The organism is Ruegeria sp. BG5, assembly GCF_056538425.1.
Genome location: NZ_JBQFTC010000006.1, coordinates 1 through 106,804 on the forward strand (window position 1 = coordinate 1; position 106,804 = coordinate 106,804).

Here is a 106,804-nt window from a genome sequence, read left to right on the forward strand (position 1 = left end):
CTGCGGTCAGCGTGGTCTTTCCGTGGTCAACGTGGCCAATCGTGCCGATGTTGACGTGCGGTTTTGTACGCTCAAACTTTTCCTTTGCCATTCCTCAGGCGCCCTTTTGCGATTTGGGGGACCCTTGGTCCCGTGGTTACATCTGCGCGCGCGAGATATTTGGTTCACGGGGGAAAATCAAGCACATCCTTGGGGAAATGCGCCGATCACGCCGGATTTTGCGTAACCTCGGTGGATTCGAGCGGTTGGATCAGGTCTGGGCGCTTGTCGAACCAGCCATTGTCCTTGTGTTCTTCTGCCAGCCATTCCTCGACCCGGTCGGCCACTTTCAGGGCCAGACCGCTCATTTGTTCTTCTTTGGTCCGCTCATTGCCGGACCCTTTCAGCGCGCTGCCTCCGGTCGTGTCTTCCAGAACCTGGAACTGCTTGGCCTTGGCCAGAAATTCTTTCTTGTTCACATCGTAGACATTGACCAGCACAATCGCCGTGCTTTTGGGGTTGTAGATGACCGGAATGCCCGGAGGGGCCAGCATGTAGCCTTCGAGGCTGATACCGATGTCGTAATCCTGCGCGCCCTCATAGCGACCCAGCCGGATATCCACGGCGTTCTGAATCGCAGCTTCCCATTCCTGCGGCGTCGCATCGCGCGAGACTGGGCCTTGTTTGGCTTTCTCGGCAAACGCGTAATTCACCCGCAGCTTGAACTCGCCCAGCGACTCGGGTTCTTCATAGACCTGCGTCTGGGTGCACGCGCCCATCAGGGCCAGTCCGGTGATCAGGGTCAGAATGCGCAACATGATTGTGTCTCGATAGGCCTGTTTTCTTTGATCTAGCGCACCGATACGGGTTGTGCCAAGCCGTATCGGAAGAAATCCACCCGAGACCTGTTCAGATCACGAGAACTTATAGTCGCGCGGGAACCCGTAAGGCGGCTTTTTCCCGACGCTGGCGCGTTTTGCCAGCCATTGGGACATATCGGCCTCGTGCCGTGTCTTGTCGCCGCCCATGGACCATTTCAGGCCCTCTTCCCAGTTGAAGGTGGTGATGTCCGACAGGCCGCCATCTAGTTCCAGCGTTCCCTGCCGGCCACGCGCCATATTGTATCTCTGCAGGCGCACGCCCTTGCCGCGGGTCATCTCGGGCAGTTCCTCTGCCGGGAAGACCAGGAACTTGCCGTTCTGAGATACCACGGCCACGTGGTCGCCCGCGACCGGCTTGCAGATCATCGCTGTTTCGTCACCTTTGACGTTCAGCACCTGTTTGCCGTTCCGTGTCTGCGCCAGCACCTCATCCTCGGACACCATAAAGCCGTTGCCCGCATCCGAGGCCACCAGCAGCTTGCGCCCCGGCTTGTGGATCAGAATGTCGATGATCTGCGCCTCGTTCGGCAGATCAACCATCAGGCGCAGCGGTTCGCCCATGCCCCGCCCGCCGGGCAGGTTGGCCGCGCTGACCGTATAGAACCGTCCGTTTGAGGCAAAGACCAGCAGGCGGTCGGTTGTTTCCGCATGGAAGATGAAACGCGGGCCGTCGCCGTCTTTGAACTTCAACTCGCGCTTCAGGTCGATATGGCCGGTCATGGCGCGAATCCAGCCCATCTGAGAGCAGACGACCGTGATCGGTTCGCGGTCGATCATCGCCTCAAGCGGCACTTCCTCGACCTGTCCGGCCTCAGCAAACTGAGTGCGCCGCGCGCCGCCTTCGTAGTCTTTACCGAAGGTCTTTTTGGTCTCTTTCAACTGCTCGGCGATTTTGGCCCATTGCAGGGCGGGATCGGCCAGCAGGTCTTCGAGGTTGGCGCGCTCCAGCATCAATTCGTCACGCTCACGCACCAGCTCCATCTCTTCCAGACGGCGCAAACTGCGCAGACGCATGTTGAGGATCGCGTCGACCTGAACCTCGGACAGTTCCCCCTCGCCCGGTTTGGGCGTGACGTAATCAGACTCGTCGGTGGCGCGAACATGATCAATGCCCCAATCCTCGCGCATCAGCGCGGCCTTGGGGTCATCGTCATAGCGGATGATGTCGATCACACGATCAAGGTTCAGGAAGGCGACGATAAAGCCCTCCAACACCTCTAACCGATGGTCGATCTTGCCCAGACGGTGACGCGAGCGGCGGATCAGCACCTCTTGCCGGTGATCGAGGAAGGCCCGCAGCACTTCCTTCATCGAGCAGACCTTGGGCGTCACCCCGTCGATCAGCACGTTCATGTTCAGGCTGAACCGCACCTCGAGGTCCGAGTTGCGGTAGAGCATCCCCATCAGCACCTCGGGGTCCACGTTTTTCGAACGCGGCTCAAGGATCAGGCGGATGTCGTCGGCGGATTCGTCGCGCACATCGGCGAGGATCGGGATTTTCTTGGTCTGGATCAGTTCCGCGATCTTTTCGATCAGCTTGGATTTCTGAACTTGATAGGGAATCTCGGTGACAACGATCTGCCATTGACCGCGGCCGAGGTCTTCGACCTCGAACTTACAACGCAGGCGGAAAGATCCGCGCCCGGTGCGATAGGCCTGCGCGATATTCTCGGGCGGCTCGACGATCACGCCGCCAGTAGGGAAATCCGGGCCGGGCACGTAGTTCAACAACGTGTCGTCGCGGGCATCCGGCGTTTTGATCAGATGCAGACAGGCATCGCAGAGTTCCAAGATATTATGCGGCGGGATGTTCGTCGCCATACCCACCGCGATGCCGCTTGCGCCATTGGCAAGCAGGTTCGGAAACTGCGCAGGCAGCACGACCGGCTCGGTCAGCGTGCCATCATAGTTGTCGCGGAAATCGACGGCGTCTTCGTTCAGACCCTCAAGCAGCGCTTCGGCCACGATGGTCATCCGCGCCTCGGTGTAGCGCGAGGCCGCCGGGTTGTCGCCGTCGATATTGCCGAAGTTCCCCTGCCCGTCGACCAGCGGGTAACGCACGTTGAAATCCTGCGCCAGACGCGCCATCGCGTCATAGATCGCGGCGTCCCCATGCGGGTGATAGTTGCCCATCACATCGCCGGAAATCTTGGCCGACTTCCTGAAACCTCCGGTTGCACTGAGTCGCAGCTCTCTCATCGCATAGAGGATTCGCCGATGAACCGGCTTCAACCCGTCCCGCGCATCCGGCAAGGCGCGGTGCATGATGGTGGACAGCGCATAAGTCAGATAGCGCTCACCAATCGCGCGGCGCAGGGGTTCGGCTACCTCACCCCCGTTATCGGGGGCCTCCATATTGGGGTCGTCGATCGTGTCATTCATACATGATGTGATACGACGCTAGGCCGTCTGGGTAAAGCAAGCAGAGTGCATTTTGCTGGGGACAAGTCGCGCTTTTTGCAACAGGGGGAGACAAGCTGGTGTTTTCCCCGAATTTTCGACTCGGCCACTCAATTATGGTACCATCCCAACAATTGAATGATTGCTGCCAAATTTTTGTTCTGTTGTTGTAACGATTGACCTTGGGGGATGCGCCATGACGCGCCTGATACTGATTACTTTTGCCGCACTCGGCTGGGCCTTTTACGTGATGAGCGACGGTCCTGACTTCGAACCGCGTGGATTGCGGGCCGATAATCCGCAACGCATGGCGGCGGCCTTCCAGCCAACCCCCGAACCCAAGGCCCCGGCCCCAGTCGAAGATCTGGTAACGCAGGTCAGCTTTGCACCTGAACCGGCTGTGGAACCCGCGCCTGCGCTTGATGCGCTGGCTCAGCCTGAACCGGCACTTACCGAGGATGAGACCAAAGCCCTGTTGGCGCAGGTTGCTGCGGGGCTGCAGGCCAATCCGTCGCTGTTTGAAGACCAGACCGTGACGCTGGCACTGGCGTCTTTGGAAGACGGCATAACCTCGTTGCAACAAGTCGCAACTGACGCCGACCCCGAGGTCGTAGAGGTGCCGGCGCTGCCTGAACCCGAGAAGGACATCCGGGAAATCTCGGGTACGCGCGTCAATATGCGTGACGGGCCGGGAACGATCTATCCGATCATTGGCAAGGCCCGGATCGGCCAAAAGGTCGAAGTGCTGAGCGAGTCCGGAACCGGCTGGTTGCGTCTTCGCGTGTTGCCCGGGCAACAGATCGGATGGATTTCCGCATCTCTTGTTCAAAAATCCCAAGACTAAGGTTGCCCGTCATTGTCCTGCCCCAATGCCCGCCATAGCTATTGGTGACAGTCTGGGGCGGGATTCTCATGCAGAAATCGATTCTCATTACCGGGTGCTCATCCGGCATCGGCCTTGACGCGGCACACGGTATGCGTGCGCGCGGCTGGCGGGTTTTTGCCTCGTGCCGTCAGCAACGCGATTGCGACCGGCTGCGCGCCCAGGGGTTCGAAAGCCCCAGAATTGACTATCAGGACGCCGACAGCATCAAGGCCGGTCTGGCCGAGGTTCTTTCGGCCACCGGCGGCACGCTGGATGCGCTGTTCAACAACGGCGCGCACGGGCTGCCCGGCGCCGTCGAAGACGTTCCGACAGATGGTTTGCGCCATATCTTTGAAGCGAATGTATTTGGCTGGCACGAGCTGACACGCGAGGTGATTCCCGTCATGCGGGAGCAGGGGCATGGCCGGATAGTGCAGTGTTCGTCGGTTCTGGGACTGGTCGCGTTTCCGTGGCGCGGGGCTTATGTCGCGACCAAATACGCGATTGAAGGCCTCAGCGATACGCTGCGCCTTGAATTGCGGGGCACCGGTATTCGGGTGATCCTGATTGAACCAGGCCCGATCACCTCGAAGCTGCGGGAAAAAGCTATCCCTGTCTTTGAACGGTTCATCGACTGGGAAACCTCGGCGCTGCGCGAGAAATATGAAGAAACGCTGCTCAAACGGCTGTACGAAAGCTCGGGTCCAGATAGGTTCGAACTTCCGGCATCAGCCGTAACGGCCAAACTCGCGCACGCGGTTGAAGCGCGCAGACCAAAGCCCCGATACTATGTGACCACACCCACCTATATCGCCGGATACTTGCGTCGGATTCTGCCGACCGCGGCGATTGACCGGATTCTGTCCCGCATCTGAGACGAAATTACTGGTTCGCTTTTTGATCTTGTGGGGCTAGATCAGGTCCAACGAAACTAAAACGCAGACGGTGATACCTGATGGACCTATTGATGGTCGTTTTGCTTCTGGCCATGGCGGCGGTGGTCGTCGTGCTGACCCTTGGCATCGCGAATTTCGGCAAAGGCGGCATGGCGGCTGCAAAGAAAAGCAACAAGATGATGCGGCTGCGTATCCTGTTTCAGTTCATTGCCGTCGTTTTGATCCTTCTCTACGTCTATCTCAGCGGACAGGGAGCGCAGTAAATGGTCGTACTCAACAAAATCTACACCCGCACAGGCGATGACGGTAAGACTGCGCTGGGGAACGGAGAACGTGTCGCCAAATACTCTGGGCGTGTGGCGGCCTATGGCACCGTGGACGAGTTGAATTCCTTTGTCGGCGTGGCGCGGACCGAGGCTGATGGTCCAACCGATGCCGCACTGGCCCGAATCCAGAACGATCTGTTCGATCTGGGCGCGGATTTCTGTCGCCCCGATATGGAAAAGGATGCCGAGGCCGATTACCCGCCCTTGCGCATCGCCCCGGCCCAGATCGACCGGCTGGAGGCCGAGATCGACGCGATGAATGCCGATCTGGAACCCTTGCGCAGCTTCATTCTGCCGGGCGGATCGCGTCTGGCGGCCCAATTGCATGTGTGCCGCACCGTGTCACGCCGGGCCGAGCGGCTTGCCGTTGAACTGACAAACATGGAGCCGGTGAACGCGGTGGCCGTCAAATACCTCAATCGCCTGAGCGACTGGTTCTTTGTCGCCGCACGGTGCGCCAACAACAACGGCAAAGACGACGTCTTGTGGGTTCCGGGCGCGAACCGCTGAAAGCGGCGAAACGTCCAGTGGACGTTCTGGCGGCCGGAAGGGCAAAGCCTAGGGCTCAATCCCCGCAGGCACGAACGAGCGTTGCCTCGTAACAGGCTGAGACCCAGTTGTTTGACGCCACGACATGCCTGATCCCGCATGCTCAAAAATCGGCCCCACCCCGCACTGTTATTTTCCGCCGTGGCGTCAAAAATTACGAAACGCGACGTCCCGAGCCCCTGACGTGACGATTTTGCCCTGTTGCACCGTGAATTGAGACGCTATTCAGTCGTCCGAGAGCATTGGTGGAGTCGCGTTGCGACTTACCGTTTTTGTGAGGAGAAAGCGCAAAATGAAGGTACTCGTGCCTGTCAAGCGCGTGATTGACTATAATGTGAAGGTCCGCGTGAAAGCGGACGGTAGCGGTGTTGATCTCGCCAATGTCAAAATGTCGATGAACCCGTTCGACGAGATCGCGGTGGAAGAAGCGATCCGCCTGAAAGAAGCGGGCAAAGCTGACGAAGTGGTTGCCGTTTCGATCGGCGTCAAGCAGGCGCAGGAAACCCTGCGGACCGCGCTGGCCATGGGTGCAGACCGCGCCATTCTGGTTGTTGCCGCCGATGACGTCCATCAGGACATCGAGCCGCTGGCCGTCGCAAAGATCCTGGCCAAAGTGGTCGAGGAAGAGCAGCCCGGCATCGTTCTGGCGGGCAAGCAGGCGATCGACAACGACATGAACGCCACCGGCCAGATGCTGTCGGCCCTGCTGGGCTGGTCGCAAGGCACCTTCGCGTCCGAACTGGATATCGAAGGCGACACCGCCAAGATCACCCGCGAGGTTGACGGCGGTCTGCAGACCATCAGCGTCAAGATGCCGACCATCGTGACCGTTGACCTGCGCCTGAACGAGCCGCGCTATGCGTCGCTGCCCAACATCATGAAGGCGAAGAAAAAGCCGCTGGACGAGAAAACCGCCGCCGATTACGGCGTCGACGTCACGCCGCGTCTGGAAATCGTCAAGACCGAAGAGCCGCCGGCACGTGCCGCAGGCATCATCGTAGGCTCGGTTGACGAGCTGGTCGGGAAACTCAAAGAAGCGGGGGCTGTGTAATGGCTGTTCTTCTTCTGGCTGAAGTCAACAATGGCGAGCTGTCGCTGGACGCCACCGCCAAGGCCGTAGCCGCCGTCAAGTCGCTGGGCGACATCACCGTTCTGGCCGCTGGCGGTTCCGCTGCCGCAGCTGGTGAGGCTGCTGCAAAGATCGACGGTGTCTCGAAGGTTCTGGTTGCCGAAGACGCATCGCTGGGCCACCGCCTGGCGGAATCGACCGCAGCCCTGATCGTGTCGCTGGCCGACGGTTACGAGCACATCGTTGCCCCTGCGACCACCGACGCCAAAAACGTGATGCCGCGCGTTGCTGCGCTGCTGGACGTGATGGTGATCTCGGATGCGTCCGGCGTGGTTGACGGCTCGACCTTCGAGCGTCCGATCTATGCGGGCAACGCGATCCAGACCGTGAAATCGAACGACGCCAAGAAAGTCGTCACCATCCGCACCGCGTCCTTTGACGCAGCGGGCGAAGGTGGTTCGGCATCGGTTGAAACCGTTGCGGTTCCGGGTTCCGAAGGTCTGTCGTCCTGGGTTGAGGACAAGGTGGCCGAGAGCGACCGTCCGGAACTGACCTCGGCTGGCGTTGTTGTTTCGGGCGGCCGTGGTGTCGGCTCGGAAGAGGACTTCAAACTGATCGAAACGCTGGCCGACAAGCTGGGCGCGGCGGTTGGTGCCTCGCGCGCGGCGGTGGACTCGGGCTATGCGCCAAACGACTGGCAGGTGGGTCAGACCGGTAAGGTTGTTGCCCCCGATCTGTATGTTGCCGTCGGCATCTCGGGTGCGATCCAGCACCTTGCTGGTATGAAAGACTCGAAGGTCATCGTTGCGATCAACAAGGACGAAGAAGCGCCGATCTTCCAGGTCGCCGACTTCGGACTGGTCGCTGACCTGTTCCAGGCCGTGCCGGAACTGACCGAGAAGCTCGGCTGAGCAAAGACCCCAGGTCTTTGAAAGTGACGTTAGCAAAGGCCCGCCATTGGCGGGCCTTATGCGTTCAGGTCCCTCAGGACCGGCACAACCGCCTCGGCAATCTGCCTATGCGCGGCCGGGCCAAGCATATGTTCTGCCATCGGCTGTTGTAGCGTCCCGAACAGCATATCCTCAAGCGTGTCCGACGCGCCGGACACGGCGACTGAGCACGTGACTACCCGCGCGACCTGCGGCCTCAGCGCCTCTACCATGCTGGCGTTCACCGGGATGGGGTCGTCCTCGATCGTATGAACCCGCTGAATCTGCAGATGCAGCAGCACCGTCTGCGGGTCCAGCTGCTCCAGAAACGTACCAAGGGACCGCAACCAACCCTGACGCAGCTCATGTGCGATCACTTCGAACCGCGCATCATGTCTTGCCTGCAGACGCTTTAGTAAGTGACGCACAAAATGCACCTCGGTAAAGTCGATGTCGGGATACAAATCCAGCAGGTCCTGCGTTGGTTCCAGAAACCGGTCATTGCGGCGGGGGTGCACGCGGTAAAACCGGTTCGACTGGCCATGAACCTGAGGCAGTTGGATCACGCATCTCTGCGCCCGGTTTGCCAACCTCAGCAGACCTTGATCGCGCGTCAGCGCCTCGACACCCGCGAACAGGCTGCCAAAATTGGCGCAGGTTTTGCCCAGTTGCTTCTGTACTGCATCCGGAAACGGAGAATCGACAAAGCGCCCGAAGGTTTCATCCCCGCCGATGCAGGCGATAAACGGAAGGTCCAGCGTGCAGGGCGGCCCCCTAAACCACAATCTGGTTCCGTCATACTGGCATACGTCATCCTCGGCCATGCCCGAGCCTGTCTGATGATAGCTCATCTCACTCACCCAATTTTCACCCGGTTGCCATCTTGCCGCCCCGGATGTTGAGATTCCCCTAATGTGCGCATTTGAAGCGAATTCGAGCGACCTCAGCCCCTTGCCGCAAGCCCCGAACTGCCGATACTGTCGCCGTAACGCGCAAGGCAAAGGCAGCTGAATATGGATGTGAAATCGGTCGGAGTGATTGGCGCAGGTCAGATGGGCAACGGGATCGCCCATGTGCTGGCATTGGCGGACTATGACGTTTTGCTGAATGATGTCAGTCAGGAGGCCCTGGATCGCGCCTTGACGACGATTGAGGGCAACATGGCCCGGCAGGCGTCACGCGGGAAGATCAGCGATGACGCGATGCAGGCCGCCTTGAAACGGATCACAACGACGCTGGAGCTGCCGCAACTGGGGCAAACCGATCTGGTGATCGAAGCCGCGACCGAACGCGAGACCATCAAACAGGCGATTTTCGAGGATTTGCAGCCGCATCTTCAGCCGCATACGATTCTGACCTCGAACACCTCCTCAATTTCCATCACCCGACTGGCCAGCCGCACGGACAGGCCCGAACGGTTCATGGGGTTCCACTTCATGAACCCGGTGCCGGTCATGCAGCTTGTCGAGTTGATCCGGGGGATTGCCACGGATGAACCAACGTTCAAAGCCTGCAAGGCAGTGGTGGACCGTCTGGGCAAGACAGCCGCAAGCGCCGAGGATTTCCCGGCCTTCATCGTCAACCGCATTCTGATGCCGATGATCAATGAGGCCGTCTACACCCTGTATGAAGGCGTTGGGAATGTGCAATCCATCGACCAGTCCATGAAGCTGGGCGCAAACCACCCGATGGGGCCCCTGGAGCTGGCCGATTTCATCGGGTTGGACACTTGCCTGGCAATCATGAACGTGTTGCATGATGGCTTGGCGGACACCAAGTATCGCCCCTGCCCGCTGCTGACGAAATATGTCGAGGCCGGTTGGCTGGGCCGCAAGACCGAACGCGGGTTTTATGACTATCGGGGCGAAGTGCCTGTTCCGACGCGGTAAGAGGGGGCCAGCCCCCTCGCCCGGATTTCATCCGGGCTCACCCCCGGGATATTTCTGGCCAGATGAAGGGCGGATTAGGGTTTGTCTGATGTGCCCAGCGACATGGTGCGGTTTCTGAGCCACGCCATGAAGCCGCGCGGATCGCGTTCCAGCAACTGCATGTCGTCGTCATTGATCGGTTCGCCGATAACCGGAGATTGCGGTTTTTTGCAGGACCGGACGATTTCGTGCAGCAGCAGACCCTGCCGCAGGATCGGCGACAGTTTGTTGGCGATCTGATACCAACGCGAGTTGCTGCCGGGGAAGAAGATCGGCAGCACTTGCGCACCCGAGCGTCGGATCATCTTGGCGGTGAAGACGTTCCATTCCCGCTCGATCGCCGGGCCGAACCAGTCGTCCGAGGACATAACAACGCCCGAGGGGAACAGGGCCACAACGCCGCCGTTTTTCAGATGCTCCATGGCCTTGCCGCGCATTTCAAGCATCTTGGCCTGTGCTTCGGGGTCGTGCGGAAAGGGAACCGGAATCATGAATGAGGTCGCAGCCTCGTCCAGCCCGGTCAGCACGGACCGGGTCAGGATGCGATAATCGCTGCGCACGCGCCCGATCAGTTCGGCCAGGATCATGCCGTCCACCATGCCGTGCGGATGGTTGGCCACGACAACAACCGGGCCTGTCTTGGGGATGCGGGCGATCTGTTCCTCGGGTGTGGTCAGGTCGATGCCCATGGTTGCCAGAGCACCGCCCCAAAACCTTTGACCTCGATAGTATTCGTTCTTTTTCTCGAACTTGTTGACCATCCGCAAAATGGTCAGTTTGCCGGTACACCATTCGATGGCGCGAATGGCGGTCGAGGTCCAGGCATCGTCGAACGAGTTCGCGTAGGTCAGGGTTCTACGGTCGTAGATTTCGCCCTGGTCTTCGGTCCCATCAACCACCGGGCCTGTCTTGGTCTCGTGCGTTGTTTCCGCCAATTCCTGGTCTTCCCGTTCTTTCTGTCCCGCGGGGCAGCCTTAGAACCCCTCTCCGAACTTGTCATTCACAAGCGTTTCCAGAGCTTCTGCCAATGCCTCAGCATCCGGCCCGGACGTCTCGACGTCAATAGTCGTTCCGCGCGAGGCTGCCAACATCAAAAGGCCCATAATGCTGTCTCCGGATGCAGAAAGGCCGTCCTTGGACACTTCGGCACTGGCGTCAAAGCCTTCCACAACCTCGACCAGCTTGGCGGACGCGCGGGCGTGCAGGCCCTTTTCGTTAATGATTTTCAAGCTTCGGTTGGTCATTTCAATGAGTCCGGTCTTAATCCAATGTCACATTTTGCGCATTGATGTACTTGCGTCCAGCCTCCATTGCCTGCCGCACGGCATCAGGGACCGGCAGGTGGCGGCTTTTGGCCAATTTGATCAGCATGGGCAGGTTGGCCCCATAAAGGATTCGGCGATCCTGAGGGGCACAGGCCCGCAGGCTGAGATTCGAGGGGCTGCCGCCGAACAGATCCGTGACGATCACAACGCCGTCGCCAAGGTCCACTTCATCCGCGGCGCGACAGATTTCAGCCTGTTTTTCGTCACGGTCATGATCGGCCTCGATCGCAATGGCTTTCAGGCCGGGCTGCGGCCCGACCACATGCTGCATGGCGGCCAGATACTCCTGAGCCAAGCCCCCATGCGCTACGATCACAATCCCGATCAATCCGGCCTCACATTCAACGATCGACGTTCCATCTCGCGGTGCCTAATTGCCACCTGCTGCCCCCCTTCCGCAAGGGCCTTTGCAACCGCTTCCGCCATCGCCACCGATCTGTGCTGGCCACCGGTGCAACCGAAGGCCACAGACAGGTGCGCTTTGCCTTCGGCGCGGAAGGCTGGCAGCAGCAGGTTCAGCAGATCTATGACGCGGTCAAAGAACGGCGCGTAATTAGCATCTGACTGGACATAGCGCGCCACATCCGGGTTTCGACCATCCTCGGACCGCAATTCGGGCCGCCAATAGGGGTTGGCGAGAAATCGGCAGTCAAAGACAATATCCAACCCGCGTGGCAGGCCGCGTTTATACGAGAAGGATTCGATTGATACCGCCAGATGCCGCCCGCCCTGGGGGGCAAACCAGCGCTCGACCTCTTCGCGCAGCTGATGCACGTTCAGGGTGCTGGTGTCGATCAGGGTGTCGGCAATCTCGCGGATGGGGGCCAGCAGCTCTTTCTCGCGCCGCACACCGGTTTCCGGCCCTGCATCCTGGGCGACGGGGTGACGCCTGCGGGTTTCCGAAAAGCGGCGCAGCAGGACTTCGTCGCTGCAATCAAGGTACAGAACCGTCAGATCCACCTGCGTCATCCGGCCCAGCTTTGCGGCCAGTTCGATAAATCCTATGGTCGAGAAATCGCGGTTGCGCGCGTCGATACCCAGCGCCATGGGCCGGTCAGGCTCGGCGCCTTCAAGCAGACGCGCCAGCAGGCCCATGGGCAGGTTGTCAATCGCTTCGAACCCCAGATCTTCCAGCACGTGAATGGCGGTCGAGCGGCCCGCGCCCGATGGTCCGGTCACCAGAACGATTCGCTTTTGCGCTGTCATTTGTTCGGCCATTCCGGGTCTACGCGTCCCATTCTAAGAAGTTGCATCAGGGCTGGTGCCAAATTGGGCACGCCCGCGCCGCGAAGCAAGGGAACAGTTTGCCTCAGCAACGGGGTCGTGACGGGTTCTGGCAGGCGTGCGGGTTCGGATTGGTCAAGGTCGAGGACAAAGCGCAGCGGCACAGGCTCCGTAGGTTGCGCACGAAGCAGGCCAATCCCGCGTGCCTCGATCAGACCCGCGATTTCGGGGACTGCGGAGGCAATGATTTGATCGTCGCGCATCGCCAGATCAATGCGATCATCGCCGACCAGCACCGCGCCCAGAGCCATCATCTGCAACGCCAGCGACGACTTTCCGGCCCCTGATGCGCCCACAATCAGCAGGCCGTGGCCACCTGAGGCGACGCAACTGGCGTGAACGCGGGCGCTGTCCCGGTTCACCGCATTTGTCAGGGACGGAATAGTCATGACCTCAGACAGGCAGCCCCACCACAAAACGGGCGCCCAGCGGGTCCGAGGTGACGTCCGCTTCGGTCGGGCGGATGTTTTCGGCCCAGATCACACCGCCATGCGCCTCGACAATCTGTTTCGAGATCGCCAGCCCAAGGCCCGAGTTGTTGCCGAAATGCTCAGCCGGGCGTTGCGAATAGAACCGTTTGAAGATTTTGGTCAGGGCCTGTTCCGGGATGCCGGGGCCGGTATCTTCGACCACCACAAGCACGCGATTGTCGCGCTGGCGGACCCAGACCCGGATGGCGTCGCTTTCTTCGCAGAAGGAAATCGCATTGGTGATCAAGTTGACGAAGACCTGTGCCAATCGCGCCTCAAGCCCGTTGATCACAATCGGATCCGACGGCAGGTCAGTGATATAGTCGATCCCCTTCGCGCGGGCATCCTCACCCAGAAACTGCCCGATATTGCCCAGCAGCTTGAGCAGGTCAAAAGGTTGTTCTTCTTCCTTGACCAGTTCCGCATCCAAACGCGAAGCATTCGAGATGTCGCTGACCAGCCGATCCAGCCGCTTCACATCATGCTCGATCACACCAAGCAATTTTTCGCGCTGATCATCGCGTTTGACCATGCGTAGTGTGCCGACAGCAGATTGCAGACTGGCCAGAGGGTTCTTGATCTCATGCGCGACATCGGCGGCAAATTGTTCGTTCGCATCGATCCGGTTGTAGAGCGCAGTGACCATCCCACGCAACGCACGGCTGAGCCGACCGATTTCATCCGGGCGCGCGCTGAGGTCCGGGATGCGGATACGCCCCGGATTGACGCCCGTACCCCGATCCTTGCCCATTTCCGCCGCCGAGGCGAGGTCGGCCAGCGGGTTGGCAATGGTCGAAGCCAGAACAAGGCTCAGACCGACTGAGACCAGCAGGGCGACGACAAACATCTGCAAAATGCGCTCCTGCTCGCGCCTAGCCAGCGCGTCAATCTCACCGGCAGGGCCGGATATTGCGACAGCACCGGCCGGGATGCCTTCGTAGAGAATAGGTGCCGCGGCCACGATCACAGTGTCGCCCGCGTCATCCTGCACTGCCTTTACCTGATTTTGACCCGCCAAAGCTTGTGGGACTATGGCCTGAACCTGCTGCGCCAGCGTCGGTGCTTCGGAGTCGGACGACCAGTTGAAAACCCGCGACAGACCCGTCCAGACCGCGTTGAGTGCATCGCTGATGACGGTGCCTCCGGTCTGCATATCCGCGTCCGATCGCAACAGGATGGGCATGTCAGATGCCTGTGGCGCGCCGCGGGTCCAGCCGATCAGGGTACCGCGGGAGTCGTAGACAAACACCTCTCCCCCTTCGGGCAGGCGAAGGCCGGACAGCGTGTCTTTCACATCAAGCTGGGCCGCATCGCGTGATGATTGCACCGCGCCCTGCCGCAGCTGCGTCTCGAACACGTTGCTGACAAGATGCGCGTCTCCGATCAGGTTGCGCGCGGTCTGCTGCACCTGCTCGGATCGCGAGTCATCCAGGTAAAGCAGCCCCGTGACAAGGATCACAAGGGCAATCAGATTGAACGTGATGATCTTGCGGGCCAGAGGCGAGCCGCGCAGTGAAAACAGGTTTCTGCGGGATCGTTTTGCGCTTAGCTCTGCAGAATCGGGGTCTTGCGGGATGACCCAGTCATCCCCAAGAACGACATCACCGTCGCGCAATTCATTGGCTTGTTCGGTGTCGCGCACGGAACCCCATTACCCCTTGTAGATGGCCGCGCCTATTCTTCGTTGTATCTGTACCCGATACCATAAAGGGTTTCGATAGCCGAAAACTCGGGATCAGCAGCACGCATCTTCTTGCGCAGCCGCTTGATGTGGCTGTCGATGGTGCGGTCGTCCACATAGACCTGATCGTCATAGGCCACATCCATCAACTGATCCCGGCTTTTGACAAAACCCGGACGTTGCGCCAGCGCCTGCAGCAACAGGAACTCGGTCACGGTCAGGGACACATCCGTCCCCTTCCAGGTGACCGCATGGCGCAGCGGATCCATCCGCAGGTCGCCGCGTTCCATCACTTTGGTATCGCCGGTGTTGGCGGCCGAAGCGTCACCGCTGGTTGCCTCTTGCCGCCGCAGCAACGCGCGAATGCGCTCGACCAGCAGACGCTGCGAGAACGGCTTTTTCACGTAGTCGTCCGCACCCATACGCAGACCCAGAACCTCGTCAATCTCATCGTCTTTCGAGGTCAGGAAGATCACCGGCATCTGCGTCTTTTGGCGCAGGCGCTGCAACAGATCCATGCCATCCATGCGCGGCATCTTGATATCTAGTACGGCCATGTCCGGCAGCTTTTTGTTAAACGCGTCCAGCGCGGCCTGACCGTCATTGTAAGTTTCAACCTCGAACCCTTCGGCCTCGAGCGTCATGGATACGGACGTCAGAATGTTTCTATCGTCATCCACCAGTGCAATCTTTGACATCGGGCTTACCCCTATTCCTGCTCACTTACGCAATAATACGCTTTTTTGTAAGGCATTGTTGGCGTTTTTGATGCGCCGAATCAATGCGTAACTGCGAATCGTGCCATTGTTGCGGCAGCTATGAGGCAAAAATGCCTTGCTGCCCGCAAAATGCTGCCCGGTTTTCCGACAGGAAATCTTTGGTGGCGCTAAACTTTAACTTGGTTGCGCTAACTGCGCCAAACCGTCCTGTTCATGCCCCAAACGACCGTGATAAGACCCGCCCATCGGCCGGTATGTCCCGGCAAAATGCCCCAAGAGCGCACCCGGCCAACCGCCGCCGCGCCGCACAGGAGAAGATACGCATGACATCTGGACGGGTTAACCCGCAATTCCGCCTCGAAGATCAGGGCATCGAGGGTCTGGGCAATGTCTATTACAACTTCATGGAACCGGCGCTGCTCGAAGAGGCCCTAAAGCGGGGCGAAGGCACCCTTGGCAATGGCGGGGCCTTCCTGGTCACCACCGGTAAATTCACCGGCCGTTCGCCCAAGGACAAACACGTCGTCAAGACCGACAGTGTGGCCGACAGCATCTGGTGGGAAAACAACGCGGCGATGAGCCCGGAAGGTTTCGACGCCCTTTATGACGACATGGTCGAGCATATGAAGGGTCGTGACTATTTCGTGCAGGATCTCGTCGGCGGGGCCGATCCGGCCTATTCGATCAATGTGCGCATGGTGACCGAACTGGCCTGGCACAACCTGTTCATCCGCCACCTGCTGCGTCGCCCGGATCGTGAGGATCTGGACGAGTTCATCGCAGATTTCACTGTCATCAACTGCCCCAGCTTCCAGGCCGACCCGGCCAAGCACGACTGCCGCAGCGATACCGTGATTGCAATGAACTTCGACCGCAAGCTGATCCTGATCGGTGGCACGGAATATGCAGGCGAGAACAAGAAATCCGTCTTCACCCTGCTGAACTACATGCTGCCGGAAAAAGGCGTGATGCCGATGCACTGCTCGGCCAACCACGCGGTTGGCAACCCGGTGGATACTGCCGTGTTCTTCGGCCTGTCGGGCACCGGCAAGACAACTCTGTCGGCAGACCCGTCGCGGATCCTGATCGGGGATGACGAACACGGCTGGTCGGATCGCGGCACGTTCAACTTCGAAGGTGGCTGCTATGCCAAGACCATCAACCTCAGCGCCGAGGCCGAGCCGGAAATCTACGCGACGACCAGCAAGTTCGGCACCGTCATCGAGAATATGGTCTTCGATCCCGAAACCAAAGAGCTGGATTTCGACGACGATTCGCTGACCGCGAACATGCGCTGCGCCTATCCGCTGGAATACATCTCGAACGCGTCGAAAACCGCGCTGGGCGGGCATCCGAAGAACATCATCATGCTGACATGCGATGCCTTCGGCGTTCTGCCTCCGATCGCGCGGCTGACACCGGCGCAGGCGATGTATCACTTCCTCTCGGGCTTCACCTCGAAGGTGGCGGGCACCGAACGTGGCGTGACCGAGCCGCAGCCGACCTTCTCGACTTGTTTCGGCGCGCCCTTCATGCCGCGCCGCCCCGAGGCCTATGGCAACCTGCTGCGCGACAAGATCGCCCAGCATGGCGCGACCTGCTGGCTGGTGAATACCGGCTGGACCGGTGGGGCCTATGGCGTTGGCAGCCGGATGCCGATCCGCGCGACCCGCGCGCTGTTGACCGCGGCTCTGGAAGGCTCGCTGCGCGACGCCGAGTTCCGCAAGGATGCCAACTTTGGCTTTGACGTCCCGGTCACAGTGCCCGGCGTCGCTGAGGTTCTGCTGGATCCGCGCCGCACCTGGGATGATCAGGAAGCGTTCGACAAGCAGGCCGCAAAGCTGGTGCAGATGTTTGCCGAAAACTTCGAACAATATGTCCCCTTCATCGACGAGGACATCAAAGCCGTCGCAATCGGCTGATCCGGATTAAGGGGCGTCCGCGCCCCTTTTTTCTGCGCTTGCGAATCCACTGATGATCAACCCAAAGTTGCAACTGACGCACCTCACGAACAAATTTATTGTTCTGAATGCCTGGTTGGGATAGGGATTTGGGTCATTAAACCGAAAAGACCCGGCGCATTTGCACCGGGCCGAAACTTAAAAGACCTTTGGGTTGCCTAAGCCAGCACACTCACCTCGGCAAATTGGGCAACCTAATCAGACTGGTAGTCTACTGGCATGGGGATGAGTGTCAATATGGGACTTGCTGACATATCTCGCGATCAGCGTGTTCTGAACCGTCGTGACTGGACGGCGTTTGGCACAGACAAAGACAGGTAAGAATTATGACCGAAATCTCGAAACTGACCGAACTGCGCAAGCTGATGCAAAGCATGGAGCGAACGCTGGGGCTGGAAAAGCTATCCCCGGTTGAGCGTGACATCTACTACGCCGCAGAGGAACTGTCCAAGGCCGATCAGGAGGTTCGCACCTTTGGTCTGATCGAACACACACTGGTTCAGAGCGTCTCGCGCCCGACATTTTTCCGCGCGCTGAAATCTCTGGTCGAAAAAGGCTATCTGTCGCAAAGCGGCAATGCCAACCGGGGACGTTATATCGTACATGCGCCCAGATAAGCTGGGCCTTGGGCGCATCGGTGGCTAGTTCCGGTGCGCAAGTGGGCCTCTGAAACCTTCTTTGCCTCTTTGGCCTATGTGGTCGCATCGTTCCTCACCTTCGAGGTTCTGATGCCGCTTCAGAACATGTTCTTTCCGGAATACCCAAGCCGGGCCAGCCTGCTGTTCCTGCCCCATGGAGTGCGCGTGCTTTCCGCCTGGCTGTTAGGCTGGCGCGCGATCTTTGCCCTGCTGCCGGGCGTTTTTCTGGTCTTCGCTTTTCTGGGGGGAACGGATGTTTTCCTGCCCAGCCGCCTGATGGCGATGGCAATCGCTGTCACGACCGTTCCGGTGGTCTTCTACCTGCTGAAATGGGCCGGTTGGGACCTGTTTCCACGCCCCGACAAAAAGCCCTGCTGGATTTGCGTGATGGGCGTTGGGATCGTCACATCCTTTCTGGTTTCGGGTCTGACCAATCTGGCCTTTGGCAGCGCGACGGTCGAGTATATCGCCTTTTTGATCGGCGACATCTCGGGTCTGTTCTTCCTGATGCTCGGGCTCTATTTCGCCTTCCGCTTTGCCGACAAACGGCGCTGAGGCGCTGTCATCGCCAGACGGTTGACGCCCCCGGGCCTGCGACAAATACCCCCAATTTGACCCCGGCCCGGCCCGGTGGAAATCAACGGATTTGCCGCTAATTCTCCCAATGAACCCTTTCTGCACTGCAAAACGATCGGGAAATTTTCGAACTTTATCGCCACGTAATACGTATTTTTGTTGCGCTGCATGTGCAAAATGATATGACCAGACGACCCAGAAAAGGACACGATTCATGGCCCATGACGGACAGGATATGACCCAGATGACCACACACGCGATTTTGCCCGATCTTCTGACCTTGACCCGGCAGGCCGTCCCGGCTGTCGAAGCCGTTTTCGAGAAGGCGCGCAATTCGGTTCGCGAGATGGTGACATCCGACGGTCGCGTGTCCGGCGCCCTGATCGAAGCCAACCAAACGGCCGCACACGGGCTGGCCTGGCTGGCCACCTACTATCAGTCGTTGAAGCAGATGCAGCGCTGGGCCGAAGCGTTGGACGCAGACGGCAAATTTGGCGAAATCGAGCAATTGCTGCACCAGATCGCCTTTGGGGAATACCTGCATCAGGTCGCGGGCGGCATCCCAATGAACCAGGGCGAGCTTGTGCGCCTGCAGGATCTGGGCCTTGGCTGGGACGCGCTGTCCAACTTCCAAAGTTCGGAAATTCAAACTCTGATGGCGCAGGCCAACTCGCAGGCCGCTCGGACGCGGCTGGTCGAGCTGATGGAGGCGCAAGCCGGTTCTGCCATGTTCGGAGCTTCGGGCCTTGACGAAGAGCTTGAAATGATCCGCGACCAGTTCCGCCGCTATGCGGTCGAAAAGGTCGAGCCCAATGCGCATGACTGGCACCTCAAGGACGAATTGATCCCGATGGAAATCATCGAGGAACTGGCCGAAATGGGCGTGTTCGGTCTGACCATCCCTGAAGAGTTCGGCGGTTTCGGTCTGTCCAAAGCTTCGATGTGCGTCGTGTCCGAGGAACTGTCGCGCGGCTATATCGGCGTCGGCTCGTTGGGTACCCGGTCCGAGATCGCGGCCGAGTTGATCCTGGCGGGCGGTACGGATGAGCAAAAGGCCAACTGGCTGCCTAAACTGGCCAGCGCCGAGATTCTGCCCACCGCCGTCTTCACGGAACCCAATACCGGCTCGGACCTTGGCAGCTTGCGCACCCGCGCGGTCAAGAATGCCGAAGGTGATTATGAGATCACCGGCAACAAGACCTGGATCACCCATGCGGCCCGCACCCATGTCATGACCTTGTTGGCGCGCACCGATCCTGACACCACCGATCACCGTGGCCTGTCCATGTTCCTGGCCGAGAAAACCCCCGGCACGGATGACGCCCCCTTCCCCACCCCCGGTATGACCGGCGGCGAGATCGAGGTGCTGGGCTATCGCGGCATGAAGGAATACGAGCTGGGCTTTGACGGCTTCAAGGTCAAGGGTGAAAACCTGCTGGGTGGCGAAGAGGGCAAAGGCTTCAAACAGCTGATGGAGACGTTTGAATCCGCCCGCATCCAGACCGCTGCCCGCGCCATTGGCGTGGCCCAAAGCGCGCTGGATATCGCCATGCAATACGCGCAGGATCGCAAACAGTTTGGCAAATCGCTGATCAACTTCCCGCGCGTGTCGGGCAAGCTGGCGATGATGGCGGTCGAGATCATGATCGCGCGCCAGTTGACCTATTTCTCGGCATGGGAAAAGGATCATGGTCACCGCTGCGATCTTGAGGCAGGCATGGCCAAGCTGCTGGGCGCGCGTGTCGCCTGGGCTGCCGCCGACAACGGGCTGCAAATCCACGGCGGCAACGGCTTTGCACTGGAATACAAGATCAGCCGCGTCCTTTGCGACGCACGCATTCTGAATATTTTCGAGGGAGCCGCCGAAATTCAGGCACAGGTCATCGCACGACGTCTGCTCGGCTGACCGAATTCGGCACTCCTGTTTCCCCAACTGACCCGGCCTTTGCGCCGGGTCTTTTTCTTTCGTTGACCGTTTTGCCTGGATCCAGGGTGCCGCGCCGATGGGAATTGGATGTGATCCGCCGAGGTCGGAACTTCCCCTTTGAAATTGACCCGAAACCCGGTTAGAGCGCCCCGACGACCCTCAAGACGGTTTACAGGCACCCGAAATGACCAGACGACTTTTTTTGCTTTTGGCGACCTTGGTATCCTTTGCCTTGGCGGGGTGCGCAAAGACCGTGCCAATCGCCAGCCAGACCGATGTCGATGCGCTGGCACAGGCCATTCAGTCCCTTGGACCAAATGTCGATCCGGTCGAGGCGCGTACGGCGGCGCAGATTTCCTACAGCTACTCTCGGCAACTGGCGCAAGAGTGGAACGTCACCGACCCTGCGATCATTCACAACGCAAAGATCATTAACGGCCTTCGCGAAAAGGGCCTGTGCAATGACTGGGCACAGGCCATGACCACACGGTTGCGGCAGGAGAATTTCCGGACGCTGGACTTGCACTGGGCCACATCCCCACCGACAGAGTTTCGGATCATCCACCATTCGGCCCTGATCAGCGCCAAGGGGGATTCGATGTATGACGGCCTGATCCTCGACCCCTGGCGTCAAAGCGGCGCGTTGTTCTGGGCGCCCGTCCGAAATGACACAAGATACAACTGGCGTCCACGGCTGGAGGTACGAGAGCAATTGCTGAGCGGCGAACTGGCGTTCTAGCATCTCGCCTTTCGCACAAAGGCTTGCAACGACTTGACCAGCCCAAACGCAGCGGCCTAAACGCGTATTGCAAAGACCCCGGTCCGAAGGAGGTTGCAATGATCCGCTATGCCTTGATCCTGCCGCTGATGGGGCTGTTTCAATGCCAACAGGACGAGACGTTGGCTGCCTATGGCGCTGCCGACCAGACTTGGAAACTGCAAGAGATCGATGGGCAGGCCTATTCCGCAAACGCGCAGCTACAATTCCCGGAAGAGGGGCGGATCGCAGGGCAAGCCCCCTGCAACAGCTATAAAGGCAGCCTGAACGCGCCATACCCGTGGTTCGAGGTTCAGGACCTGAGCGCCACACGCGCCGCCTGCCCCGAGCTTGAGCAGGAAGGTATGTACTTTGCCGCCCTGCTGACCATGACCCAATCCGAAGTGTCCGGCGATGTGCTGATCCTGCGCAACGACGACGGGCACGAGATGGTGTTCACAGGCGCCGAGTAAGCTGATCCACAAACCTTGCCCGCGCTTCGGGCAATGGTGTGTGCCCCAAGGCCGGGGCCACGCGGTGGTGCAAGAAATACCCTGTCGTTTTCAAGGCATCGACAATCTCGGTATCCGGTGCGGCCCCATCGCCGCGCAGGCAAGGCGGCAGCGGCAACAACCGGTCCGCCCAGTCACCCGCCCCTGCCGCGCTAACCGCCCGCCCGGTCTTGGGCGAGACAAAGACCAACCCCTCGGAGGATCCGGTCACAGCACAGGTGGTCAGGTCCAGCCCAAACCCCAACTCCTCAAGCAATGCCACCTCCCACCGCAGATAAGCAAGCGGCCAGATGTCGTCCTGCCCCAGAAGGTCCATAAGCTGTTCTGTCTGCTTGTAGATAGCGGGATGCGGCTCGCGTTCAGGCAGGCAGAAGGAAAGCAGCGCGACCACCGCATTCAGACCCGCTAATGCCAGCCGCCCCGAAAACGCCGCCGCCGCGCGGGATCGCAGCGGTTCGACCTGAAATGTGCCGATATGCTCTTCCAACCGAGCCCGCCACAGCACGTCCAACTGCGCGCCCGGCTGCAGGATCGGGGCGATCTTGCGGCTGGTGCCGCCGCGTACCACCCCTGCGTGGCGTCCGTGGGCTTCGGTAAAGACCTCAATAATTGCGGCGGTTTCACCGTGGCGGCGAGAGGTCAGAAGTATGCCGTGATCGCGCCAGTCCACGTTTGGCCTCGTTAGGTTATCAGATATGTCCGCAGGAAATCTCAACGCTGTTACAGGTTCAAGATAGAAACGGATCAGGGTGGTTTTACAGGCCTCCAAAAACACGTTGCGTGAAACCTGTTAACGCAGTAATGTTCCCTTATTATTCCCTTTATGTTCTCAACGTAAGGATTCAGCAGATGTCCCTTAACTACGTCATGATCGGCTCAAACGATGTCGAAAAAGCCCGTAGCTATTACGACGCGGTTGTGCCCAAAATCGGCGGCAAGGTCATCGCTGAATATATGCCGCACGCGGTCTGCTATGAACTGCGGGGCGGTGGGTCCATGTGGGTCGCGACGCCATTTGACAAAGAGGCGGCGACAGTCGGAAACGGAAACATGGTTGGTCTGCTGTGCGAAAGCAAAGCGGAAGTGGGCGAGGCGCATGCGGCGGCGCTTGCCAATGGGGGATCGAACGAAGGTGATCCGGGCGACCGGCCTCAGTATGGCCCTAACTTCTATGCCGGTTACGCGCGCGACCCGGACGGGAACAAAATGAGCTTTGTCTATTTTGGCGATGCAGGCTGAACGCCCGCCTCAGAAGGTCATACCCGCGTGGATCAGAATGCCGATCACCATCAGAAGGTTCAGCACCATCGAAATCCCGTTGCCCACATAGATGGGCAGTTTGCCGACGACCAACCCATAGGCAAACCACAGAAACGACAGCGCAGCATAAAGGGACCAGGACAACAGGGACTGGCCGGTCGCGTGCTGCGAGTGGGTGAAATAGAGTTTGATTAACTGCGGAAGCGTGGCAAAAGGACCAACGACCCCGATGAAAACCATGAACCCCTCGAACCGCTGCATCCAGTGACCGAGCTCGGATTTTTCCAGTTTCTCCGCAAGCGTTTCAGCCAAGCAAACACCTCATTGTCTTGCGCTATTCCAAAATCAGGCCAGTTTTCCCAACCACATCCTGCATCAAAATAGTCGCTTTGAGCGGCGCGTAAAAGACCCAACTGCCAAGCTTATTCCAACCCCTCTTCCCCGAGCAAATGCCGTCCCTGCCGATCTTCGACCTCGATCACCCAAAGGTCGGGATCAAAGCGGCGTTGGCGTTGGATGGCCTCGTCCACGTCGCTTTCGGGGCCGGTGGACAGCGCAAATCATTTCGGCTGACCGTTCATTGGGTCAGGGTTGGCGCGATAACGGCTTGCCACAAAGCAGAGATGTCCCGAACACGTTTAAACTGCAGAAAACCTACACAACAACATACGAAAATCTGCTCAATACCAATCACAGGTTGGTCCGGCACGTTCAACTTCGTTTACCGCACCTTTTCCAGTTCAAGGATTGTTCTATGAAAGTCATTAGATGCTTTTTCTTCGCAATTGTCGCGTTCTTCTGCCTCGTTGCAGCTACGATAGCTACAATTCGCCACCCTACAGTTTCTGTCGCCTTCGAAGCACCCGACCGGAAAGTCGGAGGAACGTCTGTAAAAGGTTTGACTATTGCAGTGCAGAAGGCCCCGATACCACGTTCACTCAGTTGGAAAAAACACCGTCGGGTGGTGGTCTGTGATGACCCTGTCTTTTGCACCTCAGAATACCTCATCGCTGACTTCTCACGGAAGCTGAATCTTTACCGGCACCAAGACAGTTCAATCGTCCTGACAAACGACATTTGGATGATCGAATTGCAGGCCGGCCCGGAAGTTCGTGTCTTTGACAGCCAGGAAGAAAAGGCCGCTCAATTGAGAGACCCCGGCTGGGATTGCGGCATAATAGGACCATTGGCAGAGGTCGGGTTTCCTGCATCCCTCTATTTTAGAGACATGGAGTTCATTGGTGCGTTCTACATGACTGGAAGCCAGACGCGGGCAATGGATTGTTTTGTTTATCGTGGGTCAAAATTCTTACCATCTGCGATGCATGGTGAAGATTTGTGCAGCTATCCCAGCAGAGGTTGAAGCGCCGCCCGCTATTCCAACCCCTCTTCCCCGAGCAAATGCCGTCCCTGCCGATCTTCGACCTCGATCACCCAGAGGTCCGGATCAAAGCGGCGTTGGCGTTGGATGGCCTCGTCAACGTCGCTTTCGGGGCCAGAGGAAAGTTCAATCCACTTCCGCTCGCCGCTCATCAGGTCAAAGCTGCGCTGGAACGCGACGGCCTGACCGTCCAGCGTGTTCAGTTTGATCAGTACTGCCCCGGCGGTGTTGTCTCCATGGGCGACGACAAAGGCCGGGATTTCCTGAAAGCGCAGCCGTGCCAAATAGGCGTGGACCCAGAACTCGGCTGTCAGACGGGTCATGCGTTGCCGTCTTTGAAATCCAGACCCATTTCCGAATAGCGCTCGGATTCCTCAAGCCAATTGGGTCGGACTTTGACCTGCAGGAACAGGTGGATTTTGCGGTCGAGGAACTCTTCCAGCTCCGCCCGTGCGGCCTGACTGACGGCCTTGATGGTCTCGCCACGTTTGCCCAGAACAATCCCTTTGTGACCGTCGCGCATGACGTAGATGACCTGATCGATCTTGGCCGAGCCGTCCTTACGCTCTTCCCAGTTCTCGGTCTCGACGGTCAATTGATAGGGCAGTTCCTGATGCAGGCGCAGGGTCAGCTTCTCGCGCGTCATCTCGGCGGCGATCATGCGCAGGGGCAGATCGGCGATCTGATCTTCGGGATACAGCCACGGGCCTTCCGGCAGTTCCGAGGCCAGCCATTTGCGCAGGTCGTCGACCCCGTGACCCTTTTCGGCGGAAATCATGAAGGTTTCGGCAAACGGATAACGCCCGTTCAGATCGCTGGTTAGCGCCAGCAGCTTCTCGGATGGCACCTTGTCGATCTTGTTGATCGCCAGCGCAACAGTGCGTCCCTGCCCGATCTCCTCCAGCCCCTCAAGGATACGCTCGACCCCTTCGGTGATCCCACGATGGGCTTCGACCATCAGCACAACGACATCGGCATCCGCGGCCCCGCCCCACGCAGCGGCGACCATGGCGCGGTCCAGACGGCGGCGGGGTTTGAACAGGCCCGGCGTGTCGACAAAGACCAACTGCGCGTTGCCCTCCATCGCCACGCCGCGAATGCGCGCGCGGGTGGTCTGCACCTTATGCGTCACGATCGAAACCTTGGCCCCGACCATACGGTTCAGGAGGGTGGATTTGCCTGCGTTGGGCTCTCCGATCAGGGCGATAAATCCGGCGCGTGTGGTCATGTCTCTGGCGATCCTGTTTGCAAGTGCGCACCCCTATAGCAGAATGGCGACGCGGGCCAGAGGGATTTGTCGCATTGCGGCCATGCGTTTGCGGTGACACCTTCGGATCACGCCGCGCCAGATCCAGCCAGGCATCCCCATTTTCAAAGAGGCAAGACATGAAACGTCGTGAGTTTCTAATCGGCAGCGCAGCCGCTGCAGGGGCGGCGGGACTGGGTGGTTTCGGGCGCGCGTCAGGTACTGAGGAATTGGTTATTCAACCGGCCAGTTTTACCCTGCGCGATCAGACCACAACCGGCATGGTCAGCGTGTCACCCGATGCGCCGCCCCCGGTGCTATATGGCAAACAGGGTGAGGTGATGCGGCTGTCTGTACGCAACACGCTGCCCGATTACACCGCGATGCACTGGCACGGGTTGCGTATCCCGAACGGGATGGACGGGGTGCCTTATCTGACCCAGATGCCGATTGGGCCGAATGAGGTTTTTGAGTATGAATTCACCCCGCCGGATGCGGGCACATACTGGTACCACCCGCATTGCATGACGATGGAGCAGATGGCCCATGGTCTGACCGGCGTCATGGTGATTGCCGAGGCGGACGATCCGGGTTTTGACAGCGAACAGGTGATCAATCTGCGGGATTTTCGGCTGGATGATGACGATCAGTTTCTGCCGGCTTATACCGCGCGCGGGGCGGCCCGCGCCGGGACGTTCGGAAATGTGCCGACGGCGAACTGGCTGACGGAACCTGTCTACGATCACGTGGCGGGCGGGCTGGTGCGGTTGCGGGTCCTAAATTCCGATACCACCCGTATCTACAAGCTGCACCTGACCGGGGCCGAAGCGCGGATCATTGCCTGGGACGGACATCCGGTTGAGGTCGACCTGCCGATGCCCAGTGCCGAGGAACCCTTGTTGGTTGGTCCGGGTCAGAGGGTCGATTTTGCCGTTTCGATGCCGGATGGTGAGGGGCAGATTGTTGATCTGATGGCAAAACTGCCGGGAAACCCGCCACGCCCCATGGCCAGACTGCGCGCCATCGGCAGATCGGTTGCGCGGGATTTGCGGGACTTGCGCCCCCTGCCCGCCAATCCGCTTGCCAAACCAGATTTGACGCGGGCTGAAGTGCATGAGTTCGTCTTTGGCTGGACGCCCGAGGGTGGGACGCCGAATAACGGGTTCTGCGGATCACTGGGTTACAATTTCTGGTCGATCAACCGAACGCCGTGGTCGGGCGACGCGGCGCAGGATGTGGGGCCTCTGGCCACTTTGGAATTGGGCAAAAGCTATGTACTGCGGCTGCGCAATGAATCGCCCAATCTGCATCCGATCCACCTGCACGGGCTGGCCTTTGTGCCCCTCACGTCGAACCAGCGCAAATTACCGCCTCTGATGACGGACACGATGTTGTTGCTGAAGGATGAGGTGGTCGAGATTGCGCTGGTTGCGGACAATCCCGGCGACTGGGCGTTTCATTGCCATGTGATCGAGCATCAGAAAACCGGGCTGACCGGGTTTATCCGGGTTGTTTGAGGGTCGAATTGGCTGCGCCAATCCGACCGGAAGGGGGCCAGCCCCCTCGCCCGGATTTCATCCGGGCTCACCCCCGAGATATTTTTGGCCAGATGAAGAGCGGATCCGGGTTAGGCCGTTATTTCGGCAGGTCGTTGAGCAGAGCTTTGGCGGCGGCTTGTTCGGCTTGACGTTTTGACCCGGCGGTGGCTTGTGCCTCGGTCCCGTCCTGCAGGCGGGCGGCGATGGTGAAGACCGGCGCGTGATCCGGGCCGCTGCGTTTGATTTCGACATAGGATGGGGGCTTTTGCCCACGTGCCTGAGCCCATTCCTGAAGCGAGGTTTTGGCGTCGCGGGCGTCGGCCTCGACCGTGTGGATACGATCCCCCCAAAGCGCGAGGATCACATCGCGTGCGGCTTCGAAACCGGCGTCGCGGTAGATGGCAGCGATCACCGCCTCCATCGCGTCGCCCAGAAGAGCCTGTTTGCGACGACCACCTGACAGCATTTCGGATCGACCCAGTTTCAGGACCGCGCCCAAATCGATCTGACGGGCGACATCGGCACAGGCCTCTTTGCGGACCAGCGCGTTGAAGCGGGGGGCCAGTTGGCCTTCGGTGGCCTTCTTGTCGGCCTCAAGCAGCGCCGTTGCCATCACAAGACCCAAAACCCGGTCACCGAGGAATTCGAGCCGTTGGTTATCCGGTCGCGTGGCCGAGGAGACCGAGCCATGGGTCAGCGCGCGCAACAGCAGTTCGGGGTTGGTGAATTCGTACCCCAAACGCTGCTGGAACGCCTTTATCTCGGCCGATAGCTTCAATTGACCGCCTTGAAGAAGCGATCGCCGCGCCATGTCCAGAAGAACAGCATGGACCGCCCTGCGGACGAGAACATGATCCGGTCGGCGCGACCGATCAGGTTTTCGTAAGGCACATAACCGACACCACCAGCGGATTGCGGAAGGCGGCTGTCGCTGGAATTGTCGCGGTTGTCACCCATGAAGAAATAGTGACCCTCGGGCACCGTATAGATGCCGGTGTTGTCAGACCCCTGATTGCCGATATTCAGAACGTCGTAGGATACGCCGTTGGGCAGGGTTTCAATCAACCGGGTTTTTTCACAGATGCCGCCGATCCCAACAGGGCCGTTTTCGCAGCGCGGGCGCAGGCGTTGCGGGCCCTGCGGTTCGGCGATTTCGGTGAACACGCCATCGGGCTGCTGCGGAACCGGGGTACCGTTCAGGATGATCTGCCCCTGACGCATCTGGATACGGTCGCCGGGCAGGCCGATCAGACGTTTTATATAGTCACGACCCGTGACCGGGTGGCGGAAGACGATGACATCGCCACGGTCTGGCTCGCCCGCCCAGATGCGGCTGTTGTCGTCGCCTTGCATCCAGCCACAGAGATCCTCGGCATCGATGTTCAGGCCAACGCTTGGGATGATCAGGCTGGGGCAGGACGCATAGGAATAGCCATAGGCCATCTTGTTGACGAACAGGAAATCCCCGATCAGAAGGGTCTGCTTCATCGAGCCGGACGGAATCCAGAAGGGCTGAAAGAACAGGGTGCGGAAGACGCCCGCGATCAGCAGGGCGTAGACGATGGTTTTGATCGTTTCCCACACGGCGTTACCTGATTTGGCTTCCTCGGCCATACTGCTCTCCGGTCTTTTGGATTGTTGGGTGCTACATGCGGGTCGGTTGGGGGTGAGTCAAGGCTGCGTCCGGGTCTGTGACGACACGTGCCTCGATCACCACAAAGGCTTGGGCCCAAGGATGATCATCCGTCAGGGTGACATGGATGATGGCCTCGTGCCCTTCGGGGGTCATTTCCTTGAGGCGCTCGGCCGCCCAGCCGGTCACGTGCATCACAGGCTGGCCGGTTTTCAGATTGGTGACGGCCATATCCTTCCACGCGATCCCCATGCGCAATCCGGTGCCCAACGCCTTGGAGCATGCCTCTTTCGCGGCCCAGCGTTTGGCGTAGGTTCCGGCGGTGTCATGGCGGCGCTCGGCCTTGCGCTGTTCGATCTCGGTGAAGACGCGGTTGCGAAACCGGTCGCCGAAGCGGTCGAGCGTGCCCTGAATGCGGTCGATATTCGCGAGGTCTGTGCCGATGCCGAGGATCATTGGCTTGTCTTTTCCATTTTCAGAAAGGTCGAATATCCTCGCTTAACTCCGAAAACGAAAGCATAGCGGCACAGCAAAAATGAAACGATAATACAAAGCGCCAACTCGGCACCTGCTATCAGGGCCGTGTTGCTCAGAACGTTGATATCTGAAGGGCCATCGAAAACGAGTGCGAAAGTTATCAGCACCGCCACCGCCGCCAAAGTTGTGAGAACCATCTGACGGGCGATGATCCAACTTTTGTAGCTATCGCCAAGAGGCTTGCCGCGAATACCTTTGTCCATTCCGTAGGACGTGGCAGCCAAAAACATCGCCAGTCCCAGTGGAAGGGTTGCGAATGGCCATTCGAATTCGAACCACCACTTTATTAGATACAGTCCAATCAGATCGACGAAGACGAAGCACAAAAAGCCGAGACGGTTCAAGCCAACATCTTCGTGAGATTTGAAGAGCGTTTTCAATGGGCTTGCTGTCTCGTGTAGTTTCATCACGACAACCGTACCGTCAAAATCTTGTAACTCGCCACCCCGAAGAACCCGGCAAAGGCGAAATCAAACCAGCGGCGGGCGCGGCGGTAGGTGCGGACCATACGCTCGGACGAGAACAGGAAGGCGTAGCCGATGAAGATCAGCAGTGAGCCTGCGTAGAGCATAGCGAAATAACCCAACAGCATCGCAAGGCTGGCGTCGTTCGGCGCGACGATGGCGTAGATCGATCCCCAGCTGACGATTGCCTTCGGGTTCGTCAGGTGGATCGCCGCTCCTTTTGCAAAGATCGTCGGCAGAGACCCTGTGACCGGATTGCCCAGCGCCACCTCGTCGGAAGTCATCGCCCGGCGCAGGGCCTTGAGGGCCAGCCAGCCCAGATAGGCAACACCGATATAACGGATCACTTCAAACGCCCAGACATTGGCCAGCATGATCGCCGACAGGCCCAGCGCGGCGGCAATGCCCCAGGCAGCAGAGCCCGCGCAGATGCCCAGCGCAAAGACCAGACCGGCGCGGCGGCCTTCGTTCATGGCGGTTCCGGCGATGCCCATGGTCGCCGGGCCCGGAGAGCCTCCGGCCATCAGCCAGGCCAACCAGATGGCTATGAAGCCAGGCGTGATCACGCCCGCGCCTCGTCCATCAGGCGGCGCATTTCGGTAATAGCAGGAGACAGGCCCAGAAAGATCGACTCGCCGATCAGGAAATGGCCGATATTCAACTCGCGCACCTCGGGGAAGGCCGCGACCGGTTGTACCGTGTCGTAGGTCAGGCCATGGCCCGCGTGAACCTCAAGGCCCAGCGAATGGGCGAAGGTGGACATCTGGCGCAGGGCCTCCAGCTCGCGGGCGGCGTCTTCCATGCGACCTTCGGCATGGGCATCGCAATAGGCGCCGGTGTGCAGTTCGATCACCTCGGCCCCGATGCGGTGAGCAGCCTCGATCTGGCGCTGATCGGCAGCGATGAAGATCGAGACACGGCAGCCGACATCGCGAAGAGGGGCGATGAAATGGGCCAGCTTGTTTTCCTCGCGCGCGACTTCAAGCCCGCCTTCGGTGGTGCGTTCCTCGCGCTTTTCGGGAACGATGCAAACGGCATGAGGTTTGTGGCGCAGGGCGATTTTCTGCATTTCGTCCGTCGCGGCCATTTCGAAATTCAAAGGCACCGACAGAACCTCCATCAGCCCGTCGATATCAGCATCCGAGATATGACGGCGGTCTTCGCGCAAATGGGCGGTGATGCCATCGGCCCCGGCCTCTTCGGCCAGTTTGGCGGCGCGCAGCGGGTCGGGATAGGCCCCGCCACGCGCGTTGCGCACGGTGGCCACGTGGTCGATATTTACACCAAGACGCAAGTGGTTGTCAGACATCACGCGATTCCTTTTTCACGGTTTGACCCGAACCTAGAGCCTTTTGCACGGAAACGTCAGGCTTTGCTTCGGCCAGACGTTTGATTTCTTCAAACTTCGCCTTGATTTTGGCGCGTCGGCGATTCTGATAGCTGCGGATCAGGGGCAGGCTCAGATAGCCACAGATCAGCCCAGCCAGAATGCCGGGCAGGACACCACCGATCATGTAGGGATAGAAAACCTCGCGGTAGAAAACGCTCAGACCGTGCCAGTCGGCAATGCGGTCGGTGAACATCGCGAGGAAATTGTTCTTGAGGTCCCCCATCGCGTCGGCAAATTTGCCCATCAGGCCGCGGGTTTCGCTTTTTTCGAATTCGGTGCCCAGCAGGAAATGCCCCGTCTGCAGGCAGATCACACCGATCGGAACATAGGTTAGCGGGTTGCCGAAGAACGTGCCGCTTAGGGCGGCCAGTATGTTGCCGTTGATCAGCCGGGCACCAATGGCAGCTACGACGAAATGCAGGCCGTAAAACGGTGTGAAGGCTGCAAAAACGCCTGCTGCGATGCCACGTGCAATACGTTCAGGCGAGTCCGGCAGGCGACGGACGCGGTGTTTGACATAGTGAAACGCGCGTGTCCAACCGCCACGCGGATAGACAAATTCCGATGCGATCTGGACAGGCGAGCGTCGATCTCGGCGCTTGAAAACCACTCCTGATCACCCCTTCTCAGCCGGCCGAAACGGGTGTTTTGGCCCGGTCCCGGTATCGCTCGACAGCGGCGACGTCGCTTTCAGCCTCAAGCGTCAGCATCAGGGAATGCAACTGTTCCAGATCGCGCAGTTCCACATTGATCAGCAGGCGGTAAAAATCCGGTTTCCGGTCAACGAATTCCAGGTTCGAGATATTGGCCTTTTTCTCGCCGATCAATGTGCAAATACGCCCCAACACACCGGCGTCATTGCCGATGGTCAGATCCAGCGTCGCGCCATAGACGGCGGGGTGCGTGCCGGAATGCCAGTGCAGATCGACCCAGCGTTCGGGTTCATTTTCGAACTCGCCCAGACGGTCACAATCAATGGCGTGCACGACCACGCCCTTGCCGCGATAGGTAATGCCGACGATGCGTTCACCGGGCAGAGGCTGGCAGCAGGGCGCGCGGTCGAACTTCTGCCCCGGTTCCAGGCCGATCACCGCGCGGCGCAGCGGGATGGCGTCACCTTCGTCCTTGGTCAGTTCGGGGTAAACCGCCTCGACCACGTCATGGGCGGTCAGTTCGGCGCTGCCCAGACGGGCCAGCAATTCGTGGCGATCCTTCAGGCGCAGGTGTTTGGCGGCGGTGTCCAACGCTTTGTCGGTTGCCTTGCGTCCCACATGCTCAAAGCCCGAACGCGCCAGTTCCTTGCCCAGCTTGATAAATCGCTCGCGGTCGACTTCGCGCAGGGCACGCCGGATGGCCGTGCGGGCCTTGCCGGTGACCGCGATCTCAAGCCATGTGACCTGCGGCGTCTGACCGTCAGCCGTGATGATGTCCACCGACTGACCGTTCTTGAGCCGGGTCCACAACGGCACGCGGATGCCATCGACCTTGGCCCCCACGCAGGCATGGCCGATGCGGGTGTGGATCGCGTAGGCAAAATCGATCGGCGTCGCCCCACGCGGCAGCTTCACCACGTCGCCCTTGGGCGTAAAGCAAAACACCTGATCGGAATACATCTCAAGCTTCACAGCCTCGAGGAAATCTTCGTGATCTTCCTCGTTATCAAACTGCTCGGTCAGGTTGGAAATCCACTTGGCCGGATCAACGGCAAAGGGGTTTTCCGTGCGCACCCCATCGCGATAGGACCAATGCGCCGCAACGCCGGTTTCGGCCACGTCATGCATCTGACGGGTGCGGATCTGCACCTCGACCCGTTTGCCATCACGGCCCGACACCGTGGTGTGGATCGAGCGGTAGCCGTTCGATTTCGGCTGGCTGATGTAATCCTTGAACCGCCCCGGCACCGCGCGCCAGCGCTGGTGAATTGCGCCGAGGGTGCGATAGCAGTCTTCTTCGCTGGGTGTAATAATGCGGAACCCGTAGATGTCGGACAGGCGGGAAAAGCCCTGATCCTTTTCCTGCATCTTGCGCCAGATCGAATAGGGTTTCTTGGCGCGGCCAAACACTTCGGCCTCGATCCCGGCCTTGTCCAGTTCGTGCCGCATGTCGCCGGTGATGCGGTGGATCACATCTCCGGTTTCCCGTTGCAGCGTGATGAAGCGGCGGATGATCGATTGACGGCCTTCAGGGTTCAGGACACGAAAGGCGAGGTCTTCCAACTCCTCACGCATCCATTGCATCCCCATCCGGCCCGCAAGCGGCGCGTAGATATCCATCGTCTCGCGCGCCTTGATTACCTGCTTTTCCGGGCGCATCGCCTTGATCGTGCGCATGTTGTGCAGACGGTCGGCCAGCTTGACCAGAATGACCCGCAGGTCCTTGGACATGGCCATAAACAGTTTGCGGAAGTTTTCCGCCTGCTTGGTTTCCCGGCTGGACAGTTGCAGGTTGGTCAGCTTGGTGACACCATCGACAAGCTCGGCAACCTCATTCCCGAACAGATCGGCCACCTTGCCATAGCTGGCCTTTGTGTCCTCGATCGTGTCGTGCAGCAGGGCCGTGATGATGGTCGCATCATCCAAACGCTGTTCGGTCAGAATAGCGGCAACGGCAACGGGATGGGTGAAATAGGGCTCGCCCGAGTGGCGGAACTGCCCCTCGTGCATCTGCATACCGAACTCATAGGCCCGGGCGATGCGATCAGCATTAGTCTTGGGGTTGTAGTTGCGGACCAGCGCAATCAGGTCGTCAGCAGAGATCATCCGGTCCGCACCTTCGTGTAGCTTGGGGCTTAGCCCTGGCCTTGAGCCTCCATCAGAGCGCGCAGAAGCTTCTCTTCGGACATATCGTCATCCGCAGGCTTGTCGGATTCCGCACCCATCAGCAGCGCCATCTGATCTTCTTCCGGCTCGTCCACCTCGATCTGGGTTTGGTTGGCCTCGATCAGACGCTCGCGCAGTTCGTCCGCGCTTTGGGTTTCATCGGCGATCTCGCGCAGGGAAACGACGGGGTTTTTGTCGTTGTCACGGTCCACAGTGATCGGACCGCCGGCAGAAATCTCGCGCGCCCGGTGGGCCGCCAGCATCACCAGTTCGAACCGGTTTGGAACCTTGTCAACGCAATCTTCAACCGTCACGCGGGCCATGGGGCGCTCTCCGTTACTGAATCCATGTCAGGAAGAGGCTTATCTAAGACCGATTGCCCGCCTTGACAAGCACGAAATGCCGCAAAAGCAGGGATCACAGGGGCGTGACGGCCTGAACATCCCCGGCAGGCAAAGCTGCAACCATCTGTGTGACTGTCTGCTGCAACACCGGGTGGCACCAATCCGGCGCAATATCCGCCATTGGAACCAGCACAAACGCCCTGTCCTGAAGGCGGGGATGGGGCAGAATCAACTGATCCGGCGCCGCCTTCCGTTGTTCATCCGGGGCCAGATCCAGCCAGTGCGCATAGGTGGCCTTGTCAGGCATAACCCTATCCGCATAGCACACCAGATCCAGATCAAGCGTCCGCATTCCCCATCGCTGTATCCGCTCGCGCCCAAACTCATGCTCGACCGCATGCAGCACGTCCAAAAGCTCTGGCGGCGAAAGGTCAGTGTCGATCGCCGCCGCCGCATTCACGTAATCCGGCCCCGCCCCTGCCGGGAAACAGGGGGTCGCAAAAAACCGGCTGACAGCGCGAATCACCATCCCATGACGTGAAAGCGCGTCAAGGGCGCGTCGAAGTGTCACTTCAGGTCCAAATCCTCTCAAATTGAGATTTGCCCCTAGGGCAACTATGGCATTTCGCGCGGAATCGCTCATGTATCTTCCTATATTCGGCGCACAGCATACTTGCGATGGCCAACAAAAGCCCTAATTATAGGGACACTACAGCGCGACATTTTTACACTCACACACCCATCACTCAACGCGCTGCATTGTACCGGAAGGGACTATTTATGTTTTATAAAGACGAACGGCTAGCGCTGTTCATCGACGGCTCAAATCTTTATGCCGCCGCCAAAGCACTCGGGTTCGACATCGACTATAAACTTCTGCGGCAGGAATTCATGCGCCGTGGCAAGTTGCTTCGGGCCTTCTACTACACAGCGCTGCTTGAAAATGACGAGTATTCACCGATCCGCCCGTTGGTGGACTGGCTGCATTACAATGGCTTCACCATGGTCACGAAACCGGCCAAGGAATACACCGACAGCATGGGGCGTCGGAAAGTCAAAGGAAACATGGATATCGAACTGACTGTCGATGCCATGGAGCTTGCACCTCGGGTCGATCATATCGTGCTGTTCTCGGGCGATGGGGATTTCCGCCCGCTGATTGCCAGCCTGCAGCGTCAGGGCGTGCGCGTTTCGGTTGTCTCGACCATCCGCAGCCAGCCGCCGATGATCTCGGACGAGCTGCGCCGCCAGGCGGATAACTTCATCGAACTGGAAGATCTGCGGGACGTCATCGGCCGCCCTCCGCGCGAGATGCCCGCTGAACCGCGCAGCGTCGCGGTTGCCTCGGGCGGCTGATCTTTCGGCCCGACATCGATGAAAAAATTTGCGCGGTCAGGATTCACCACCCTGGCCGCGCTTCCTTAACTATGGATTGGTTCTGAAACATCGTCTGGCTAGCACCGATTCATGTCAGATCAATGACGCTGTCCTGTCTGGACCAAGGCCGGGAAAAGACTTACCTGTGCAGTAAGGAGACAGCGACATGACCAAGCCGCCACTGACACTGTATCTGGCCGCCCCGCGCGGCTTTTGCGCAGGCGTAGACCGTGCCATCAAAATCGTCGAGATGGCGCTGCAGAAATGGGGCGCACCCGTCTATGTGCGCCATGAGATCGTGCACAACAAATTCGTTGTCGACGGGCTGCGCGAAAAAGGCGCTGTTTTTGTCAGCGAACTGGACGAATGCCCCGATGACCGCCCGGTGATCTTTTCCGCGCATGGCGTGCCGAAATCGGTACCGGCCGAGGCGTCTCAGCGCGAAATGATCTATGTCGACGCGACCTGCCCGCTGGTTTCGAAAGTGCATATCGAGGCGCAGCGACATTATGAGGCCGGGTTGCAGATGATCATGATCGGTCACAAGGGGCATCCGGAAACCGTCGGGACCATGGGGCAACTGCCTGAAGGCGAGGTGCTGCTTGTCGAAACGGTCGAGGACGTGGCCGAAGTTCAGGTACGCACCCCCGACAAGCTGGCCTTTGTCACCCAGACCACCCTGTCAGTTGACGACACCAAGGACATCATCGCCGCTTTGCAAGCGCGCTTCCCGGCCATTGTGGGACCCCACAAGGAGGACATCTGTTACGCCACCACCAACCGGCAAGAGGCCGTCAAGGCCGTCGCCCCAAAAGCAGACGCTTTGCTGGTGGTCGGCGCGCCGAACTCGTCAAACTCACGCCGATTGGTCGAGGTCGCATCGCGCGCCGGATGCACCTATGCGCAGCTGGTGCAACGCGCGCCTGACATTGATTGGCGCGCGCTAGAGGGGATCAAAAGCGTCGCGATCACGGCCGGGGCCTCGGCCCCCGAAGTGCTGGTGAACGAGGTTATCGATGCGTTTCGCGAGCACTACGATGTGACAGTTGAACTGGCCGAAACCGCCAAGGAAAACGTCGAGTTCAAAGTCCCCCGTGTTCTGAGGCAACCCGCGTGAACGGCGTACCCAAGTCGGCATTATATCTGGGTCTGGCGGGTCTGATCCCGTTTGTCTGGGGCGCATTGACCTATCTGAACGCGGACCTGCAAGCCTGGGGCACGCGCGAAATCGGGCCACGTTTTGTCGGCCCCTACGTCCAGTTGTTCTATGGCTCGGTGATCCTCAGCTTCATGTCGGGCGTGCTGTGGGGCTTTGCCACTAAGACCTCGGGCAGCAAGGCAACGGTAGGCTATACGCTGTCCGTCCTTCCAGCGCTTTGGGCGTTCTTCATGACCGGAGGCGGCCCGGTAACCGCAGGCACCAATCTGATGACCGGCTTTGCCGGGCTTTTGGTGCTGGACGCGCTGTTCTGGTACTGGGGTCTGGCCCCGAACTGGTGGATGCGGCTGCGTATTCTGCTGACCGTCATCGTGCTTATGTGTCTTGCCGTTGGAGTTTACCTATGAGCGACCGCGACACCATTTCCGTCTATGACGCGCAGGCCGAGCGCTATGCCGAGCTGACGGATGACGACAATACGGGCGACCCACAATTGACGCGATTTATTCAGGCCGTGCCCGAAGGCGGCAGAGTTCTGGATCTGGGCTGCGGGCCCGGAACGTCCGCCGCGCTGATGGCGCAAGCCGGGTTGCAGGTCGACGCGACGGATGCGTCCGCCGAAATGGTCAAGCTGGCCTCGGCCCATCCCGGTGTCTCGGCACGCCATGCCAGTTTTGACGCCTTGGAGGCTGACGGGATTTACGATGGCATCTGGGCCAATTTCAGCCTGCTACACGCCACGCGTACCGCTTTCCCCACGCATCTCAACGCCATTCACCGCGCCCTGAAACCCGGTGGTGCGTTCTTCATCGCCATGAAACTGGGGGAAGGCGAAGGCCCCGACCGGTTGGGGCGCTATTACAGTTACTACTCCGAGGATGAATTGAAGACTTATCTGAAAGACGCAGGGTTCACCATCACCGATCAAAGGCTTGGCAGCGGCACCGGGCTGGACGGTTCGGTCTCTGACTTCATTTCATTGGCCGCTCATGCCTGATCTGTTTGCCTATACGGATGGCGCCTGTTCCGGCAATCCCGGACCGGGCGGCTGGGGCGTGCTGCTGCGCGCAATGGATGGGGAAACCGTTCTGAAAGAGCGCGAATTGAAAGGTGGCGAGGCCGAGACCACCAACAACCGGATGGAATTGCTGGCCGCAATCAGCGCGCTTGAAACGCTCGAGCGGCCCTCGACCATCACCATCGTCACCGACAGCGCCTATGTGAAAAACGGCGTGACCGGGTGGATTTTCGGCTGGAAGCGGAACGGGTGGAAAACCTCGAACAAAAAGCCCGTCAAGAATGTGGACCTGTGGCAACGTCTGGATACCGCCCAAGACCGGCATGACGTGACCTGGGAATGGGTCAAAGGCCATGCGGGCCACCCGGAAAACGAAAAAGCCGATGAGCTTGCCCGTGCAGGCATGGCCCCGTTCAAACCCAAAAAGGCACAGGCGTGAGCGGTCTTGCGCTGCTCGACTATGCCTCGGTTCTGATCTTTGCCCTGACCGGAGCGTTGGTGGCCAGTCGCGCACAGCTTGATCTGGTGGGTTTTGCCTTCATCGCCTGTCTGACTGCCGTGGGCGGCGGCACCGTGCGCGACTTGCTGCTGGATCGGCATCCGGTCTTTTGGGTCGGCCAGCCAGGTTACATCCTGATCGCGGTTGCGGCGGCAGTGCTGGTGTTTTTCACCGCGCATCTGGTTGAAAGCAGATACAACTGGCTGGTCTGGCTGGACAGTTTCGCCCTGTCCATTGCCGTTGCGGCGGGCACCGGCGCGGCCCTGTCGCTGGGACAGTCCGGCACCATCACCGTATTGATGGGCGTGACCACGGGATGTCTGGGCGGATTGATGCGGGATGTGGTCTGCAATGAGGTGCCGTTGGTCCTGAAACAGGGGCAACTCTATGTGTCTTGCGCCTTTGCGGGGGCTTTGACTGCCGTATTGGCGACAAAGCTGGGATTGGATGGCCTTCTGACGCTGGGCCTGTGCGCCTTGGTCTGCTGGGCGCTACGGGCCGGTTCGCTGCTGTTTGGCTGGCAATTGCCCGTCTACAAGGCCCGCCCGCCCCGCCAATAGCGCCAAGATGGACGGCTCGCCCCTGCGCTGCTACCAAGTGCAAAACCATTCGGAGCGCGGATTCAGATGAAAGCATTGTCGGTTCTGGCGGGATTGTCCCTGTTGGCGGCCTGCGGCGAGTCCTACACGCCAGTGAGTTTCGTCACCCAAGGCGATCAGATCATCGCCACGGGCACGATCGATCACACCACATTGGATGCGTTCGAAGATGCAATCGAACAGAACCCGCAGGCCTCGACCCTTGTTCTGCAGTACATCGAAGGTTCGGTGGACGATGACGCCAATGTCGTCTTCAGCCGCGTTGTCCATGACGAAGGATTCGACACGGTTGTCCCCTCGGGCGGTCTGGTCGCATCAGGCGGCACCGATCTGTTTCTGGCTGGCCATAACCGCACCTTGCACCCCGGCGCCTGCGTCGGCGTTCACAGTTGGAGCGGGTCGGGAATTGTCGCAACCGAGTTGCCCGAGGATGACCCGGAACATGACCGCTATCTGGACTATTTTCAGGACATTGACGTGGATGACGAGTTTTACTGGTTCACGCTCGAAGCCGCCCCTGCGGACCAGATGCACTGGATGACCGCCACCGAGGCGGACCGGTTCGACATGACCACCCGCGCCGCACCTCAACTGGGCTCATCCGCCGTCTGCGACGAGCGTTAGGTTCAGCGCGTCAACAGCCGCGCGCCGATTTCCTTGACGAATTTGGCAGCCACCATCGCGGTCATGCCATAGGGATCGCGATGCGGGTTCAGCTCGACAATATCCGCGCCGATCAATTGGCCCTCGAACCGGTGGATCAGGTCGATCACCTCGCGTGTGCTCAGCCCGCCGGGTTCGTGGTGGGACACGCCGGGCGCAAAGGCCGGGTCCAGCGCGTCCAGATCCAGCGACAGGTAAACCGGCCCATCGAAAGACAGTTGCAAGTCCGCGCGCCAGTTGCGCATGTCGATCACTTCAACCCCGAACTTATCGGCCTGCGCGCGTTGATGCGCGTTCATGGTGCGAATGCCGACCTGTACCAGACGGTTGATCTGACAGCTTTCCATCACCCGCGCAAACGGGCAGCCGTGACCCAGCGGGCCGATATCCTGCGTGTCGTAAAGGTCGGGATGCGCGTCGATATGCAGGATGTTCAACCGCTCGTACCGGTCGGCATGCGCCTTGATCAGAGGGAACGCGACCGAATGATCCCCGCCCAGCGACAACAGCCGCGCGCCGGTTGAAATGCGCTGTGCGGCCCCCGCTTCGATCCGGTCGACGGGTTCCTGCCCGCGCATCTCGAACACGTCCAGATCGCCGGTATCCCTGAAACGTTCGGTTGCGCCAAGGTCGGTGCCATCCTCGGCGGTCAGATTGGCGGCACCCGAATGCAGCGCCTCGCGAATGCGTCCGGGTGCGAAGGCCGGACCTTGCAGAAAGGAAGAGTGCAGGTCCAAAGGAACGCCCATCAGGGCGACGTCACCGGGGTTCAGATCATAGGACATGGGCCACCTGTCATCAGATTTTCTGTGATCTGGCGGGTGATGCCGAGAAAGGTCAAGGCCTAACGGCGGCGGATGACCTGCCACAGCCAGATCACCAGCAAAGCCCCCAGCACCGCGCCGACAAAACCTGACAACCACCCCATCATCGTCGCTAAAGCGCGCAGCAGGAAACCCCCGACCAGAGCGCCCACGATTCCGATCAGCATTGTCGTGGGAATATCAGCCTCGATCCGCATCAGGCGGGTGGCCAGAAAACCCGCCGCCGCGCCGATGACGATCAGAGCGATGACGGGCATGTCATCTCCTCCAATGGGTCGGCACGATGATCAGCGCGCCGATTGAGGACAAAACCGCATTCAGCCCCGGTGGGCCAAAGCTGATACCGAACATGATGCGCACGAAATAGAACAGGAAAGCCCCACCGACGCAGATGATGATCGATAGAAGATAGCCGTTATGGGTAAAGCCGGTTTTCTCGGACAGGTATCCGACGATCCCGGCGATCACGACTGTACCCATTAGGACCATGAACATTCAGTGTTACTCCGATGTCAGCCGTGTGCCGATCGGGATCGGCCAGCCGCGCAGAAAGGTTTCCCGATCCTGCGCACCTTTACCAGCCCTTTGCAAGCGCAGCAGCTCGACCGCACCCTGCCCGCAGGCCACATGCAGATCACCGTTCAGCACCTGCCCCGGCTGGCCCTGCCCGTCTGCCCGGCGCGAGGCCAGCAGTTTGATGCGCTCGCCCTCCATTTCGGTCCAGGCGCCGGGAAATGGCGACAGGCCACGAATCTGGCGGTCGATCTGTTCCGCCGAGCGCGACCAGTCGATCCGCGCCTCGGCCTTGTCGATCTTTGAGGCATAGGTCACACCATCCTCTGGCTGCGGCTCGGGCGTCAGATCGGACAGGCGGCTCAGCGCGTCAACGATCAGATCCGCACCCATAACTGACAGGCGGTCGTGCAGCTGGGCCGTCGTTTCCTCAGACTGAATCGGGGTCGCTTGCCGCAGCAGGACCGGGCCGGTGTCCAGACCGGCCTCCATCTGCATGATACAGACACCGGTTTCCGCATCCCCCGCCATGATCGCGCGATGGATCGGGGCCGCGCCGCGCCAACGCGGCAACAGGCTGGCATGGATGTTCAAACACCCCTGCGCGGGCGCATCCAGAATGGCTTGTGGCAGGATCAGCCCATAAGCGACGACAACCGCCACATCGGCGTTCAATGCGGCAAAGGCGGCCTGTTCCTCGGGTGATTTCAGCGATACCGGATGGCGGACCATCAGGCCCAGCGCCTCGGCCCGGGCATGAACCGGGGTTGGTCGATCCTTCTTACCGCGACCCGCCGGGCGCGGCGGTTGGCAGTAGACAGCGGCGATCTCATGCCCGGCATCGACCAGCGCATCCAGAACCGGGACCGAGAAATCGGGCGTACCCATGAAAATGACGCGCATGATCGGCTCCAGGTTATGCGGGTGCCGGGCTGAAGCCCGGCCTACGTTGATTTTCGCGCCTTGCGCAGCAGCATGTCGCGTTTGACCTTGCTCAGCCGGTCGAAATACATCCGCCCGTTCAGATGGTCGATCTGATGCTGAACGCTGGTGGCTTCGATGCCCACAAAATCGCGGCGATCGATCATCCCGTTTTCGTTCAGAAATTTGACCGTCACAGCGCGCGGGCGCTTCACTTTGGCCGACACGCCGGGCAGGTTCGGGCTGGCCTCCTCATGTTCGCGCAATTCGATCGAACTGTGCAGGATTTCCGGATTCGCAAGCCGCACGGCCCGGCCCCGCTCGGTCGAGCCATCCACCACGGCCAACCGCAGCATCACCCCGATCTGGGTAGCAGCAAGGCCAACGCCCGGCATCGCCTCCATGGTATCGATCATGTCATCCCAGATTGCGCGGATGTCATCGGTGATTTCAGCCACGTCCGCAGCCTTGGCGCGCAGGCGTTTGTCAGGCCACGGCAGGCAGGTGCGAACCGTCATGTGCGCGCCTTTTCGCGTTTCAGCTTCTGCATCTTGCGCGTGATCATCTGCCGTTTCAGCGGTTTGAGGTAATCGATGAACAACTTGCCGTTCAGATGGTCGATCTCATGCTGTACGCAGGTGGCCCAAAGACCGTCGAACGTCTCGTGCTGGGCGTTACCGTTCTGATCCATCCAGGCCACATCCACGACCTTGGGGCGCGTCACCTCGGCATATTGTTCGGGGATCGACAGGCAACCTTCCTCATACACATTGGTTTCGTCCGAAGACGCAATGATCTCGGGGTTGAACATGACCAGCGGGCGCGGGGCCTCGCCCTCTTCCTTGACGCAATCCAGCACGATCAGCCGATCCAGCACGCCGATCTGCGGCGCGGCCAGACCGATACCGGGCGCGTCATACATCGTCTCCAGCATGTCGTCGGCCAGCTTGCGCAGCTCGTCCGTCAGATCAGCCACGGGCGCGCAGACCTTTTTCAGGCGGGGGTCGGGATGGATCAGGATATTGCGTTTCATGGGGCTGATTTAGGCCATCGCGCCCGCCGCCGCAACGCCCCCCTTGCACATGCCCGATTTGCCGTTAGCTTTCGGCCAGAGAAACGGAGCTGACATGACCTTCAACACCCTGATCGACCGCCGCGGCACCCAGAGTTCAAAATGGGACAAGATGGAGCAACTCTATGGCGTTTCGCCCGAGGACGGGTTGGCCATGTGGACCGCCGATTCCGATTACCAGACAGCCCCCTGCGTGATCGATGCGGTCCGGCGCGCTGCGGATCATGGGGTGTTTGGCTATTCGTGGAAGCACCCCGAGTATCTGGGTGCGGTCCAGTGGTGGATGCAGAACCGGCATGACTGGCAGATCGACACCGATTGGATTCTGACCACGCAAGGGCTGGGCAATGCAATCGCCCTGTGCCTGGACGTCTGGAGCGATCCGGGCGACGGCGTGGTGATCTTCACCCCCGTCTACCATGAGTTCGCGCACAAGGTGAACAAGTCCGGCCGCCGCGTGGTGGAATGCCCGCTGGTCCGAGATGGTGACAGCTATGGGATCGATCTGGAAGACGCGCAGTCGCGGCTGGACGGGTCGGAAAAACTGTTGCTGTGGTGCTCGCCCCAGAACCCCTCGGGGCGCGTTTGGACATCTGATGAACTGAAGGCGGTCGCTGCATTCGCGGAACGTAACGGGCTGATATTGGTATCAGACGAAATCCATCACGATCTGGTTTACCCCGGAGCCAAGTTCGTCCCGATGGATGTTGCAGCGCCCGAGGCGCGCCCTTGGACCGTGACGCTGACGGCAGCATCGAAGACCTTCAACATCGCCGGACAGCGCACCGGCAATATGATCATCCCCGACCCAAAGCTGCGCGCGGCGATGAATCACCGGTTGGTTACGCTGGACTATGACCCCGGCGCACTGGGCGTCGCCATGATCACCGCCGCCTATTCGCCGGAAGGGGCCGAATGGGTCGATGCCCAGGTCGCGCATCTGGACGGCAACCGCCGCCTGTTTGATGCCGCCATCGCGGATATCCCCGGCCTATGGTCGATGCCCCTGCAGGCGACCTATCTGGCGTGGGTCGATTTCTCGGGCACCGGTATGGATCATGCCGAATTTGTCCGACGCCTGCGCGAGGACGCCCGGATTGCCTCGTCTTCCGGCCCCGGATTTGGAAAGGGTGGAGAAACCTTTGAACGGTTCAATCTGGCCACCCAACGCGCACGGGTGGAAGAGGCCTGCGCCCGGTTGAAACAGGCGTTTGGAGACCTGCAATAAGCCTGCTCTCGCCGGGCCGGATTGCTGTAGCGGCACCGACCGACAAAACCCGGCCCGAGAGGTTTCGCCTACTCCTCGTGCCCCAGCAACGCGATTGGGGCATCCGGGGCGCGGTAGAAATCCAGCGGCGCTTTGTCATGGGCGGCGGTGCTGCGCTTGAACTCGTATCGCATTTCGCCACCCTCTTCCTCATCCGCGATGATCAGGCACTGATACAGGTGGTTGGCGCCGTCGTAGATATCGACCAGCCCGCGCAGGCGCGGCGTGGTCTCGGCCTCGACCGTAAAACCGTCTTTCCACAGTTTGAGGATTTTGTAGCGATTGTCGCCAATCTCTACCCGCAAACGGCTGGATTTCTTCAGGGATGCGATTCGCGCAGCGTCTAATTCGGCGCGAATCTCCTTGGAAACATAGGTACTCATCAAAAATATCCCCCTTGAATGCATAATATTGTGAACACCGATACGTAAAAATCCAGTGAACTGCGTCACATAGGCTGAACCAACCGGCAAAATGTTGCGCGGACATCTCAGCGCTGTCTGTGCGCAAGCGCAGGTTGGTTGCGCAAAAGCTGGGATAGGAAGGGCAGCCTCTGCGCCCTATCTTTGCCCTGACACTTGGGATGCGGAGGACGCGCGATGGGCCTGCTGGTCGATGGAAAATGGCACGACACATGGTATGATACCAAATCCACTGGCGGGGCATTCAAACGCAGCGCCGCGCAGTTTCGCAACTGGCTGACCGCCGATGGCAGCGCGGGCCCGTCGGGCAAGGCGGGCTTCAAGGCGGAGCCGGGCCGCTATCACCTCTATGTCTCGCACGCCTGCCCGTGGGCGCATCGCACGCTGATCTTCCGCGAGCTAAAAGGCTTAAGCGATCTAATCCCGGTCTCGGTCGTGCATCCTGACATGATGGACAAGGGCTGGACGTTTGAGACAGACGATCACGGCGCAACAGGCGACGCCCTCTACGGTCTGGATTTCGCCCATCAGATCTATACCAAGGCCGATCCCGGCTATTCCGGGCGCGTTACGGTTCCGATCCTGTGGGACAAGCAGCAACAAACCATCGTGTCGAACGAAAGCTCGGAAATCATCCGCATGTTCAATTCCGCCTTCGACGGGATCACCGGAAACACCGATGATTACTGGCCCGAGGCGATGCGCGACGACATCGAAGAGGTCAACGCCCGCATCTATTCCGACGTCAATAACGGCGTCTACAAATCCGGCTTTGCCACCACGCAAGAAGCTTATGATACCGCCGTTCATCCGCTGTTCGACACGCTGGACTGGCTGGAGGACCGGCTGGGCCACAACCGCTATCTGATGGGGGATCGCGTGACCGAGGCGGACTGGCGCCTGTTCACCACCCTGATCCGCTTTGATCCGGTCTATCACCTGCATTTCAAATGCAACAAAAGGCGGCTGGTCGATTATCCGAACCTCTGGGCTTATACCCGCGAGCTATACCAATGGCCGGGCGTTGCGCAGACGGTGAACATGAACCATATCGTGCGGCACTATCACTACAGCCATGACAGCATCAATCCGCACCGGATCATCCCGGTGAACCCGGCGCTGGACTACACGGAACCGCATGGTCGTGGTCAGCGACCCGCCGCGTAATGTTCAACCATCGCCGCCAGATCCTCTGGCGGCGTTGCACTTTGCACATAGGCACAGGCATTGGGGCTGTGGGCAAAGATGGACCCGTCCGAAAAAAACGTGGTGTTGGTGACAAAGATCACCCGCGCCTCGGGGCGGCGATAACTGGCGAAATCGGCCACGGCCAGCGCACTGCCGCTTTCCAGCACCAGATCCAGCACGATGATGTCAAAGGCCGTGCCATACAGCGCGAGGATCGCAGCCTCTTGCCCGGCGACCAGTTCAACCTCGGCACCTTGTCGTTCCAGATGCCTTTTCCAGACCCGACCAAGGTCGGGGTTACTCTCAACAATCAGAACTTTCATTTGCAACAACCTCGGCACTTGGTATGGTGAGTGGTGCCGACCCCCGTGGTCTGTGATCCCGTGATTTCCTTAACAAAGTGTTAACGATGGTGCCGACACGCGCTGTTCACGCGGATTTGCTTGTCAAAACGGCAAAAATCCGCTTGAAGCAGGTCGAATCCGGCGTTTGGGACTTATGGCGCGATGACTGACACCAATTTGAACCCGCGCACCAAACGCGACCACGGCGGCGGGCTGGACGATGCGATCAAGCGGTATGGCGGCACGCGGGACGGATGGATTGATCTGTCCACCGGAATCAACCCGCACCCCTATCAGGTCTCAGACCTGATCGCGTCAGACTGGACGCAACTACCCGATCATGGCGCGTTCGAACGGCTCAGCGAGGCCGCGCGCCGCTTTTGGTCCGTCCCGGACGCCGCCGCGATTCTGCCCGCGCCCGGAGCGTCAGCCGTAATCGCGCGCCTGCCCGCACTTGCCGCGCCCGGTCGGGTTCAGATCACGACGCCAACCTATAACGAACACGCCGCCGCCTTTTCCGCACAAGGCTGGCAGGTGCATGCGGATGCCCCGGCTGAGGCCCGCGTCATCGTGCACCCCAACAACCCGGACGGGCGGCTTTGGCAGGAGGCCGACGCCAACGCCCCCCTGACAGTGATCGACGAAAGCTTTTGCGACGTAATCCCCGAAGCTTCCTTGATCCATTTGGCATCTCGTCCCGGTATCATTGTTCTGAAGAGCTTTGGCAAATTCTGGGGGCTGGCCGGGCTGCGCCTGGGTTTTGCCATTGGTCAACCTGACACAATTGCCAGGTTGAACGATCTGACCGGGCCATGGGCGGTATCCGGCCCCGCCCTGCGCATCGGCACACGCGCCTTGCAGGACGAGGCTTGGGCCGCGCAAACCCGAACCAGACTGGCGCAGGAGGCAGCCCGTCTGGACACAATGCTGACAAGCAAAGGGGCCAAGCTGGTGAGCGGAACGTCCCTGTTCCGTCTCTATAATGTTGATGATGCGCACGTCTGGCAGGACCGTCTGGCTCAGGCTCATATCTGGAGCCGCATCTTCCCCTATTCCAAAACCTATCTGCGCCTCGGCCTGCCCCCCTCGGACGGCTGGTCCCGGCTGGACGCCGCGTTATGAGCGCAGCGCTGCTGCTGGCCTGCGCCCTGTGTCTGGACGCAGCGTTGGGTGAGCCTGATTGGCTGTGGTCGCGCCTGCGTCATCCTGCGGTGCTTATGGGCAATGGGGTCGGCCAACTCGACAAACGCCTGAACCAGGGCGGAAACAAACGCCTCAAGGGCGTGATCGCGCTGGTTCTGCTGGTCGGTATCGCCGGGGCGTTGGGCTGGCTTCTGGCCTTGCTGGGACCGGTGGTCGAGGTCGTGATTTGTGCGATCCTTCTGGCCCAGAACTCGCTGGTTGCCCATGTCCGCGCCGTGGGCGACGGGTTGCTTGACTCGATCACCGAAGGGCGCGCCACAGTCGCCATGATCGTCTCGCGCGATATCTCCGACATGACCGAGGCTCAGGTCGCGCGGTCAGCCATCGAAAGCGCCGCCGAGAACCTGAGCGACGGCGTCATTGCGCCTGCTTTCTGGTTCCTGATCGGGGGGCTGCCGGGGCTGCTGATCTACAAGGCCGTCAACACCGCAGACAGCATGATCGGGTACCGAAACGAAACCTATCGCGACTTCGGCTGGGCCTCGGCCCGGTTTGACGATCTGCTGAATCTGATCCCGGCGCGACTGACCTGCCTGATGATCGTCGCACTTTCGGGCCAATGCTCCCGCTGGACCGAGATCATCGCGGACGCGCGCCGCCATATCTCACCCAATGCCGGATGGCCCGAAGCGGCAATGGCACGCGCGCTGGACATCGCCTTGGCCGGACCCCGCAGCTATCACGGGCAATTGCGCGATCTGGCCTGGGTGAACGGGAATGCAAGGCGCGAGATCGGCGCGGCAGAGGTTTTCCGCGCATGCCGTATGCTGTGGTCCGTCTGGGGGCTTGCACTCGGCCTCGTGTCAGTGTGGGTTGGGGTCACGCTGATTTTCTAAAGGACACCTTATGCGCTTGTTGCCTTCCCTGTTCGCCGCCGCCTTGTTTTCGGCACCCGCTTTTGCCCAATGCGGTGGCGGGTTCAGCCAGTTCGTGGGCGGCCTGAAAACCGAAGCGGTGCAGAAGGGTTTTGATCAGGGCACCGTCGATGCGTTCTTTCAGGGCGTTCAGCAGGACGGCGCTGTGCTGCGGGCTGACCGGGCGCAGGGCGTGTTCCAGATGCCTTTCATTGATTTCTCGCGCCGCCTGATCTCGCAAAACCGGATTGACCGCGGCCAGTCCATGTCGCGCAAATACGAGGCCGTGTTTGACCGGATCGAGCGGGAATACGGTGTCTCGCGCGGCGTGTTGCTGGCCTTCTGGGCGTTCGAAACCGATTACGGCGCGGTGCAGGGCGATTTCAACACCCGTAACGCGCTGGTGACCCTGGCCCATGACTGCCGCCGCCCCGATCTGTTCCGCCCACAGATCTTCGCGGCGATCGAGCTGTTCCGCCAGGGCAATTTCGACCCGCAGCGCACCACCGGAGCCTGGGCCGGCGAGATCGGTATGGTTCAGATGCTGCCGCAGGACATTCTGGACAATGGTGTAGACGGGGATGGGGACGGTCAGGTTTCGCTCAAGACCTCGGCCCCCGATGCGCTGATGTCCGGGGGCAAGATGCTGTCCCATCTGGGCTGGCAACCCGGCCAGCCCTGGTTGCAGGAAGTCACCGTGCCCGCGCAGATGGACTGGTCCCTGTCAGGCCCCGGCAAACCGCGTTCGGTGGCCGAGTGGCAGGCGATGGGCATCGAGGCACGCGGCGGATCTTTGGCCGACCTGCCCGCCTCACTGATCCTGCCGCAGGGCCACAAGGGGCCTGCCTTTCTGGCCTATCCGAATTTCGACGTCTATTTCGAATGGAACCAAAGCTTCGTCTACGTCCTGACCGCCGCCTATTTCGGCACCCGTCTGGAAGGCGGCCAGATATACAACGCGGGCAACCCGACACCGGGCCTGTCGGATGCTCAGATGAAACAGCTACAGACCAAGCTACAGGCGCGCGGGCATGACGTCGGCAAGATCGACGGCATTCTGGGCGCAGGAACGCGGTCAGCCGTTCAGGCGGAACAGGTGCGGCTGGGATTGCCCGCGGATGCTTGGCCGACGGCGGAGTTGTTGGGGAAGTTGTAGCCCATTAATCGCCTTGATCGCTTTCAAAGACAGGTCGCGGTGCACCTGTATCGTCCAAAGCAACAAATACGAAATCCGCGTCGGTTACCTTTTGACCATTGTGGGATTGTCTCGGGCGTGCCCAGACATCCACATGCACACGCATGGATGTGCGACCAATTTTAACCAGCGTTGCGTAAAGCGTCACTTCATCCCCAACCTTGACCGGTTGCAGGAACTGCATTGCTTCGACCGATACCGTCGCTGTTCGTCCCTGTGCCACGCGCGCCGCCATATTGCCCGCAGCCAGATCCATTTGCGACATCAACCACCCACCGAAAATGTCACCCGCCGGGTTGGTGTCAGCGGGCATTGCAATGGTGCGAATGACAAGAACGCCGTCATCCTGCTGGCGACCATGCGATCCTCGTTTTTTTCCAAGTGCGAGCCGTGTGTCGGTGTCTTCAGTCACAGATCAAGTCCTTCGATGGGCAGATGTCAGGCAAGTATCTCGTCAGTCTGACAAGTTTAGCGTTCAAACTAAAGAGACGACCTATTTGCATGGTGGTTAAAGGCTGACCACATTGCCGACTATCACTCCGGCCGCACCGGATACCGATCCCCCTTCTCATCTATCAGAATTAATCGATCTCCACTGCGCACGTACAAATCACACCGGCTGAATCCATTACGATAGGCAATGCAGACGCTGCCATCCTCGGCGATGCTGTAGGTGCCGAAGGCCGATTCTCCGCTGGCATAGGTGTAGGAATACGCCCCGCCCGCCGAAAACTTGGATTGACCGTCATCGTAAAAGGTCAGCGTGCGGCCCGCCAATGCGTCCAGTTCCTCGGGGCTGAGGGGGACGTCGCCGGGTTTGGTTGGCCATTCAGCCGCCGCAAGCGGGCTGGCCAATAGCAGGGCAAGGATCAGAATACGTCTCATGCGCCCAAGTTAGCCCGATATCTTCGCAACGTTCATAACGTTGCGGTGAGCGGTCAGGCGACCATCTGCTCGGCCTTCTTCAGATCGACCGAGACCAGTTGGCTGACGCCCTGTTCCTGCATGGTCACACCGAACAGCCGGTCCATCCGCGCCATCGTTACCGCGTGGTGGGTGATGATCAGGAACCGCGTGTCGGTCTGGCGGCACATCTCGTCCAGCAGGTCGCAGAAGCGGGTGACGTTGGCGTCGTCAAGCGGCGCGTCGACCTCGTCCAGAACGCAGATCGGGGCGGGGTTGGCCAGAAAGACGCCAAAGATCAGCGCCGTCGCGGTCAGGGTCTGTTCGCCACCCGACAGCAGGCTGAGGGTCGAGAGCTTTTTACCCGGCGGCTGGCACATGATCTCAAGCCCCGCATCCAGCGGATCGTCGCTTTCGACCATGACCAGATTGGCCTCGCCACCGCCAAACAGGTGCTTGAACAGCATGGCGAAGTTCGAGTTCACCTGCTCAAACGCGGTCAGCAGCCGTTCGCGGCCTTCGCGGTTGAGGCTGGCGATGCCGCTGCGCAGGGCCTTGATGGCCTCTTCCAGATCGGCCTTTTCGCCGTTCAGGGTGTCGAATTCTTCCTGAACTTCCTTGGCATCCTCTTCGGCGCGCAGGTTCACCGCGCCCATCGCGTCGCGCTGGCGCTTGTGGCGGTTTACCTCGGCCTCAAGTGCGTCGGCGGCGGGCATCTGGTCCGGGTTCACGTCCAACTGGTTCAACAGTTGGTTTGGCGTCAGTTGCTGATCCTCGGCAATCCGCTCGGCCGCGGCGACAACGCTTTCCTTGGCCGCATCGCAACGCGCCTCGGCTGCAGCGCGAGTTTCCCGCGCCTCTGAGGCCAGTCGCTCGGCCTCACGCTCGGCCAGCACAACTTCGCGCTGCTGGGTCTCGGCCTCGGCCAGCTTGTCGGCGACCTCGGCACGGCGGGCCTCGGCAGTTTCGATCAGCTCGTTCAGTTCCTCGCGCGCCTCGGCAATCTCGCCGGGGGCGGCCATGGCCTCGGTCAGTTCCTCTTCCGAGCTTTCCTTGCGTTCGGCCAGTTCCGAGATGCGCTTTTCGGCAGTTTCCAGACGGTGTTTCCACCCGCTGAGGTCTTTCGTCACCTCTTGGCTGCGGCGCGTCCGCGCCTCGCCCTCGCGGCGCAGTTCGTCATGGGTCGAGCGGTGGGTCAGCATGGTGATCCGCGCCGCTTCGACCGTCTGCTTGATATCTTCGACCTGCGCACGGGCGCTATCGAGGTCACCCAGACCAGTCAGCGCGCCCTCAGCTTCGCGCAGCTGTGCGCGGGCCGACATGGCGTCTTCTTTGTGGCGGTCCACGGCCAGCGTCAGTGTTTCCAGCTTGCCCTGTGCCAGATTGCGGTCGGCCTCGGCCCGGCTGAGCAAGCGGGCGGTTTCGGCCATGCGCTGATCGGCGGCGCGGCGGGCTTCGCGCGCGCGGCGGTCGGCTTCGGTGACATCGGCCAGTTGCTGCGACAGTGCCTCATGCGCGGCGCGGGCGCCATCGGCCTGCGCCTCGGTGCGGGCCAGTTCCTGTTTCAGCGCTTCCAGCTTGTTGAGCTGTTCCAGACGCAGGGCCGCCGCGCTTGGCGCATCCTCGGCCCAGGCGCGGAACCCGTCCCAGCGCCACAGATCGCCCGAGCGCGACACCAGCCGCTGACCCGGTTTCAGCGATGCCTGCAACCGCGCACCCTGATCCGCATCGACCAGACCGATCTGCGCAATCCGACGGCTGAGACGATCGGGGCCGGAGACATGCAGTGCCAGAGGCTCGGCCCCCTCGGGCAACGGCTGATCGCTGTCATAGCCCGCAACCTGCACCCAGCCTGACGGACCATCCCCTTCGACCAGCGGCGCGCGCAGATCATCGGCCAGCGCCGCACCCAGCGCCTTTTCGTAACCGGGTGCCACGCGCAGCAGATCCAGCACCTGCCCGCCTTCTGCCGTATCCCGTTCGACCAGCTTGGCCAGCGCCGTGGTTTCGGCGCGGATCGCGCCCAGCTCGCCCTCGGCCTCGGACCGTTGCGCGCGGGCTTCGGCCTCGCGGGCCTGCGTGTCGTTGCGCAGCTCGTCGGCGGCGGCCAGCGCTTCTTCGGCGGCCTCGGCGGCCTCGCGGGCCTCTTCTTCGCCCTCTTGCGCGGCCTCAAAAGCCTCGCTGGAACGGGTCAGGGCCGATCTGGCCTCATCGACGGCCGAGCGGGCCTTTTCTTCCTCGCCCTCGGACCGGGCCAGCGTCTTGCGGCTGTCCTCGACCAGACGCTGCGCCGACTGGTGGCGGGCGACGAGGCGTGCCATATCCTCGGTCTGTTGTGACAGGTGATCCTCACGGTCCTGCAGCACCGATGCGGCCTCACGCGCAATCTCAGCGGCCTCAGAGACTTTGTCGTCATGCCCCTCGGCGGCCTTGGCCAATTCGCGGGCTTCCCATTCCAGACGCTCGATCATCTCACCCGCGTCGCGGTTCAGACCGGCCTCGCGCTCGATATCGTTGCCCAGTTGCCTGATCCGGTTGGTCAGCGTCTCAATGGTCTGGCGCGCGCGGGTTTCCTGATCCGAGAGTTGATCGCGCTGCACCTGCTGGCGTTGCAGGACGGCGGCGGCGATGGCCTCTTCCTCGCGCAGGGGCGGCAAGGTCTCTTCGATCTCGGCGCGTTTGGCGGCTGCGGCGCGGGCCTCGGCCTCGGCCCGGGACGCTTCGGTCAGTCGTTCGCGCAGCTTTTCCTCGGCCTGCTGGCGGGCCATGTCGGCCTCTTTCCAGCGGCGATATAGCAGCATCCCCTCGGCCTGCCGCAATTGATCGCCAATTTCACGATACCGCGCGGCCTGACGCGCCTGACGCGCCAGCTGCGCCAGTTGCGCGCCCAACTGTTCCAGCACGTCATCGACACGGGTCAGGTTGGTCTCGGTCCCTTTCAGCTTCAACTCGGCCTCGTGCCGCCGCTGATAGAGGCCGGAGATTCCCGCAGCTTCCTCAAGAATACGGCGGCGGGCGCGGGGTTTGGCGTTGATCAGTTCGGCGATGCGGTTCTGCCCCACCAGCGCCGGGGAATGCGCCCCGGTCGAGGCGTCGGCGAACAGCATCTGCACGTCACGCGCCCGCACGTCCTTACCGTTGGTCTTGTAGGCACTGCCCACATCGCGAGTGATGCGGCGCACGATCTCAAGCTGATCGCTGTCGTTGAACCCCGAGGGCGCGAGGCGTTCCGAGTTGTCCATGGTCAGGACCACTTCGGCGAAATTGCGCGCGGGCCGGGTGGCGGCACCGGCAAAGATCACATCCTCCATCGCGCCGCCGCGCATGGATTTGGGGCGGTTTTCGCCCATGACCCAGCGCAGAGCCTCAAGCAGGTTGGACTTGCCGCAGCCGTTCGGACCCACCACACCGGTCAACCCGTCCGCGATGATCAGATCGGTCGGATCAACAAAGCTTTTGAAGCCGGTCAGTTTGAGTTTGCTAAAGCGCAAAAGCGACGAGTCCCTTGATTCCTGTTGTCAGGAAGTCTGCGCAACGGAGGGGCGAGGTGTCAACGTGATTGCGCAGGATATGGGATATTGGCCCGACTTATCCACAATATCTTGCCGAAATACGCAAATAAGCGCAGTTCTCAATATGGCGTACACTCGAACACTTCGTAGGCATAGCCGCTGGACGCGCCATAGTTGATACATTCGTAATTGGGTCGCGAGATGGCGGTCAGCAGCAACCGCTCCCCCGCCTCGCGGTCGCAACCCAAAACGCCGACCGTCACCGCCGCATCGCCCAGCACATCCAGGATCGGGCAACCCGACACCTGCGCCATGGCCAGCGCTGCACGATCCCGGATTGGGCCAAGGCGTGGGGCGTATTGCGCGTTGACGCGGACCGCCTCGGCCAGTTCGCCGCGCACGCGCACGTCAAACACACTGCCGTTTACGGCAACGCGCGTGGCAGGGACGTTGCGAAAATGGGGCGTGCCAGCCGAACAGGCCGCAAGCAGAAAGAGGGCGAGATACCGGATCATGCCGCAGGGTTGCAGTAAATTGGTTAACAGACCCTTTCCGCGTCAGGCCCGCAGCACGTTGCCCAACCTGCGAATACCTTCGCGGATCGTTGCCTCATCCGAATTGGAAAAGCTCAGCCGGATGGTATTGGCCCCGCTGCCGTCCGGAAAGAACGCCTGACCGGGCACAAACGCCACTTTCTCGGTCGCCAACGCACGCGCCAGCAGGTCGGACCCGTCTGTGCCCACCGGAAGCGTGACCCAGATGAACATGCCGCCCTCGGGCCGGGTCCAGACCACGCCATCCGGCATGTGCTGCTGCAAGGCGGCCAGCATCGCATCGCGCCGCGCCTGATAGGTTGCGCGGACCTTGGGGATATGGGTGTCGAAACACGCCTCGGCCACCTGATGCACGGCCATCTGGTTGATGGTGGCCGAGTGCAGATCAGCGGCCTGTTTCATCAGCACCATCTGCGAGATGACCGGCTTGGCAGCGACCACCCAGCCCATCCGCAATCCCGGCGACAGTGTTTTCGAAAAGCTGCCGCAATAGATCGTGCGGCAGTTTTCAATCGTTCCTTTCTGCGCAAGTTCCAGCGCCAGAACCGGTGGAATAGCCTCGCCATCATAACGCAGGGCCTGATAAGCCCCATCCTCGATCACCGCGCATTCCAGTTCTTCGGCCAGGTCCAGCAGCGCCTCGCGCCCGTGCAAATCAACCGTCTCTCCGGTCGGGTTCGAGAAATCCGGTGACAGATAGGCGAACTTGACCGCCCCGTCCCCGGCCGCCTCACGATATTCCCCAGCACCGCGATTGCCGTTGATGCTGAGCCGGTCAAACCGCGGCTCATAGGCGTTGAAAGCTGCCAAAGCCCCAAGATAGGTCGGCCATCCGACCAGGGCCGTATCGCCCGGCGACAGGAACAGCTTACCAAGATAGTCCAGTGCCTGTTGCGAGCCCGAGGTGATCAGGATGTTGTCGACCTCGCACTCGACCCCGATCTCCCGCATATGGCGGACCAGCCACTCGCGCAGCGGCGCATAGCCTTCGCTGACCGAGTATTGCAGCGCCTGCGCCTGAGTGTCCGGCCCAAGCGCTGCCTGGAACGCCTGCGAAAACGCATCTGCCGGGAACAGGGCCGGATCGGGGATTCCACCAGCGAATGAGATGATGCCGGGCTGGTCCAGCAGTTTCAGCAATTCCCGTATCTCGGACGCTTTCATTCTGGATGTACGGGTGGCGAACAGGGTCTGCGCGGTCATGAGGCTCCTCCGATCTCAATTCGGGCAACCTATGCAGAACAGTATTAAAGTCAACAATACTGACCTAATGTTTCAATCAAAGTGAAACCGCCCTTCTTGAACCCGAACCCCCACTGTGGTCATATGTTTTGACCAATTTTGGACGTGTATATGCCCTTTCAAAAAGTTCAGACCGAAAAGCTGTCGAGTGCAGTTGTCCGGCAGATCGAATTGCTCATCCTACGCGGCATCCTGCGCCCCGGCGAGCGTCTGCCGTCGGAGCGGGAATTGGCCGAGCGCATGGGCGTGTCACGCCCATCTTTGCGGGATGCCATTTCCGATCTGCAGGACCAAGGGTTGCTGACCGCAAAGGCCGGATCCGGTATCTATGTGGCCGAAGTTCTGGGCTCGGCCTTTTCCCCTGCCCTGATCCGGTTGTTCAGCAGCCATGACGAGGCAATGTTCGACTATCTGTCCTTCCGCCGGGATATGGAGGGGCTGGCCGCCGAGCGCGCTGCGCGGCTTGGGTCCACCAGCGATCTTAAGGTGGTTCAGGCCATTTTCGACCGGATGGAGACGGCACATGAGCGCAACGCCGCCGAAGAAGAAGCCGGGTTGGACGCCGAGTTTCACATGGCCATTATTGAGGCCAGCCATAACGTTGTCATGCTGCACATGATGCGGTCGATGTACGATCTGCTCCGGCAGGGTGTGTTTTACAACCGCCAGATGATGTTTCAGCAACGCGCCACGCGTGAGGCCATTCTGGACCAGCACCGCGCGATCAACACAGCCCTGCAAGCTCGGGATCCCGAGGCCACCCGTTTGGCGGTCGAACAGCATCTGGATTTCGTCGAGCGCTGCATGAAGGATCAGCAAAAGGCCGAACGCAACGAGGCGATTGCACAGCAACGCCTGGCGCATGAGACGGGGCAAGCCTAGGCGCCGAAACCGCTTTGGGCACCTGAAACAAAAAAACCCGGCGACTGCGCCGGGTTTTCTTAATTCGGGATAGGCAATTGTCAGTGCAGCTTTTCGCCCACGTCAGCAATGGCCGCATCGATCAGCTTGTTCGCCTGAGCAGCGGTCATCTGCTTGGCCAGCACAGCGTTAGCTGCCGAGACAGCAACGGTGATGGCCTGATCGCGCACTTCCTTCACAGCCGAAGCCTCAGCCGACGCGATCTGGTCCTGTGCGGCCGCCAGACGGCGCGCGATGGATTTCTCCAGATCGACCTTGGCTTGCTCTGCTGCCAGCGCCGCGTCATCCTTGGCCGCAGCCACGATGGCATCCGCCTGCGTCTGCACTTCGCGCTGCTTACGCTCGTACGAGGCCAGCAGGCTGCGCGCTTCTTCATGCAGGGCGCGGGCTTCGTCCAGTTCGGACTTGATGCCCTCGGCCCGGTTGTCCAACGCGCCACCGATCATGCCGGGGACCTTGAAGTAGAACAGGACCGCGATGAAGACGATGAAGCCCAGAGTGACGACAAAGTCCGTATTGCCAAGCGAGAAGAACGGGCCGCTTGCGGCCAGCGCCGGGCTTGCGGCACCGAAGGTCAGGATAAGGGCAAGAGTGTTCCGCATGTCACTTATCCTTTCATCTGCGCATCTACGGCACCGTCGATGGCTTTGGCATCCGCCTCGCCGCCCAGTGCTGTGACCAGTTCAGCCGCCGTATCCTTGGCAACCACTTGAATGCTTTCCAGCGCACCGGCACGGATGTCGGCAATTGCCTTTTCCGATTCAGCCGCCTTTGCAGCGATTTCCGCGTCCGCCTTGGCAATCGCGTCATCCAGACCAGCCTGGATTTCGGCGCGGGCTTCCGCTGCGATACGCTGTGCCTCAGAACGGGCATCGGCCAGCGCCTTGTTATAGGCCTCTTCAGCCTCGACCGCCTTGGCCTTCAGATCTTCGGCCGCAGCCAGGTCATTTGTAATGGTCCCCTGACGTTCAGCCAGGATTGCCGCGATGCGCGGCAAGGCCACGCGGGACAGGACCAGAAAGATGACGACCAGCGTAATGACCAGCCAGAAAATCTGGTTGGGGAACCAATCGAAGCAGAGCTGTGGCATCCCGATGGCAGAGCCATAGGAGTCGACGCACGAGCCGGCTACCTCTTTAGTAATGGGTTCAGTCGCCATGATATCCTCCGTCGGAAACTTGTCTTTACAACAGGTGGGCCGCTATGGCTTGGGCCCACCTGCGCGTAAGGATCAGGTTCCGCAGATTATACGGCGAACATCAGCAGCAGCGAGACCAGGAATGCGAAGATCCCCAGGGCTTCTGCGAACGCGATACCGATGAACAGGGTTGCGGTCTGCGAAGCAGCCGCCGAAGGGTTGCGCAGGGCGCCGGCCAGGAAGTTGCCTGCAACGTTGCCCACCCCGATTGCGGCTGCGCCGGAACCGATTGCTGCCAGGCCTGCGCCGATGTGTGCGAGATCGCCTTCCATGATGTATCTCCTTACGAATTGGAAGTTTCGATGTTGGGTTATCGTTCCTGCGTAGGATGGGTGATTTCACCCATCTTTAGTGATGCGGATGCAGAGCGTCCTTCAGGTAAACACAGGTCAGAATGGTGAAAACGTAGGCCTGAATGAAGGACACGAGGACCTCAAGGCCATACATTGCGGTGATCGCCAGAACGGACACGGGCGAAATCGCGGCAATCGCGGCAAAGCCTGCGAACACCTTGATAACAGCGTGGCCTGCCATGACGTTACCAGCAAGACGAATGGAGTGGCTGACCGGGCGCACGAAGTACGAGATCAGCTCGATGATCGCCAGAATGGGACGCAGCGCCAGCGGGGCGCTGGACACCCAGAACAGGCTCAGGAAGCCTGCGCCGTTCTTGACAAAGCCCAGCACGGTCACGGTCAGGAAGACCGACAGCGCCAGCGGGATGGTCACGGCGAAATGCGACGTTGTGGTGAAGGACATGGGGATCATGCCCAGGAAGTTCGCGCAGACGATGAACATGAACAGAGTCATCACATAGGGGAAGTACTTGACGCCTTCCTTGCCGCAGATGTCTTCCAGCATCTTGTAGATGAAGCCATAGGCCAGTTCTGCGACCGACTGCATCCGGGTCGGAACAATCGCGCGCTTCGAGGTCGGCACGATCAGCAGCAGAATGATGGCCACGATCGCAAGGAACAGCCACAGCGTCACGTTGGTGATCGTGAACATGCCCACCGCACCGTCACCGAACAACGGCTTAACGATGAACTGATCCATCGGGTGGAAAACCAGGCTGCTGCCTTCTGCTGCGGTGGTCTCAGTTGCCACGTTCAGTCCCTCTCGTCCTTCTCGGCCGCCTCAGCCGCCGCTTGTTTCTCTTGAACCTCTTTCGCGCTGCGGAGCATAACCTTCACGCCCGCGACAAGGCCCAGCAATGTGAACAGCACCAGAAAGATCGGGATCGTCCCGAACAGGCTGTCCAGCCCGTATCCGATGCCAAATCCGATCCCCAGACCGGATACCATTTCGATGACCATCCTCCAGGCAAGCTCGCCCCCGGACACGTCAGCATCCGCACGAGGCTTGGGCTGTTTCGCCTTTTTCGCCGCGTCGATCTTAGCCTCCAGCTGCGCCATACGCTGCTTTTGGTCGTCATCGGTCACGGGCGTTTTCCTCGCACAGTCTTGGGGCTAGGTGCTAAGGGGCGCAGGGCACAGAGTCAACGGTGTTGAGCGCCCGAATTGCCGCAGGATAAACTCCTGTTTTCATTCGGTATTTCTGCTGGGAAGGTGCAGGTAAATCGCAAATCAAAAGGTGGGCAATACGAAATCACCCTGAATCCACATATTCAACCAAATGGTTGACCAAACTCCGGCGCTGTGGTTCAGCGGGATCATGTCCGACGACCTCGACACCGTATTCGCCGCCCTGGCTGACCCGACCCGGCGCACCATCCTTGCGATGTTGCTTGAGGATGACATGGCCGTCACCGACGTGGCCGAACCGTTCGAGATGTCGCTGGCCGCGATCTCGAAACACCTGGTCATTCTGACCAAGGCCGGGCTGATCTCTCAGGAAAAGCGCGGGCGGGTGAAGTGGTGCAAGCTGGAGCCCGACGCCCTGCGGACGGCTTCGGTCTGGATGCAGGGGTTCGGACAGTTCGAGCCGGTGAACCTGGACGCGTTCGAGCGGTTTCTTGAGGTCGAACTGCCCGCGACGGATGGCGCGGATGACTCGCCTACCTGACGACAAACACGGACACTTTGGCGTGTTTCGCCAGATACCCGGCATGGCTTGAGAAGATATAGTCCGTGATCCGAGGCGCGTGTGTACCCACAACGATCAGATCGGCGCCAATCTCTTCGGCTGCACGCGTCAGATCCCCATCAACTTCGACCGCAACATCGACTGAATGGATGTTCTTAGTGCCGACCTCTGCACCGCTTTTGGCCGAAAGGTCATCTGCCAAAGCCGCAAGGTCCTTGGCGATAGAGGCGTCCGATGCGGTGACATCACCGGGTTGGGTACCAGTCACGCTGACCAGGGTCACACGTGCGTTTTGCCATTTGGCCATCTCACCCGCCACAGCAACGGCTTTTTGCACTTCGGGCGGCAAGTGAAGATCGACGGGGATCATGATGTGACTGAACATTTCGTCCTCCTCTTCCTTGTGGAAAGTATAGAAGACATGCCCGGTTTCAGCCTTGATCTGCCTCAACGGAGGGGCTGTTCGCCCTCTTGGCGAACAACACAGCCGCACCGCAATCAGCCGGGTATGACGCTGTAAATGACGCCTGTTGGGTCCGCCGAACACGTCCATGGGCGGCTTTGCCCGGCAACGGTAACCTCTGTTACGGAACCCCGTGGGTCGGGCCGCGTTTCCTGCGCCTTGACGTCATCAATACGCGTGCCGCTTTCGGCAGAGACCAGCGCCTCGCAACTGGCTTGCAGCGATGTCTCGTCGCCGGAGCCCTGCAAGTTGCCTTGCGTACAAGCGCCCAGTGCGATCAAAACTGCGCCCGTTAGAAATGGCTTCATTCCCCTGCCCTCGTTTTCGTTTTGGCCGATAGGATGCTGCCAGAAGCTGATGGGAACACAAGCGTCAATCTGCACTGCGGCGAAGGGATGCCGGCTCGGGGACTTCCTCTTTCAGCAGCAAGAGAAGGGCCAGAACTGTCAAGGCAATGCCCACCACGATCAGCCCGGTCGGCACACCGTTGCCCAACGCAATCTCCCACAGGATGACCCAACTGGGCACCAAATAGGTATACGCCATGACTTTGGCCGAGGGCAGCCTCAGCGCCGCAAACTGGACCAGAACAAAGCTGGCTGCCGTTGCAAAGAAGGACAGGTACAGCAGCCCGATCCAGACGATGCTCGGCAGGTTGGACCAATTGGTGCTGATTATATCCGACCAGCCGAAGGCCGTCAGCAGGACGCACCCGGCCAGCAGAGTGCCGAAGGTGAACACAACCGCCGGTTCGCCCCGGTTCAGCTTGCGGACCATGGGTGTATAGATTGCGTGGGCGACGCAGCCCACGAAATAGATGACCTCACCCACCCCGATCTGGAAAGCCCGGAACAACTGCCAGTCGGCGCGAAAAATCACCCACAATGCGCCGACCGCCCCGACGGACAGGGCCAAAGCCATCCGCGGGGTTGTGACCTGCCGCAGCAACACCCACCCAGCAATGGCCGAGACGACCGGCGTCAGCGTGAACACGGCGGCAGCACTAACCGGCGGAGCGGTCTGCAGACCGTAGAACATCAGGACAAAATAGGTGGCGAACAGACCGCCCAGAACCAAATAGCGCCACGGGGCCTGCGTGGCGGAACGTGGCACACCGGTCGTGGCATAGGCAGCAATCCCAATTACTACCGCCGCAATCGCAAAGCGCACCGCGTTCAACGCAGCTGGGGCGATCTCATTCGCGATCATCGACCCCAGCGAGAAGCTGCCTGCTACCAGCGCCGAAAAGCACAACATGGCCAGATGGCCACGGGCTTGCGGCGTCATGGCAGCCAGGTCCGCGACTGTTCCTTCAGGAAGGACAGGAACGCCTGCACCTTGGTCGTGCGGTGCAGATCGACATGGGTGACCAGCCACAGTTTGCCCGACCATTCGGGCAGGCTGTCCATCACTTCCTCAAGATCCGGGTATCTGGCAGCCTCCCATCGGGCCATGAACCCGATCCCGGCCCCGGCCCGAACGGCCTCGGCCACGGTGAAGTTGTTCGAGCACCTGAATGTCAGCGCCTCGGCCGGGGCGTTGGCCCGCAGCCATTGCGAAAACGGCGCGCGGCTGTTTTCGTCATCATTTCCAACAAAGGCGTGTTTGGGGAAATCCTTGACACTTTGCGGCTTGCCCCGGCGGGCGACGTAATCCTTGCTGGCAAACAAGCCCACGTCCTGTGTCACGAAGGGCTGCACAACATTGTCCGGCTGATCCGGCGCTGACCCGGCGCGAATGGCAACATGCGCCTCGCCATATTCAAGGCGAAACAGGCGGTCCCCGGTCAGATAGCGCACGATCAACCCCGGGTGGGCCTTTTGGAACTCGCTGAGAGTGGGCACAACCAACGGCACCAGCGACGCCAGCGAGGTCACCACCAACTCGCCCGAGACATCGTCGCCCCGGCCCTTCATTCGACCCACAAGCTGGTTGAACTGATCCTCGGTCGCCTGCGCCACGCGCAACAGGTCTTCACCCGCCTCGGTTGGCGTATATCCCCGCGCGTGACGCTGGAACAGTTTCACACCCAACCGCGCCTCGATCGCGTCGATATGGCGGATCACGGTTGCATGGTGCACGCCCAAAACCTCGGCCGCGCCGCTGACGGTTCCCATCCGCGCGACCTGATATGCGGTTCTCACTTCATCCCAATTATCCATGGCAAAGCTATCTTTGTGCAATTTCTAACAGACACTGTTGATGTATCCGACTTTTGTTCGCCAGCGCAACAATCATATTGAGCCCAGACCACATCACCCCTGATCGAAGGACTGCAGAAATGACCAAAACCATTCTCCACATCGACGCCTCGGCCCGCCGCACCGGATCGGCAACCCGCGATCTGTCAGACCGTGTCGTCAAACATCTGGGTGCCGGGCGCATCATTCGCCGTGATCTGGCCTCGCCCCTGCCGCTGCTGACCGAAGACTGGATTGCCGCGAACTTTACCCCGGCAGATCAGCGCGACGCGGTTCAACGGGATCAACTGGCCCTTTCGGACGAGCTTGTGAACGAGCTTCAGCAGGCCGACACCATCGTCATTGGCCTTCCGATCTACAACTTTTCCGTACCCGCCGCATTCAAGGCGTGGATCGACCTTGTTGCCCGCGTGGGTCTAACCTTTTCCTACACCGAAAACGGCCCCAAAGGCCTGCTGGAAGGCAAACGCGCCGTTCTGGCCATCGCCTCGGGCGGCACCGCCGTGGGGTCCGAGATCGACTACGCGTCTGGCTACGCAAAGCATGTTCTGGGCTTTATCGGAATTCACGATGTGGACGTCGTCGCCGCGGACCAATTGGCCATCGACCCTGACGCATCAGTGCAGAATGCGCATAAGGCCGTATCCGAACTGGCCGCCTAAACCGGCACTGGCCTTCGCGACCAGAAATGTCCAATCTGCAAAACAGGTATTTTGCGGGTTGGACATTCAATCATGAAAAAGATCGGAATTCTGGGCGGAGTCGGCTGGGCCTCGACCGTCGACTACTACAGAGCCATCGCCGAAGGGGCGGGCCGATATTTTGCCGCGCGCGGCCATGGCTCGCCCCTGCCCGTACCGCCGATGACGATCGAGTCGGTGACGCAAGCCAGAACACGGGCGCTGCGCGGTGTGGCCGGAAACGAAGAAAGCTGGGCAGAGTTCGACGCGGTCTTCCGCGACGCGCTGCTGACCCTTGAAAACGCAGGGTGTGATTTCGGCATCATTGCGTCGAACACGCCCCATGCCCGCCTGCACGCGATCCGTCAGGGTGTTTCGATGCCCATCCTCAGCATCTTCGATGCCACTGCCGAAGCCACCGCAAAAACCGGCGCATCACATGCGCTGGTGCTGGGAACAACCGTGACCATGCAAGCGACCAACTATGCCGAAAGGCTGGCAGTCGAAGGCGTCACCGCAAACGTCCGACTGCCGGATCCGGACGTCGACGAGATGCAGGCCATGATCGACAGCGATTTTTATGGCGGCGCGTCCGGGACCGCGCACGCCCGTTTGCTGGCCTTCTGCAACCGCCACGCAACACCCGGCACCGCTATTCTGCTGGCCTGCACCGAACTGCCACTGGCCTTCCCCAACCATCTGGACGACCCGGTATTCGAGGCAGACGGGCATCTGTTCATCAACCCCTCAGCCGCCCATGTGGCCGCCGCCCTGAAACAGGCGCTGCCCGCGGACTAAAGCGCCCGCCCCTTCTTCTGTTCAAAAATACCTCCGCCGGAGGCACGTGCGCCTGAAAGGCGCGCGTTCAGTCAGGGCAGCCACGTCACCTGACAGCCGATCTTGTCGAAAAACGCCATCAGATCATCCCGCGACATCGCAACCGTCCGGTCATTGACCAGCGGATGCATGTAGATCACATCGGCCTGCCGTGCAGCGGCATCCATGAAAAAGCGCACATCATTCTGAACCCCTTTGATCATCGCCAGCGGGCTAACCGCGCCGGGCCGGATACCAAGGTTCTGCAACAGCCGGTCTGCCGAGCCGAACGACAGGTTGCCCACACCCAGCTCTGCCCCCAATGCTTTCAGATCGATCTCGCGGCTTTGTTCCAGCGTCACCAGATAGTTGCGCTTTTTCTTGTCGCGCAGATACAGGTTCTTAAGGCGCAGCGCGTTCTCTCCGGGCACCATGAACTGATCCTCGACGGCCTTCGACTCTTCGACCGTGCGCAGCGGAGGATGAGTGTGCAGCCGGTAAACCAGCCCCCAATCGTCCAGTTGCGCCAACAAGGCGTCGGAACTGAGCGGCAGCGTGTCCTGAAAAGCGGATGATGCGTCCATCGTGACCTCCTGTCTGATGCGCTCATCGCGCAACAAAGATGGAAATTCAAGCCACGACAGTGCCAGAATTCAGTGTTAGCGTGCCGCCATGAAAGTGTCGCGCAATACCCAGGACCAATTGATCCTGACATACACGCCATGGTTCATCGGCATCACGCTGGTCTTCTTTATCCTCGCCTTTGTCGGCGCAGGTCTGTTCATGGTCAGCGAAGGTGGCGAAGGCATTCTGTTCGGTCTTTTCTTTGCACTCTTTGGAGGAGGATTGGGGTTCGGCGCGTTCTGCACCTTTGTCCGGCGCGTTCAGGTCATACTGGACCGCAAAAAGGGCAGCATCGTGATCCGCAGGCAGTCGGTCTTTGGCTATGACGCGGTCGAGCATGCGCTGTCAGACCTGTCCCATGCCGAGATCGAAAGCTCGGTGTCGCGCAGCACCAAAGGATCGTCGACCCTCTATCGCCCGGTCCTGATACTCGACAAGGGTATGAGCGCAGGGCGGCATCCCATCGTCGAGGCATTCTCAAGCGGACGCGGAGCGCACGGATTGGTGGATGCGATCAACGATTGGCTGCCCGCTGGCGATCAGAAACCAGATCGGGAACAGGCCTGAGGGTTACACGGCCCGACCATGTTCCAGCCACATCCGCTAAGCCGGGGTGACCATGCCGGCCATCCGGGCGTCATATCGCGCCATCTCGGCCTCGGTCAGCTTACCTTCCCACTTGTTGCTGGTGCCTGACGAGAAAAACTGCGCGAAATCGCGAAAAACGCTGGTAAACCCCGGCGTCTGCGACAGGCGTCTGGCATTGTCTTTCATCGACCCGAAGCTTCCCGCTTGCGAAATCCCGGCCACCATGCGGTCGTCGATGTTCATTCCCATGATCCCGGCCAATCGCCTGACCTGTCCCGGCAAGTCGCGGCTTAGCTCGGCATAGTGCAGGAAATGAATATTGGGCAGGTCGCGATAATCCCAGAAAGACCGGAAGTGATGCACGAACGAGGCCAGCGTCAGATCATCGGTCCCTTTGGTCGAGGCCGGGCGGTCCAGAAACATCGCAAACGCTTCGGACAGGTCGTCGGGAAACAGATAGTCCAGCCAGTCTTCGGTCATGTTCTCGACATGGCTACGCAGCGAAAAATGCACATCGACCGGATGACGATGAACCACCAGATACTGGGCATCCGGCGAATAGGTGATGCCATCCAGCGGTGTATGCGTTTTGATGCAGCGCCTGTGGTCCTGAACTTCCAGTGAATTGGCCTGCGCGACCCGGTCGCGAAAAGCGCAATCCAGCCAGGGCGAGACCTTGTTGTCATAGATCGACGGATCGGCCTGTTCGGTAATCAGCATTCGCACCAGTGTCTGCGTCCAGGTGGTTCCGCATTTGGGCGGCGTGCAGACAAACAGATCGTCAGGGCGTATCCGGAAATCGGGCCAGATATCCGTATTTGTCACCGGGCCCACGTAGTCGGTGGTCCGCTGTGGAAATGTACCGCTCACCTTCACCCTCCGACCCTTGCGTCCTGCTTGCCGACGCTACACCACAGGGGGTTCCATACAAAGCGCCTGTCTTGACTCGGTGCCTTCAGGCGCGTAGACGACGCGCAAACATCCGGAAGAAACCATCCTTCCGGTCCCTTGAGTCGTTCAGGGATCGCCCCCCACCAGCGAGTTTCGCCCGTGGGGGCAATGCCATTTGGCATTACCCCCACGTATAATTCTGTGGGAGGGGGCGTTTGTGCATTTAACCGGCGCATCCTATTTAGGACACGCCAAGAGACAACCGGCGAAGGAGGCCGAAGGCATGTTTGAAAATCTATCCGAACGCCTCTCTGGCGTCTTTGATCGGCTGACCAAACAGGGTGCCCTGTCCGAAGAAGACGTCAAGACCGCCCTGCGTGAGGTCCGGGTCGCGCTGCTTGAGGCTGACGTCTCGCTGCCGGTGGCTCGCGCCTTCGTCAAGAAGGTGCAGGAACAGGCGACCGGTCAGGCGGTGACCAAGTCGATCACCCCCGGCCAGCAGGTCGTCAAGATCGTGCATGACGCGCTGGTCGATACCCTGCGCGGCGAGGAAGACCCCGGCAAGCTCAAGATCGACAACCCGCCTGCCCCGATCCTGATGGTCGGTCTGCAGGGCTCGGGCAAGACTACCACCACCGGTAAGCTGGCAAAACGCCTGAAAGAGAAAGAGGGCAAAAAGGTCCTGATGGCCTCGCTCGACGTCTATCGCCCGGCGGCGATGGATCAGCTGGCGGTGCTGGGCACGCAGGTTGGTGTGGATACGTTGCCGATCGTGCCGGGCCAATCTCCGGTCGATATCGCCAAACGGGCAAAGCAGCAGGCGACACTTGGTGGGTACGACGTCTACATGCTCGACACCGCGGGCCGTCTGCATATCGACGAAGTCCTGATGGACGAGGTCGAACAAGTCCGCAATGTGGTCGATCCGCGTGAGACTCTGCTGGTCGTTGACGGCCTGACCGGTCAGGTCGCCGTTGAAGTGGCCGAGGAGTTCGACGCCAAGGTCGGTATCTCGGGCGTGGTCCTGACCCGGATGGACGGTGACGGGCGCGGTGGTGCGGCGCTGTCGATGCGCGCGGTCACTGGCAAGCCGATCCGCTTTGTCGGTCTGGGCGAGAAGATGGACGCGCTGGAGACCTTCGAGCCGGACCGGATCGCCGGACGTATTCTGGGCATGGGCGACATCGTGGCCCTGGTCGAAAAGGCCCAGGAAACGATGGAGATGGAACAGACCGAGCGCATGATGAAGCGCATGGTCAAGGGTCAGTTCAACATGAACGACCTGAAAATGCAGCTGGAACAGATGATCCAGATGGGCGGCATGCAGGGCATGATGGGCATGATGCCGGGCATGGGCAAGATGGCCAAGCAGATGGATCAGGCTGGTCTGGACGACAAGATCCTGCGCCAGCAGATCGCCATGATCCAATCCATGACCAAACGCGAACGCGCCAATCCCCAGCTTCTGCAGGCAAGCCGCAAGAAACGGATTGCAGCCGGTTCGGGGATGGAGGTCAGCGACCTCAACAAACTGCTCAAGATGCACCGGCAGATGTCGGACATGATGAAAAAGATGGGCAAGATGGGCAAAGGCAAGATGCTGAAACAGGCCATGAAGGGCATGTTCGGCAAAGGCGGCCCCTCGCCCGAGGATATGGCCGCAGGCATGGACCCCAAGGCGCTGGAACAGGCGGCCAAGGCGATGGGTGGTAAGATGCCCGGCGGCCTGCCCGGACTGGGCGGCGGCATGGGTCTGCCTTCGGGCCTCAGCGGATTCGGGAAGAAAAAGTAAGTGACTCTCGCGCCCACCATATCCACTGCGCGCCTGACATTGCGCCATCACCGGCTTGAGGATTTCGAGCCGATGGCCGCGCTGTTTGCGACGGATTGGGCGAAGTACATGGATGGGCCGTACTCGGCGCAGGACCTGTGGTCGATGCTGGGTTCGGACGTGGCCAGTTGGCAGTTTCTCGGGTTTGGCGCGTGGGCGGTCGATCTGACGGAAACCGGGGAATTCATTGGGCAGGTCGGGATCAATAAACCCCCTAAATTCCCGGAAACCGAAATCGGCTGGTGTATTTTCCCCGGATTTGAAAGCAAGGGCTATGCATTCGAAGCAGCTTGTGCCGCGCGTGACTGGGCGTTTCAGAATACCGGACTGACGTCTTTGGTCAGCTATATCGATGCGCCGAACACCCGTTCAATTGCGCTGGCCAAACGGCTTGGGGCACGTGAAGACCCAAGCGCAGCGCGCCCGGACCCCGAGGATGTCGTCTATCGTCACCCTCACCCGGATGAGCGGCAAATCGGATCGGAGGCCTACGCATGACCTTCCGGTTCGAAGCTCCGCCAAATGCTCAAGGGGCTGAATTGGCGTCTCGCGTGGCGGGCGCGATTCCGACGCTCGAAACCGAGCGTCTGGTTCTGCGCGCGCCACAATTGTCGGATTTCGACACCTATGCCCGGATCGTGGCCAGCCCACGCGCGCGGTACCTGGCAGTCATGTCGCGCGAGGATGCGTGGTATGATTTCGCTCAGATGGTCGCCATCTGGTCGCTGCGAGGCCACGGTCTTTGGTCGGTTGAAGCGAAGGCAGGCGGTCAACTGCTGGGCTTTGTCGTTCTCGGCTTCGAGCCGGAAGACCCAGAGCCAGAGCTTGGTTTCATCTTCACCGAGGAAGGCGAGGGCCACGGCTATGCGTTTGAGGCCGCCAGCGCCGCGCGCGGTTTTGCGTTCGAGCAACTCGGCTGGGACACTTTGGCGAGCTTTATCGTCAAAGGGAATGAACGCTCTCAACGTCTGGCAGACCGGCTTGGCGCTTTTGTGGAACGCGAGATCGTTGAAGCGGACGGTGTGACCTTGGTGTATCGCCACCTCGCCACCGATGGCGACGGCGGGATGGAGGCCTACGCATGACCTCATTCACCATCCCCACCGTTGAAACCCAGCGCCTGATCCTGCGCGCGCCGCATTTGGACGATTTGCCCGCGATGACCACGTTCTTCGCAACCGAGCGCAGTCATATGGTTGGCGGCCCCAAGGATGCGCTTGAAAGCTGGAATTCTCTGGCCAACCGCTTGGGGCACTGGGCGCTGAAGGGCTTTGGCCTATGGCACCTGACCGAGAAGACCAGCGGCGCATTTGTGGGCTGGGCCGGTATGATCGACGTACCCGGCTGGGCCGAGCCCGAGCTGGGCTGGACCCTGATGGCCGAGGCCGAGGGCAAAGGGCTGGGGTTCGAGGCCGCATCGGCTGCGCGCGATTATGCGGCGCGGCATCAGGGGCTGAACGGCGTGATCAGCTATATCGCCCATGCCAATGACCGCTCGCGCGCGCTGGCCGAACGGCTTGGTGCGACGCTGGAGATTGAAAACGCCGAGCTATTGGGCAAACGCGCCCAGATCTGGCGCCACCTGCAGATTGACTTGACCACCGAAAGGACCGGCCAATGACCAACCCCGTGACACAGGCTGCCACGCTGTTGAAAGAGCATCGCGAAAGCATCGACAGGCTGGACGCGATCCTTGTCTACACGCTGGGCGAGCGGTTCAAGCACACGCAGGCCGTTGGCAAGCTCAAGGCCGCACACGACCTTCCCCCGTCCGATCCCTCGCGCGAGGCAGCGCAGATCGCACGGCTCGAAGACCTGGCGAAAGAGGCCGATCTGGACCCCGACTTCGCCAAGGCTTTTCTGAATTTCATCATTCAGGAAGTCATCCGACACCATAAGAAACATCAAAACTAACCGGCATCTGCGCCGGCTCAACAAAAGACACGCCTTCGGCGTGATGCCATTCAAAGGAGATACCACCATGGCAATGAAAATTCGTCTCGCCCGCGGCGGCTCGAAAAAGCGTCCCTTCTACCGCATCGTGGCTGCTGACAGCCGCATGCCGCGCGACGGCCGTTTTATCGAGAAACTGGGCACCTACAACCCGCTGCTGCCGAAAGACAGCGAAGAGCGCGTGAAAATGAACATGGAGCGCATCCAGTACTGGCTGGATCAGGGCGCACAGCCCACCGACCGTATCGCACGTATGCTGGAAGCAGCCGGCACCCGCGACAAGGCCGAGCGCAACAACCCCAACAAGGGTACCCCTGGCAAGAAAGCTCAGGAACGCGCCGAAGAAAAAGCGGCCAAGGCTGCTGAAGCGGCCGAAGCGGCTGCTGCACCGGCTGAAGAAGCGGCTGCAGAAGAATAAGCAGGCGGGCTCGTGCGGGATCAGACTTTCACCGATGATTTTCGCACGCAGTTCGATCTGTTGATGCGGCTCCGGCGCGATGTGCGCCGGTTCCGCACCGACGCGGTTGACGAGGCAGTGCTGACGCGCTGCCTCGACGCGTTTCGTCTGGCCCCCTCGGTGGGGCTGAGCGAACCCTGGCGCGTGATCCGCGTCGAAAGCCAGGCCGCGCGCAATGCGGCGCTTGAGAATTTCCAAACCGCCAACGCGCAGGCGCTGGGTGGATATTCGGGCGAAAAAGCCCAACTTTATAGCCAGTTGAAACTGTCGGGGATGCAAGAGGCCCCAGTTCAGCTGGCCGTTTTCTGCGACGATTCAACGGACAAAGGGCTTGGGCTGGGTGCCGGTTCTATGCCCGAGATGCGGCGTTATTCCGTCGTGTCTGCCGTCACTTTGTTCTGGCTGGCCTTGCGGGCCGAGGGGCTGGGGCTGGGCTGGGTCTCGATCCTTGATCCCGACCGGATGGCGCGCGATCTGGACGTGCCCGAAGATTGGCGCCTGATCGGCTATTTCTGTGTCGGCTGGCCGGAAGAATTGTCCGACACGCCAGAACTGGAACGTGTGGGTTGGGAAAGTCGCAACGACGCGCTTCCCATCGAGGTACGATAAGCAATGTTCGGTCTGTTACGCCTTCCCATCCTGTTGCTGATCGCCTTTATTGTCGGCGTGTTCTTTGAACGCAGCAATCAACGCGAGGCGTGCGACGGGCTTGGGCAGTGGAAGAACGGGCTATGTGTAACGACGGGTGTGACCAATGAGTGACCTGATCTGCGTCGGCAGCATTGCAGGATCATACGGCGTGCGCGGCGAAGTGCGACTGAAAAGCTATTGCGCCGAGCCTGCGGATATCGAGGCATATTCGCCCCTGACCGACGAAGCAGGCAAAGAACGCTACCCACTGGTCCTGACCCGCACCATCAAGAACGGCTTTGCCGCCCGGCTGGGTGGCGTCGAGACCAAGGAACAGGCTGACGAGTTGAAGGGCCTGCGCCTGTTTGCGCGGCGCGATCAGTTGCCCTCGCTTCCGGATGACGAGTTTTATCACGCCGACCTGATCGGGCTTGAGGTTTATGACACCGGCGGCACACTGTTGGGGCGGGTGAAATCCGTTCAGAACCACGGTGCTGCGGATCTGCTGGAACTGCATGGTCCGGGCCTGAAATCCACCGTTCTGCTGCCTTTCACGCTTGAGGCCGTGCCAACGGTTGATCTGGACAAAGGCCGCATCGTCGCGGACCCGCCCGAAGGTCTGATCTGATGCGGCGCGTCCTGCTGCATCTTGGCTTGCACAAGACGGGCACCACCGCCGCGCAATCCTTTCTTTATGAAAACCGCTCGCTGATCTGGCCGCACTATTCGCTGCTGCTGCCCTATAAGACACGCAAATCGGGTTTGGCGGCGGCGGCCACGCGGCATTCAGTCTATCGGCTGGACGATACGCTGGCCACGTTCGGCAACCAGTTGAACGCATTTCTGGGCGACATCGATTTCGGAACGCGGCGCGGCCTTGTGCTGAGCGACGAGAACTTCGCCGGTCTGCGCCCCAGCAGAAACAGCGCCGAAGGATACGCGGCCACGCCCGAACTTGCGGCCACGCTGGTCAGCGCAATTCGCCGCCGGTTGGTGGGGGACAAGGTGGACGTCACCGTTTACCTGTCGCTTCGTGAAAAAACCGGATGGCTGCGCAGCCTTTGGGCGCATGATCTGCAACGCAGGCGGCTTGTTCAGGATTTCGATGGGTTCTGCGAAGCGCTTGATCACCTTCCCGGCTTGCTAACCGTCGCAGACAGAATTCAGGAGAGACTGCCAGAGGTGACCGTGCAGACGCGGTGGCTGGAAGACCTGCAGGACACCCGGTTCGGCCCCGGCACGCCCTTTGCAGACTTTCTGAACCTGCCTCATGACAAGACGTCAAAGTTGGTGCCGCCCACAAAATCCAACGCGGGCCTGCCCCATGACGTGCTGTCCGAATTGCTGACGCTAAACCGATCTTCGCTGGACGACACCGCGCTGATCGCGCAGAAGAAGGCCCTTATTCGCAGCGCACGGACCGCATTGGCTGGCCAGACATGACCGACACACCCAAGAAATCCCACGGCCGCAAGGCCATCCGCCCGACATTGAAACCGCGAGAGCTGATGACGCCCACGCCGGATCTGCACGGCGTATGGAAGGCCAAGATCATCACGCTGTTCCCCTCAGCCTTTCCCGGCGTACTGGGCGAAAGCCTGACCGGGAAAGCCCTGCAAGAAGGGTTGTGGCAGCTGGAAACCGTGGATTTGCGCCAGTTCGGCATTGGCAAGCATCGCAATGTCGATGACACACCTGCGGGCGGTGGCGCGGGCATGGTCCTGCGCGCCGACGTGCTGGGCCCGGCAATCGAGCACACGATGTCAGGCATTCGCGGCAACTGGCCGCTGATCTATCTCAGCCCACGTGGGCGTCGAATGGATCAGCGCATGATGCAGACCTTCGCGCGCTGCGACGGAATGACCCTGCTGTGCGGCCGATTCGAGGGCGTGGATGAGCGTGTGCTAGAGCATTACGGCGTTCAGGAAGTGTCTCTGGGCGATTTCGTGATGACCGGTGGTGAGATTGCCGCGCAGGCCCTGATCGACGCCACCGTGCGCCTGATCCCCGGCGTTCTGGGCAATCAGGCCTCGACGGAAGAGGAAAGCTTTTCCTCTGGCCTGTTGGAGCATCCGCAATACACCCGTCCGTCAGACTGGAATGGCCGTCCGATTCCGGATGTCCTGATGTCCGGCCACCATGGTCGCATCGCGGACTGGCGGCATCAGATGGCGGAACAGATCACCCGCGAAAGACGCCCGGATATCTGGCAGGAATATCTGGACTCGCAGGACAAAGATCGCAGCTAATTTATTAAGGCGTCGCGGCTTTCCACAGCGCCCAGGTCTCGGGCGTTCCGTGAAAGACGTTGATGTCGACCCGGCCCTGAACGCCGGGCACCAGACCCGTGCCCGTATACTGCCAGAAACGCCAGACCGAGCGCGGATAGACCTTGCTGGGATGACCGGCGACGGATCTTAACCAGAACTCGGTCTTTGGCAGGCGGCCGATATTGGTGTCGTCGTAGAAATCCACCGTCGTATAAAGGATGGGTCTGCGGCCATAGTGTCGTTCGAGGATATCCAGAAAGCGCTGCGCCTCGGCCCGAACGGTCGCGCCATCGGGGCGCAGGGTGCAGGTTCTGGAATGTGGCGTCCATTCCATGTCCAGCACATGTGGCAGGTCCGCGCCTTTGGGTACGTTCTTGATGAACCACCGCGCCTGTTCCCGCGCAGAACGGCAGAAGTAGTAATAATGATACGCCCCCCAAGGCACACCCGCCGCCTGCGCGCCACGCCGGTGGTCGTCGAACATTGGGTCGAAGACATCGCCACCCTCGGTTGCCTTCATGAAAACAAAGCTGACACCCGACGCCTTGGCCTGCCTCCAGTCGATAGGGCCTTGCCAGCGCGAGACGTCAAGCCCGTGCACCGGGTACAGCCCGGGATGCCGACCTTCCCAGTCATGGGGATCGGCGTCTCCGAAATCCGGGTAGATCACCGATGGGGCCGTTCGATCCACGCCCGGCGTTGGCTCGACCACCTGCGGGGGCGGCCCTTGCCGCCCGCATGACATCAACGCAACGCCCAATAGTGCCAATAAGACGGAAACCCGCATTACCCTGTCCTGATTTTGTTAAATCAGCTCTTTCAATTGACCTCAGAATGCCCGATTCAATTGACCTCAGAATGCCCGAACCGTGGGCCAAGGCAACGGCGCAGTTGCAAAGTGGCGAATTCTCACCGGTGACGCCTGCAATTTAGGCTTGATCCCTGCCCCCAAACCCCCTAAAGCAGCGCAATCCGGTGCCGCGAACAGCGACTCCGGTGTTTTGGTTTGCATCCTGACGTGACGCCCGGCTTTCTTCAGCCACGGCGCGACAGGGCGGACCGGACCAAAGGAACATTCGATCTGACCTCTGGCGGGCTGCACAGCAGGACCCGGTGAAGACCAAGAGCTCTCAGGCCGTGCCCAAACTTCGTGGACCAACCACGAGCAGATAGGAGTAACTGCGATGGACCTGATCGCACAGCTTGAGGCGGAACAGATTGCCGCCCTGGGGAAAGACATCCCCGATTTCAAAGCCGGAGACACCATCCGTGTCGGCTTTAAAGTGACCGAAGGGTCGCGTACCCGTGTGCAGAACTACGAAGGCGTCTGCATCGCGCGCAAAGGTGGCAGCGGCATCGCCGGTTCGTTCACCGTTCGCAAAATCTCGTTTGGCGAAGGCGTGGAGCGTGTGTTCCCGCTGCACTCGACCAACATCGACAGCATCACCGTTGTCCGCCGTGGCCGCGTCCGTCGCGCCAAACTGTACTACCTGCGCTCGCGCCGTGGTAAATCCGCGCGTATCGCAGAGGTTACCAACTACAAGCCCAAGGCTGGCGCCGAGGCGTAAGGAGCGGAAAGATGAAAAAAGACATCCATCCCGATTATCACGTCATCAACGTCAAAATGACCGATGGCACCGTGGTTCAGATGAAATCCACCTGGGGCGCCGAAGGCGACCAGCTGGCTCTGGAAATCGACCCTTCTTCGCACCCCGCATGGACCGGCGGTTCGTCGCGCCTGATGGACACCGGTGGCCGCGTGTCGAAGTTCAAGAAGAAATACGAAGGCCTGGGCTTCTAAGCTATACCTTTACCGAATGCGAAAGGCCGCCCGTTTGGGGCGGCCTTTTTTTGTTTGCGGTGCTTCAAGTCTTTACCCAAAGACATAGAAACATAGTTTGTTGCCATCAGGATCACGCACATAGGCCCCATAGAAGCGATCCGGCACGCGCTGGCCCGGTTCACCCTCATCCGTTGCACCCAGGCTGATTGCCTTTTCATACATGGTTGAGACTGCCTCTTTGTTGTCCGCCGGAAAGGATACCATGTTGCCATTACCCGAGGCGCACTCATTACCATCATAAGGCTCGCACACGGCAAGCATCGGTGCAGTGGGATCGTTGCCGATAAAAGCGATGCGGCCCGCATCGATCAGGACTTGCGCGTCTTTGTCTGCAAACAGCGACGTGTAGAACTGCTTGGCGTTGTCCAGGTTGGAAACACCGATGGTGACGTATCCGATCATATGCGGAACCCTTTTGTGTTTGATGGGGAATCTCCGGGCCATCGTCTGCCAGGTGACCGGGGTATACAAGTCACGAAACCGACAACAGCCGGAGCTTACAGCCAATAGGACAAGGCAAGCGGCAGAACAAAAATAGTCGCCAAGGTCGACACCAGAATGAATCCCGCCACATCCGGTCCGTATTCAGGCACATGCTGGTCAATGAACAGATAGGTCGCCACGGATGACGGCATCAGGCAGCACAGGATCAACGCTCCGCGTTCGGCTCCGGTGAAGCCGAACAGCCAGACCAACGCGCTGGCGATGCCCACGGCCATCACAAGATGCAGACCAGTCAGCAGAACCGCGCGCCCAAGGCTGGTGATCCGCAGGGTTGCCAGCGTGTGACCCAATGTCAGCAGCATCAGCGGGATCGACAGGCCGCCCAGAATATCAAAGGACTTTGCAACCGGCTGCGGCAGGCTGATCCCTGTTGCCATCAGTATCAGCGATGCCGCAACGGCGTAGATAATCGGCGACGTCGCGAGTTTCCTGGGCGAGAATTCTCCGGCAGGGATCCACATGCCGAAGGTGAAGATGCTGATCAGCACCACAACGACGAAAGCCATCGTGTAGGCCATGCCTGCATCCCCCAGCGCCAGCAGAGTGATCGGCAGACCGATATTGCCCACATTCCCGTGCATCAACGGCGTCAGGAATGCCCGCACCGGCAGGCGCAACGCCCTGAGCGCGACAAACCCCAGAACACCAAACCCCGCTACGGCCAGCGCGGCGGCGCTCATCATGTCCAGAAACGTCCCCACATCCAGCTTGGTGCCCGTCAGGTGCGAGATGATCAGCGTCGGGTACCCAACCTTCGAGACGATCCCGCCGATCACCTTGTTGTCAAACGGGGCCTTCGTCAGTGCCAGCCCATAGCCGATCCCGGCGCAAATCAGCACAGGCAAAACCACGTTGAAAACGTTCAGAAACAGGTGCTCCAACCCGCGCTCCTCTTGCCCGGCCTCTAAACAGACAGTGAATCGGCCCGGCGTGTTTGGCAAGCAATCCGACCTAACCCGCGAACAGATCAGAGTTTTCCAAATTAGAGCCTGATAAAGGCCCAAACCACGGCCTGAGGTTCTTTTCTTCCCCGCAGACACAACATATAGTGGCTCCCAACAACGTGTGGACAAACACGGCAAGACTTGGGACGACAAGCATGGCACATATAATCGTTGTCGGAAACGAAAAGGGCGGCGCAGGCAAATCGACCGTGTCGATGCATGTTGCAACGGCACTGGCGCGACTGGGGCACAAGGTCAGCACATTGGACCTGGACCTTCGCCAACGCAGCCTTGGCCGCTATTTCGAGAACCGCGGAAACTTTCTGAACGGTGCCGAATTCGCGCTGCCCAGCCCGCGCCATCACGACCTGCCCGAGATCGACGCCAGCACGCTGAAGCCCGGCGAGAATATCTATGACCACCGCCTGTCTGCCGCCGTGGCTGAACTGGAAAGCGACAGCGATTTCATCCTGATCGACTGCCCTGGTTCGCACACCCGCCTCAGCCAGGTGGCGCATTCGCTGGCCGATACGCTGATTACGCCGCTGAACGACAGTTTCATCGACTTCGACCTGCTGGCGCGGATCGATTCAAAGGGTGAGAAAATCCTTGGCCCGTCGGTGTATTCCGAGATGGTCTGGAACGCGCGGCAGTTGCGGGCGCAGGCCGGGTTGAAGCCCATCGACTGGGTGGTCGTGCGCAACCGGGTCGGCACCCAGCGCATGGTCAACAAGGAAAAGATGCAGCGCGCGATCGAGATGCTGTCACAGCGCATCGGCTTTCGCGTCGCCTCGGGCTTTTCCGAACGGGTTATCTTTCGCGAGTTGTTTCCGCGCGGCCTGACGCTGCTGGACCTCAAGGATATCGGGGTGAAACAGCTGAACATCTCGAACATCGCGGCCCGGCAGGAATTGCGCGACATGATGCGCGAATTGAACCTGCCTGGCGTTGAGATCGATTTCTAGAGTCGATGGCTCAACTGCCCAATGGCTTGTGCTTTGCCTTATTCAGCACCGGGTTCGGTTGTCTGGCGTGTTTCAAACCGGAAAAAAACACCCGGGTGAGAACTAAGCCCTCAAAATAGTCGATTACGTAAAATTTCAGTTATTGGATCAGCAATAATAGATACGGCGATTGCACTCATAACACCCAATAAAAAAGCCAGGGTTTTTCCACTGGTGAACACCCAAATTCGCCAAAGCACACGCATAAGCCTTCCGAAAGAGCCTTTGATTGCATCTCTACCCCGATCGGTTAAACGAACGACAATCTCTTTAGTACCGCTGTGGCTCGACGTTAAAACTTCAATCAAGTTTCGTTTTCGCAAACCCGAAAGAAGCGGTCCATTTACATTTTTAGCCAATTGCGTTTCGGTGAATCTGCGCTCGCTCAATACGGCGCCTGTCGGGCTCACAAACAAGCGAAACAGCGCTTCGCGATGCATCGGTCGGATCTGCATTTGAACGTCCCGCAATAACCGCTCAGAAGCGCTTTGGATGTTACTCGCATGCGCTTTTATCTCCTCCACTGTCTCTTGGGCTTTAGAAATAGCTGTCTCCATAGCGTCCAGGGTGTCATTTTTTTCTATCTTTCCGACGCACAGGGCCACCCCTAACGCCGCTGTTTTCAGATCACGCTCCATTTCTTCCCGTGAATGCATCAAATCCATCAGAGATTTTTTGCCTTCAAAAGAACCTTTTTCCACTATGCGCTGTGCACTGAGCTTTATCGCACGGTCTATCTGATCGACAGTTTTGACCACTGATGAAATAGGATTTTTGCTGTTTTCGGCCATCTGTCTAAACGTCTCAGCAAATCAGGAAAGTATCCATTGAGAAAGTCGAAAAAGTATCGACAGCTATCCCCTAACCAATATCGCATTAACATTTTGGACGTTTGGGGCTGCTAAACAATACATTACGCGCATGCAAAGCAAGAAATCAACGACACCTATGCATGTCTCCGGCATTCGCGTGCGTTCAGAGTTTCGGGTTCTTATCCTGTGACCAAATCTCAACACATAAAAATGTGTCTCACTTTCATGGCACATAAACCGTGAACAGCTCTTTCGGTTCGTTCACGCCCCGCAGCATGTAGCGCCCGACCGAGATCAGTTCCTGCTGGCAGGACCCCGCCGCGCGGGCGACATCGTCCGAGATCAGGATCCGCTGCCCCAGCGACCTGTGCATTCCGGCGATACGCGCCGCCTGATTGACGGCCGGGCCGATCACCGTAAAATCCAGACGGGTTTCCGAGCCGATATTGCCATAGAGAATCTCTCCGGAATGCAACGCCAGTGTGTAATTCGCCACGGGCAACCCTTCCTCGGCACGGCGCGCCTTCAAATCATCCATCCGCTTTTGCAACAAAGGCACGGCTGACAGCGCCGCACGGGCGTCTTCGTCAATCTCGCCGACATCGAACATCGCCATCAGCCCGTCGCCCATGAACTTCAGAATATTGCCGCCGCAGTCATGCACAACACTGACCGCCACGGCCAGATAGTCGTTCAGCATGTCGATAATCTCGGTTCCCGGCAGGTCCTCGGACAAGGTGGTGAAGCCTTCAAGGTCAAAGTTCCAGATTACCGCATCGATCTGCTGCAGGGACCCGCGCCGGATTTCGCCCGACAAGACCCGCTGACCCGCGTCGCGTCCCAGATAAACACGCAGCAGGTCCCGCGACATCATTTGATTTCTGGCGGATTTCAGCGCCAGCCCTAGATGCGGCAATATCGCGTGAAGATGTTCGATATCCCTGTCTTCGAACCCGGTTGGCGCGTCACTGGTCCAGGACATCAACACGCCATCACTGACCTTCTGCGCCCCGGTGTTCCGCATCTCGGTCTTTTCAAAGGGAATGCCGGTTGCGTAGTAGTCCGTCGCACCCTCTTCCCGCAGATCATTCAGCAACGGGAAACGGCTGGGTTCGTTCTGATCGACCAGCCGAACGCGAATGTCCTCGATATCCTCTTCCAGCAGGGCGTATAAGGGGCTGCGCAGCCATTCTTCGCTGGGGGTATCCGAGTTCTCGAACTTCTCGGATGTGCCGCCCTTGGCGCGATACCAGCTATACCCCATCCCGCCATAGACAGGGTGCAGTGTCGACTGGGCCGCATGAAAGCGCATAAGGGGCAGGCCCTGATCGATCAACCCATTGCAAAACCCTTCAAGCAGTTCTTCCTGTCCGGCCCCTTCAAGGCCCTTTGTGACAAGCCAGTCGATCAATTCGTATGTCGCTGGCGACAGGCGTTCAGAAATGGTCATATGAAAATCCGTGTTAGCTCTGTGCCACAGATGGGGTCGGTCATGCGATAGTACCAGAGGTCAATCCATTCCGGCCAGACGCCTGAGCATTTTACGCAACAGGGCGGTCTCGGCCGCATCGAAGGGGCCGGCCAGCCTGGCATCGTATTCCCGGGCAACACCGCTGAGTTCGCGATATACCGTTTCGCCCATCGGCGTCAGCGTCAGCCATTCCACACGCCTGTCCTGTTCATCCCGCGTCCGTTTCAGATAACGCCGTGCTTCCAGTTTCCCAACGGCGCGGCTGATCTTGGTTTTATGCAGCTTGGCGCGATCCCCGATGTCCTTGGCGGTCAAAGTGCCAAACATTCCCAAGTGAAACAGAACCCGCCATTCGGTGCGCAGCATCCCATACCGACCCATGTAGATCTTCTGAAAATCCAACGAGGCCTCCTCAGCCGCCTGATTCAACAGGAAGGGCAGGAAATTCTGCAGATCAAAGGCATCTTTTTTGCTGAAATCATCGTTTGTCATTCTTGTTAGTTACAAAATCAACTATTATCCGACAAGCAGCAAACGGAGGAACACGCGATGAATCGTCCGACTGATCCACACCGCCTGACCCAGGCCAGCACGCCGGTTGGCACCCATTCGGGCTATATGCCCGGCTTTGGAAACGACTTTGAGACCGAGGCACTGCCCGACGCGCTGCCCCAGGGCATGAACAGCCCGCAGCGCTGCAATTATGGCCTTTATGGCGAGCAGCTCAGCGGCACCGCCTTCACCGCCAACCCGCCCGAGCGGACGTGGTGCTACCGCATTCGGCCATCGGTCAAACACTCGCACCGGTACGAGAAGATTGACCTGCCGTACTGGAAATCGGCCCCCTGCATCGATCCTGATGTGATCAGCCTGGGCCAGTACCGCTGGGACCCGGTTCCGCATTCTGAACAGGGCCTGACCTGGTTGACCGGGATGCACACGATGACCACCGCCGGGGACGTGAACACTCAGGTCGGCATGGCCAGCCATATCTATCTGGTGACCGAGTCGATGGTGGATGAATATTTCTTCTCGGCTGATTCCGAGCTTTTGGTGGTGCCGCAGGAAGGCCGCCTGCGCTTTGCGACCGAATTGGGGATCATCGATCTGGAGCCCAAGGAAATCGCCATCCTGCCGCGCGGCCTGCTGTACCGGGTCGAGGTTCTGGAGGGCCCGGCACGCGGCTTTGTGTGCGAAAACTATGGGCAAAAGTTCGAACTACCGGGGCGCGGGCCAATCGGGGCCAACTGCATGGCCAATCCGCGCGACTTCAAAGCTCCGGTCGCTGCGTTTGAGGATCGTGAAACACCCTCGACCGTGACCATCAAATGGTGCGGGCAGTTCCATACAACTAAGATCGGCCACAGCCCGCTGGACGTGGTCGCGTGGCATGGCAATTACGCGCCCTACAAATACGATCTGCGTACCTACTGCCCGGTTGGTGCCATCCTGTTTGACCACCCGGACCCTTCGATCTTTACCATCCTGACTGCGCCATCAGGCCAGCCCGGTACGGCGAATATCGACTTTGTCCTGTTCCGCGAACGCTGGATGGTGGCCGAAGATACGTTTCGCCCGCCCTGGTACCACAAGAACATCATGTCAGAGCTTATGGGCAACATCTACGGCCAGTACGACGCCAAACCACAGGGCTTCGTCCCCGGCGGGATGAGCCTGCACAACATGATGATCCCGCACGGACCGGATCGCGAGGCATTCGACAAAGCCTCGAACGCCAATCTGGGGCCGGACAAGCTGGATCACACCATGTCCTTCATGTTCGAAACACGCTTCCCGCAGCATCTGACCGAGTTTGCAGCCAAAGAGGCCCCATTGCAGGATGATTACATCGACTGCTGGACCTCGCTGGAAAAGAAATTCGACGGAACGCCGGGCAAGAAGTAACCCGGTTTCGGGTCAGATATTTGGAGACAACATGCCATTGATGAAATCCTGGGTGACTTCGGCCAACGATCCGTCCCACCCGTTTCCGCTGAACAACCTGCCCTATGGGGTGTTTTCCGCCAGCGATGAGGAGCCCCGCTGCGGTGTTGCTATCGGCGATATGATCTTCGACATCACAACGGCCGAACACGAAGGGCTGATCGCGTTGAGCGATGAACCTCTGTTCGACCTACCCTTTTGGAACCCTTTGATGGAACAAGGCCCCGCTGTCTGGACCGCGCTGCGTAACCGTCTGGTGGATTTGTTGTCCGAGGGTTCACAGGAACAGGGCGTCGTCGAACCGCTGCTGGTCGCACAGGCCGACGCTGAACTGCATATGCCCTTCGCAGTCAGCGAATACACCGATTTCTACGCGGGCCGCCACCACGCCTTCAACGTCGGCACCATGTTCCGGGGGCCGGAAAACGCGCTGCCGCCGAACTGGCTGCACCTGCCCATCGGGTATAACGGCCGTGCTTCATCCGTGGTGGTCTCGGGCACAGACATACGTCGCCCGTGGGGCCAGTTGAAATCCCCCGATCAGGAGTTGCCCGCTTTCCTGCCCAGCCGCCTCTTTGATATCGAGCTCGAGATGGGCGCCATCGTCGGCACCCCGTCCGACGGCCCGATCTCGGTCCAGCAGGCGGATGATCATATCTTCGGCTACGTCCTGCTGAACGACTGGTCGGCGCGCGATATTCAGGCGTGGGAGTATCAGCCCCTCGGTCCCTTTCAGGCCAAGGCCACGGCCACCTCGATCAGCCCATGGATTGTCACCAAAGCCGCGCTGGAACCATTCCGATGCGACACGCCGGAGCGCGAGTTCGAACTGCTGGATCACCTGAAGGACTGCGGCCCGATGCTGTACGATCTGGATCTTGAGGTCACGCTTGCGCCCGAAGGTCAGACCGCAACCACCATCGCGCGGACCAACTATAACGAAATGTACTACTCCGCCGCGCAGCAACTGGCGCATCACACGACCTCGGGCTGCCCGATGAACACAGGTGATCTGCTGGGATCCGGCACGATCTCGGGCCCCGAAAAGGAAAATCGCGGCTCGCTGCTGGAGCTAAGCTGGGGCGGAAAAGAGCCCATGACGCTGGACACCGGAGAAACCCGATCCTTTATCGAAGACGGCGACACGCTGACTTTGAAAGGCAGCGCCAAGGGGGACGGGTTCACAATCGGCTTCGGGGATTGCACCGGCACCGTTCTGCCCGCTCTGGAAAACCCTTACAAAACATAACGCTGCAGGCTTCATCTTTTCAAAAATACTCCCGCCGGAGGCGTCCGACATGCGCCACCGGCAACTCGGCGCGGGACCTCGCGACACGACCCGGGGCATTCCGCCGCATTTGATCCAGATCGTTTTGCGCCACCAGAATCGATGAGACGATGCCCCCAATACCCGCCAGCAACAGTCACGGCGCGGGTCATCGACAGATCAGGATTGGGGGTTGCCCATGAACAAGATATTCGACTTTCCGCTTTATGCCTATGAGCGCAGTTCGGACCAGGATTCCGCTGTTCCGACCCGTCACAAGGTTATCGTGATCGGGGCGGGTCCGGTCGGGTTGGCCGCCGCCATCGATCTGGCGCAACATGGCGTCGAAGTTGTTGTTCTGGACGAAAACGACAAGGTCAGTTTCGGCAGCCGCGCCATCTGTTTCTCGCAGCGCACCCTGGATATCGCCAACCGGCTGGGATGTGCGCGCCCGATTTTGGACAAGGGCGTGCAATGGGATCAGGGCAAGGTCTTCTTTGACACGCGCGAGGTTTATACCTTCGACGTCCAACCCGAAAAAGGCGCGGCCAACCCCGCCTTTATCAACCTGCAGCAATATTATCTGGAAGAGTTCCTTGTGGCGCGCGTGCGCGACCTGCAGGCCAGCGGCGCGCCGATCGACCTGCGGGGCGGCAACAAGGTCGAGGCCATTGGCACCCATGACGATCACGTCCGGCTGGAAGTCGCAACGCCCGAAGGCCCCTATGTTGTCGAGGCCGACTGGCTGATTGCCTGCGACGGGGCCAAATCTCCGACCCGGCAGATGCTGGGCATCGATTTCGACGGGCGCGTGTTCGAGGATAACTTCCTGATCGCCGATGTGATCATGGAGGCTGATTTCCCGTCCGAGCGTTGGTTCTGGTTTGACCCACCGTTCAACCGGGGCCAATCCGCACTGTTGCACAAGCAGCCAGACAATGTCTGGCGGATCGATCTGCAATTGGGCAACGACATTGATCCCGAAACAGAAAAACGCCCCGAAAACGTGATCCCACGCCTGAAGGCGATGTTGGGGGATGACGTTAAATTTCAGCTTGAATGGGTCTCGATCTACACGTTCCAGTGCCGCCGGATGGAGAGTTTCCGCAAAGATCGGGTTCTGTTTGCCGGTGACAGCGCGCATCAAGTCAGCCCGTTTGGCGCGATGGGCGCCAATTCCGGCATTCAGGATATCGACAACCTGTGCTGGAAACTGAAACTTGTGATGGACGGCAAGGCCCCCGAAACCCTGCTGGACAGCTATGTTGGTGAACGGGCGCAGGGCGCTGATGAAAACCTGCGCAAATCCAGCCAGTCCACGGAATTCATCACGCCCAAGTCCGACATGTCCCGCCTGTTGCGCGATGCCGTGCTGGACCTGAGCGAGGTCTATGACTTCGCACGCCCGCTGGTGAATTCAGGCCGTTTGAGCCAGCCGTGCACTTATGACGGGTCCGCGCTGAACTCGGCCGATGCGTTGGATGGGCCAGCGCTTACCCGTCCGGGCTCTGCCTGTCCGGATGTGCCGTTGGGCGATGAGTTCTTGCTGCCAAAACTAACCGACGGATTCACTCTGCTGACGATTGATGCCGAAGCGCCCGAGACACTCGAAGTAGACGGGATCGAGGTCACGCGTCTGGCACTGTCGGTCAAAGACGATCCGTCGCTGGCGCTGAAACGCGCCTTTCTGGGCAATGCGACCGGCGCGGTTTATCTGATCCGCCCCGATCAGCACATCGCTGCGCGCCGCGACAGTTTCGAAGAAAACGCATTCCGGCAGGCCATTCGCCGCGCCTGTGGTAAGGAGTAAGCAAGATGACGGATGTAACCCTGACCCCGAACCTTGACGACCCGGATGCGTTCTATGCCGATCTTCTGGCCGCCCATGACGGTCTGGACAAGGCAGCCAGCGACGCGCTGAATGCACGGCTGGTGTTGGTCTTGGCCAATCATATCGGTGATGGCACAGTGCTGTCGCAGGCAATTCGGGCGGCAACGCTCAAAGGGGCCTGACAAGCCGCTTATTGGGGGATCCGCGTGACTGGCACTGTTCTTTATGACTACTGGCGGTCCTCGGCCAGTTACCGGGTGCGGATCGCCCTGAACCTCGCTGGGATAGCCTACCGCGCCGTTTCGGTTGATCTGACCAGCGCCGAGCAGCGCTCGGACACCCATCTGGCCCGCAACCCGCAAGGGCTTGTACCTGTGCTCGAGATCGATGGCGCACGTCTGACCCAGTCACTGGCCATTATCGAGTATCTGGATCAGACCCGTGGGCTGCGCCTCTTGCCTGACGACCCGGCCGAGCGTGCCAAGGCGCAAGCATTGGCGCACAGCATTGCCATCGATATTCATCCGGTCTGCAACCTGTCCGTGGCACAGTATGCCACGCAACTCAGCGGCGGCATCGACGGTATGCCGGGCGATTGGATGAAACGATTTATCCGGCCTGGTCTGCTGGCGTTTGAGGCTCTGCTGGGCGGGTTCCAGCAAGCCCCCTACTGCACCGGATCCCGGCCCGGGCTGGCCGATCTGTGCCTGATCCCACAGCTATACAACGCGCGCCGCTGGCAGGTGGATCTGTCGGATATGCCACGCCTGCTGGATGTCGAGGCCGCGTGCGCAACCCTTCCGGCTTTTCAGCCCGCGCACCCGGACCAGCACCAGCCCGAAACATAGCGCACATATTCTGTGTGCGCGTACGGGTATCAATCCTCTCGGCGCGCTCATACCTTGACGCAATCCGCCAAGAACGAGGTCCCAATGTCCGAGATCACCGGCTATCACGCGCATGTCTATTTCGACGCGCAGACGCAAGACACCGCCCAGCGCATCTGCGAAGAGGCCGAGCGCCTGTTCCCCGTGCAGAAGGGCCGCATGCACGCCCGCAATGTTGGCCCGCACCCCCGCTGGAGTTGCCAGTTGGGCTTTGCCGCCGACGCATTCGATCAGGTCATCCCGTGGCTGATGCTCAACCGGCAAGGCCTGACCGTATTCACCCATCCCGAAACCGGAGATCACCTGGCCGATCACCGCGACCATGCGTTTTGGATGGGAGAGCTGTTGGAACTGGACCTGTCGATTTTCGACAAAGCCTAACCCAACGTGCGCGCCTGATCCCGCAATACGAATTTCTGGATCTTGCCGGTGGATGTCTTGGGCAATGCGCCGAACACCACTGTCTTGGGCGCTTTGAAATGGGCCATGTTGTCCCGGCAGAACGCAATCAACTCGACCTCGGTCGCGGATGTGTCGGGTTTGAGTTCCACAAAGGCACACGGCGTTTCGCCCCATTTGTCATCGGGGCGGGCCACCACGGCGGCCTCCATCACCGCCGGATGCTTGTACAGGATGCCTTCCACTTCGACGGACGAGATATTTTCGCCCCCCGAAATGATGATATCCTTGGACCGGTCCTTGATGGCGATATAGCCATCCGGATGCATCACCCCCAAATCGCCCGAGGCAAACCATCCGCCGTTGAAAGCCGCGTCGGTGGCGTCGGGATTTTTCAGATACCCCTTCATCACCACGTTGCCCTGCATGAATATCTCACCCATCGTCTCGCCATCAGAAGGCACCGGCTGCAAGCTATCGGGGTCGGCAACCATCAGCCCGGACAGCGCGGTATAGCGCACCCCTTGCCGCACTTTCAGAACCGCGCGATCCTCGGGGCTTTTGTCATTCCATTCCTCTTTCCACGCACAGACGACCGAGGGGCCGTAGGTTTCAGTCAGACCGTAGACATGAGTCACCTCGACGCCCATCGCCTCCATCGCTTCGATCACGGCGGCGGGCGGCGGGGCACCTGCGGTCATCACCTTGATCTGGTGCTCGAAGTCCTTCAGATGATCCGGCGCGTGGGCCAGCATGTTCAGCACAATCGGTGCGCCACAGAAATGAGTTACTTTCTCGTCGCGGAAGGCGGCATAAATCGGTTCGGCCCGAACCGCGCGCAAGCAGACCGAAACACCTGCATTGGCCGCCATCGCCCAAGGGAAGCACCAGCCGTTGCAGTGAAACATCGGCAGGGTCCAAAGATAGACCGAATGCTTGGGCATATCCCAGTCCAGCAGGTCCGACTGCGCGTTCAGCGCCGCCCCCCGGTGATGGTAGACGACGCCTTTCGGGTTGCCCGTCGTGCCCGAGGTGTAGTTCAGCGTGATCGCATCCCATTCATCGGCTGGCAGAGACCAGTCGAATTCCGGGTCGCCTTCGGACAGCAGCGCGTCAAAGGTCAGATCGCTCAGCCGCGTGCCGCCATCGAAACTTGGGTCTTCAATGTCCACGACCAGTAGATCGTGATCGACCTGCTGCAACGCCTCTTTGACCACAGCCGAGAATTCAGGATCGACCAGCAGCACCTTCGCCTCGGCATGGTTTAGGATGAAGGCGATGATGGCCGCATCCAGCCGCGTATTGATCGCGTTCAGAACCGCACCAGCCATGGGGATGGCAAAATGCGCCTCGTAAAGCTCGGGGATATTGGCCGCGATGATCGACACGGTATCCCCGCGCCCGATCCCCCGCGCGGACAGCGCACCCGCCAGACGGCGGCAACGTGCATAGGTTTCGACCCATGTATAGCGCCGGTCGCCATACACGACCGAGGGGTAGTCGGGATAAACCTGCGCGGTGCGCTCAATAAAGCTCAGCGGTGACAAGGGCGTGTAATTCGCACGGCACTTGTCCAGATGATCGTCATAGATGCTGGCTGACATCGGCTATCTCCCCATAAACCGTTTGGGCGACTTGATCACAAAGTCGCCATCCTGACAAATCCGTAAAACTACGACACCGATCCCGTCTGGCAATAAGGTATGATATGATCTGGCCCTATCTCAAACTGGCCATTCGCGGTGATCTAGAGCATCTCAAACAACCGAACGGGCGTGGACGCCTGTGTCCCGCGCGAAGCACTTCATTGAAAGGACATGTCATGGACGGCACGTTCAACGAAAACGATCTCTCCCGCGTCGTCGAAGCCGACCGCGCCCATATCTGGCATCACCTGTTCCAGCATAAGCCACTGGAAACAAGTGATCCACGCATCATTGTCGAGGGCAAAGGCATGCGTGTCTGGGATCAGAAGGGTAAAGAACACTTGGACGCTGTTTCAGGCGGGGTCTGGACAGTCAACGTCGGCTATGGCCGCGAGTCCATCGCGAAAGCGGTTTACGATCAGCTGATGAAGCTGTGCTATTTCGCGAACTCGGCGGGCTCGATTCCCGGGTCGATCTTTGCCGAAAACCTGATCGACAAGATGCCCGGCATGAGCCGCGTATATTACACCAACTCGGGCTCGGAAGCGAACGAGAAAGCCTTCAAGATAGTTCGTCAGATCGCCCACAAGCGTTATGGCGGCAAGAAGACCAAAATCTTGTATCGCGATCGCGACTATCACGGCTCGACCCTGGCAACCATGTCGGCGGGCGGTCAGGACGAACGTACGGCGCAATACGGTCCTTTCGCACCCGACTTCGTGCGTGTGCCCCATTGCATGGAATACCGCAAGCATGAGTTGGATGGCGCGCCCGAAGAGAATTTCGGCGAATGGGCTGCCAATCAGATCGAAGAGGTCATTCTGCGCGAAGGTCCCGACACAGTGGGTGCCCTGTGCCTTGAGCCGGTAACCGCTGGAGGCGGCGTGATCGAAGCGCCCGAGGGCTACTGGCCGCGCGTGCAGGAAATCTGCAAGAAATACGACGTGCTGCTGCACATCGATGAGGTGGTCTGCGGCGTGGGCCGCACCGGCACCTGGTTCGGCTATCAACAATATGGCATCAAGCCGGACTTCGTAACCATGGCAAAGGGTGTCGCCTCAGGCTATGCGGCGATTGCCTGCATGGTCACTACCGAGGAAGTCTTTGATATGTTCAAAGATGATGCCTCGGACCCGATGAACTACTTCCGCGATATCTCGACCTTTGGTGGCTGCACTGCGGGTCCGGCGGCCGCAATCGAGAACATGCGGATCATTCAGGATGAGAACCTGCTGGGCAACTGTTCTGCCATGGGCGACCGGATGATGGGCAACCTTCAGGCACTAATGGAAAAGCATAAAGTCATCGGCGACGTGCGCGGCAAGGGCCTGTTCCTAGGCGCTGAATTGGTCGCGGATCGTGGATCGAAAGAGCCGGTGGACGAGAAGCTGGCTCAGGCCGTTGTCGCTGACTGCATGGCACAGGGAGTGATCATTGGCGTCACCAACCGCTCGATCCCGAGCCGCAACAACACCCTGTGCTTCTCGCCCGCGCTGATCGCGACTGCGGATGACATCGATCAGATCACCGACGCGGTCGATGGCGCGCTGGGACGTGTGTTTGGGTAGTTTGTTTCAAGGCTCACTGCTCTCTACATACATTAAAGCCGGCGCAAATTGCGCCGGTTTTCCCTTGTCGAACTATCGACAGTCATCGAGACTAAAGCTCGCATCCTCGTTTCGGAGTAAGAGGATAGAATTTGCCAATCGCAAAAAGTTCAACTGTTACGTAACTGCAAATATGTTATCGGAAAAATCTACGTAAAAGCTGTTTCATATGGCAGTGATGTCGGATACACGCATCGCCAAATTATTAGGGAAACAGTTAAGCTTCAACGTGATGCCGCGATCATCTTTACGTCGCCATAATGATCCTGCAAAATGAAACCGATGTTTTCCAACAACTGCATCACCTGACCTAGGCATTTCGACAAATCAGCGCAAATGTCATCAAGCTCAATTTTACTTACTCCCTGCTGTGCGGGAGTAAGCGTCTCGAATTTAGCTGTTATTTGCGACCATTTTGACACCAACATTTCCATTTTCTTTTCAATGGCTTCGAGGACTGTCAATTCCTGCCTTGTTAGAACTTCAGCCAATTCCTCGCGGGTTATCTCCTTAGCCACCTGCCCATTGGTCGTGTGAACCAGCGCGTCACCTGAGGCAGATGTCTCAATCTTTTCATAGTGCTCTCGAGGCGGGCTATTATCAACCTCCCCGGTCGCACGAAACTTAGCCCACGTATCATATACTTTATCCACCAACCCAACGGCAGAAGAAATTGTTTTTATTGCGATTGCGGCAGTAGCAGGATCAACCATGGCAGATTACTCAATCTCAGAACATAAAATACAGGGCAATTGTGGCGGGCGATGGCAATTGGAGTCAAACAAAAATAGTAGCGCTTCAAATCGCACAGCTCAAAATTTGACAATATAGAACATTGCGTACACGAACAAAAAAAGCCGCCCCAAACGGGACGGCCCTTCTTTCACTGTCTCTTTTCAGAGGATCAGGCAGTCAGAGCGGCCTGAGCTTTGGCGACGATCGCGCCGAACGCTTCCGGTTCGTGCACGGCCAGATCGGCCAGAACTTTGCGGTCCACTTCGATACCGGCCAGGTTCAGGCCGTTGATGAAGCGGGAATATGTCAGAGCCTCGTCATGGCTACGCACAGCAGCGTTGATACGCTGGATCCACAGCGCGCGGAAGTTGCGCTTGCGGTTCTTGCGGTCGCGGGTTGCGTACTGGTTGGCCTTGTCTACGGCCTGACGGGCAACCTTGAAGGTGCTCTTGCGGCGGCCATAGTAACCTTTGGCGGCCTTGATGACCTTCTTGTGACGGGCGTGAGTTACGGTTCCACCTTTAACGCGGGACATCTCTTAATCTCCTCTTAGCGGTCGTAGGGCATGTAGCCCTTGACGATCTTGGCGTCGGGGGCGGACAGGGTGGTGTTGCCACGGGCGTCGCGGATGAATTTCTTGGTCCGCTTGATCATGCCGTGCCGTTTGCCGGCCTGGCCAGCAAGGACCTTACCGGTCGCAGTCACCTTGAAGCGCTTTTTGGCGCTCGATTTGGTCTTCATCTTAGGCATTTCCGTCTCCTTTTTCGGGTTCGGTTTCAGACGCGACTCGGCATGCCATCTCGGCCGGTCACGCGATCAGAAGCGCCGTTTACGCAAGTTCGGTCATACTGGCAAGGGGGTTCGGCCCAGAATCTGCGATTTTCGCAGGCTGGCGACGTACCGGGGCGACAAAGGCCGCCCCGGTCTTTGGGTCAGTGTTCGAATTTGCGGATCTCGCCGCTTTTCAAACGTTCCGCATAGGACGCCAGTTCCTGACGCACCACTTTCATCAGGAAGTACAGCGCAAAGACGTTCACAACCGCCATGGCAAAGATCGCCGCATCCGAGAAGTCGATGACCGGGCCAAGATTGGCCGCCGCACCGATCACCACGAAGATGCAGAAGATGATCTTGAACACCAGTTCCTTGGTGTGGCCTTCGCCGAACAGATAGGTCCAGGCCTTGAGGCCGTAATAGGACCAGCTGATCATGGTCGAGAAGGCAAACAGCACCACAGCAATCGCCAGGATGAACGGGAACCAGCTGAACGCGCTGCCGAAGGCCGCCGAAGTCAGGCTGACGCCCGAGTTGCCGTCGACGGTTGCGATGGCATTGCCTGCCTCGTTCAGCATGTAGTTTCCGGTTGCCGGATCAACGATCAGCTGCTGGGTGATGATGATCACCAGCGCCGTCATGGTGCAGATCACAACGGTATCGATGAAAGGCTCAAGCAGCGACACGAAGCCTTCGGTGATCGGTTCCTTGGTCCGCACAGCCGAGTGTGCAATCGCAGCCGAACCAACGCCCGCTTCGTTCGAGAACGCCGCACGGCGGAAGCCCTGAATCAGCGCGCCAACCATGCCGCCGGCAACACCGAGGCCGGTAAAGGCGCCAGCAAAGATCTGGCCAAAGGCCCAGCCGATCTGATCCGCGTGCATGATGATGATGACCAGTGCGGCCAGCACATACATGACACCCATGAAGGGAACGACCTTTTCGGTCACGCGCGCGATGGATTTCAGGCCGCCCACGATCACCGCAAAAACGATGGCCGCAAAGACCAAACCGGTGATCCAGCCCGGATAGTCCCCGACGATGCCTGCAATCTGCTGATGCGCCTGATTGGCCTGGAACATGTTGCCCCCGCCCAGCGCGCCAAGGATACAGAAGATCGAGAACAGAACCGCCAGAATCTTACCACCCGGCAGGCCCAGTTCGGCAAAGCCCTTGGACATATAGTACATCGGGCCACCCGAAACGGTGCCGTCTTCGTATTCGTTGCGGTATTTTACACCCAGCGTACATTCGGTGAATTTCGACGCCATGCCCAAAAGGCCCGCGACGATCATCCAGAAGGTCGCGCCCGGTCCGCCGATCCCAATGGCAACGGCCACACCGGCGATGTTGCCCAGACCGACCGTACCCGACAGGGCTGTGGCCAGAGCCTGAAAGTGGCTGACCTCACCCGCATCGTTTGGGTCGGAATAGTCGCCTTTGACCAGGCTGATAGAGTGTCCGAAGAACCGAAACTGAACAAAAGCAAAATAAAGCGTGAACACGGTCGCCGCGACCACCAGCCAGCCGACGATCCACGGGAACCCGGTTCCCGGGAACGGCGCGAAGATAAAGCTGACAAACGGCCCGGTCGCATCGGCGAAGGCCTGATTGATCTTGTCGTCCAGGCCCGGAGCCTCTTGGGCCGTTGCCGCACCTGCCACCAGCATTGATACGACAAGAAGACTGAGATATTTGAAGGTTTTCATTTTCTACCCCCTTAGTTCACAACGGTGACTGGCACGTCGGCATGCATCACCAGATTCTGCGTGGCGCTGCCAAACAGCCGCTTCTTGATGCCGTCAGCCGAAGCGCGGCCAACCACAATCTGCGATCCGCCGTTTTCGACAGTGATCTTGTTCAGCGTCTCGGCCACGTCTCCGTGCCGCACGACGCCATGCGCCTGGAATCCGGCCGCATTCAACGCGTCCACAGCAGGGGTCACGATGCGGGTTGTTGCCAGCTCGACCTCTTCTTCGCGCCGTTTGTGGCGTTGTGCGTTTTCTTCAGGGGTTTGGAATGTGTACGGGGACCATTCGATCACATAAGCGACCAAAAGCTCGCACGTATTCAGCCGTTCCGCCAGGTCTTTGGCGAAGGCCAATGCGCGCTCTCCGGTTTCTGTCCCGTCCAGTCCTATGACAATTTTCGCTGTCATCTCGTTCCTCCGTTTTCGTTGTTATCCGGGGCCCGTGCCCCCGGCAGAGCAGCCGGAACTTGGAACTTGTGAATTTGACTGCCCTTAGGGTCTTTATCCGAAATTTCCATCAGAAAATGAATTCTATTCTGCAAAATTCGCCCCAAGCGGTCAAATTTCGCTTAAAAATCAGCGATATTCGCGTGGTGAAACAAGCCCGCCCGGCATGATGCGGGGCGGGTTGAGGGGCTGATTTGTATCGGGCTTATTCGGGATCGGTGCTGTAGATCAGCCGTTCGTCACATGGTGCAACCCGCAGAATGTTTGTCGTTCCGGGGACGTTAAAGGGCACACCGGCGGTTACGACGATCTGGTCGCTTTCCGTTGCAAACCCGCCGGCCCGTGCGGCGCGTGCGGCGTTGACCACGGCCCCCTTGAACCGTTGCAACTCGGGCGTCATCACGCAGTTGCAGCCCCAGCTCAGGCACAGCCTGCGCGCCGTGCCCATTTGGGATGTCATGGCAATGATCGGCACACCGGGTCGCTCGCGCGCGGTCAATGAGGCTGTGGTGCCACTTTGGGTAAAGCAGCAGATCGCCTTGATGTCCGTTTTCTCGGCGATTTCGCGGGCAGCTGCGACAATGCCATCCGCAACGGTCGTGCCCTTGGCCGTGCGCGAGGCGGCAATGATCTGCACATAGGTCGGGTCGGCCTCGACCTCGATGGCGACCTTGTTCATGGTCTGAACCGCTTCGATCGGATACGAGCCTGCGGCGGATTCCGCGCTCAGCATGATTGCGTCCGTCCCCTCATAGATCGCGGTCGCCACATCCGAAACCTCGGCGCGGGTGGGCATCGGGCTTTCGATCATGCTTTCCAGCATCTGAGTGGCGACGATGACCGGCTTGGCAGCGCCGCGGCACTTGCGCACCAGACGTTTCTGGATCGGAGGCACCGCCGAGACCGGCAGTTCCACGCCCAGATCGCCACGCGCGACCATGATCCCGTCCGAGGCATCCAGAATATCGTCAAAGGCCTGCACGGCGGCGGGCTTTTCGATCTTCGACAGGATCGCGGCGCGGCCATCCGCCAGCGCGCGCGCCTCGAACACATCCTTGGCGCGCTGAACAAAGCTCAGCGCCAGCCAATCGACGCCCAGCTGGCAGACAAATTCCAGATCGTCGCGATCCTTGGCCGACAAAGCGGCCAGCGGCAACACAACGTCAGGCACGTTCACACCTTTGCGGTTCGAGATGGTGCCACCAATCTCAACCGTGCAATTGGCATAGTCCTGCCCACAATCATTGACGATCAGGCGAATCTTTCCGTCATTGACCAGCAGCCGCGCACCGGGTTCGAGGGCGGCAAAAATCTCGGGGTGCGGCAGGCAGACACGGGCCGCATCCCCGGCCTGTGGGTCAAGGTCCAGTCGGAACGCGGCACCCTCTTCCAGTTCCTCAGCGTCGTTGGCAAATACGCCGACGCGCAGTTTGGGGCCCTGCAAGTCGGCCAGAATCGCAATCGGGCTGTCCAGATCCTTTTCCACCTGACGGATAATGCGATGCCGTTCGCGGATCTCGTCATGGCTGCCGTGGCTCATGTTCAGGCGAAACACATCCGCCCCGGCCTCGTGCAGGGCACGAATGGTATCATAGTCGTTGGACGCCGGTCCCAGCGTCGCCACAATTTTCACATTTCTAAGGCGTCGCATTGGTCTTGCTCTCCTCAATCCCACGGTGTTAGGGCAATGTTACCGCAAACATTGCCTTGGCTGCTTATTGCGCAATTCCCTTTCCGAAGCAACTGCCATACACCTGCGGCAAACTTGATGACAGGCTTATGACGTACACTCCGTTCTTTATCCACGGCGAGGATCGCCCGTCCCGCTGGCTGATCACCTGCGACCACGCAACCAATACCGTTCCGCCCGATGTGGGTGACGGCGACCTCGGCCTGCCGCGTGAAGATATGGAGCGTCACATCGCCTATGATGTCGGTGCCTATGAGGTATCGAAACATCTGGGCGAAATCCTGAATGCGCCGGTGATCGCCGCCAATTTCTCGCGCCTGGTGATCGACCCGAACCGGGGTGAGGATGACCCGACCCTGCTGATGAAGCTGTACGACGGCTCGATCATACCGGGCAACCGCCACGCCGATGCGGCCGAGCGCGAGCGTCGCCTGAACATGTGCTACCGCCCGTATCATGAGGCACTTGGGCGGTTGGCCGCCCTGCCCCATGCGGTTGTCGTGTCGATGCATTCCTTCACCCGCCAACTGCGTGGCCGCGACCCACGGCCCTGGCACATTGGCGTGCTGCACACCCCGGACAAGCGATTCGCGGGCCCGTTGATCGACCGGTTAAGGGCCGAGGACGACCTGTGCGTCGGCGTGAACGAGCCCTATACCGGGGTCCTGCCCGGTGACGCGATTGACAAGCATTGCACAACACATGGCCGCCCCAACGCCCTGATCGAGCTGCGCAATGATCTGATCGCAGATCACGTCGGGCAACGGGAATGGGCCGAGCGGCTGGCAGTTGTCCTGACGGATGCGCTGGAGGAAAGCGACCTTTAGCCTCAGATCCTCAACGGGTATTCCACTCCTGATCCTGGCTCCCCATATAATGAAGGAAAGGAGGCAGGTATGACTCAAGAGTTCCTGACAAGCTTCTTTGGCTGGATGGCGGTGCTGAATATCGCCATTCTGTTGTTCACCACCATGTTGATCGTCCTGATGCAGGACTGGATCGCCGGTATTCACGGTCGGATGTTCCAGATGGACCGCGCGGATGTGAAACAGGCGTATTTCCGGTATCTCGCCAACTACAAGATCCTCACCCTGATCTTCTGCATCATCCCATGGCTGGCCCTGAAACTGGTCTGACATCCTGTTTATTGAAACATCGCCACCGGACCGCTAGGTCAGGTGGGACACGCACCTGAACCACCCGGAGCCAGACTTATGGACAAGCAAACCGAAATCGAACTTCAGGCCGCCGCCTTCCGCCGGTTGCAGCAGCACCTGATGGAAGACCGCACGGACGTACAAAACATCGACATGATGAACCTGGCCGGTTTCTGCCGAAATTGCCTGTCGCGCTGGTATCAGGAAGCGGCCAATGAAAAGGGCATCGAGATGGGCAAGGACGAAGCCCGTCAGATTTTCTACGGCATGACCATGGATGAGTGGAAGGCCAACTACCAGACCGAGGCCAGCCCCGAGAAACAGGCCGCCTTCAAGGTCGCCTTTGAGGAAAACGTCACCAAGAAAGGCTGACGCCCCCGAAACGAATAAGGCCCGCCGGATTGGCGGGCCTTTTCTTTAGATCGCCGCTTTACGGCTTTCGTCCAGATAAATCTCGCGCAGACGCTTGGCGACCGGGCCGGGCGTCCCGTCGCCCAGAGTGACGCCGTCAATCTCGATCACCGGCATGACAAAGGCGCTGGCCGAGGTGGTGAAGGCTTCGTCCGCCTCTTTGGCCTCGTCGATGGTGAACAGACGCTCTTCGATTTCCATCTGCGCCTCAGCCGCCATACGCAGCACGGCCTTGCGGGTGATGCCGTGCAGGATGTCGTTCGACAGCGGGCGGGTGACAATCTTGCCGTTCTTGACGAAAAAGGCGTTGTTGCTGGTGCCTTCGGTCACATAGCCATCCTCGATCAGCCATGCATCGTCGCAGCCCGCTTTCTTGGCCATCATCTTGCCCATCGACGGGTAGAGCAGCTGCACGGTCTTGATGTCACGACGACCCCAGCGCAGGTCATCAATCGAGATGATCTTGGCACCTTTCTTGGCCGCCGGGCTATCCGCCAGACCCGGCTTGTTCTGCGTGAACAGAACGAGGCTGGGTTTGGTATCCGCCGACGGGAACACAAAATCACGGTCGCCATCCGAACCCCGGCTGACCTGCAGGTAAACCAGACCTTCCTCGATGCCGTTCAATTCAACCAGCTTGCGGTGAATTTCCAGCAGCTCTTCCTTGGAGCACGGCTCGGCCATCTCCAGCTCATCCAAGGACCGCTTGAGGCGCACGGCGTGGCCCTCGAAATCGATCAGCTTGCCGTCCAGAATGCTGGTCACTTCGTAAACGGCGTCCGCAAACAGATAACCACGGTCAAAGATCGAAACCTTGGCTTCGGTCTCGGGCAGGTATTCGCCATTCACGTAAACGGTGCGAGTCATGTATCTCTCCTTAGCCCCAAAGTGCCGCCATGGGCGGGTGCACTCCGGCATCATCAAATGTCAGCGGTGTCGCGCGGTCTTCGGCCAACAACAGCGGGCCGTCAAGGTCCGTTACCATCGCACCCTGCGCCAACAAGGTCGCAGGGGCCATCGCCAACGAGCTTCCGACCATGCAGCCGACCATCACGCGATAACCCTCGGCCAGCGCCGCTTCGCGCAGGGCCAGCGCCTCGGTCAGACCGCCGGTCTTGTCGAGCTTGATGTTGACCACATCATACTTGCCCTTCAGCTTGGGCAGGCTGGTCCGGTCATGGCAGGATTCATCGGCACAGACAGGCACCGGACGCTCCATCCCGATCAGCGCGTCATCCTGTCCGGCGGGCAAAGGCTGCTCGACCAGGGCCACACCCAGACGCACCAGATGCGGCGCCAGATCGGCGTAAACCTCAGCCGACCAGCCTTCGTTCGCATCCACAATGATCTTGGCATCCGGCGCGCCCGCGCGCACGGCTTCAAGACGGGGCATGTCGTCCGGGGTGCCCAACTTGATCTTCAGCAGGGGGCGGTAGGCATTCTCAGCCGCCTGCTTCTGCATCGCCTCGGGCGTGTCAAGCGACAGGGTATAAGCGGTGATTTCAGGCCCCGGCACCGGCAACCCGGCCAGATCCCAGGCGCGCTTGCCCGCCCGCTTGGCCTCAAGATCCCACAGCGCACAATCCACCGCGTTCCGCGCAGCACCGGCTGGCAGCAGGTCCATCAGCGCTTGACGCGTGAACTCCGCAGGCAGCCCGGCAATCTCGGCCTCAACCGACTCGAGCGTCTCGTCATACCGCGCATAGGGCACACATTCGCCCCAGCCTTCATGCGCCCCATCCGAAAGCCGTACCGTCAGCACCTTTGCTTCGGTCCGCGACCCGCGCGAGATGGTGAACACCTGCGCCAGCCGGAAAACATCACGAGAGACGTCAATCTGCACGCGCACGCTCCTTCTTCTCGTTCAAAATACGGCCGCCGGAGGCGGATCAACACCCGCCTCCGGCGCGCCGTTCAGATCACAGCGCGGCCAGCGCGTCCACCAGTTTACCGGCACCAAAACGGTACGGGTCGGTCGCGGGCAGGCCCATCTCGGCCTCAACCTTGGCGATATAGGCCTTCGCTTCATCCTCGCTCAGGTGCTGGGTGTTGATCGACACGCCGACCACCTGACAGTCCGGGTTTGCAACCCGTGCCAGCGGCAATGCGGTGTCGCGCAGCTGCGGCAGCGTCGGCACAGAATACTCGGGCAGACCACGCATATGCGTCCGGGTGGGTTCATGGCACAGGATCAGGGCATCCGGCTGGCCGCCGTGGATCAGGGCCATGGTGACGCCGGAATACGAGACATGGAACAACGAGCCCTGCCCTTCGATGTGATCCCAGTGATCCTCATCATTCTCAGGCGTCAGATATTCCACCGAGCCTGCCATGAAGTCTGCAACGACGGCGTCCAGAGGCACGCCCTGACCGGTGATCAGAATACCGGTCTGACCAGTGGCGCGGAATGTCGACTTCATGCCACGGTTGCGCATTTCGGCGTCCATGGACATGGCGGTATACATCTTACCGGCAGAACAGTCGGTTCCAACGGCAAGGCAGCGCTTGCCGCTGCGCTTTTTGCCGTTTGCGATCGGGTAGCCGACGGTCGGTACGCGAACGTCGTGCAATGTGCAGCCATGAGTCTGCGCCGCTGCAACCAGATCACCCTCGTCCCGCAGCAGGTTGTGCAGGCCCGACGCCAGATCATAGCCCATTTCCAGCGCAGCGATCAGAACCTCTTTCCAGGCCTGGCTGATCACGCCGCCACGGTTCGCAACACCAATAACCAGGGTCTTGGCACCGGCGGCCTTGCCTTCTTCAAGCGTCATGTCGGTCATGCCCAGGTCGGCCTTGCAGCCGTCCATCCGCAATTGGCCAACGGCGTTCTCGGGACGCCAGTCCCGGATTCCGATTGCAACTTTGGCGGCCAGTTGGTCGGGCGCATCGCCCAAAAACAGCAGGTACGGTGTCTCGATCATTGCGGTCACTCCTTTGATTCCGACGCAAAGTAGACAAGCGCCAATACGAGCGCTTCGCGTTTTCACCGCCTAACCCCACACAGCACGCGAGGTTTTTGCGCCGTGTTCTCTGACTGCGCAAAAATATTCGAAGTTTTCAAACTGATTAAACTTTCATCACCCTTACTTCGCAGTCGAAACTGCGATTTCTGCACGCGCATTGCCGCAGGCGCACAATCCCGCTTGCGCTGATCTACGTAATTTAATACCTCAATCGAGAGAAAAATCGCAATTTCCTTACCCACAAGAGGCCCCGATGAGTTTCCGCATTCAACCCGCCGCCCCGGCCCGCCCCAATCGCTGCCAATTGTTCGGCCCCGGATCGAACACCAAGCTGTTCCCCAAGATGGCAGCATCGGCCGCAGACGTGATCAATCTGGACCTCGAGGACTCGGTTGCCCCATCTGACAAGGACGCCGCCCGCGCAAATGTCATCGAAGCGTTGAACACCATCGACTGGGGTGGTAAGTATATGTCGGTGCGGATCAACGGGCTGGACACACCCTATTGGTACCGCGATGTCGTTGACGTTCTGGAACAGGCGGGCGACCGGCTGGACCAGATCATGATCCCCAAGGTCGGTTGCGCGGCAGATGTCTACGCCGTGGACGCGCTGGTTGCTGCTATCGAGCGCGCCAAGGGCCGGACCAAGCCGATCTCGTTCGAAGTGATTATCGAATCCGCTGCAGGTATCGCCCATGTCGAAGAAATCGCCGCGTCCTCGCCCCGTATGCAAGCCATGAGCCTTGGTGCTGCGGATTTTGCAGCCTCGATGGGGATGCAGACCACTGGCATCGGCGGAACGCAGGAAAACTATTACATGCTGCGCGAGGGTGAAAAGCACTGGTCCGATCCGTGGCACTGGGCGCAGGCCGCCATCGTCGCCGCCTGCCGCACGCACGGCGTTCTGCCGGTAGACGGGCCGTTCGGCGATTTCTCGGATGACGAAGGCTATATCGCGCAGGCCAAACGCTCGGCCACGCTGGGCATGGTTGGCAAATGGGCGATCCACCCCAAACAGATCGCTTTGGCCAATCAGGTCTTCACCCCGTCGGATGAGGCTGTTTCGGAAGCGCGCGAGATTCTGGCCGCGATGGAACAGGCCAAGGCCAATGGCGAAGGGGCCACAGTTTACAAAGGCCGTCTTGTCGACATCGCTTCAATCAAACAGGCCGAAGTCATCGTGGCACAGGCCGAGCTGATCGCGGCCAACGGCTGACCAGACTGAAAAAGGCGCCAGATCTGGCGCCTTTTTTTACCGGCCAAACACGTTGTTTGGCGTCCAGGTGAACCGATCACCCTGCTTGCCCCACTTCATCATCAGGCAGGATGTGCCGTATTTCTGGAAATACTTGATCTTCAGCGGATACCACCCGGCTTGTGGGACCTCGACCGCTGTTCTTTGGTTGGCCTCACAGCCCTGACGCCCGTTGACGTAACCGATCTGTTGCCCGCCAACCCAGGCGTCGATGCCGTCATTCGACCAGGTTTCCAGTTCATACACACCCGGTGAGTCGAACCGGATGTAGCCCGATACTTCAGCCGCCACGTTATAGGCTTCGTTGAACGTCAGAACCGGATCGCCTTCGGAGGTATCGCGATAGTCCAATCCCCGCAAAGGTTGACCGGGCTTTGCCTTCTTCAGCAAAAAGTCCACTTTGGACAGGTTCTGGATTTTGCGCGGCGGGTTCCCCTCCCACGCGTATTTGACGTCCAGCCCTGCCTTTGGACTGGGCTGAGGGCTTGCAGGCTGCAGTTTCAGCGGCGCCGCCAGAGCAGCCCCGGCGATCAAAACGGCGGCTGCCGCAATCGCACCTGTACGAAAGAGTTTCATCATCATCTCCCTGTGTGCGCCGCGTTTGTTTGGTATTTTGGTCTACGGCATCATTAACGTCACACTAGGATGTGAATTTTTACCCTGCAAGAGCGTGAATCTTCACAATGTGGCCGCTCAGGCCCGCAAATCCTTGGGCGACCCCATAACCACATAGGACGTGATCGAGGTGACATGGGGCAGCGTTCCCAGCACATCGGTATGGAAGGTCTTATAGGATGGAAGGTCGGCGCATTCGACGCGCAGCAGGTATTCGATCGTGCCGGTGATGTTGTGGCATTCGACCACTTCGGGCGCGCGCTGCAAGGCCCGTTCAAACCCTTCCTGCGCGGCCTTGGTATGTTCGCCCAGCCCAACGCCGATATAGGCCACAAACCCCTTGCCCAGCGCGACGGGGTCCAAAACGGCGCGGTAACCGGTGATCACTCCTGCCCTTTCCAATTCCTGCACCCGGCGCAGACAGGCAGAGGGGGACAGGCCCACGCGATCCGCCAGTTCCAGATTGCTGATCCGCCCATCTGCGGTCAGCTCACGCAATATATCGCGGTTTATCTGATCCATCTTCGTCATTAATTGTGAAAATAAACAAGAAGCGCACCAAAACGCAATTTCATTTGCCACTTTTGGCGCAAATATTCGGGCCATGACTTACGACATCCTTCTGGCCCTGATTGTGTTTGCCTTCGTGTCCTCGATCACTCCGGGGCCGAATAACCTGATGCTGATGGCGTCAGGGGCCAATTTCGGCTTTCGCCGCTCGATCCCGCATATGTTGGGAATCGGGCTTGGCTTTACCTTCATGGTCCTGCTTGTCGGCGCGGGGCTGGTGCAGGTGTTCAACCAATACCCGGCCAGCTACACGGTGCTGAAAGTCGCCTCGGTGGCGTATCTGCTGTATCTGGCCTGGAAAATCGCACACGCCGCGCCCGCCGGTGGAAAGGCCGAAGTGGGCACTCCAATGACGTTCCTGCAGGCCGCCGCGTTTCAGTGGGTCAACCCGAAAGCCTGGGCCATGGCACTGACCGCGACCACAGCCTATGCGCCGGATCAGACACTGAACGTGATCGTTGTCGTCGCGCTGGTGTTCGGCGCGGTCAATTTACCGTCGGTCAGCACCTGGACCCTGCTGGGCCAGCAAATGGCGCGGTTCCTGACGAATCCGCGCCGGTTACTGGTTTTCAATTGGACCATGGCAGCACTGCTGGTCGCGTCGCTGTATCCGGTCCTGTGGCCAAGCTGATCACTTCAGGGGAAGACAGATCTCGGTCAGCAACTCTTCGGGCGGGGTTTCGCGCGGATCGTTGAGGTAGATTTCATAGCATGGCTGATCCGCAGGCTCTTCGCCGGATTCGGGCAACCAGTTGCCGAACAGGCTGTGATAGGCGGCCTCGATACCTGAATAGGGGCCTTTGTAGGTTAGCACCGCAGTCTTCCCGCCGGGAATTTGCATGTCTTCCATGCCCTGGGGCGTCTCATCGCCCCGGAATTCAGCCCCGGCATAGCTGCGCAACTGATCCTCGGGCACGTCATCGGAGCTGTCGAGATACAGCGCCAGAACCGGGCCGATCTGGGGCCAGAGCTGGCGGGATTCGCACAAGGCACCAAAGGCCTCGAAGCTCTTGCCAATTTCGGAATAGGCCCCCTTGTGGGGCAGCGCGATCACACGGCGGGCGGGTTCGGTTCGGGTTGTCACGGGATGCATCGGGTATCCTCCGGTTCTAAAGTTGGGATGAGCCGGCAGAAACTGCCCCGCCTTGCGAAAGGCACCGGGGCTGCTGCCATAGGCCTCGGTAAAGGCCCGCGCAAATGAGCTGGGGTTGGGATAGCCAACGGTTGCCGCGACCTGGGCCACCGGTGTGTCGGTTCGCACCAACAACGTCGCCGCGCGGTGCAAGCGCAGGCGCCGGACGGCTTGCGCGCAGGTCTCGCCGGTCAGGGCGCGAAACACGCGGTGCCAGTGAAACCGGGACATGGCGGCGACATCGGCCAGCGCGTCCAGTGACAGATCCCCGGCGGGGTTGTCGTGGATATAGCTCAGTACGCGCAGAACCCGGTCTTCGTAGCTGGTTGCCATCGGCATCCTTCCTTCTCATTGCTTTCCTCAGCTTGCATATTCGCGGCCCACAAATCTTGCTGAGTTGCATCCGGGGCGACGTCAGGTCATATAGCAGGGAACTTCCGCGTTGAGAGGCGTCATGACCCAGTATCTGGATTTCGAAAAACCACTGGCCGAGATCGAAGGCAAAGCTGAAGAGCTGCGCGCATTGGCCCGTGCCAATGAAGAAATGGACGTGAGCGAAGAAGCCGCCGCGCTGGACGCCAAGGCCGCCAAGCTGCTGGATGAACTGTATGCCGATCTGACCCCGTGGCGGAAATGTCAGGTGGCGCGCCACCCCGAACGGCCCCATTGCCAGGACTATGTCAAAGAGCTGTTCACCGAATTCACGCCGCTGGCGGGCGACCGGAACTTTGCCGACGATCTGGCGGTGATCGGCGGGCTGGCCCGGTTCAACGACCAGCCGGTGATGGTGATCGGCCATGAAAAGGGCAGCGACACCAAATCGCGGATCGAACGGAATTTCGGCATGGCCCGGCCCGAAGGCTATCGCAAGGCCGTGCGCCTGATGGAGATGGCCGGACGGTTTGGTCTGCCAGTGATCACCCTGATCGACACGGCGGGCGCCTATCCCGGCAAAGGCGCCGAGGAACGCGGCCAGTCCGAGGCCATCGCGCGTTCGACCGAAATGTGTCTGAAAATCGGTGTGCCGCTAGTATCGGTCATTATCGGCGAAGGTGGGTCCGGCGGGGCTGTGGCCTTTGCGACCGCCAACCGTGTCGCGATGCTGGAACATTCGGTCTATTCGGTGATCTCACCCGAAGGCTGCGCCTCGATCCTGTGGAAAGACGCCGAGAAGATGCGCGAAGCCGCCGAGGCGCTGCGCCTGACAGCGCAGGACCTGCACAAGCTGGGTGTCTGCGACCGGATCATCCCCGAGCCCAAAGGCGGGGCCCATCGCGGTCGCCCCGAGGCGGTTGAATCGGTGCGCGAAGCCATCGCCGCCATGCTGAAAGAGCTGGACGGCAAAGATGCAGCAGCCCTGATCAAGGACCGCCGTCAGAAATTCCTGGATATCGGGTCGAAAGGGCTGGCGGCGTAAACCGTCAACCGCCCAAACGACGCAGTAGGTCAACCGATGCCTCGCCGGTCACAGGCAGGCCGTTGGCGCGTTGATAGCCGCTGATGGCGGATTTGGTGTTGTTCCCGATCACCCCGTCCGCGCCCTGCGTGTCATACCCGGCCGAGGTCAGGCGGCGCTGCAGGTCTTTGCGGTCCTCCAGCGTCAGACCCGTGGCATCTGGCCCGAATGAGGCCTGAAACGGAGCGCCTCCGGCAATCCGGTCCGACAGGTGCCCCACGCCAATCGCATAGCTGTCCGAGTTGTTGTACCGCTTGATGACATTGAAATTGCGGAACACGGCGATGCGCGGCCCCGGCACCTGCGGTTGCAGCACAGCAACCGGTGTACCCGACACGGTGCCGACCTCGCCGCCCCAAGGTTGGCCGCGCACCCAACCGGCACGGGATAAATAGGCCGCCGTCGAGGCCAAAGAATCCGTTGGATCCTCGGACCAGATATCGCGCCGACCGTCGCCGGTGAAATCCACCGCATAGGCCAGATACGAGGTTGGGATGAACTGCGTATGCCCCATCGCCCCGGCCCAGCTGCCGGTCATGTTGGCGGGCGAGGTGTCGCCCTCCTGAATGATCTTCAGGGCTGCGACCAGTTGCTTTTCGAAAAATTCTCCGCGCCGCCCCTCATACGCCAAGGTGGACGTGGCCGAAATCACCGGCACGTCGCCGCGCCGCGCGCCGTATCGGCTTTCCAAACCCCAGACGGCCACGACAACCTCTTTGTCGACACCGTATTGCGCCTCGATCTGCGACAGCGTCCCATTGTACCGCTGCAACATCTGCCGCCCGGTGCTGATGCGTTCGTCCGAGGCGGCGATGGCCAAGTAGTCCTCAAGCGAGCGTTTGAATTCCACTTGATTGCGGTCGCGCTCGATCACGCCGGGCAAATAGCCCGCACCCTGAAAGGCCCGATTTATGGTCGTCTGGGAAATCCCCTGCGACGCGGCTCGGGATTTGAAATTGGCCACCCAGGCATCATAGCCCGCATTCGGCACCGACTGCATACGCGACGCACGCGCACGGGATGGCGCGCCCTCGTCGCTGCACCCGGCCAATATTGCCGCGCCAAGGCCAATGGAAAAGCTCCGTCGATTGATCATGACTGAAATCTGCTCTTGTTTGTGATTTGCCTCAGCCTAGCGCAGACCGGACGCGCAAACCAGAACGACCGAGAGTGGCTGCCGCCAAATCGACGCTTCGGCGGTTCGCCGCTTAAGCAACCAGCAACCGCAACCCCTGTGTTACGTCGGAGCGCACGGCAAGGCGCAACCCCGGCTCGTCCCCGGCCTTCAGCGCGGCGATGATCAGCTTGTGATAATGCGGCGGCTCGGTGCGCCGAAGCCGCCCGTACAAGGACCGCATGGTGGGGCCAAGTTGCAGCCAGACCGTCTCGGCCATGGCCAACATCGCGGGGGCCTGCGCGCGCAGATACAGCGTCCTGTGAAACTCCAGATTCGACCGGATATAGCCCACGGCGTCGCGCTTGGTCACCATTTCGGCGACGGTCATGTTGATGGTCTGCAACCGGTCGATCAGCGCGATATGGGCACGCGGCAGGGCGCGGCTGGCCAGTTCCACCTCAAGCAAGGCGCGCAATGCGGCCAGTTCCTCGATCCGGTCATTCGTCAGTTCCGGCGTCGAAACCCGCCCCGATGAGGACAGAAACAACGCCCCTTCCGCCGCCAGACGGCGCACCGCCTCGCGCGCAGGCGTCATCGAGACATCGAACTCCTTGCCGATCCCACGCAAGGTCAGCGCCTCGCCGGGGGCGATCTCTCCGTGCAGGATACGGGACCGCAGAGTGCGATACACCCTGTCATGGGTTGCGATATGCGAGTCGGTCGGGCGTGTAGCTAACATGGTCTCATGTGATCACAAAAACCTGCGGGGTCAACTCGACTACGCGTCAAAGCGGTATCTGTGCAGCATCGCTCCGTTTTCACGCAACCACCGGCGCGGGGCATCATAGGGGCCAAAAATACGTTCGACCTGCGCCCAGAATGCGGGCGAATGGTTCATCTCGGCCAAATGCGCCACCTCATGCGCGGCGACATAGTGCAGAACTTCGGACGGCGCGAGGATCAGGCGCCAGGAAAACATCAACCCGCCATGCGAACTGCACGACCCCCAGCGGGATCGCGTGTCCCGCAGCGTCAGACTGGTGTACGAGCGCCCCAGAATGGCGGCGTAATCATCGCAGGCCCCAGTCAGCCGATCCCGTGCAAGTTCTTTCAGAAACCGGGCCAGACGTCGCCCCTCGGCCCCGGCAGGCACGGCCACCGAGTCTGTGCTCAGCACCACCCGCCGCCCCGGCGCGGGCACGATTCGACGCTCGGTGCCTTCGATCCAGATCACACCGCCCAGACGCACCTGTTCCAGATCGGGTTGGCCTGCCAAATGCTGCCGGATCCACTCCTCTTTGCTGCGCGCGAAACTCAACGCTTCGGCCTCGGGCACGCCTTGCGGATAGGTCAGGGTAACCCGCCCGTCCAATTGGGAAATCCGCAGGCTG

At 59.8% G+C, this 106,804-nt stretch carries 131 protein-coding genes and 1 pseudogene (1 of these 132 cut by a window edge); 60 read left to right on the forward strand and 72 right to left on the reverse strand.

The genetic code is table 11. From position 1 onward, the window contains the following. From ACR0KX_RS16260 to parC, 3 genes are all read right to left on the reverse strand, one after another. Positions 1-91 (reverse strand): GTP-binding protein (locus tag ACR0KX_RS16260; protein WP_215675807.1); only part of this gene is annotated, 91 nt, incomplete at its 3' end. A gap of 115 nt (positions 92-206) precedes the next feature. Then, positions 207-797, reverse strand: a complete 591-nt coding sequence (locus ACR0KX_RS16265; RefSeq protein WP_170454599.1) for a hypothetical protein — start codon at positions 795-797, stop codon at positions 207-209. Positions 798-893: 96 nt separating this feature from the next. Beyond that, positions 894-3,242, reverse strand: a complete 2,349-nt coding sequence (gene parC / locus ACR0KX_RS16270) for a DNA topoisomerase IV subunit A (protein ID WP_170624843.1) — start codon at positions 3,240-3,242, stop codon at positions 894-896. Between the two features lie 214 nt (positions 3,243-3,456). Between parC and ACR0KX_RS16275 the strand changes: the two genes are divergently transcribed. The 6 genes from ACR0KX_RS16275 to ACR0KX_RS16300 all read left to right on the forward strand — a co-directional run bounded on the left by ACR0KX_RS16275 (position 3,457) and on the right by ACR0KX_RS16300 (position 7,876). Next, on the forward strand, positions 3,457-4,104 hold the full coding sequence (locus ACR0KX_RS16275) for an SH3 domain-containing protein (protein WP_480708601.1): 648 nt from the start codon (positions 3,457-3,459) through the stop codon (positions 4,102-4,104). Positions 4,105-4,172: 68 nt separating this feature from the next. After that, a complete protein-coding gene (locus ACR0KX_RS16280; protein ID WP_170454602.1) occupies positions 4,173-5,000 on the forward strand; it encodes an SDR family NAD(P)-dependent oxidoreductase in 828 nt (275 codons plus the stop codon). Between the two features lie 80 nt (positions 5,001-5,080). Continuing rightward, positions 5,081-5,284, forward strand: coding sequence for a twin transmembrane helix small protein (locus tag ACR0KX_RS16285; protein ID WP_170454604.1), 204 nt, complete (start codon positions 5,081-5,083; stop codon positions 5,282-5,284). Beyond that, a complete protein-coding gene (locus tag ACR0KX_RS16290) occupies positions 5,285-5,857 on the forward strand; it encodes a cob(I)yrinic acid a,c-diamide adenosyltransferase (protein ID WP_170454606.1) in 573 nt (190 codons plus the stop codon). A 331-nt stretch (positions 5,858-6,188) separates the two neighbouring features. Further along, positions 6,189-6,947: an electron transfer flavoprotein subunit beta/FixA family protein gene (locus ACR0KX_RS16295; RefSeq protein ID WP_170454609.1), complete on the forward strand. Its 759-nt coding sequence runs from the start codon at positions 6,189-6,191 to the stop codon at positions 6,945-6,947. Next, on the forward strand, positions 6,947-7,876 hold the full coding sequence (locus ACR0KX_RS16300) for an FAD-binding protein (protein WP_170454611.1): 930 nt from the start codon (positions 6,947-6,949) through the stop codon (positions 7,874-7,876). The genes ACR0KX_RS16295 and ACR0KX_RS16300 overlap by 1 nt, the downstream gene beginning before the upstream one ends. 56 nt (positions 7,877-7,932) lie before the next feature. On the opposite strand, the gene ACR0KX_RS16305 is transcribed toward ACR0KX_RS16300, so the two are convergent. Next, positions 7,933-8,745 carry a DUF6473 family protein gene (locus tag ACR0KX_RS16305; RefSeq protein WP_480708602.1) on the reverse strand — a complete coding sequence of 271 codons (813 nt, stop codon included), beginning with the start codon at positions 8,743-8,745 and terminating at the stop codon, positions 7,933-7,935. Between the two features lie 162 nt (positions 8,746-8,907). On the opposite strand from ACR0KX_RS16305, the gene ACR0KX_RS16310 reads away from it, so the two are divergent. After that, the gene (locus ACR0KX_RS16310; protein ID WP_170454613.1) at positions 8,908-9,783 is read left to right on the forward strand and encodes a 3-hydroxybutyryl-CoA dehydrogenase; all 876 of its coding nucleotides are present in this window, start codon (positions 8,908-8,910) and stop codon (positions 9,781-9,783) included. 74 nt (positions 9,784-9,857) lie between these two features. Here ACR0KX_RS16310 and ACR0KX_RS16315 read toward each other — a convergent pair whose 3' ends face one another. From ACR0KX_RS16315 to ACR0KX_RS16345, 7 genes are read right to left on the reverse strand one after another with little or no spacing between them, the layout of a single operon-like run. Beyond that, the gene (locus ACR0KX_RS16315) at positions 9,858-10,757 is read right to left on the reverse strand and encodes a lysophospholipid acyltransferase family protein (RefSeq protein ID WP_170454615.1); all 900 of its coding nucleotides are present in this window, start codon (positions 10,755-10,757) and stop codon (positions 9,858-9,860) included. Positions 10,758-10,796: 39 nt separating this feature from the next. After that, positions 10,797-11,066, reverse strand: a complete 270-nt coding sequence (locus tag ACR0KX_RS16320; protein WP_170380425.1) for an HPr family phosphocarrier protein — start codon at positions 11,064-11,066, stop codon at positions 10,797-10,799. Between the two features lie 16 nt (positions 11,067-11,082). Next, a complete protein-coding gene (locus ACR0KX_RS16325) occupies positions 11,083-11,475 on the reverse strand; it encodes a PTS sugar transporter subunit IIA domain-containing protein (RefSeq protein WP_170454617.1) in 393 nt (130 codons plus the stop codon). Then, a complete protein-coding gene (rapZ, locus tag ACR0KX_RS16330) occupies positions 11,472-12,353 on the reverse strand; it encodes an RNase adapter RapZ (RefSeq protein ID WP_170624854.1) in 882 nt (293 codons plus the stop codon). Before rapZ ends, ACR0KX_RS16325 begins: the two co-directional genes overlap by 4 nt. After that, positions 12,350-12,820: an HPr kinase/phosphatase C-terminal domain-containing protein gene (locus ACR0KX_RS16335; protein WP_170454621.1), complete on the reverse strand. Its 471-nt coding sequence runs from the start codon at positions 12,818-12,820 to the stop codon at positions 12,350-12,352. Before ACR0KX_RS16335 ends, rapZ begins: the two co-directional genes overlap by 4 nt. A gap of 4 nt (positions 12,821-12,824) precedes the next feature. Further along, entirely contained in the window at positions 12,825-14,543 is a 1,719-nt protein-coding gene (locus tag ACR0KX_RS16340) for an ATP-binding protein (protein ID WP_170454623.1), read from the reverse strand. A 32-nt stretch (positions 14,544-14,575) separates the two neighbouring features. Continuing rightward, positions 14,576-15,280, reverse strand: a complete 705-nt coding sequence (locus ACR0KX_RS16345) for a response regulator transcription factor (protein WP_170454625.1) — start codon at positions 15,278-15,280, stop codon at positions 14,576-14,578. Positions 15,281-15,624: 344 nt separating this feature from the next. Between ACR0KX_RS16345 and ACR0KX_RS16350 the strand changes: the two genes are divergently transcribed. The 6 genes from ACR0KX_RS16350 (at position 15,625) to ACR0KX_RS16375 (ending at position 21,633) form a co-directional block, all read left to right on the forward strand. Next, positions 15,625-17,223 carry a phosphoenolpyruvate carboxykinase gene (locus ACR0KX_RS16350; RefSeq protein WP_170454627.1) on the forward strand — a complete coding sequence of 533 codons (1,599 nt, stop codon included), beginning with the start codon at positions 15,625-15,627 and terminating at the stop codon, positions 17,221-17,223. A gap of 365 nt (positions 17,224-17,588) precedes the next feature. Continuing rightward, positions 17,589-17,879, forward strand: coding sequence for a hypothetical protein (locus tag ACR0KX_RS16355; protein WP_170454629.1), 291 nt, complete (start codon positions 17,589-17,591; stop codon positions 17,877-17,879). A gap of 33 nt (positions 17,880-17,912) precedes the next feature. Then, positions 17,913-18,455, forward strand: a complete 543-nt coding sequence (locus ACR0KX_RS16360) for a hypothetical protein (RefSeq protein WP_480708603.1) — start codon at positions 17,913-17,915, stop codon at positions 18,453-18,455. A 235-nt stretch (positions 18,456-18,690) separates the two neighbouring features. Further along, complete coding sequence (locus ACR0KX_RS16365) at positions 18,691-20,382, forward strand: acyl-CoA dehydrogenase family protein (RefSeq protein ID WP_170624844.1); 1,692 nt, start codon at positions 18,691-18,693, stop codon at positions 20,380-20,382. Between the two features lie 205 nt (positions 20,383-20,587). Next, positions 20,588-21,142: a hypothetical protein gene (locus tag ACR0KX_RS16370; protein WP_170624845.1), complete on the forward strand. Its 555-nt coding sequence runs from the start codon at positions 20,588-20,590 to the stop codon at positions 21,140-21,142. Positions 21,143-21,240: 98 nt separating this feature from the next. Then, entirely contained in the window at positions 21,241-21,633 is a 393-nt protein-coding gene (locus ACR0KX_RS16375; RefSeq protein ID WP_170624846.1) for an META domain-containing protein, read from the forward strand. On the opposite strand, the gene recO is transcribed toward ACR0KX_RS16375, so the two are convergent. After that, positions 21,617-22,342, reverse strand: a complete 726-nt coding sequence (recO, locus tag ACR0KX_RS16380; RefSeq protein WP_170624847.1) for a DNA repair protein RecO — start codon at positions 22,340-22,342, stop codon at positions 21,617-21,619. The two genes, ACR0KX_RS16375 and recO, sit on opposite strands and share 17 nt — an antisense overlap. 179 nt (positions 22,343-22,521) lie before the next feature. On the opposite strand from recO, the gene ACR0KX_RS16385 reads away from it, so the two are divergent. Next, the gene (locus ACR0KX_RS16385; RefSeq protein ID WP_170454639.1) at positions 22,522-22,911 is read left to right on the forward strand and encodes a VOC family protein; all 390 of its coding nucleotides are present in this window, start codon (positions 22,522-22,524) and stop codon (positions 22,909-22,911) included. Between the two features lie 9 nt (positions 22,912-22,920). Here ACR0KX_RS16385 and ACR0KX_RS16390 read toward each other — a convergent pair whose 3' ends face one another. Together ACR0KX_RS16390 and ACR0KX_RS16395 are read right to left on the reverse strand one after the other, a co-directional pair. Next, entirely contained in the window at positions 22,921-23,244 is a 324-nt protein-coding gene (locus ACR0KX_RS16390) for a SemiSWEET transporter (RefSeq protein WP_170454640.1), read from the reverse strand. Between the two features lie 110 nt (positions 23,245-23,354). Beyond that, a pseudogene (locus tag ACR0KX_RS16395) lies at positions 23,355-23,486 on the reverse strand (DUF1491 family protein); the annotation flags it as partial. A gap of 200 nt (positions 23,487-23,686) precedes the next feature. Here ACR0KX_RS16395 and ACR0KX_RS16400 point away from each other — a divergent pair. After that, entirely contained in the window at positions 23,687-24,295 is a 609-nt protein-coding gene (locus ACR0KX_RS16400) for a hypothetical protein (RefSeq protein WP_170624227.1), read from the forward strand. An 11-nt stretch (positions 24,296-24,306) separates the two neighbouring features. Here the strand turns inward: ACR0KX_RS16400 and ACR0KX_RS16405 are convergent, their stop codons facing one another. Then, positions 24,307-24,636 carry a DUF1491 family protein gene (locus tag ACR0KX_RS16405; protein ID WP_170624229.1) on the reverse strand — a complete coding sequence of 110 codons (330 nt, stop codon included), beginning with the start codon at positions 24,634-24,636 and terminating at the stop codon, positions 24,307-24,309. Continuing rightward, a complete protein-coding gene (gene era / locus ACR0KX_RS16410; RefSeq protein ID WP_170624231.1) occupies positions 24,633-25,541 on the reverse strand; it encodes a GTPase Era in 909 nt (302 codons plus the stop codon). The genes ACR0KX_RS16405 and era overlap by 4 nt, the downstream gene beginning before the upstream one ends. A gap of 158 nt (positions 25,542-25,699) precedes the next feature. Here era and ACR0KX_RS16415 point away from each other — a divergent pair, with 158 nt between their 5' ends. Continuing rightward, positions 25,700-27,076 (forward strand): multicopper oxidase family protein, encoded by a 1,377-nt coding sequence (locus ACR0KX_RS16415; RefSeq protein WP_170624234.1) that lies wholly within the window; start codon positions 25,700-25,702, stop codon positions 27,074-27,076. A gap of 118 nt (positions 27,077-27,194) precedes the next feature. Here the strand turns inward: ACR0KX_RS16415 and rnc are convergent, their stop codons facing one another. The 10 genes from rnc to folK all read right to left on the reverse strand — a co-directional run bounded on the left by rnc (position 27,195) and on the right by folK (position 34,927). Then, entirely contained in the window at positions 27,195-27,875 is a 681-nt protein-coding gene (rnc, locus tag ACR0KX_RS16420) for a ribonuclease III (protein WP_170455037.1), read from the reverse strand. Further along, the gene (gene lepB / locus ACR0KX_RS16425) at positions 27,872-28,711 is read right to left on the reverse strand and encodes a signal peptidase I (RefSeq protein WP_170624236.1); all 840 of its coding nucleotides are present in this window, start codon (positions 28,709-28,711) and stop codon (positions 27,872-27,874) included. Before lepB ends, rnc begins: the two co-directional genes overlap by 4 nt. A gap of 31 nt (positions 28,712-28,742) precedes the next feature. After that, positions 28,743-29,186, reverse strand: coding sequence for a holo-ACP synthase (gene acpS / locus ACR0KX_RS16430; protein ID WP_170454649.1), 444 nt, complete (start codon positions 29,184-29,186; stop codon positions 28,743-28,745). Then, positions 29,183-29,674, reverse strand: coding sequence for a hypothetical protein (locus ACR0KX_RS16435; RefSeq protein WP_170624239.1), 492 nt, complete (start codon positions 29,672-29,674; stop codon positions 29,183-29,185). Before ACR0KX_RS16435 ends, acpS begins: the two co-directional genes overlap by 4 nt. Continuing rightward, a complete protein-coding gene (locus ACR0KX_RS16440; RefSeq protein ID WP_170454652.1) occupies positions 29,674-30,297 on the reverse strand; it encodes a LysE family translocator in 624 nt (207 codons plus the stop codon). Before ACR0KX_RS16440 ends, ACR0KX_RS16435 begins: the two co-directional genes overlap by 1 nt. Next, entirely contained in the window at positions 30,294-31,040 is a 747-nt protein-coding gene (locus tag ACR0KX_RS16445; RefSeq protein WP_170454654.1) for a pyridoxine 5'-phosphate synthase, read from the reverse strand. The genes ACR0KX_RS16440 and ACR0KX_RS16445 overlap by 4 nt, the downstream gene beginning before the upstream one ends. Next, on the reverse strand, positions 31,033-31,731 hold the full coding sequence (locus ACR0KX_RS16450; RefSeq protein ID WP_170454657.1) for a DUF2062 domain-containing protein: 699 nt from the start codon (positions 31,729-31,731) through the stop codon (positions 31,033-31,035). Before ACR0KX_RS16450 ends, ACR0KX_RS16445 begins: the two co-directional genes overlap by 8 nt. Positions 31,732-31,747: 16 nt before the next feature. After that, positions 31,748-33,880 (reverse strand): RelA/SpoT family protein, encoded by a 2,133-nt coding sequence (locus ACR0KX_RS16455; RefSeq protein ID WP_170454659.1) that lies wholly within the window; start codon positions 33,878-33,880, stop codon positions 31,748-31,750. 29 nt (positions 33,881-33,909) lie between these two features. Next, positions 33,910-34,263, reverse strand: coding sequence for a DNA-directed RNA polymerase subunit omega (rpoZ, locus tag ACR0KX_RS16460; RefSeq protein WP_010437681.1), 354 nt, complete (start codon positions 34,261-34,263; stop codon positions 33,910-33,912). Positions 34,264-34,357: 94 nt separating this feature from the next. Continuing rightward, the gene (folK, locus tag ACR0KX_RS16465) at positions 34,358-34,927 is read right to left on the reverse strand and encodes a 2-amino-4-hydroxy-6-hydroxymethyldihydropteridine diphosphokinase (RefSeq protein WP_480708604.1); all 570 of its coding nucleotides are present in this window, start codon (positions 34,925-34,927) and stop codon (positions 34,358-34,360) included. A 137-nt stretch (positions 34,928-35,064) separates the two neighbouring features. On the opposite strand from folK, the gene ACR0KX_RS16470 reads away from it, so the two are divergent. The 7 genes from ACR0KX_RS16470 (at position 35,065) to ACR0KX_RS16500 (ending at position 39,560) form a co-directional block, all read left to right on the forward strand. After that, a complete protein-coding gene (locus ACR0KX_RS16470; RefSeq protein WP_170520280.1) occupies positions 35,065-35,640 on the forward strand; it encodes a LabA-like NYN domain-containing protein in 576 nt (191 codons plus the stop codon). A gap of 187 nt (positions 35,641-35,827) precedes the next feature. After that, the gene (gene ispH, locus ACR0KX_RS16475) at positions 35,828-36,778 is read left to right on the forward strand and encodes a 4-hydroxy-3-methylbut-2-enyl diphosphate reductase (protein WP_480585352.1); all 951 of its coding nucleotides are present in this window, start codon (positions 35,828-35,830) and stop codon (positions 36,776-36,778) included. Further along, positions 36,775-37,227, forward strand: coding sequence for a DUF3429 domain-containing protein (locus ACR0KX_RS16480; RefSeq protein ID WP_170737654.1), 453 nt, complete (start codon positions 36,775-36,777; stop codon positions 37,225-37,227). The genes ispH and ACR0KX_RS16480 overlap by 4 nt, the downstream gene beginning before the upstream one ends. Beyond that, positions 37,224-37,817: a class I SAM-dependent DNA methyltransferase gene (locus tag ACR0KX_RS16485; protein WP_480708605.1), complete on the forward strand. Its 594-nt coding sequence runs from the start codon at positions 37,224-37,226 to the stop codon at positions 37,815-37,817. Before ACR0KX_RS16480 ends, ACR0KX_RS16485 begins: the two co-directional genes overlap by 4 nt. After that, positions 37,810-38,277 carry a ribonuclease HI gene (rnhA, locus tag ACR0KX_RS16490; RefSeq protein ID WP_170454671.1) on the forward strand — a complete coding sequence of 156 codons (468 nt, stop codon included), beginning with the start codon at positions 37,810-37,812 and terminating at the stop codon, positions 38,275-38,277. Before ACR0KX_RS16485 ends, rnhA begins: the two co-directional genes overlap by 8 nt. After that, positions 38,274-38,897, forward strand: coding sequence for a trimeric intracellular cation channel family protein (locus ACR0KX_RS16495; protein WP_170624245.1), 624 nt, complete (start codon positions 38,274-38,276; stop codon positions 38,895-38,897). The genes rnhA and ACR0KX_RS16495 overlap by 4 nt, the downstream gene beginning before the upstream one ends. Positions 38,898-38,963: 66 nt before the next feature. Continuing rightward, positions 38,964-39,560, forward strand: a complete 597-nt coding sequence (locus ACR0KX_RS16500; protein WP_170624247.1) for a Clp protease/crotonase-like domain-containing protein — start codon at positions 38,964-38,966, stop codon at positions 39,558-39,560. A gap of 2 nt (positions 39,561-39,562) precedes the next feature. On the opposite strand, the gene speB is transcribed toward ACR0KX_RS16500, so the two are convergent. Genes speB through def (ACR0KX_RS16530) form a run of 6 tightly spaced genes read right to left on the reverse strand, consistent with a single transcriptional unit; the run spans position 39,563 to position 42,890 of the window. After that, a complete protein-coding gene (gene speB, locus ACR0KX_RS16505; RefSeq protein WP_480708606.1) occupies positions 39,563-40,384 on the reverse strand; it encodes an agmatinase in 822 nt (273 codons plus the stop codon). Between the two features lie 59 nt (positions 40,385-40,443). Beyond that, the gene (locus ACR0KX_RS16510; protein ID WP_170454679.1) at positions 40,444-40,680 is read right to left on the reverse strand and encodes a GlsB/YeaQ/YmgE family stress response membrane protein; all 237 of its coding nucleotides are present in this window, start codon (positions 40,678-40,680) and stop codon (positions 40,444-40,446) included. A 1-nt stretch (position 40,681) separates the two neighbouring features. After that, on the reverse strand, positions 40,682-40,918 hold the full coding sequence (locus ACR0KX_RS16515; RefSeq protein WP_480708607.1) for a hypothetical protein: 237 nt from the start codon (positions 40,916-40,918) through the stop codon (positions 40,682-40,684). Positions 40,919-40,924: 6 nt separating this feature from the next. Further along, on the reverse strand, positions 40,925-41,839 hold the full coding sequence (gene fmt / locus ACR0KX_RS16520) for a methionyl-tRNA formyltransferase (protein WP_480708608.1): 915 nt from the start codon (positions 41,837-41,839) through the stop codon (positions 40,925-40,927). Between the two features lie 41 nt (positions 41,840-41,880). After that, complete coding sequence (gene def / locus ACR0KX_RS16525) at positions 41,881-42,375, reverse strand: peptide deformylase (protein WP_170454685.1); 495 nt, start codon at positions 42,373-42,375, stop codon at positions 41,881-41,883. Next, positions 42,372-42,890: a peptide deformylase gene (gene def / locus ACR0KX_RS16530; protein ID WP_170454687.1), complete on the reverse strand. Its 519-nt coding sequence runs from the start codon at positions 42,888-42,890 to the stop codon at positions 42,372-42,374. The genes def (ACR0KX_RS16525) and def (ACR0KX_RS16530) overlap by 4 nt, the downstream gene beginning before the upstream one ends. A 94-nt stretch (positions 42,891-42,984) precedes the next feature. On the opposite strand from def (ACR0KX_RS16530), the gene ACR0KX_RS16535 reads away from it, so the two are divergent. Then, positions 42,985-44,157 (forward strand): MalY/PatB family protein, encoded by a 1,173-nt coding sequence (locus ACR0KX_RS16535; RefSeq protein WP_170454689.1) that lies wholly within the window; start codon positions 42,985-42,987, stop codon positions 44,155-44,157. 68 nt (positions 44,158-44,225) lie between these two features. Here ACR0KX_RS16535 and ACR0KX_RS16540 read toward each other — a convergent pair whose 3' ends face one another. After that, positions 44,226-44,579 carry a hypothetical protein gene (locus tag ACR0KX_RS16540; RefSeq protein WP_170454691.1) on the reverse strand — a complete coding sequence of 118 codons (354 nt, stop codon included), beginning with the start codon at positions 44,577-44,579 and terminating at the stop codon, positions 44,226-44,228. A gap of 216 nt (positions 44,580-44,795) precedes the next feature. Here ACR0KX_RS16540 and ACR0KX_RS16545 point away from each other — a divergent pair, with 216 nt between their 5' ends. Further along, positions 44,796-45,785 (forward strand): glutathione S-transferase family protein, encoded by a 990-nt coding sequence (locus ACR0KX_RS16545; RefSeq protein ID WP_170624255.1) that lies wholly within the window; start codon positions 44,796-44,798, stop codon positions 45,783-45,785. On the opposite strand, the gene ACR0KX_RS16550 is transcribed toward ACR0KX_RS16545, so the two are convergent. Continuing rightward, positions 45,767-46,129 carry a response regulator gene (locus ACR0KX_RS16550; protein WP_170454695.1) on the reverse strand — a complete coding sequence of 121 codons (363 nt, stop codon included), beginning with the start codon at positions 46,127-46,129 and terminating at the stop codon, positions 45,767-45,769. The two genes, ACR0KX_RS16545 and ACR0KX_RS16550, sit on opposite strands and share 19 nt — an antisense overlap. 183 nt (positions 46,130-46,312) lie before the next feature. Between ACR0KX_RS16550 and cobD the strand changes: the two genes are divergently transcribed. From cobD to ACR0KX_RS16565, 3 genes are read left to right on the forward strand one after another with little or no spacing between them, the layout of a single operon-like run. Further along, positions 46,313-47,272: a threonine-phosphate decarboxylase CobD gene (gene cobD, locus ACR0KX_RS16555; protein ID WP_170624257.1), complete on the forward strand. Its 960-nt coding sequence runs from the start codon at positions 46,313-46,315 to the stop codon at positions 47,270-47,272. Continuing rightward, positions 47,269-48,189, forward strand: coding sequence for an adenosylcobinamide-phosphate synthase CbiB (cbiB, locus tag ACR0KX_RS16560; protein WP_170624259.1), 921 nt, complete (start codon positions 47,269-47,271; stop codon positions 48,187-48,189). Before cobD ends, cbiB begins: the two co-directional genes overlap by 4 nt. Positions 48,190-48,199: 10 nt before the next feature. Beyond that, the gene (locus ACR0KX_RS16565; RefSeq protein WP_170624261.1) at positions 48,200-49,363 is read left to right on the forward strand and encodes a lytic murein transglycosylase; all 1,164 of its coding nucleotides are present in this window, start codon (positions 48,200-48,202) and stop codon (positions 49,361-49,363) included. Positions 49,364-49,367: 4 nt separating this feature from the next. Here the strand turns inward: ACR0KX_RS16565 and ACR0KX_RS16570 are convergent, their stop codons facing one another. The 5 genes from ACR0KX_RS16570 to ACR0KX_RS16590 all read right to left on the reverse strand — a co-directional run bounded on the left by ACR0KX_RS16570 (position 49,368) and on the right by ACR0KX_RS16590 (position 55,574). Beyond that, entirely contained in the window at positions 49,368-49,715 is a 348-nt protein-coding gene (locus ACR0KX_RS16570) for an acyl-CoA thioesterase (protein ID WP_170455039.1), read from the reverse strand. 221 nt (positions 49,716-49,936) lie between these two features. After that, positions 49,937-50,287 (reverse strand): hypothetical protein, encoded by a 351-nt coding sequence (locus ACR0KX_RS16575; protein ID WP_170454704.1) that lies wholly within the window; start codon positions 50,285-50,287, stop codon positions 49,937-49,939. Positions 50,288-50,340: 53 nt separating this feature from the next. Further along, positions 50,341-53,796 (reverse strand): AAA family ATPase, encoded by a 3,456-nt coding sequence (locus ACR0KX_RS16580; protein ID WP_170624263.1) that lies wholly within the window; start codon positions 53,794-53,796, stop codon positions 50,341-50,343. A gap of 140 nt (positions 53,797-53,936) precedes the next feature. Then, positions 53,937-54,332: a hypothetical protein gene (locus ACR0KX_RS16585; RefSeq protein WP_170454709.1), complete on the reverse strand. Its 396-nt coding sequence runs from the start codon at positions 54,330-54,332 to the stop codon at positions 53,937-53,939. Positions 54,333-54,374: 42 nt separating this feature from the next. Beyond that, entirely contained in the window at positions 54,375-55,574 is a 1,200-nt protein-coding gene (locus tag ACR0KX_RS16590; protein ID WP_170624265.1) for an aminotransferase-like domain-containing protein, read from the reverse strand. Between the two features lie 150 nt (positions 55,575-55,724). On the opposite strand from ACR0KX_RS16590, the gene ACR0KX_RS16595 reads away from it, so the two are divergent. Beyond that, positions 55,725-56,495, forward strand: coding sequence for an FCD domain-containing protein (locus ACR0KX_RS16595; RefSeq protein ID WP_170624268.1), 771 nt, complete (start codon positions 55,725-55,727; stop codon positions 56,493-56,495). Positions 56,496-56,575: 80 nt separating this feature from the next. Here the strand turns inward: ACR0KX_RS16595 and ACR0KX_RS16600 are convergent, their stop codons facing one another. From ACR0KX_RS16600 to ACR0KX_RS16620, 5 genes are all read right to left on the reverse strand, one after another. Then, complete coding sequence (locus ACR0KX_RS16600; protein WP_170520225.1) at positions 56,576-57,136, reverse strand: F0F1 ATP synthase subunit B; 561 nt, start codon at positions 57,134-57,136, stop codon at positions 56,576-56,578. Positions 57,137-57,141: 5 nt separating this feature from the next. Beyond that, positions 57,142-57,693, reverse strand: a complete 552-nt coding sequence (locus ACR0KX_RS16605; RefSeq protein ID WP_170454717.1) for a F0F1 ATP synthase subunit B' — start codon at positions 57,691-57,693, stop codon at positions 57,142-57,144. Positions 57,694-57,779: 86 nt separating this feature from the next. Continuing rightward, positions 57,780-58,004, reverse strand: coding sequence for a F0F1 ATP synthase subunit C (locus ACR0KX_RS16610; protein ID WP_005981269.1), 225 nt, complete (start codon positions 58,002-58,004; stop codon positions 57,780-57,782). 76 nt (positions 58,005-58,080) lie between these two features. Then, a complete protein-coding gene (locus ACR0KX_RS16615; RefSeq protein ID WP_170454719.1) occupies positions 58,081-58,839 on the reverse strand; it encodes a F0F1 ATP synthase subunit A in 759 nt (252 codons plus the stop codon). A 2-nt stretch (positions 58,840-58,841) separates the two neighbouring features. Beyond that, positions 58,842-59,174 (reverse strand): AtpZ/AtpI family protein, encoded by a 333-nt coding sequence (locus tag ACR0KX_RS16620; RefSeq protein WP_170454720.1) that lies wholly within the window; start codon positions 59,172-59,174, stop codon positions 58,842-58,844. Between the two features lie 232 nt (positions 59,175-59,406). Between ACR0KX_RS16620 and ACR0KX_RS16625 the strand changes: the two genes are divergently transcribed. Further along, entirely contained in the window at positions 59,407-59,757 is a 351-nt protein-coding gene (locus ACR0KX_RS16625) for a metalloregulator ArsR/SmtB family transcription factor (RefSeq protein WP_170520223.1), read from the forward strand. On the opposite strand, the gene ACR0KX_RS16630 is transcribed toward ACR0KX_RS16625, so the two are convergent. The 4 genes from ACR0KX_RS16630 to ACR0KX_RS16645 form a co-directional block, all read right to left on the reverse strand. After that, on the reverse strand, positions 59,750-60,163 hold the full coding sequence (locus ACR0KX_RS16630; protein ID WP_170454724.1) for a universal stress protein: 414 nt from the start codon (positions 60,161-60,163) through the stop codon (positions 59,750-59,752). The two genes, ACR0KX_RS16625 and ACR0KX_RS16630, sit on opposite strands and share 8 nt — an antisense overlap. Positions 60,164-60,276: 113 nt before the next feature. After that, the gene (locus tag ACR0KX_RS16635; RefSeq protein WP_170454726.1) at positions 60,277-60,549 is read right to left on the reverse strand and encodes a hypothetical protein; all 273 of its coding nucleotides are present in this window, start codon (positions 60,547-60,549) and stop codon (positions 60,277-60,279) included. Positions 60,550-60,613: 64 nt separating this feature from the next. Further along, the gene (locus ACR0KX_RS16640; RefSeq protein ID WP_170454729.1) at positions 60,614-61,528 is read right to left on the reverse strand and encodes a DMT family transporter; all 915 of its coding nucleotides are present in this window, start codon (positions 61,526-61,528) and stop codon (positions 60,614-60,616) included. Further along, positions 61,525-62,403: a LysR family transcriptional regulator gene (locus tag ACR0KX_RS16645; RefSeq protein WP_170624270.1), complete on the reverse strand. Its 879-nt coding sequence runs from the start codon at positions 62,401-62,403 to the stop codon at positions 61,525-61,527. Before ACR0KX_RS16645 ends, ACR0KX_RS16640 begins: the two co-directional genes overlap by 4 nt. Positions 62,404-62,522: 119 nt before the next feature. Here ACR0KX_RS16645 and ACR0KX_RS16650 point away from each other — a divergent pair, with 119 nt between their 5' ends. Beyond that, positions 62,523-63,104 (forward strand): NAD(P)H-dependent oxidoreductase, encoded by a 582-nt coding sequence (locus ACR0KX_RS16650; RefSeq protein ID WP_170454733.1) that lies wholly within the window; start codon positions 62,523-62,525, stop codon positions 63,102-63,104. A gap of 72 nt (positions 63,105-63,176) precedes the next feature. Continuing rightward, positions 63,177-63,920 carry an aspartate/glutamate racemase family protein gene (locus ACR0KX_RS16655; RefSeq protein ID WP_170454735.1) on the forward strand — a complete coding sequence of 248 codons (744 nt, stop codon included), beginning with the start codon at positions 63,177-63,179 and terminating at the stop codon, positions 63,918-63,920. Between the two features lie 71 nt (positions 63,921-63,991). On the opposite strand, the gene ACR0KX_RS16660 is transcribed toward ACR0KX_RS16655, so the two are convergent. Then, a complete protein-coding gene (locus ACR0KX_RS16660; RefSeq protein ID WP_170624272.1) occupies positions 63,992-64,522 on the reverse strand; it encodes a prolyl-tRNA synthetase associated domain-containing protein in 531 nt (176 codons plus the stop codon). An 88-nt stretch (positions 64,523-64,610) separates the two neighbouring features. On the opposite strand from ACR0KX_RS16660, the gene ACR0KX_RS16665 reads away from it, so the two are divergent. After that, the gene (locus tag ACR0KX_RS16665) at positions 64,611-65,129 is read left to right on the forward strand and encodes a hypothetical protein (protein WP_170624274.1); all 519 of its coding nucleotides are present in this window, start codon (positions 64,611-64,613) and stop codon (positions 65,127-65,129) included. Between the two features lie 36 nt (positions 65,130-65,165). On the opposite strand, the gene ACR0KX_RS16670 is transcribed toward ACR0KX_RS16665, so the two are convergent. After that, on the reverse strand, positions 65,166-66,020 hold the full coding sequence (locus ACR0KX_RS16670) for a sulfotransferase domain-containing protein (protein WP_480708609.1): 855 nt from the start codon (positions 66,018-66,020) through the stop codon (positions 65,166-65,168). Positions 66,021-66,324: 304 nt separating this feature from the next. On the opposite strand from ACR0KX_RS16670, the gene ffh reads away from it, so the two are divergent. The 11 genes from ffh (at position 66,325) to trmD (ending at position 73,161) form a co-directional block, all read left to right on the forward strand. Continuing rightward, on the forward strand, positions 66,325-67,833 hold the full coding sequence (gene ffh / locus ACR0KX_RS16675; RefSeq protein WP_170624278.1) for a signal recognition particle protein: 1,509 nt from the start codon (positions 66,325-66,327) through the stop codon (positions 67,831-67,833). Next, positions 67,834-68,370 (forward strand): GNAT family N-acetyltransferase, encoded by a 537-nt coding sequence (locus ACR0KX_RS16680; RefSeq protein ID WP_170624280.1) that lies wholly within the window; start codon positions 67,834-67,836, stop codon positions 68,368-68,370. It abuts the gene before it with no gap. Beyond that, on the forward strand, positions 68,367-68,957 hold the full coding sequence (locus tag ACR0KX_RS16685) for a GNAT family N-acetyltransferase (protein WP_170624283.1): 591 nt from the start codon (positions 68,367-68,369) through the stop codon (positions 68,955-68,957). Before ACR0KX_RS16680 ends, ACR0KX_RS16685 begins: the two co-directional genes overlap by 4 nt. After that, complete coding sequence (locus ACR0KX_RS16690) at positions 68,954-69,493, forward strand: GNAT family N-acetyltransferase (protein WP_170624284.1); 540 nt, start codon at positions 68,954-68,956, stop codon at positions 69,491-69,493. The genes ACR0KX_RS16685 and ACR0KX_RS16690 overlap by 4 nt, the downstream gene beginning before the upstream one ends. Then, a complete protein-coding gene (locus ACR0KX_RS16695) occupies positions 69,490-69,786 on the forward strand; it encodes a chorismate mutase (RefSeq protein ID WP_074737903.1) in 297 nt (98 codons plus the stop codon). Before ACR0KX_RS16690 ends, ACR0KX_RS16695 begins: the two co-directional genes overlap by 4 nt. A 67-nt stretch (positions 69,787-69,853) precedes the next feature. Further along, positions 69,854-70,243 carry a 30S ribosomal protein S16 gene (gene rpsP, locus ACR0KX_RS16700; protein WP_170350323.1) on the forward strand — a complete coding sequence of 130 codons (390 nt, stop codon included), beginning with the start codon at positions 69,854-69,856 and terminating at the stop codon, positions 70,241-70,243. 12 nt (positions 70,244-70,255) lie between these two features. Beyond that, positions 70,256-70,891, forward strand: coding sequence for a 5,6-dimethylbenzimidazole synthase (gene bluB / locus ACR0KX_RS16705; protein WP_170520183.1), 636 nt, complete (start codon positions 70,256-70,258; stop codon positions 70,889-70,891). A gap of 3 nt (positions 70,892-70,894) precedes the next feature. Beyond that, positions 70,895-71,044 carry a hypothetical protein gene (locus tag ACR0KX_RS16710; protein WP_170454753.1) on the forward strand — a complete coding sequence of 50 codons (150 nt, stop codon included), beginning with the start codon at positions 70,895-70,897 and terminating at the stop codon, positions 71,042-71,044. Then, on the forward strand, positions 71,037-71,540 hold the full coding sequence (gene rimM, locus ACR0KX_RS16715; RefSeq protein ID WP_170624286.1) for a ribosome maturation factor RimM: 504 nt from the start codon (positions 71,037-71,039) through the stop codon (positions 71,538-71,540). The genes ACR0KX_RS16710 and rimM overlap by 8 nt, the downstream gene beginning before the upstream one ends. Next, positions 71,540-72,355 (forward strand): hypothetical protein, encoded by an 816-nt coding sequence (locus ACR0KX_RS16720; protein WP_170624288.1) that lies wholly within the window; start codon positions 71,540-71,542, stop codon positions 72,353-72,355. The genes rimM and ACR0KX_RS16720 overlap by 1 nt, the downstream gene beginning before the upstream one ends. Further along, positions 72,352-73,161 carry a tRNA (guanosine(37)-N1)-methyltransferase TrmD gene (gene trmD / locus ACR0KX_RS16725; RefSeq protein WP_170454759.1) on the forward strand — a complete coding sequence of 270 codons (810 nt, stop codon included), beginning with the start codon at positions 72,352-72,354 and terminating at the stop codon, positions 73,159-73,161. Before ACR0KX_RS16720 ends, trmD begins: the two co-directional genes overlap by 4 nt. 4 nt (positions 73,162-73,165) lie before the next feature. Here trmD and ACR0KX_RS16730 read toward each other — a convergent pair whose 3' ends face one another. Further along, positions 73,166-73,969, reverse strand: coding sequence for a glycoside hydrolase family 25 protein (locus tag ACR0KX_RS16730; protein WP_170624290.1), 804 nt, complete (start codon positions 73,967-73,969; stop codon positions 73,166-73,168). A gap of 397 nt (positions 73,970-74,366) precedes the next feature. Here ACR0KX_RS16730 and rplS point away from each other — a divergent pair, with 397 nt between their 5' ends. Together rplS and rpmE are read left to right on the forward strand one after the other, a co-directional pair. Beyond that, complete coding sequence (gene rplS / locus ACR0KX_RS16735) at positions 74,367-74,750, forward strand: 50S ribosomal protein L19 (protein WP_170328369.1); 384 nt, start codon at positions 74,367-74,369, stop codon at positions 74,748-74,750. Positions 74,751-74,761: 11 nt separating this feature from the next. Further along, positions 74,762-74,983, forward strand: coding sequence for a 50S ribosomal protein L31 (rpmE, locus tag ACR0KX_RS16740; protein WP_170454763.1), 222 nt, complete (start codon positions 74,762-74,764; stop codon positions 74,981-74,983). A 72-nt stretch (positions 74,984-75,055) separates the two neighbouring features. On the opposite strand, the gene ACR0KX_RS16745 is transcribed toward rpmE, so the two are convergent. Continuing rightward, on the reverse strand, positions 75,056-75,496 hold the full coding sequence (locus ACR0KX_RS16745; protein WP_480708610.1) for a VOC family protein: 441 nt from the start codon (positions 75,494-75,496) through the stop codon (positions 75,056-75,058). 26 nt (positions 75,497-75,522) lie between these two features. Beyond that, positions 75,523-76,410, reverse strand: coding sequence for an AEC family transporter (locus ACR0KX_RS16750; RefSeq protein ID WP_170624294.1), 888 nt, complete (start codon positions 76,408-76,410; stop codon positions 75,523-75,525). 218 nt (positions 76,411-76,628) lie between these two features. On the opposite strand from ACR0KX_RS16750, the gene ACR0KX_RS16755 reads away from it, so the two are divergent. After that, complete coding sequence (locus ACR0KX_RS16755; RefSeq protein WP_170454769.1) at positions 76,629-77,438, forward strand: division plane positioning ATPase MipZ; 810 nt, start codon at positions 76,629-76,631, stop codon at positions 77,436-77,438. Positions 77,439-77,548: 110 nt separating this feature from the next. On the opposite strand, the gene ACR0KX_RS16760 is transcribed toward ACR0KX_RS16755, so the two are convergent. The 3 genes from ACR0KX_RS16760 to ACR0KX_RS16770 all read right to left on the reverse strand — a co-directional run bounded on the left by ACR0KX_RS16760 (position 77,549) and on the right by ACR0KX_RS16770 (position 80,252). Next, entirely contained in the window at positions 77,549-78,268 is a 720-nt protein-coding gene (locus tag ACR0KX_RS16760; protein ID WP_170633938.1) for a hypothetical protein, read from the reverse strand. Positions 78,269-78,512: 244 nt separating this feature from the next. Continuing rightward, positions 78,513-79,739: an adenylate/guanylate cyclase domain-containing protein gene (locus ACR0KX_RS16765; protein ID WP_170624298.1), complete on the reverse strand. Its 1,227-nt coding sequence runs from the start codon at positions 79,737-79,739 to the stop codon at positions 78,513-78,515. A gap of 60 nt (positions 79,740-79,799) precedes the next feature. Further along, the gene (locus ACR0KX_RS16770; protein WP_170624300.1) at positions 79,800-80,252 is read right to left on the reverse strand and encodes a MarR family winged helix-turn-helix transcriptional regulator; all 453 of its coding nucleotides are present in this window, start codon (positions 80,250-80,252) and stop codon (positions 79,800-79,802) included. Positions 80,253-80,309: 57 nt separating this feature from the next. Between ACR0KX_RS16770 and hmgA the strand changes: the two genes are divergently transcribed. The 6 genes from hmgA (at position 80,310) to ACR0KX_RS16800 (ending at position 86,070) form a co-directional block, all read left to right on the forward strand. Continuing rightward, entirely contained in the window at positions 80,310-81,665 is a 1,356-nt protein-coding gene (gene hmgA, locus ACR0KX_RS16775; RefSeq protein ID WP_170624302.1) for a homogentisate 1,2-dioxygenase, read from the forward strand. Positions 81,666-81,696: 31 nt separating this feature from the next. Beyond that, positions 81,697-82,953, forward strand: coding sequence for a fumarylacetoacetase (fahA, locus tag ACR0KX_RS16780; protein WP_170624304.1), 1,257 nt, complete (start codon positions 81,697-81,699; stop codon positions 82,951-82,953). 217 nt (positions 82,954-83,170) lie between these two features. Continuing rightward, on the forward strand, positions 83,171-84,781 hold the full coding sequence (locus ACR0KX_RS16785) for an FAD-dependent oxidoreductase (RefSeq protein WP_480708611.1): 1,611 nt from the start codon (positions 83,171-83,173) through the stop codon (positions 84,779-84,781). A gap of 5 nt (positions 84,782-84,786) precedes the next feature. Beyond that, entirely contained in the window at positions 84,787-84,984 is a 198-nt protein-coding gene (locus ACR0KX_RS16790) for a DUF2783 domain-containing protein (RefSeq protein WP_480708612.1), read from the forward strand. Positions 84,985-85,008: 24 nt separating this feature from the next. Beyond that, positions 85,009-85,650, forward strand: coding sequence for a maleylacetoacetate isomerase (maiA, locus tag ACR0KX_RS16795; protein WP_480708613.1), 642 nt, complete (start codon positions 85,009-85,011; stop codon positions 85,648-85,650). An 84-nt stretch (positions 85,651-85,734) separates the two neighbouring features. Beyond that, entirely contained in the window at positions 85,735-86,070 is a 336-nt protein-coding gene (locus tag ACR0KX_RS16800) for a DOPA 4,5-dioxygenase family protein (RefSeq protein WP_480708614.1), read from the forward strand. Here ACR0KX_RS16800 and ACR0KX_RS16805 read toward each other — a convergent pair. Beyond that, complete coding sequence (locus ACR0KX_RS16805) at positions 86,067-87,692, reverse strand: acyl-CoA synthetase (RefSeq protein WP_480708615.1); 1,626 nt, start codon at positions 87,690-87,692, stop codon at positions 86,067-86,069. The genes ACR0KX_RS16800 and ACR0KX_RS16805 overlap by 4 nt on opposite strands. Before the next feature lie 218 nt (positions 87,693-87,910). Here ACR0KX_RS16805 and ACR0KX_RS16810 point away from each other — a divergent pair, with 218 nt between their 5' ends. After that, the gene (locus ACR0KX_RS16810; protein WP_170624311.1) at positions 87,911-89,302 is read left to right on the forward strand and encodes an aminotransferase class III-fold pyridoxal phosphate-dependent enzyme; all 1,392 of its coding nucleotides are present in this window, start codon (positions 87,911-87,913) and stop codon (positions 89,300-89,302) included. Positions 89,303-89,565: 263 nt separating this feature from the next. On the opposite strand, the gene ACR0KX_RS16815 is transcribed toward ACR0KX_RS16810, so the two are convergent. The 6 genes from ACR0KX_RS16815 to pyk all read right to left on the reverse strand — a co-directional run bounded on the left by ACR0KX_RS16815 (position 89,566) and on the right by pyk (position 94,698). Then, positions 89,566-90,054, reverse strand: coding sequence for a hypothetical protein (locus tag ACR0KX_RS16815; protein WP_170624313.1), 489 nt, complete (start codon positions 90,052-90,054; stop codon positions 89,566-89,568). A gap of 191 nt (positions 90,055-90,245) precedes the next feature. Beyond that, the gene (rplT, locus tag ACR0KX_RS16820; protein ID WP_152457001.1) at positions 90,246-90,611 is read right to left on the reverse strand and encodes a 50S ribosomal protein L20; all 366 of its coding nucleotides are present in this window, start codon (positions 90,609-90,611) and stop codon (positions 90,246-90,248) included. Between the two features lie 14 nt (positions 90,612-90,625). Further along, positions 90,626-90,826 carry a 50S ribosomal protein L35 gene (gene rpmI / locus ACR0KX_RS16825; RefSeq protein WP_010443552.1) on the reverse strand — a complete coding sequence of 67 codons (201 nt, stop codon included), beginning with the start codon at positions 90,824-90,826 and terminating at the stop codon, positions 90,626-90,628. A gap of 182 nt (positions 90,827-91,008) precedes the next feature. After that, positions 91,009-92,559 carry an alanine/glycine:cation symporter family protein gene (locus tag ACR0KX_RS16830; protein ID WP_170520119.1) on the reverse strand — a complete coding sequence of 517 codons (1,551 nt, stop codon included), beginning with the start codon at positions 92,557-92,559 and terminating at the stop codon, positions 91,009-91,011. Positions 92,560-92,570: 11 nt separating this feature from the next. After that, entirely contained in the window at positions 92,571-93,008 is a 438-nt protein-coding gene (locus ACR0KX_RS16835) for a universal stress protein (RefSeq protein WP_170454796.1), read from the reverse strand. 244 nt (positions 93,009-93,252) lie between these two features. Then, positions 93,253-94,698, reverse strand: coding sequence for a pyruvate kinase (gene pyk, locus ACR0KX_RS16840; protein WP_170520116.1), 1,446 nt, complete (start codon positions 94,696-94,698; stop codon positions 93,253-93,255). Between the two features lie 128 nt (positions 94,699-94,826). Between pyk and ACR0KX_RS16845 the strand changes: the two genes are divergently transcribed. The 3 genes from ACR0KX_RS16845 to ACR0KX_RS16855 all read left to right on the forward strand — a co-directional run bounded on the left by ACR0KX_RS16845 (position 94,827) and on the right by ACR0KX_RS16855 (position 96,266). Then, positions 94,827-95,564, forward strand: coding sequence for an N-formylglutamate amidohydrolase (locus ACR0KX_RS16845; RefSeq protein ID WP_170624315.1), 738 nt, complete (start codon positions 94,827-94,829; stop codon positions 95,562-95,564). A gap of 69 nt (positions 95,565-95,633) precedes the next feature. Beyond that, positions 95,634-95,873, forward strand: a complete 240-nt coding sequence (locus ACR0KX_RS16850; RefSeq protein ID WP_480708616.1) for a DUF6868 family protein — start codon at positions 95,634-95,636, stop codon at positions 95,871-95,873. 78 nt (positions 95,874-95,951) lie between these two features. Beyond that, positions 95,952-96,266, forward strand: a complete 315-nt coding sequence (locus ACR0KX_RS16855) for a DUF1244 domain-containing protein (RefSeq protein ID WP_480585224.1) — start codon at positions 95,952-95,954, stop codon at positions 96,264-96,266. A 45-nt stretch (positions 96,267-96,311) separates the two neighbouring features. Here ACR0KX_RS16855 and ACR0KX_RS16860 read toward each other — a convergent pair whose 3' ends face one another. The 3 genes from ACR0KX_RS16860 to dgcN all read right to left on the reverse strand — a co-directional run bounded on the left by ACR0KX_RS16860 (position 96,312) and on the right by dgcN (position 99,226). Then, positions 96,312-97,172 (reverse strand): D-amino-acid transaminase, encoded by an 861-nt coding sequence (locus ACR0KX_RS16860; protein ID WP_170520102.1) that lies wholly within the window; start codon positions 97,170-97,172, stop codon positions 96,312-96,314. Between the two features lie 10 nt (positions 97,173-97,182). Continuing rightward, positions 97,183-98,148 carry an N-acetyl-D-Glu racemase DgcA gene (dgcA, locus tag ACR0KX_RS16865; protein WP_480708617.1) on the reverse strand — a complete coding sequence of 322 codons (966 nt, stop codon included), beginning with the start codon at positions 98,146-98,148 and terminating at the stop codon, positions 97,183-97,185. Positions 98,149-98,224: 76 nt separating this feature from the next. Continuing rightward, a complete protein-coding gene (dgcN, locus tag ACR0KX_RS16870; RefSeq protein ID WP_170454810.1) occupies positions 98,225-99,226 on the reverse strand; it encodes an N-acetyltransferase DgcN in 1,002 nt (333 codons plus the stop codon). 295 nt (positions 99,227-99,521) lie between these two features. Between dgcN and ACR0KX_RS16875 the strand changes: the two genes are divergently transcribed. Beyond that, a complete protein-coding gene (locus tag ACR0KX_RS16875) occupies positions 99,522-100,484 on the forward strand; it encodes an L-malyl-CoA/beta-methylmalyl-CoA lyase (protein WP_480708618.1) in 963 nt (320 codons plus the stop codon). A gap of 36 nt (positions 100,485-100,520) precedes the next feature. Here ACR0KX_RS16875 and ACR0KX_RS16880 read toward each other — a convergent pair whose 3' ends face one another. Both ACR0KX_RS16880 and ACR0KX_RS16885 read right to left on the reverse strand, forming a co-directional pair. Then, a complete protein-coding gene (locus ACR0KX_RS16880) occupies positions 100,521-101,099 on the reverse strand; it encodes a PA14 domain-containing protein (RefSeq protein WP_170454814.1) in 579 nt (192 codons plus the stop codon). 117 nt (positions 101,100-101,216) lie between these two features. Further along, positions 101,217-101,669, reverse strand: coding sequence for an Lrp/AsnC family transcriptional regulator (locus ACR0KX_RS16885; protein WP_170454816.1), 453 nt, complete (start codon positions 101,667-101,669; stop codon positions 101,217-101,219). Between the two features lie 73 nt (positions 101,670-101,742). Here ACR0KX_RS16885 and ACR0KX_RS16890 point away from each other — a divergent pair, with 73 nt between their 5' ends. Next, on the forward strand, positions 101,743-102,339 hold the full coding sequence (locus ACR0KX_RS16890; protein ID WP_170454818.1) for a LysE family translocator: 597 nt from the start codon (positions 101,743-101,745) through the stop codon (positions 102,337-102,339). On the opposite strand, the gene ACR0KX_RS16895 is transcribed toward ACR0KX_RS16890, so the two are convergent. Further along, on the reverse strand, positions 102,340-103,173 hold the full coding sequence (locus ACR0KX_RS16895) for an AraC family transcriptional regulator (protein WP_170520085.1): 834 nt from the start codon (positions 103,171-103,173) through the stop codon (positions 102,340-102,342). 121 nt (positions 103,174-103,294) lie between these two features. Between ACR0KX_RS16895 and ACR0KX_RS16900 the strand changes: the two genes are divergently transcribed. Continuing rightward, complete coding sequence (locus ACR0KX_RS16900) at positions 103,295-104,257, forward strand: acetyl-CoA carboxylase carboxyltransferase subunit alpha (protein WP_170454823.1); 963 nt, start codon at positions 103,295-103,297, stop codon at positions 104,255-104,257. 4 nt (positions 104,258-104,261) lie between these two features. Here the strand turns inward: ACR0KX_RS16900 and ACR0KX_RS16905 are convergent, their stop codons facing one another. The 3 genes from ACR0KX_RS16905 to ACR0KX_RS16915 form a co-directional block, all read right to left on the reverse strand. After that, positions 104,262-105,392, reverse strand: coding sequence for a lytic murein transglycosylase (locus ACR0KX_RS16905; protein WP_170454825.1), 1,131 nt, complete (start codon positions 105,390-105,392; stop codon positions 104,262-104,264). A gap of 112 nt (positions 105,393-105,504) precedes the next feature. Then, the gene (locus tag ACR0KX_RS16910; protein ID WP_170454826.1) at positions 105,505-106,152 is read right to left on the reverse strand and encodes a GntR family transcriptional regulator; all 648 of its coding nucleotides are present in this window, start codon (positions 106,150-106,152) and stop codon (positions 105,505-105,507) included. A gap of 39 nt (positions 106,153-106,191) precedes the next feature. Then, positions 106,192-106,804: the 3' portion of a M48 family metallopeptidase gene (locus ACR0KX_RS16915; protein ID WP_480708619.1), read on the reverse strand. Its footprint extends 74 nt past the window's final position; only the last 613 of its 687 coding nucleotides appear in the window; the start codon falls outside the window, past its right edge; the stop codon is at positions 106,192-106,194.

What these genes read in the sequence shown, in the direction of transcription:
- ACR0KX_RS16790 (WP_480708612.1), top strand. Translation starts at nt 84,787, where the DNA reads ATGACGGATGTAACCCTGACCCCGAACCTTGACGACCCGGATGCGTTC.
- rapZ (WP_170624854.1), bottom strand. Translation starts at nt 12,353, where the DNA reads ATGACAGCGCAAAAGCGAATCGTTCTGGTGACCGGACCATCGGGCGCG.
- ACR0KX_RS16545 (WP_170624255.1), top strand. Translation starts at nt 44,796, where the DNA reads ATGGGCCTGCTGGTCGATGGAAAATGGCACGACACATGGTATGATACC.
- def (WP_170454685.1), bottom strand. Translation starts at nt 42,375, where the DNA reads ATGACGGTTCGCACCTGCCTGCCGTGGCCTGACAAACGCCTGCGCGCC.
- ACR0KX_RS16585 (WP_170454709.1), bottom strand. Translation starts at nt 54,332, where the DNA reads ATGATCCGGTATCTCGCCCTCTTTCTGCTTGCGGCCTGTTCGGCTGGC.
- ACR0KX_RS16835 (WP_170454796.1), bottom strand. Translation starts at nt 93,008, where the DNA reads ATGACAGCGAAAATTGTCATAGGACTGGACGGGACAGAAACCGGAGAG.
- ACR0KX_RS16295 (WP_170454609.1), top strand. Translation starts at nt 6,189, where the DNA reads ATGAAGGTACTCGTGCCTGTCAAGCGCGTGATTGACTATAATGTGAAG.
- lepB (WP_170624236.1), bottom strand. Translation starts at nt 28,711, where the DNA reads ATGGCCGAGGAAGCCAAATCAGGTAACGCCGTGTGGGAAACGATCAAA.
- ACR0KX_RS16635 (WP_170454726.1), bottom strand. Translation starts at nt 60,549, where the DNA reads ATGAAGCCATTTCTAACGGGCGCAGTTTTGATCGCACTGGGCGCTTGT.
- ACR0KX_RS16910 (WP_170454826.1), bottom strand. Translation starts at nt 106,152, where the DNA reads ATGTTAGCTACACGCCCGACCGACTCGCATATCGCAACCCATGACAGG.
- era (WP_170624231.1), bottom strand. Translation starts at nt 25,541, where the DNA reads ATGACCACACGCGCCGGATTTATCGCCCTGATCGGAGAGCCCAACGCA.
- ACR0KX_RS16595 (WP_170624268.1), top strand. Translation starts at nt 55,725, where the DNA reads ATGCCCTTTCAAAAAGTTCAGACCGAAAAGCTGTCGAGTGCAGTTGTC.
- ACR0KX_RS16305 (WP_480708602.1), bottom strand. Translation starts at nt 8,745, where the DNA reads ATGAGCTATCATCAGACAGGCTCGGGCATGGCCGAGGATGACGTATGC.
- ACR0KX_RS16540 (WP_170454691.1), bottom strand. Translation starts at nt 44,579, where the DNA reads ATGAGTACCTATGTTTCCAAGGAGATTCGCGCCGAATTAGACGCTGCG.
- rpmI (WP_010443552.1), bottom strand. Translation starts at nt 90,826, where the DNA reads ATGCCTAAGATGAAGACCAAATCGAGCGCCAAAAAGCGCTTCAAGGTG.
- ACR0KX_RS16760 (WP_170633938.1), bottom strand. Translation starts at nt 78,268, where the DNA reads ATGGCCGAAAACAGCAAAAATCCTATTTCATCAGTGGTCAAAACTGTC.
- ACR0KX_RS16610 (WP_005981269.1), bottom strand. Translation starts at nt 58,004, where the DNA reads ATGGAAGGCGATCTCGCACACATCGGCGCAGGCCTGGCAGCAATCGGT.
- ACR0KX_RS16625 (WP_170520223.1), top strand. Translation starts at nt 59,407, where the DNA reads ATGTCCGACGACCTCGACACCGTATTCGCCGCCCTGGCTGACCCGACC.
- ACR0KX_RS16500 (WP_170624247.1), top strand. Translation starts at nt 38,964, where the DNA reads ATGAAAGCATTGTCGGTTCTGGCGGGATTGTCCCTGTTGGCGGCCTGC.
- ACR0KX_RS16845 (WP_170624315.1), top strand. Translation starts at nt 94,827, where the DNA reads ATGACGTACACTCCGTTCTTTATCCACGGCGAGGATCGCCCGTCCCGC.
- rpmE (WP_170454763.1), top strand. Translation starts at nt 74,762, where the DNA reads ATGAAAAAAGACATCCATCCCGATTATCACGTCATCAACGTCAAAATG.
- cbiB (WP_170624259.1), top strand. Translation starts at nt 47,269, where the DNA reads ATGAGCGCAGCGCTGCTGCTGGCCTGCGCCCTGTGTCTGGACGCAGCG.
- ACR0KX_RS16550 (WP_170454695.1), bottom strand. Translation starts at nt 46,129, where the DNA reads ATGAAAGTTCTGATTGTTGAGAGTAACCCCGACCTTGGTCGGGTCTGG.
- ACR0KX_RS16640 (WP_170454729.1), bottom strand. Translation starts at nt 61,528, where the DNA reads ATGACGCCGCAAGCCCGTGGCCATCTGGCCATGTTGTGCTTTTCGGCG.
- rpoZ (WP_010437681.1), bottom strand. Translation starts at nt 34,263, where the DNA reads ATGGCCCGCGTGACGGTTGAAGATTGCGTTGACAAGGTTCCAAACCGG.
- ACR0KX_RS16290 (WP_170454606.1), top strand. Translation starts at nt 5,285, where the DNA reads ATGGTCGTACTCAACAAAATCTACACCCGCACAGGCGATGACGGTAAG.
- ACR0KX_RS16355 (WP_170454629.1), top strand. Translation starts at nt 17,589, where the DNA reads ATGACCGAAATCTCGAAACTGACCGAACTGCGCAAGCTGATGCAAAGC.
- ACR0KX_RS16800 (WP_480708614.1), top strand. Translation starts at nt 85,735, where the DNA reads ATGTCCGAGATCACCGGCTATCACGCGCATGTCTATTTCGACGCGCAG.
- ACR0KX_RS16265 (WP_170454599.1), bottom strand. Translation starts at nt 797, where the DNA reads ATGTTGCGCATTCTGACCCTGATCACCGGACTGGCCCTGATGGGCGCG.
- ACR0KX_RS16785 (WP_480708611.1), top strand. Translation starts at nt 83,171, where the DNA reads ATGAACAAGATATTCGACTTTCCGCTTTATGCCTATGAGCGCAGTTCG.
- ACR0KX_RS16280 (WP_170454602.1), top strand. Translation starts at nt 4,173, where the DNA reads ATGCAGAAATCGATTCTCATTACCGGGTGCTCATCCGGCATCGGCCTT.
- ACR0KX_RS16605 (WP_170454717.1), bottom strand. Translation starts at nt 57,693, where the DNA reads ATGGCGACTGAACCCATTACTAAAGAGGTAGCCGGCTCGTGCGTCGAC.
- ffh (WP_170624278.1), top strand. Translation starts at nt 66,325, where the DNA reads ATGTTTGAAAATCTATCCGAACGCCTCTCTGGCGTCTTTGATCGGCTG.
- hmgA (WP_170624302.1), top strand. Translation starts at nt 80,310, where the DNA reads ATGAATCGTCCGACTGATCCACACCGCCTGACCCAGGCCAGCACGCCG.
- ACR0KX_RS16350 (WP_170454627.1), top strand. Translation starts at nt 15,625, where the DNA reads ATGACATCTGGACGGGTTAACCCGCAATTCCGCCTCGAAGATCAGGGC.
- folK (WP_480708604.1), bottom strand. Translation starts at nt 34,927, where the DNA reads ATGAGCGATTCCGCGCGAAATGCCATAGTTGCCCTAGGGGCAAATCTC.
- ACR0KX_RS16855 (WP_480585224.1), top strand. Translation starts at nt 95,952, where the DNA reads ATGGACAAGCAAACCGAAATCGAACTTCAGGCCGCCGCCTTCCGCCGG.
- speB (WP_480708606.1), bottom strand. Translation starts at nt 40,384, where the DNA reads ATGTCCTATGATCTGAACCCCGGTGACGTCGCCCTGATGGGCGTTCCT.
- ACR0KX_RS16650 (WP_170454733.1), top strand. Translation starts at nt 62,523, where the DNA reads ATGACCAAAACCATTCTCCACATCGACGCCTCGGCCCGCCGCACCGGA.
- ACR0KX_RS16565 (WP_170624261.1), top strand. Translation starts at nt 48,200, where the DNA reads ATGCGCTTGTTGCCTTCCCTGTTCGCCGCCGCCTTGTTTTCGGCACCC.
- ACR0KX_RS16765 (WP_170624298.1), bottom strand. Translation starts at nt 79,739, where the DNA reads ATGACCATTTCTGAACGCCTGTCGCCAGCGACATACGAATTGATCGAC.
- ACR0KX_RS16905 (WP_170454825.1), bottom strand. Translation starts at nt 105,392, where the DNA reads ATGATCAATCGACGGAGCTTTTCCATTGGCCTTGGCGCGGCAATATTG.
- ACR0KX_RS16645 (WP_170624270.1), bottom strand. Translation starts at nt 62,403, where the DNA reads ATGGATAATTGGGATGAAGTGAGAACCGCATATCAGGTCGCGCGGATG.
- ACR0KX_RS16850 (WP_480708616.1), top strand. Translation starts at nt 95,634, where the DNA reads ATGACTCAAGAGTTCCTGACAAGCTTCTTTGGCTGGATGGCGGTGCTG.
- ispH (WP_480585352.1), top strand. Translation starts at nt 35,828, where the DNA reads ATGACCAAGCCGCCACTGACACTGTATCTGGCCGCCCCGCGCGGCTTT.
- rplT (WP_152457001.1), bottom strand. Translation starts at nt 90,611, where the DNA reads ATGTCCCGCGTTAAAGGTGGAACCGTAACTCACGCCCGTCACAAGAAG.
- ACR0KX_RS16895 (WP_170520085.1), bottom strand. Translation starts at nt 103,173, where the DNA reads ATGGCAACCAGCTACGAAGACCGGGTTCTGCGCGTACTGAGCTATATC.
- ACR0KX_RS16885 (WP_170454816.1), bottom strand. Translation starts at nt 101,669, where the DNA reads ATGACGAAGATGGATCAGATAAACCGCGATATATTGCGTGAGCTGACC.
- fahA (WP_170624304.1), top strand. Translation starts at nt 81,697, where the DNA reads ATGCCATTGATGAAATCCTGGGTGACTTCGGCCAACGATCCGTCCCAC.
- ACR0KX_RS16370 (WP_170624845.1), top strand. Translation starts at nt 20,588, where the DNA reads ATGACCAGACGACTTTTTTTGCTTTTGGCGACCTTGGTATCCTTTGCC.
- ACR0KX_RS16400 (WP_170624227.1), top strand. Translation starts at nt 23,687, where the DNA reads ATGAAAGTCATTAGATGCTTTTTCTTCGCAATTGTCGCGTTCTTCTGC.
- ACR0KX_RS16665 (WP_170624274.1), top strand. Translation starts at nt 64,611, where the DNA reads ATGAAAGTGTCGCGCAATACCCAGGACCAATTGATCCTGACATACACG.
- ACR0KX_RS16900 (WP_170454823.1), top strand. Translation starts at nt 103,295, where the DNA reads ATGACCCAGTATCTGGATTTCGAAAAACCACTGGCCGAGATCGAAGGC.
- ACR0KX_RS16730 (WP_170624290.1), bottom strand. Translation starts at nt 73,969, where the DNA reads ATGCGGGTTTCCGTCTTATTGGCACTATTGGGCGTTGCGTTGATGTCA.
- ACR0KX_RS16275 (WP_480708601.1), top strand. Translation starts at nt 3,457, where the DNA reads ATGACGCGCCTGATACTGATTACTTTTGCCGCACTCGGCTGGGCCTTT.
- ACR0KX_RS16535 (WP_170454689.1), top strand. Translation starts at nt 42,985, where the DNA reads ATGACCTTCAACACCCTGATCGACCGCCGCGGCACCCAGAGTTCAAAA.
- fmt (WP_480708608.1), bottom strand. Translation starts at nt 41,839, where the DNA reads ATGCGCGTCATTTTCATGGGTACGCCCGATTTCTCGGTCCCGGTTCTG.
- ACR0KX_RS16660 (WP_170624272.1), bottom strand. Translation starts at nt 64,522, where the DNA reads ATGGACGCATCATCCGCTTTTCAGGACACGCTGCCGCTCAGTTCCGAC.
- ACR0KX_RS16470 (WP_170520280.1), top strand. Translation starts at nt 35,065, where the DNA reads ATGTTTTATAAAGACGAACGGCTAGCGCTGTTCATCGACGGCTCAAAT.
- ACR0KX_RS16590 (WP_170624265.1), bottom strand. Translation starts at nt 55,574, where the DNA reads ATGACCGCGCAGACCCTGTTCGCCACCCGTACATCCAGAATGAAAGCG.
- ACR0KX_RS16320 (WP_170380425.1), bottom strand. Translation starts at nt 11,066, where the DNA reads ATGACCAACCGAAGCTTGAAAATCATTAACGAAAAGGGCCTGCACGCC.
- rnhA (WP_170454671.1), top strand. Translation starts at nt 37,810, where the DNA reads ATGCCTGATCTGTTTGCCTATACGGATGGCGCCTGTTCCGGCAATCCC.
- ACR0KX_RS16695 (WP_074737903.1), top strand. Translation starts at nt 69,490, where the DNA reads ATGACCAACCCCGTGACACAGGCTGCCACGCTGTTGAAAGAGCATCGC.
- acpS (WP_170454649.1), bottom strand. Translation starts at nt 29,186, where the DNA reads ATGATCCTCGGCATCGGCACAGACCTCGCGAATATCGACCGCATTCAG.
- ACR0KX_RS16755 (WP_170454769.1), top strand. Translation starts at nt 76,629, where the DNA reads ATGGCACATATAATCGTTGTCGGAAACGAAAAGGGCGGCGCAGGCAAA.
- ACR0KX_RS16455 (WP_170454659.1), bottom strand. Translation starts at nt 33,880, where the DNA reads ATGATCTCTGCTGACGACCTGATTGCGCTGGTCCGCAACTACAACCCC.
- ACR0KX_RS16575 (WP_170454704.1), bottom strand. Translation starts at nt 50,287, where the DNA reads ATGAGACGTATTCTGATCCTTGCCCTGCTATTGGCCAGCCCGCTTGCG.
- ACR0KX_RS16770 (WP_170624300.1), bottom strand. Translation starts at nt 80,252, where the DNA reads ATGACAAACGATGATTTCAGCAAAAAAGATGCCTTTGATCTGCAGAAT.
- parC (WP_170624843.1), bottom strand. Translation starts at nt 3,242, where the DNA reads ATGAATGACACGATCGACGACCCCAATATGGAGGCCCCCGATAACGGG.
- ACR0KX_RS16830 (WP_170520119.1), bottom strand. Translation starts at nt 92,559, where the DNA reads ATGAAAACCTTCAAATATCTCAGTCTTCTTGTCGTATCAATGCTGGTG.
- ACR0KX_RS16415 (WP_170624234.1), top strand. Translation starts at nt 25,700, where the DNA reads ATGAAACGTCGTGAGTTTCTAATCGGCAGCGCAGCCGCTGCAGGGGCG.
- ACR0KX_RS16600 (WP_170520225.1), bottom strand. Translation starts at nt 57,136, where the DNA reads ATGCGGAACACTCTTGCCCTTATCCTGACCTTCGGTGCCGCAAGCCCG.
- rplS (WP_170328369.1), top strand. Translation starts at nt 74,367, where the DNA reads ATGGACCTGATCGCACAGCTTGAGGCGGAACAGATTGCCGCCCTGGGG.
- ACR0KX_RS16310 (WP_170454613.1), top strand. Translation starts at nt 8,908, where the DNA reads ATGGATGTGAAATCGGTCGGAGTGATTGGCGCAGGTCAGATGGGCAAC.
- ACR0KX_RS16685 (WP_170624283.1), top strand. Translation starts at nt 68,367, where the DNA reads ATGACCTTCCGGTTCGAAGCTCCGCCAAATGCTCAAGGGGCTGAATTG.
- rpsP (WP_170350323.1), top strand. Translation starts at nt 69,854, where the DNA reads ATGGCAATGAAAATTCGTCTCGCCCGCGGCGGCTCGAAAAAGCGTCCC.
- ACR0KX_RS16300 (WP_170454611.1), top strand. Translation starts at nt 6,947, where the DNA reads ATGGCTGTTCTTCTTCTGGCTGAAGTCAACAATGGCGAGCTGTCGCTG.
- ACR0KX_RS16335 (WP_170454621.1), bottom strand. Translation starts at nt 12,820, where the DNA reads ATGACTATTCCGTCCCTGACAAATGCGGTGAACCGGGACAGCGCCCGC.
- ACR0KX_RS16655 (WP_170454735.1), top strand. Translation starts at nt 63,177, where the DNA reads ATGAAAAAGATCGGAATTCTGGGCGGAGTCGGCTGGGCCTCGACCGTC.
- def (WP_170454687.1), bottom strand. Translation starts at nt 42,890, where the DNA reads ATGAAACGCAATATCCTGATCCATCCCGACCCCCGCCTGAAAAAGGTC.
- ACR0KX_RS16880 (WP_170454814.1), bottom strand. Translation starts at nt 101,099, where the DNA reads ATGAAACTCTTTCGTACAGGTGCGATTGCGGCAGCCGCCGTTTTGATC.
- cobD (WP_170624257.1), top strand. Translation starts at nt 46,313, where the DNA reads ATGACTGACACCAATTTGAACCCGCGCACCAAACGCGACCACGGCGGC.
- ACR0KX_RS16435 (WP_170624239.1), bottom strand. Translation starts at nt 29,674, where the DNA reads ATGAAACTACACGAGACAGCAAGCCCATTGAAAACGCTCTTCAAATCT.
- ACR0KX_RS16630 (WP_170454724.1), bottom strand. Translation starts at nt 60,163, where the DNA reads ATGTTCAGTCACATCATGATCCCCGTCGATCTTCACTTGCCGCCCGAA.
- ACR0KX_RS16860 (WP_170520102.1), bottom strand. Translation starts at nt 97,172, where the DNA reads ATGACTCGCACCGTTTACGTGAATGGCGAATACCTGCCCGAGACCGAA.
- ACR0KX_RS16805 (WP_480708615.1), bottom strand. Translation starts at nt 87,692, where the DNA reads ATGTCAGCCAGCATCTATGACGATCATCTGGACAAGTGCCGTGCGAAT.
- ACR0KX_RS16285 (WP_170454604.1), top strand. Translation starts at nt 5,081, where the DNA reads ATGGACCTATTGATGGTCGTTTTGCTTCTGGCCATGGCGGCGGTGGTC.
- ACR0KX_RS16710 (WP_170454753.1), top strand. Translation starts at nt 70,895, where the DNA reads ATGTTCGGTCTGTTACGCCTTCCCATCCTGTTGCTGATCGCCTTTATT.
- rimM (WP_170624286.1), top strand. Translation starts at nt 71,037, where the DNA reads ATGAGTGACCTGATCTGCGTCGGCAGCATTGCAGGATCATACGGCGTG.
- ACR0KX_RS16815 (WP_170624313.1), bottom strand. Translation starts at nt 90,054, where the DNA reads ATGGTTGATCCTGCTACTGCCGCAATCGCAATAAAAACAATTTCTTCT.
- ACR0KX_RS16485 (WP_480708605.1), top strand. Translation starts at nt 37,224, where the DNA reads ATGAGCGACCGCGACACCATTTCCGTCTATGACGCGCAGGCCGAGCGC.
- ACR0KX_RS16385 (WP_170454639.1), top strand. Translation starts at nt 22,522, where the DNA reads ATGTCCCTTAACTACGTCATGATCGGCTCAAACGATGTCGAAAAAGCC.
- ACR0KX_RS16345 (WP_170454625.1), bottom strand. Translation starts at nt 15,280, where the DNA reads ATGTCAAAGATTGCACTGGTGGATGACGATAGAAACATTCTGACGTCC.
- ACR0KX_RS16515 (WP_480708607.1), bottom strand. Translation starts at nt 40,918, where the DNA reads ATGTTCATGGTCCTAATGGGTACAGTCGTGATCGCCGGGATCGTCGGA.
- pyk (WP_170520116.1), bottom strand. Translation starts at nt 94,698, where the DNA reads ATGCGACGCCTTAGAAATGTGAAAATTGTGGCGACGCTGGGACCGGCG.
- ACR0KX_RS16720 (WP_170624288.1), top strand. Translation starts at nt 71,540, where the DNA reads ATGCGGCGCGTCCTGCTGCATCTTGGCTTGCACAAGACGGGCACCACC.
- ACR0KX_RS16890 (WP_170454818.1), top strand. Translation starts at nt 101,743, where the DNA reads ATGACTTACGACATCCTTCTGGCCCTGATTGTGTTTGCCTTCGTGTCC.
- ACR0KX_RS16690 (WP_170624284.1), top strand. Translation starts at nt 68,954, where the DNA reads ATGACCTCATTCACCATCCCCACCGTTGAAACCCAGCGCCTGATCCTG.
- ACR0KX_RS16375 (WP_170624846.1), top strand. Translation starts at nt 21,241, where the DNA reads ATGATCCGCTATGCCTTGATCCTGCCGCTGATGGGGCTGTTTCAATGC.
- ACR0KX_RS16875 (WP_480708618.1), top strand. Translation starts at nt 99,522, where the DNA reads ATGAGTTTCCGCATTCAACCCGCCGCCCCGGCCCGCCCCAATCGCTGC.
- ACR0KX_RS16510 (WP_170454679.1), bottom strand. Translation starts at nt 40,680, where the DNA reads ATGCCCGTCATCGCTCTGATCGTCATCGGCGCGGCGGCGGGTTTTCTG.
- ACR0KX_RS16445 (WP_170454654.1), bottom strand. Translation starts at nt 31,040, where the DNA reads ATGTCTGACAACCACTTGCGTCTTGGTGTAAATATCGACCACGTGGCC.
- trmD (WP_170454759.1), top strand. Translation starts at nt 72,352, where the DNA reads ATGACCGACACACCCAAGAAATCCCACGGCCGCAAGGCCATCCGCCCG.
- ACR0KX_RS16405 (WP_170624229.1), bottom strand. Translation starts at nt 24,636, where the DNA reads ATGACCCGTCTGACAGCCGAGTTCTGGGTCCACGCCTATTTGGCACGG.
- ACR0KX_RS16570 (WP_170455039.1), bottom strand. Translation starts at nt 49,715, where the DNA reads ATGCCCGCTGACACCAACCCGGCGGGTGACATTTTCGGTGGGTGGTTG.
- dgcN (WP_170454810.1), bottom strand. Translation starts at nt 99,226, where the DNA reads ATGATCGAGACACCGTACCTGCTGTTTTTGGGCGATGCGCCCGACCAA.
- ACR0KX_RS16810 (WP_170624311.1), top strand. Translation starts at nt 87,911, where the DNA reads ATGGACGGCACGTTCAACGAAAACGATCTCTCCCGCGTCGTCGAAGCC.
- ACR0KX_RS16365 (WP_170624844.1), top strand. Translation starts at nt 18,691, where the DNA reads ATGGCCCATGACGGACAGGATATGACCCAGATGACCACACACGCGATT.